The 115,343-nt window shown below is 32.2% G+C and carries 111 protein-coding genes, 1 tRNA gene and 1 pseudogene (2 of these 113 cut by a window edge); 40 read left to right on the top strand and 73 right to left on the bottom strand.

Annotation, left to right across the window (positions count from 1 at the left end):
- On the bottom strand, positions 1–1,110 hold the 5' portion of the coding sequence (locus tag INR78_RS08880) for a BT_3928 family protein (RefSeq protein ID WP_223076225.1). It extends 222 nt beyond the left edge of the window; 1,110 of the gene's 1,332 nt are visible here — the first part of the coding sequence; it begins with the start codon at positions 1,108–1,110; its stop codon lies off the left edge, out of view.
- Positions 1,111–1,185: 75 nt separating this feature from the next.
- Positions 1,186–1,725, bottom strand: coding sequence for a DUF1599 domain-containing protein (locus INR78_RS08875; RefSeq protein ID WP_223076224.1), 540 nt, complete (start codon positions 1,723–1,725; stop codon positions 1,186–1,188).
- A 115-nt stretch (positions 1,726–1,840) separates the two neighbouring features.
- On the opposite strand from INR78_RS08875, the gene folP reads away from it, so the two are divergent.
- Genes folP through INR78_RS08855 form a run of 4 tightly spaced genes read left to right on the top strand, consistent with a single transcriptional unit; the run spans position 1,841 to position 4,731 of the window.
- Entirely contained in the window at positions 1,841–2,665 is an 825-nt protein-coding gene (gene folP, locus INR78_RS08870; RefSeq protein ID WP_223076223.1) for a dihydropteroate synthase, read from the top strand.
- A complete protein-coding gene (locus INR78_RS08865; RefSeq protein WP_223076222.1) occupies positions 2,658–3,314 on the top strand; it encodes a hypothetical protein in 657 nt (218 codons plus the stop codon). The genes folP and INR78_RS08865 overlap by 8 nt, the downstream gene beginning before the upstream one ends.
- Positions 3,315–3,350: 36 nt before the next feature.
- Complete coding sequence (cdaA, locus tag INR78_RS08860; RefSeq protein ID WP_223076221.1) at positions 3,351–4,136, top strand: diadenylate cyclase CdaA; 786 nt, start codon at positions 3,351–3,353, stop codon at positions 4,134–4,136.
- Positions 4,137–4,146: 10 nt separating this feature from the next.
- The gene (locus tag INR78_RS08855; protein ID WP_223076220.1) at positions 4,147–4,731 is read left to right on the top strand and encodes an RDD family protein; all 585 of its coding nucleotides are present in this window, start codon (positions 4,147–4,149) and stop codon (positions 4,729–4,731) included.
- Here the strand turns inward: INR78_RS08855 and INR78_RS08850 are convergent, their stop codons facing one another.
- Together INR78_RS08850 and truA are read right to left on the bottom strand one after the other, a co-directional pair.
- Positions 4,732–6,498, bottom strand: a complete 1,767-nt coding sequence (locus INR78_RS08850) for an ABC transporter ATP-binding protein (RefSeq protein WP_223076219.1) — start codon at positions 6,496–6,498, stop codon at positions 4,732–4,734. It abuts the gene before it with no gap.
- Complete coding sequence (gene truA / locus INR78_RS08845; RefSeq protein WP_223076218.1) at positions 6,491–7,240, bottom strand: tRNA pseudouridine(38-40) synthase TruA; 750 nt, start codon at positions 7,238–7,240, stop codon at positions 6,491–6,493. The genes INR78_RS08850 and truA overlap by 8 nt, the downstream gene beginning before the upstream one ends.
- A gap of 97 nt (positions 7,241–7,337) precedes the next feature.
- Between truA and INR78_RS08840 the strand changes: the two genes are divergently transcribed.
- On the top strand, positions 7,338–7,832 hold the full coding sequence (locus INR78_RS08840; protein WP_223076217.1) for a metallophosphoesterase: 495 nt from the start codon (positions 7,338–7,340) through the stop codon (positions 7,830–7,832).
- A gap of 60 nt (positions 7,833–7,892) precedes the next feature.
- On the opposite strand, the gene INR78_RS08835 is transcribed toward INR78_RS08840, so the two are convergent.
- Positions 7,893–8,306, bottom strand: a complete 414-nt coding sequence (locus INR78_RS08835; protein WP_027880709.1) for a DUF4293 domain-containing protein — start codon at positions 8,304–8,306, stop codon at positions 7,893–7,895.
- Positions 8,307–8,507: 201 nt separating this feature from the next.
- On the opposite strand from INR78_RS08835, the gene rho reads away from it, so the two are divergent.
- A complete protein-coding gene (gene rho / locus INR78_RS08830) occupies positions 8,508–10,157 on the top strand; it encodes a transcription termination factor Rho (protein WP_223076216.1) in 1,650 nt (549 codons plus the stop codon).
- Positions 10,158–10,314: 157 nt separating this feature from the next.
- On the opposite strand, the gene rpsT is transcribed toward rho, so the two are convergent.
- From rpsT to proS, 3 genes are all read right to left on the bottom strand, one after another.
- Positions 10,315–10,566, bottom strand: coding sequence for a 30S ribosomal protein S20 (rpsT, locus tag INR78_RS08825; protein WP_223076215.1), 252 nt, complete (start codon positions 10,564–10,566; stop codon positions 10,315–10,317).
- A 25-nt stretch (positions 10,567–10,591) separates the two neighbouring features.
- Positions 10,592–10,663, bottom strand: a tRNA-Glu gene (locus tag INR78_RS08820).
- 160 nt (positions 10,664–10,823) lie between these two features.
- Positions 10,824–12,302, bottom strand: a complete 1,479-nt coding sequence (gene proS / locus INR78_RS08815) for a proline--tRNA ligase (protein WP_223076214.1) — start codon at positions 12,300–12,302, stop codon at positions 10,824–10,826.
- A 100-nt stretch (positions 12,303–12,402) separates the two neighbouring features.
- Between proS and INR78_RS08810 the strand changes: the two genes are divergently transcribed.
- The 3 genes and pseudogenes from INR78_RS08810 to INR78_RS08800 all read left to right on the top strand — a co-directional run.
- Entirely contained in the window at positions 12,403–13,395 is a 993-nt protein-coding gene (locus INR78_RS08810) for a hypothetical protein (RefSeq protein WP_223076213.1), read from the top strand.
- Between the two features lie 70 nt (positions 13,396–13,465).
- On the top strand, positions 13,466–14,986 hold the full coding sequence (locus INR78_RS08805) for an OmpP1/FadL family transporter (RefSeq protein WP_223076212.1): 1,521 nt from the start codon (positions 13,466–13,468) through the stop codon (positions 14,984–14,986).
- Positions 14,987–15,048: 62 nt separating this feature from the next.
- A pseudogene (locus INR78_RS08800) lies at positions 15,049–15,183 on the top strand (dodecin family protein); the annotation flags it as partial.
- Between the two features lie 105 nt (positions 15,184–15,288).
- Here INR78_RS08800 and INR78_RS08795 read toward each other — a convergent pair.
- Together INR78_RS08795 and INR78_RS08790 are read right to left on the bottom strand one after the other, a co-directional pair.
- Positions 15,289–22,407: a T9SS type B sorting domain-containing protein gene (locus tag INR78_RS08795; RefSeq protein WP_223076211.1), complete on the bottom strand. Its 7,119-nt coding sequence runs from the start codon at positions 22,405–22,407 to the stop codon at positions 15,289–15,291.
- A 35-nt stretch (positions 22,408–22,442) separates the two neighbouring features.
- On the bottom strand, positions 22,443–22,916 hold the full coding sequence (locus INR78_RS08790) for a hypothetical protein (protein WP_223076210.1): 474 nt from the start codon (positions 22,914–22,916) through the stop codon (positions 22,443–22,445).
- A 198-nt stretch (positions 22,917–23,114) separates the two neighbouring features.
- Between INR78_RS08790 and folE the strand changes: the two genes are divergently transcribed.
- Genes folE through yidD form a run of 3 tightly spaced genes read left to right on the top strand, consistent with a single transcriptional unit; the run spans position 23,115 to position 25,576 of the window.
- On the top strand, positions 23,115–23,801 hold the full coding sequence (gene folE, locus INR78_RS08785) for a GTP cyclohydrolase I FolE (protein WP_027880158.1): 687 nt from the start codon (positions 23,115–23,117) through the stop codon (positions 23,799–23,801).
- An 8-nt stretch (positions 23,802–23,809) separates the two neighbouring features.
- The gene (gene cysS / locus INR78_RS08780; RefSeq protein ID WP_223076209.1) at positions 23,810–25,294 is read left to right on the top strand and encodes a cysteine--tRNA ligase; all 1,485 of its coding nucleotides are present in this window, start codon (positions 23,810–23,812) and stop codon (positions 25,292–25,294) included.
- A gap of 42 nt (positions 25,295–25,336) precedes the next feature.
- The gene (yidD, locus tag INR78_RS08775) at positions 25,337–25,576 is read left to right on the top strand and encodes a membrane protein insertion efficiency factor YidD (RefSeq protein ID WP_027880160.1); all 240 of its coding nucleotides are present in this window, start codon (positions 25,337–25,339) and stop codon (positions 25,574–25,576) included.
- A gap of 24 nt (positions 25,577–25,600) precedes the next feature.
- Here yidD and INR78_RS08770 read toward each other — a convergent pair whose 3' ends face one another.
- The 10 genes from INR78_RS08770 to INR78_RS08725 form a co-directional block, all read right to left on the bottom strand.
- Complete coding sequence (locus tag INR78_RS08770) at positions 25,601–26,116, bottom strand: DUF192 domain-containing protein (protein WP_223076208.1); 516 nt, start codon at positions 26,114–26,116, stop codon at positions 25,601–25,603.
- On the bottom strand, positions 26,116–27,042 hold the full coding sequence (gene lgt, locus INR78_RS08765) for a prolipoprotein diacylglyceryl transferase (RefSeq protein ID WP_223076207.1): 927 nt from the start codon (positions 27,040–27,042) through the stop codon (positions 26,116–26,118). The genes INR78_RS08770 and lgt overlap by 1 nt, the downstream gene beginning before the upstream one ends.
- 592 nt (positions 27,043–27,634) lie before the next feature.
- Positions 27,635–30,643: a protein translocase subunit SecDF gene (gene secDF, locus INR78_RS08760; protein ID WP_223076206.1), complete on the bottom strand. Its 3,009-nt coding sequence runs from the start codon at positions 30,641–30,643 to the stop codon at positions 27,635–27,637.
- Between the two features lie 127 nt (positions 30,644–30,770).
- The gene (locus INR78_RS08755) at positions 30,771–31,397 is read right to left on the bottom strand and encodes a hypothetical protein (protein WP_223076205.1); all 627 of its coding nucleotides are present in this window, start codon (positions 31,395–31,397) and stop codon (positions 30,771–30,773) included.
- A gap of 115 nt (positions 31,398–31,512) precedes the next feature.
- Positions 31,513–32,166, bottom strand: a complete 654-nt coding sequence (locus INR78_RS08750; RefSeq protein WP_223076204.1) for a DUF4412 domain-containing protein — start codon at positions 32,164–32,166, stop codon at positions 31,513–31,515.
- 130 nt (positions 32,167–32,296) lie between these two features.
- Positions 32,297–33,223: a malate dehydrogenase gene (mdh, locus tag INR78_RS08745; protein ID WP_223076203.1), complete on the bottom strand. Its 927-nt coding sequence runs from the start codon at positions 33,221–33,223 to the stop codon at positions 32,297–32,299.
- Between the two features lie 204 nt (positions 33,224–33,427).
- The gene (gyrB, locus tag INR78_RS08740; RefSeq protein WP_027880167.1) at positions 33,428–35,365 is read right to left on the bottom strand and encodes a DNA topoisomerase (ATP-hydrolyzing) subunit B; all 1,938 of its coding nucleotides are present in this window, start codon (positions 35,363–35,365) and stop codon (positions 33,428–33,430) included.
- 316 nt (positions 35,366–35,681) lie between these two features.
- Complete coding sequence (gene asnB / locus INR78_RS08735; protein WP_106676794.1) at positions 35,682–37,346, bottom strand: asparagine synthase B; 1,665 nt, start codon at positions 37,344–37,346, stop codon at positions 35,682–35,684.
- Positions 37,347–37,532: 186 nt separating this feature from the next.
- The gene (locus tag INR78_RS08730) at positions 37,533–38,081 is read right to left on the bottom strand and encodes an HNH endonuclease (RefSeq protein ID WP_027880169.1); all 549 of its coding nucleotides are present in this window, start codon (positions 38,079–38,081) and stop codon (positions 37,533–37,535) included.
- A gap of 67 nt (positions 38,082–38,148) precedes the next feature.
- On the bottom strand, positions 38,149–38,778 hold the full coding sequence (locus INR78_RS08725; protein WP_223076202.1) for a 7-carboxy-7-deazaguanine synthase QueE: 630 nt from the start codon (positions 38,776–38,778) through the stop codon (positions 38,149–38,151).
- 166 nt (positions 38,779–38,944) lie between these two features.
- Between INR78_RS08725 and INR78_RS08720 the strand changes: the two genes are divergently transcribed.
- From INR78_RS08720 to rluF, 8 genes are all read left to right on the top strand, one after another.
- Positions 38,945–39,721, top strand: coding sequence for a hypothetical protein (locus INR78_RS08720; RefSeq protein WP_223076201.1), 777 nt, complete (start codon positions 38,945–38,947; stop codon positions 39,719–39,721).
- A 7-nt stretch (positions 39,722–39,728) separates the two neighbouring features.
- The gene (locus tag INR78_RS08715; protein WP_223076200.1) at positions 39,729–40,469 is read left to right on the top strand and encodes a hypothetical protein; all 741 of its coding nucleotides are present in this window, start codon (positions 39,729–39,731) and stop codon (positions 40,467–40,469) included.
- Positions 40,470–40,497: 28 nt separating this feature from the next.
- The gene (locus tag INR78_RS08710; protein ID WP_106676786.1) at positions 40,498–41,190 is read left to right on the top strand and encodes a hypothetical protein; all 693 of its coding nucleotides are present in this window, start codon (positions 40,498–40,500) and stop codon (positions 41,188–41,190) included.
- 86 nt (positions 41,191–41,276) lie between these two features.
- The gene (locus INR78_RS08705) at positions 41,277–42,794 is read left to right on the top strand and encodes a helicase HerA-like domain-containing protein (protein ID WP_223076199.1); all 1,518 of its coding nucleotides are present in this window, start codon (positions 41,277–41,279) and stop codon (positions 42,792–42,794) included.
- A 15-nt stretch (positions 42,795–42,809) separates the two neighbouring features.
- Positions 42,810–43,361, top strand: a complete 552-nt coding sequence (locus tag INR78_RS08700; RefSeq protein ID WP_223076198.1) for a hypothetical protein — start codon at positions 42,810–42,812, stop codon at positions 43,359–43,361.
- Positions 43,362–43,416: 55 nt separating this feature from the next.
- Positions 43,417–43,791, top strand: a complete 375-nt coding sequence (locus tag INR78_RS08695; protein WP_223076197.1) for a cupin domain-containing protein — start codon at positions 43,417–43,419, stop codon at positions 43,789–43,791.
- A gap of 3 nt (positions 43,792–43,794) precedes the next feature.
- On the top strand, positions 43,795–44,634 hold the full coding sequence (locus INR78_RS08690) for an alpha/beta hydrolase (protein WP_255593034.1): 840 nt from the start codon (positions 43,795–43,797) through the stop codon (positions 44,632–44,634).
- A 2-nt stretch (positions 44,635–44,636) separates the two neighbouring features.
- Positions 44,637–45,401 carry a 23S rRNA pseudouridine(2604) synthase RluF gene (rluF, locus tag INR78_RS08685; protein ID WP_223076196.1) on the top strand — a complete coding sequence of 255 codons (765 nt, stop codon included), beginning with the start codon at positions 44,637–44,639 and terminating at the stop codon, positions 45,399–45,401.
- Position 45,402: 1 nt separating this feature from the next.
- Here rluF and INR78_RS08680 read toward each other — a convergent pair whose 3' ends face one another.
- From INR78_RS08680 to INR78_RS08665, 4 genes are all read right to left on the bottom strand, one after another.
- Positions 45,403–46,098 (bottom strand): TIGR02206 family membrane protein, encoded by a 696-nt coding sequence (locus INR78_RS08680; RefSeq protein WP_223076195.1) that lies wholly within the window; start codon positions 46,096–46,098, stop codon positions 45,403–45,405.
- 40 nt (positions 46,099–46,138) lie between these two features.
- Positions 46,139–47,029 (bottom strand): bifunctional 5,10-methylenetetrahydrofolate dehydrogenase/5,10-methenyltetrahydrofolate cyclohydrolase, encoded by an 891-nt coding sequence (locus INR78_RS08675; protein ID WP_027880178.1) that lies wholly within the window; start codon positions 47,027–47,029, stop codon positions 46,139–46,141.
- Positions 47,030–47,103: 74 nt separating this feature from the next.
- Positions 47,104–48,432, bottom strand: coding sequence for a signal recognition particle protein (gene ffh / locus INR78_RS08670; RefSeq protein ID WP_027880179.1), 1,329 nt, complete (start codon positions 48,430–48,432; stop codon positions 47,104–47,106).
- A 132-nt stretch (positions 48,433–48,564) separates the two neighbouring features.
- The gene (locus tag INR78_RS08665; RefSeq protein WP_223076194.1) at positions 48,565–50,958 is read right to left on the bottom strand and encodes a hypothetical protein; all 2,394 of its coding nucleotides are present in this window, start codon (positions 50,956–50,958) and stop codon (positions 48,565–48,567) included.
- 143 nt (positions 50,959–51,101) lie between these two features.
- On the opposite strand from INR78_RS08665, the gene INR78_RS08660 reads away from it, so the two are divergent.
- The 3 genes from INR78_RS08660 to INR78_RS08650 all read left to right on the top strand — a co-directional run bounded on the left by INR78_RS08660 (position 51,102) and on the right by INR78_RS08650 (position 54,864).
- Positions 51,102–51,617: an RNA polymerase sigma factor gene (locus tag INR78_RS08660; RefSeq protein ID WP_027880180.1), complete on the top strand. Its 516-nt coding sequence runs from the start codon at positions 51,102–51,104 to the stop codon at positions 51,615–51,617.
- Between the two features lie 75 nt (positions 51,618–51,692).
- Positions 51,693–52,586, top strand: coding sequence for a FecR family protein (locus tag INR78_RS08655; protein ID WP_223076193.1), 894 nt, complete (start codon positions 51,693–51,695; stop codon positions 52,584–52,586).
- Positions 52,579–54,864 carry a TonB-dependent siderophore receptor gene (locus INR78_RS08650; protein ID WP_223076192.1) on the top strand — a complete coding sequence of 762 codons (2,286 nt, stop codon included), beginning with the start codon at positions 52,579–52,581 and terminating at the stop codon, positions 54,862–54,864. Before INR78_RS08655 ends, INR78_RS08650 begins: the two co-directional genes overlap by 8 nt.
- A gap of 64 nt (positions 54,865–54,928) precedes the next feature.
- Here the strand turns inward: INR78_RS08650 and INR78_RS08645 are convergent, their stop codons facing one another.
- The 37 genes from INR78_RS08645 to rpsL all read right to left on the bottom strand — a co-directional run bounded on the left by INR78_RS08645 (position 54,929) and on the right by rpsL (position 78,649).
- Entirely contained in the window at positions 54,929–56,230 is a 1,302-nt protein-coding gene (locus tag INR78_RS08645; protein WP_223076191.1) for a hypothetical protein, read from the bottom strand.
- Between the two features lie 61 nt (positions 56,231–56,291).
- Positions 56,292–57,206 (bottom strand): dimethylarginine dimethylaminohydrolase family protein, encoded by a 915-nt coding sequence (locus tag INR78_RS08640; RefSeq protein WP_223076190.1) that lies wholly within the window; start codon positions 57,204–57,206, stop codon positions 56,292–56,294.
- A 64-nt stretch (positions 57,207–57,270) separates the two neighbouring features.
- Positions 57,271–58,557 (bottom strand): citrate synthase, encoded by a 1,287-nt coding sequence (locus INR78_RS08635; protein WP_223076189.1) that lies wholly within the window; start codon positions 58,555–58,557, stop codon positions 57,271–57,273.
- Between the two features lie 174 nt (positions 58,558–58,731).
- Positions 58,732–60,024, bottom strand: coding sequence for a phosphopyruvate hydratase (eno, locus tag INR78_RS08630; protein ID WP_223076188.1), 1,293 nt, complete (start codon positions 60,022–60,024; stop codon positions 58,732–58,734).
- 146 nt (positions 60,025–60,170) lie between these two features.
- Complete coding sequence (gene carA / locus INR78_RS08625) at positions 60,171–61,277, bottom strand: glutamine-hydrolyzing carbamoyl-phosphate synthase small subunit (protein ID WP_223076187.1); 1,107 nt, start codon at positions 61,275–61,277, stop codon at positions 60,171–60,173.
- Between the two features lie 87 nt (positions 61,278–61,364).
- Positions 61,365–61,835, bottom strand: coding sequence for a 50S ribosomal protein L17 (rplQ, locus tag INR78_RS08620; protein ID WP_027880188.1), 471 nt, complete (start codon positions 61,833–61,835; stop codon positions 61,365–61,367).
- A 60-nt stretch (positions 61,836–61,895) separates the two neighbouring features.
- A complete protein-coding gene (locus INR78_RS08615; protein ID WP_027880189.1) occupies positions 61,896–62,888 on the bottom strand; it encodes a DNA-directed RNA polymerase subunit alpha in 993 nt (330 codons plus the stop codon).
- 93 nt (positions 62,889–62,981) lie between these two features.
- On the bottom strand, positions 62,982–63,587 hold the full coding sequence (rpsD, locus tag INR78_RS08610; protein ID WP_027880190.1) for a 30S ribosomal protein S4: 606 nt from the start codon (positions 63,585–63,587) through the stop codon (positions 62,982–62,984).
- 187 nt (positions 63,588–63,774) lie between these two features.
- Positions 63,775–64,167, bottom strand: coding sequence for a 30S ribosomal protein S11 (rpsK, locus tag INR78_RS08605; RefSeq protein ID WP_027880191.1), 393 nt, complete (start codon positions 64,165–64,167; stop codon positions 63,775–63,777).
- Between the two features lie 107 nt (positions 64,168–64,274).
- Positions 64,275–64,646, bottom strand: a complete 372-nt coding sequence (gene rpsM / locus INR78_RS08600) for a 30S ribosomal protein S13 (protein WP_223076186.1) — start codon at positions 64,644–64,646, stop codon at positions 64,275–64,277.
- Between the two features lie 2 nt (positions 64,647–64,648).
- Entirely contained in the window at positions 64,649–64,765 is a 117-nt protein-coding gene (ykgO, locus tag INR78_RS08595) for a type B 50S ribosomal protein L36 (RefSeq protein ID WP_010519235.1), read from the bottom strand.
- Positions 64,766–64,769: 4 nt separating this feature from the next.
- Positions 64,770–64,985, bottom strand: a complete 216-nt coding sequence (infA, locus tag INR78_RS08590; protein WP_007094967.1) for a translation initiation factor IF-1 — start codon at positions 64,983–64,985, stop codon at positions 64,770–64,772.
- A 10-nt stretch (positions 64,986–64,995) separates the two neighbouring features.
- Positions 64,996–66,345, bottom strand: a complete 1,350-nt coding sequence (secY, locus tag INR78_RS08585) for a preprotein translocase subunit SecY (RefSeq protein ID WP_027880193.1) — start codon at positions 66,343–66,345, stop codon at positions 64,996–64,998.
- Between the two features lie 13 nt (positions 66,346–66,358).
- Positions 66,359–66,811, bottom strand: coding sequence for a 50S ribosomal protein L15 (gene rplO / locus INR78_RS08580; protein ID WP_223076185.1), 453 nt, complete (start codon positions 66,809–66,811; stop codon positions 66,359–66,361).
- A 12-nt stretch (positions 66,812–66,823) separates the two neighbouring features.
- Positions 66,824–67,006: a 50S ribosomal protein L30 gene (gene rpmD / locus INR78_RS08575; RefSeq protein WP_027880195.1), complete on the bottom strand. Its 183-nt coding sequence runs from the start codon at positions 67,004–67,006 to the stop codon at positions 66,824–66,826.
- Positions 67,007–67,017: 11 nt separating this feature from the next.
- Positions 67,018–67,542: a 30S ribosomal protein S5 gene (gene rpsE, locus INR78_RS08570; RefSeq protein WP_027880196.1), complete on the bottom strand. Its 525-nt coding sequence runs from the start codon at positions 67,540–67,542 to the stop codon at positions 67,018–67,020.
- 6 nt (positions 67,543–67,548) lie between these two features.
- Positions 67,549–67,905, bottom strand: a complete 357-nt coding sequence (gene rplR / locus INR78_RS08565; RefSeq protein WP_027880197.1) for a 50S ribosomal protein L18 — start codon at positions 67,903–67,905, stop codon at positions 67,549–67,551.
- A 10-nt stretch (positions 67,906–67,915) separates the two neighbouring features.
- A complete protein-coding gene (rplF, locus tag INR78_RS08560) occupies positions 67,916–68,458 on the bottom strand; it encodes a 50S ribosomal protein L6 (protein WP_027880198.1) in 543 nt (180 codons plus the stop codon).
- Between the two features lie 19 nt (positions 68,459–68,477).
- Positions 68,478–68,876 (bottom strand): 30S ribosomal protein S8, encoded by a 399-nt coding sequence (gene rpsH / locus INR78_RS08555; RefSeq protein WP_027880199.1) that lies wholly within the window; start codon positions 68,874–68,876, stop codon positions 68,478–68,480.
- Positions 68,877–68,939: 63 nt separating this feature from the next.
- The gene (gene rpsN / locus INR78_RS08550) at positions 68,940–69,209 is read right to left on the bottom strand and encodes a 30S ribosomal protein S14 (protein WP_027880200.1); all 270 of its coding nucleotides are present in this window, start codon (positions 69,207–69,209) and stop codon (positions 68,940–68,942) included.
- 3 nt (positions 69,210–69,212) lie between these two features.
- Complete coding sequence (gene rplE, locus INR78_RS08545; protein ID WP_027880201.1) at positions 69,213–69,764, bottom strand: 50S ribosomal protein L5; 552 nt, start codon at positions 69,762–69,764, stop codon at positions 69,213–69,215.
- 2 nt (positions 69,765–69,766) lie between these two features.
- A complete protein-coding gene (gene rplX / locus INR78_RS08540; protein WP_223076184.1) occupies positions 69,767–70,078 on the bottom strand; it encodes a 50S ribosomal protein L24 in 312 nt (103 codons plus the stop codon).
- A 12-nt stretch (positions 70,079–70,090) separates the two neighbouring features.
- Positions 70,091–70,459 carry a 50S ribosomal protein L14 gene (gene rplN / locus INR78_RS08535; RefSeq protein ID WP_027880203.1) on the bottom strand — a complete coding sequence of 123 codons (369 nt, stop codon included), beginning with the start codon at positions 70,457–70,459 and terminating at the stop codon, positions 70,091–70,093.
- A 2-nt stretch (positions 70,460–70,461) separates the two neighbouring features.
- A complete protein-coding gene (gene rpsQ, locus INR78_RS08530) occupies positions 70,462–70,719 on the bottom strand; it encodes a 30S ribosomal protein S17 (RefSeq protein ID WP_027880204.1) in 258 nt (85 codons plus the stop codon).
- Between the two features lie 12 nt (positions 70,720–70,731).
- Complete coding sequence (rpmC, locus tag INR78_RS08525) at positions 70,732–70,923, bottom strand: 50S ribosomal protein L29 (protein ID WP_027880205.1); 192 nt, start codon at positions 70,921–70,923, stop codon at positions 70,732–70,734.
- A gap of 12 nt (positions 70,924–70,935) precedes the next feature.
- Positions 70,936–71,355, bottom strand: a complete 420-nt coding sequence (rplP, locus tag INR78_RS08520; protein WP_027880206.1) for a 50S ribosomal protein L16 — start codon at positions 71,353–71,355, stop codon at positions 70,936–70,938.
- 20 nt (positions 71,356–71,375) lie between these two features.
- On the bottom strand, positions 71,376–72,095 hold the full coding sequence (rpsC, locus tag INR78_RS08515; RefSeq protein ID WP_027880207.1) for a 30S ribosomal protein S3: 720 nt from the start codon (positions 72,093–72,095) through the stop codon (positions 71,376–71,378).
- A 7-nt stretch (positions 72,096–72,102) separates the two neighbouring features.
- The gene (gene rplV, locus INR78_RS08510; protein ID WP_027880208.1) at positions 72,103–72,510 is read right to left on the bottom strand and encodes a 50S ribosomal protein L22; all 408 of its coding nucleotides are present in this window, start codon (positions 72,508–72,510) and stop codon (positions 72,103–72,105) included.
- A gap of 3 nt (positions 72,511–72,513) precedes the next feature.
- Positions 72,514–72,792 carry a 30S ribosomal protein S19 gene (gene rpsS / locus INR78_RS08505; protein ID WP_027880209.1) on the bottom strand — a complete coding sequence of 93 codons (279 nt, stop codon included), beginning with the start codon at positions 72,790–72,792 and terminating at the stop codon, positions 72,514–72,516.
- A gap of 6 nt (positions 72,793–72,798) precedes the next feature.
- The gene (rplB, locus tag INR78_RS08500) at positions 72,799–73,623 is read right to left on the bottom strand and encodes a 50S ribosomal protein L2 (protein ID WP_027880210.1); all 825 of its coding nucleotides are present in this window, start codon (positions 73,621–73,623) and stop codon (positions 72,799–72,801) included.
- A 10-nt stretch (positions 73,624–73,633) separates the two neighbouring features.
- Entirely contained in the window at positions 73,634–73,924 is a 291-nt protein-coding gene (gene rplW / locus INR78_RS08495; protein WP_027880211.1) for a 50S ribosomal protein L23, read from the bottom strand.
- An 8-nt stretch (positions 73,925–73,932) separates the two neighbouring features.
- Positions 73,933–74,562: a 50S ribosomal protein L4 gene (gene rplD, locus INR78_RS08490; RefSeq protein ID WP_106676759.1), complete on the bottom strand. Its 630-nt coding sequence runs from the start codon at positions 74,560–74,562 to the stop codon at positions 73,933–73,935.
- Positions 74,562–75,179 (bottom strand): 50S ribosomal protein L3, encoded by a 618-nt coding sequence (rplC, locus tag INR78_RS08485; RefSeq protein WP_027880213.1) that lies wholly within the window; start codon positions 75,177–75,179, stop codon positions 74,562–74,564. Before rplC ends, rplD begins: the two co-directional genes overlap by 1 nt.
- A 146-nt stretch (positions 75,180–75,325) precedes the next feature.
- Complete coding sequence (gene rpsJ / locus INR78_RS08480; protein WP_010181931.1) at positions 75,326–75,631, bottom strand: 30S ribosomal protein S10; 306 nt, start codon at positions 75,629–75,631, stop codon at positions 75,326–75,328.
- A gap of 11 nt (positions 75,632–75,642) precedes the next feature.
- Positions 75,643–77,769, bottom strand: a complete 2,127-nt coding sequence (fusA, locus tag INR78_RS08475) for an elongation factor G (RefSeq protein WP_027880214.1) — start codon at positions 77,767–77,769, stop codon at positions 75,643–75,645.
- Positions 77,770–77,775: 6 nt separating this feature from the next.
- Positions 77,776–78,252 (bottom strand): 30S ribosomal protein S7, encoded by a 477-nt coding sequence (gene rpsG, locus INR78_RS08470; RefSeq protein ID WP_027880215.1) that lies wholly within the window; start codon positions 78,250–78,252, stop codon positions 77,776–77,778.
- Between the two features lie 22 nt (positions 78,253–78,274).
- Positions 78,275–78,649 carry a 30S ribosomal protein S12 gene (rpsL, locus tag INR78_RS08465; protein WP_008269190.1) on the bottom strand — a complete coding sequence of 125 codons (375 nt, stop codon included), beginning with the start codon at positions 78,647–78,649 and terminating at the stop codon, positions 78,275–78,277.
- 220 nt (positions 78,650–78,869) lie between these two features.
- Between rpsL and INR78_RS08460 the strand changes: the two genes are divergently transcribed.
- The 5 genes from INR78_RS08460 to rlmB all read left to right on the top strand — a co-directional run bounded on the left by INR78_RS08460 (position 78,870) and on the right by rlmB (position 87,095).
- Positions 78,870–80,519, top strand: a complete 1,650-nt coding sequence (locus tag INR78_RS08460; protein WP_223076183.1) for a hypothetical protein — start codon at positions 78,870–78,872, stop codon at positions 80,517–80,519.
- A gap of 118 nt (positions 80,520–80,637) precedes the next feature.
- The gene (locus tag INR78_RS08455) at positions 80,638–83,940 is read left to right on the top strand and encodes a SusC/RagA family TonB-linked outer membrane protein (RefSeq protein ID WP_223076182.1); all 3,303 of its coding nucleotides are present in this window, start codon (positions 80,638–80,640) and stop codon (positions 83,938–83,940) included.
- A 17-nt stretch (positions 83,941–83,957) separates the two neighbouring features.
- Entirely contained in the window at positions 83,958–85,493 is a 1,536-nt protein-coding gene (locus INR78_RS08450) for a RagB/SusD family nutrient uptake outer membrane protein (RefSeq protein ID WP_223076181.1), read from the top strand.
- 57 nt (positions 85,494–85,550) lie between these two features.
- The gene (locus INR78_RS08445; RefSeq protein ID WP_223076180.1) at positions 85,551–86,294 is read left to right on the top strand and encodes a hypothetical protein; all 744 of its coding nucleotides are present in this window, start codon (positions 85,551–85,553) and stop codon (positions 86,292–86,294) included.
- Between the two features lie 66 nt (positions 86,295–86,360).
- Positions 86,361–87,095, top strand: coding sequence for a 23S rRNA (guanosine(2251)-2'-O)-methyltransferase RlmB (gene rlmB, locus INR78_RS08440; protein ID WP_223076179.1), 735 nt, complete (start codon positions 86,361–86,363; stop codon positions 87,093–87,095).
- Here rlmB and INR78_RS08435 read toward each other — a convergent pair.
- The gene (locus tag INR78_RS08435; RefSeq protein WP_223076178.1) at positions 87,092–87,841 is read right to left on the bottom strand and encodes a rhomboid family intramembrane serine protease; all 750 of its coding nucleotides are present in this window, start codon (positions 87,839–87,841) and stop codon (positions 87,092–87,094) included. The genes rlmB and INR78_RS08435 overlap by 4 nt on opposite strands.
- 223 nt (positions 87,842–88,064) lie before the next feature.
- On the opposite strand from INR78_RS08435, the gene INR78_RS08430 reads away from it, so the two are divergent.
- Complete coding sequence (locus INR78_RS08430; protein WP_223076177.1) at positions 88,065–89,342, top strand: replication-associated recombination protein A; 1,278 nt, start codon at positions 88,065–88,067, stop codon at positions 89,340–89,342.
- A 144-nt stretch (positions 89,343–89,486) separates the two neighbouring features.
- On the opposite strand, the gene INR78_RS08425 is transcribed toward INR78_RS08430, so the two are convergent.
- The 4 genes from INR78_RS08425 to radC all read right to left on the bottom strand — a co-directional run bounded on the left by INR78_RS08425 (position 89,487) and on the right by radC (position 93,050).
- A complete protein-coding gene (locus tag INR78_RS08425; protein ID WP_223076176.1) occupies positions 89,487–90,281 on the bottom strand; it encodes a hypothetical protein in 795 nt (264 codons plus the stop codon).
- 2 nt (positions 90,282–90,283) lie between these two features.
- Positions 90,284–90,970: a YjjG family noncanonical pyrimidine nucleotidase gene (locus INR78_RS08420; protein WP_223076175.1), complete on the bottom strand. Its 687-nt coding sequence runs from the start codon at positions 90,968–90,970 to the stop codon at positions 90,284–90,286.
- On the bottom strand, positions 90,960–92,261 hold the full coding sequence (locus INR78_RS08415) for a polysaccharide deacetylase family protein (RefSeq protein ID WP_223076174.1): 1,302 nt from the start codon (positions 92,259–92,261) through the stop codon (positions 90,960–90,962). The genes INR78_RS08420 and INR78_RS08415 overlap by 11 nt, the downstream gene beginning before the upstream one ends.
- A gap of 90 nt (positions 92,262–92,351) precedes the next feature.
- Positions 92,352–93,050 (bottom strand): DNA repair protein RadC, encoded by a 699-nt coding sequence (gene radC / locus INR78_RS08410; RefSeq protein ID WP_223076173.1) that lies wholly within the window; start codon positions 93,048–93,050, stop codon positions 92,352–92,354.
- Between the two features lie 63 nt (positions 93,051–93,113).
- Here radC and INR78_RS08405 point away from each other — a divergent pair, with 63 nt between their 5' ends.
- The 4 genes from INR78_RS08405 to INR78_RS08390 all read left to right on the top strand — a co-directional run bounded on the left by INR78_RS08405 (position 93,114) and on the right by INR78_RS08390 (position 95,201).
- Positions 93,114–93,566, top strand: coding sequence for a DUF1569 domain-containing protein (locus INR78_RS08405; protein ID WP_223076172.1), 453 nt, complete (start codon positions 93,114–93,116; stop codon positions 93,564–93,566).
- Between the two features lie 107 nt (positions 93,567–93,673).
- Positions 93,674–94,273 carry an FMN-binding negative transcriptional regulator gene (locus tag INR78_RS08400; RefSeq protein ID WP_223076171.1) on the top strand — a complete coding sequence of 200 codons (600 nt, stop codon included), beginning with the start codon at positions 93,674–93,676 and terminating at the stop codon, positions 94,271–94,273.
- A gap of 4 nt (positions 94,274–94,277) precedes the next feature.
- The gene (locus INR78_RS08395) at positions 94,278–94,640 is read left to right on the top strand and encodes a DUF1304 domain-containing protein (protein ID WP_223076170.1); all 363 of its coding nucleotides are present in this window, start codon (positions 94,278–94,280) and stop codon (positions 94,638–94,640) included.
- Positions 94,641–94,643: 3 nt separating this feature from the next.
- Positions 94,644–95,201 (top strand): hypothetical protein, encoded by a 558-nt coding sequence (locus tag INR78_RS08390; RefSeq protein WP_223076169.1) that lies wholly within the window; start codon positions 94,644–94,646, stop codon positions 95,199–95,201.
- Between the two features lie 79 nt (positions 95,202–95,280).
- Here the strand turns inward: INR78_RS08390 and INR78_RS08385 are convergent, their stop codons facing one another.
- From INR78_RS08385 to INR78_RS08375, 3 genes are all read right to left on the bottom strand, one after another.
- Complete coding sequence (locus tag INR78_RS08385; protein ID WP_223076168.1) at positions 95,281–96,711, bottom strand: hypothetical protein; 1,431 nt, start codon at positions 96,709–96,711, stop codon at positions 95,281–95,283.
- A 143-nt stretch (positions 96,712–96,854) separates the two neighbouring features.
- Complete coding sequence (gene murC, locus INR78_RS08380) at positions 96,855–98,210, bottom strand: UDP-N-acetylmuramate--L-alanine ligase (protein ID WP_223076167.1); 1,356 nt, start codon at positions 98,208–98,210, stop codon at positions 96,855–96,857.
- 313 nt (positions 98,211–98,523) lie between these two features.
- Entirely contained in the window at positions 98,524–99,471 is a 948-nt protein-coding gene (locus INR78_RS08375) for a lipopolysaccharide assembly protein LapB (protein WP_106676728.1), read from the bottom strand.
- A gap of 177 nt (positions 99,472–99,648) precedes the next feature.
- Here INR78_RS08375 and INR78_RS08370 point away from each other — a divergent pair, with 177 nt between their 5' ends.
- A complete protein-coding gene (locus INR78_RS08370; protein ID WP_223076166.1) occupies positions 99,649–105,711 on the top strand; it encodes an alpha-2-macroglobulin in 6,063 nt (2,020 codons plus the stop codon).
- A gap of 61 nt (positions 105,712–105,772) precedes the next feature.
- On the opposite strand, the gene INR78_RS08365 is transcribed toward INR78_RS08370, so the two are convergent.
- The 3 genes from INR78_RS08365 to INR78_RS08355 all read right to left on the bottom strand — a co-directional run bounded on the left by INR78_RS08365 (position 105,773) and on the right by INR78_RS08355 (position 108,916).
- Complete coding sequence (locus INR78_RS08365) at positions 105,773–106,495, bottom strand: SDR family oxidoreductase (RefSeq protein ID WP_223076165.1); 723 nt, start codon at positions 106,493–106,495, stop codon at positions 105,773–105,775.
- 225 nt (positions 106,496–106,720) lie between these two features.
- A complete protein-coding gene (obgE, locus tag INR78_RS08360) occupies positions 106,721–107,716 on the bottom strand; it encodes a GTPase ObgE (protein ID WP_223076164.1) in 996 nt (331 codons plus the stop codon).
- 84 nt (positions 107,717–107,800) lie between these two features.
- The gene (locus tag INR78_RS08355; protein WP_106676720.1) at positions 107,801–108,916 is read right to left on the bottom strand and encodes an adenylate kinase; all 1,116 of its coding nucleotides are present in this window, start codon (positions 108,914–108,916) and stop codon (positions 107,801–107,803) included.
- A 119-nt stretch (positions 108,917–109,035) separates the two neighbouring features.
- Here INR78_RS08355 and INR78_RS08350 point away from each other — a divergent pair, with 119 nt between their 5' ends.
- The 5 genes from INR78_RS08350 to INR78_RS08330 all read left to right on the top strand — a co-directional run bounded on the left by INR78_RS08350 (position 109,036) and on the right by INR78_RS08330 (position 114,004).
- A complete protein-coding gene (locus INR78_RS08350; RefSeq protein WP_223076163.1) occupies positions 109,036–110,190 on the top strand; it encodes a 5-(carboxyamino)imidazole ribonucleotide synthase in 1,155 nt (384 codons plus the stop codon).
- Position 110,191: 1 nt separating this feature from the next.
- Positions 110,192–110,677, top strand: coding sequence for a 5-(carboxyamino)imidazole ribonucleotide mutase (gene purE, locus INR78_RS08345; RefSeq protein WP_223076162.1), 486 nt, complete (start codon positions 110,192–110,194; stop codon positions 110,675–110,677).
- A 367-nt stretch (positions 110,678–111,044) separates the two neighbouring features.
- On the top strand, positions 111,045–113,075 hold the full coding sequence (locus tag INR78_RS08340; RefSeq protein WP_223076161.1) for a M3 family metallopeptidase: 2,031 nt from the start codon (positions 111,045–111,047) through the stop codon (positions 113,073–113,075).
- Positions 113,076–113,195: 120 nt separating this feature from the next.
- Positions 113,196–113,747, top strand: coding sequence for a sigma-70 family RNA polymerase sigma factor (locus tag INR78_RS08335; RefSeq protein ID WP_223076160.1), 552 nt, complete (start codon positions 113,196–113,198; stop codon positions 113,745–113,747).
- A 2-nt stretch (positions 113,748–113,749) separates the two neighbouring features.
- Entirely contained in the window at positions 113,750–114,004 is a 255-nt protein-coding gene (locus INR78_RS08330) for a hypothetical protein (protein WP_223076159.1), read from the top strand.
- On the opposite strand, the gene INR78_RS08325 is transcribed toward INR78_RS08330, so the two are convergent.
- Positions 113,984–114,811: a hypothetical protein gene (locus INR78_RS08325; protein ID WP_223076158.1), complete on the bottom strand. Its 828-nt coding sequence runs from the start codon at positions 114,809–114,811 to the stop codon at positions 113,984–113,986. The genes INR78_RS08330 and INR78_RS08325 overlap by 21 nt on opposite strands.
- A gap of 174 nt (positions 114,812–114,985) precedes the next feature.
- Between INR78_RS08325 and gcvP the strand changes: the two genes are divergently transcribed.
- A protein-coding gene (gene gcvP, locus INR78_RS08320) for an aminomethyl-transferring glycine dehydrogenase (protein WP_223076157.1) crosses the window boundary here: on the top strand, positions 114,986–115,343 show its 5' portion. It continues 2,492 nt past the right edge of the window; only the first 358 of its 2,850 coding nucleotides appear in the window; it begins with the start codon at positions 114,986–114,988; its stop codon lies off the right edge, out of view.

Here is a 115,343-nt window from a genome sequence, read left to right as displayed (position 1 = left end):
TGGTCGCTTTACTTTTGGCAATTCAATTTCATCAGCATCATTCCAATGTTTCTTTTGGATAATAGTTCCTTCTTCAAGTTTTAAAATACCTGGATTAGAACGTACGATGGTTTTTAAAGCAGTTTCGTCGCAGAAATAAAAATCAAAATTTAGATTATATTCTTTTTTAAATGTATTTGCTTCTTCTGGTCCTGTTGCTGTAATACCAATAACATCGTAGCCGTTTTCTATAGCTTTATCGGTTAATACTTTTATTGTTTTAAGACCTTCGGTTTCGGCTTTAGCCAAATTATAATTGATAATTAGTAATACGTGTGGACGATTTAAAATATCCTCGGTATAATTTTCTCCATCTTTTTCGATAGAAAAATCATGAATTGGAGCTTCATAACCTTCTTCTATCACATTGGTCTCTACTCCAATATAAGTCCCCGAAGATTCTGGATAACTTCCATTAGTTACATACTCTACTTCTTCTCCGTTTTCTTTAAACGTCCAAGTATATTCTATAACTGGTTGTGGCGCATCTTCTGGAATGGTCATTTTCTCGGTAATATTATTACCTACTTTAAATGGTCTAAAATCTATTGTTGGTAAGTGCATTAAGACATAATAAGCAAACCCTAAGCATGCAATAAAACTTAATAAGGCTATTACGGTTGTAATAAATTTACTAAAGAATGGCTTGATGTATTTTTGACCTGCAAAAATGATAAGAATCATAATTAATAGCACAACGTCTTTACCAAAACTTTCCCATGGGTCCATTTTCATAGCGTCACCAAAACATCCGCAATCTTTCACTTTATCAAAGTATGCTGAATAGAATGTTAGAAATGTGAAGAATACTATCATTAATAATAGACTCCATAATGTAAATTTCTTTTTATAACCAATAATTAAGAACACTCCTAAAAGCACTTCAAATACTACAACTACTATAGAAATTCCTAGAGCATAAGGCGTAAAAAATGGTAAATCTAAAACGGTTGGCCCAAAATATTCTTCTAGTTTAAAAGCAAACCCTATTGGATCATTAAGCTTTATAAACCCTGAAATGATAAAAAATATTCCGACAAAAATTCTTAAAAATCCTACTACAACTTTCATATTATTTTTTTCTGATTAGACAGAAATCTATTTTAGTTACTATTATTATGGATTCCTACTTACGCAGGAATTAAATTATTTTTCGTTTAAATGTATCATAGAAAACACAGCATAATTTATCATATCCTGATAATTTGCATCAATACCTTCGCTTACTAATGTTTTCCCTGCATTATCTTCAATTTGCTTAACGCGTAATAATTTTTGCAAAATTAAATCGGTTAGACTGCTTACACGCATATCTCTCCAAGCCTCGCCATAATCATGGTTTTTGTCTTCCATCAATTTTTTAGTGATTGCAACATGCTTATCGTATAATTCTGTAGCTTCATTTACATCCATATCTGGTTGATCTACAACACCTTTTTCAATTTGTATTAATGCCATAATACAGTAATTGATAATGCCTATAAATTCGCTTTGCTCACCTTCATCTACTTTTCTAACGTCATTTTGTTGTAAACTTCTTATACGTTGCGCTTTGATAAAAATTTGATCGGTTAAAGATGGTAATCTTAAAATACGCCATGCGCTTCCGTAATCAGACATTTTTTTTGTAAAAAGATCACGACAGGTTTTTATTACCGCATCGTATTGTTTAGAAGTATCTTGCATAAATGGTGTTCTTATCTTGATAATTTCCGTAAATTTCGCATAAAATTATTTAAAGTTCAAGGTTTAGGTATTAAAGTTTTAATAAGTTACTCTAACACCTATAAACTATATAGCAATGACAATAAATTGTAAAGGAAAACTCATCGATTTAAGCATGCCAAAAGTGATGGGGATTTTAAACGTAACACCAGATTCTTTTTATGATGGTGGACGTTATAAAGACGAAAATTCCATCTTAAATCAAGTTGAAACCATGCTTAATCAAGGCGCTACTTTTATAGATATTGGCGCTTACAGCTCTAGACCAAATGCAGATTTTGTTACAGAAGAGGAAGAACTGCAACGCATTGTACCTATTGTTGAGTTACTAGTGAAACATTTTCCTGAAATTATTATTTCTGTTGACACCTTTAGAAGTGAAGTTGCAAAACAAACCATTAAAGCTGGCGCGAGTTTGATTAATGATATTTCGGCAGGATTTTTAGATGAAAAAATGCTGCAAACAGTTGCAAACCTAAGCGTGCCATACATTATGATGCATATGCGCGGCACACCACAAACCATGCAAACGCTGACAGATTATGATAACTTGACAAAAGACATTAATTTCTATTTTTCTGAACGTATTAGCAAAGCCAGAGCTTTAGGCATAGTAGATTTAATTTTGGATCCTGGTTTTGGATTTGCAAAAACAACACAGCAAAATTTTGAACTTTTAAACCAATTAGAGCTTTTAAATATTGCGGATTTACCATTTTTAGTTGGCGTGTCTCGTAAGTCTATGATTTACAAAACACTAGACACAACAGCTCAAAACGCACTAAACGGAACAACTGCTTTACACATGATTGCTTTACAAAAAGGCGCAAAAATTTTACGCGTACATGATGTAAAAGAAGCTAAAGAATGTATAACACTTTATAACCAATTACATGCTTAAAAAAATAGGATTTATAGGATTTATCACGCTCTTTTTATGGTCTTGCGGAAACGAAAAAGTTATCCAATTACCAGAAGTACAACACGCTAAAATAACTGAAATTTTAGATGTGTCTCCTGCATATATTTTTTATAACGAAACACAACCAGACAGTGTAGAGCTTAATAGAAAAAATTTAATCATCTCTACCAATTGGTTATTTAATGTAGATAAACGCTTGACTTTAGAGCAAGCCATACCAAAAATTAAATTTTTGCAAGACAAAAAACGAAATGCAAAAATGCACAAAAATGAAGCTGCAAAAAACTATTACACTTGCAACGATACAAGCATTAAAAATTTAGGATTTATTGAGTTTACAGATGTAAATTATGTTGAAAATACCAATACTAAAAACAACAGCATAATAACAATTAATAGCTTAAATGATATTGCAATTCATCATAATGATGTAAAACTTTCAGAAGTTGATATTGATGATTTAATTATTCAACTTGAGAAAAATTTTAATAAAAATGAAGAAAATACTGTTTTGACACTTCATTTAAATAAGCAATTAAAATTTCAAGATTACATTACAGTAAAAAATAAACTTCAAAACTTAAATTTTGAAACTATAGTTATTGATAACAACGAGTATATTTTTTAATTCAATTTCATTAAATTTACAAAAACCGACTTCACTTTGGAGATATTAGATGATATTTTAAAATTTAGTTTAATAGACGTTATCGACGTTATTTTAGTTGCACTACTTCTCTACTATGTTTACAAATTAGTAAAAGGTACTGTGGCTATCAATATTTTTATTGGTATTGTAATTATTTACATTATATGGAAGGTTACGCAAGCACTACAAATGCAAATGCTAAGTAACATTTTAGGTGGATTTATTAGCGTAGGAATGTTTGCGTTAATTGTGGTTTTTCAGCAAGAAATTAGAAAGTTTTTATTAATGATAGGTTCTACCAATTTTGCTAGCAGACGCAAGTTTTTTAGTCAGCTTAAGTTTTTAAAAATGGAAGAAAACGCTACAACAAATATTGATGCTATTATTGCCGCTTGTAATAAAATGAGTGCTTCAAAAACTGGTGCATTAATTGTTTTAGAACGCAATAACAACCTAGACTTTTTAGCCAATACTGGTGACGAGATGAATATTAAAGTAACACAACCTATTATAGAAAGTATCTTTTTTAAGAATAGTCCTTTACATGATGGTGCAATTATAATACAAGATAATATTGTAAAAGCAACACGTGTTATTTTACCTGTAAATAACGAAAAAAATATACCACAACGTTTTGGACTACGTCATCGTGCTGCAGTTGGCGTTACCGAGCGTACAGACGCTGTAGCTATTGCAGTAAGTGAAGAAACAGGACAAATATCTTGTTTTAGAGATGGTGAATTTGTACCATTTTCTGATACTTCAGAATTAGCTGAAGTTTTGAAAAAAGATTTGGTTTAATTAATAAAATATGAAAGTTACTAATAAGGTGTTTTCAAATTTATTTCTTGCTTCTGAAAATGAAAGAGCAGAAAATTTTGGAATAGACTTTACAATTTCATCTTTCTTAGCTCTTATTGTTATTTATTTCACTTACTCAGATGTCAAAATTGCATTTCTTACTTATTTTGTGGTTAGATTTATTTATTATTTTTCCTTTGAAATCATCTTTTCAAGAACACCAGGTAAATTTGAAACACTAACTTTAGTTGTCAATTCTGAAGGAAACAAACCTTCCATATTTCAACTTTTAACAAGAAACATTATTCGATTTATTAGCATTTTCTCAGGAGTTAGCGACAATGAAAGAGCTATTCATGATAGTATTTCTAATACTTTTGTTATTAAAGACAATACACTAAGAAAAATAGAATTTAAAAAAATAGCATACCTTATATATAATGTATCACTATTTATTTATTTGTTATCTATTGTAGTTGAATATTTTTCAAAAGAATATCAAATTGATTCAAAATCTACAATAGATATTTCAATTATTATAACAGTTATTGCTTGTATTTCAATTCTATACAAATGGATTAAAAACAACTTTTAATTAAGCCACTTCAGATTGTAAAAACTGAACTTCATAAAGGTTTCTATAGTAACCATTTTCCTTTTTAAGTAATTCTTGATGTGTTCCTTGCTCTACAATTTGACCATTATCCATTACAATAATATTATCTGCTTTTTGTATGGTAGCCAAACGGTGAGCAATAACAATAGATGTACGACCTTTAGTAATCTTATCAGTTGCATTTTGGATTAATTGTTCTGAATACGAATCTACAGAAGATGTTGCTTCATCTAAAATTAAAATACTTGGATTAGTGACATACGCACGTAAAAATGATATTAACTGACGTTGCCCAGAAGATAACATAACACCACGTTCTTTTACATTATAATGATATCCGTTAGGAAGACTCATTATAAAATCGTGTATTCCAATATCCTTTGCAGCTTGTATGACTTGTGCTTCCGTAATTTCGGGATGATTTAAAGTAATGTTACTTAAAATAGTATCTGCAAACAAAAACACATCTTGCAACACAACTGCAGTTTGCTGCCTTAAAGAACTTAATGTAAAGTCTTTAATATTAGTGTTATCTATTTTAATTTCACCGTTATTAATTTCGTAAAAACGATTTAATAAGTTAATTACTGTACTTTTTCCTGCGCCAGTAGCACCAACAATAGCAACGGTTTGACCTGCGTTAACTCCAAAAGAAATGCCTTTTAAAACTTCTTCGTCTTCAACATATCTAAAATGAACATCTTTAAAGCTAATGCTTCCTTTTAAATCTTTAGCTACGATGGTTCCAGAATTATCAATTTGCGAAGTGGTATCTAAAATTTTAAACACTCTGTTGGCAGCAACAAGTCCCATTTGAAGTGTACTAAACTTATCTGCTATTTGACGTAAAGGTCTAAATAACATTGGTATCATGGTTATGAACATAAACAAATCTCCTGCTGAAACAGAACCGTCAATAATCACTCTTAATCCACCAAAATATACTACTGTACCTACAGTTAATGCCGATAAAACCTCTAAAATTGCAAAAAAGATAGAGTTATACCAAACGGTTTTTAACCAAGCATTTTTATGTCTTGTATTTATCTCTTGAAAGTTTTTATACTCGGTTACTTCTCTAGTAAATAATTGCAGAATTTTCATTCCTGTAACACGTTCTTGCACAAAGGAATTTAGATTAGAAACTTCATTTCTAATTTCTTCAAAAGCTTGTTTCATGTAACGTTGAAATACTTTTGTAGCATACAGTATAATTGGAAGCATCACAAAAACTATGATAGCAAGTTTCCAATTTACATAAAGCATAGCGCTAGAGACAACAATCATAATTAATAAATCCCTTATGATTGAAAATAAACCATCACCAAATACAGACGAAATACGTTCCATATCAGTAACTGCTCTTGTTATTAAAACTCCAACTGAAGAATTGTTAAAGTATTTCATTCTAAAATTAAGCATGTGATCAAACAGCTTAACTCTAATATCTTTAACCATTTTTAAACCTAACCAAGACGAATAGTAGATAAATAGCAATTGAAAAACAACTGTTGCTAATAATAGCAAAGCCATAATAGTGATCAAGTTAACAAAACCATCATAATCTTGTTTCACTAAATGCTCATCTACAATTTCTCTTACTAATAAAGGTGTCGCAATACTCAATGCTCCTAAAATTAATACAGAAACTATTAAACCGTAAAAAACTACACGGTAAGGTTTTGTATATTTAAAAAGACGCTTAAATAAGTTAACGTCAAATATGTTTTCTTTTTTCTTAGTCATCTATTTTAATGGAATCTGGATATTCTACAGCTGTTAAATATAACCCTTGAGCTGGCACAGAATAACCTGCTTCTCCTCTATTTTTTGATTTTATAATTTGATGCATATCGGTAACTTCAATTTTACCAACACCAATATTTATTAACGTACCAACTATGGCACGCACCATATTACGCAAAAAACGATCTGCTTTTATGGTGAAATGAAGCTCGTCTTCAACAATATTAAATTCAGCTTCTTTGATATCACAATTATACGTTTTTACATCTGTATGCACTTTAGAAAAGCATTGAAAATCTTTATAATTCAATAAGATTTTTGCTGCTTTTTTCATCTTTTCAACATCTAATTGCTGTTTTACAAAATACGCTTGCTCTGTGTTAAACGCATTTTTTTTAAGTGAAATTCTGTATAAATAACTTCTGCTTAAAGCATCAAAACGTGCATGCGCATCAGACTTTACTTTAAAAACATTGTGTATAGCAATGTCTTTTGGTAAAAACGAATTCAATTTATAAATTAATTGCGCTTTTTCAACAATTTGTTCTGTATCAAAATGCGCAAAAATTTGTTTAGCATGTACACCTGCATCGGTACGTCCTGCTCCGACAATAGCAACGGATTCACCCAATAAAGTACTTAACGCATTTTCTAAAACTTCTTGAACAGAAATAGCATTAGGCTGATTTTGCCAACCGTGATAGGCTTTTCCGTTATATGATAATTCTATGAAATATCTCAATTAATCGCTTATTTTTACAAATTGAAATGCAAAGATAAGATAAAGCATTAAGTTAAAAACTTGATGATAGAAGTTTTAAGAATAGTTTAATTAAGAGATGAAAAAAATACTGCTACTTTCTGATACACATAGTTACATTGACGACACTATATTAAAACACGTAAAAAATGCAGATGAAGTCTGGCACGCTGGTGATATTGGTAACTTAAGTGTTACAGATCAAATACAAAAGCTAAAACCTTTACGTGCTGTTTGGGGAAATATTGATGGTGATAAAGCACGAGCAGAATTCCCAGAACATAATCGTTTTACTGTAGAAGGTGTTGACGTTTGGATTACCCATATTGGTGGCTATCCTGGTAGATACAACATTAGAGTTAGAGATGCTATAAAAGCTAACCCACCAAAACTATTTATATGTGGTCATTCTCATATTTTAAAAGTTATGCCTGATAAAAAATTGGGGTTGTTACATATGAATCCTGGCGCCATTGGCATCCACGGTTTTCATAAAGTACGTACTATGTTACGTTTTACAATAGATAATGGTAAGATTGATAATTTAGAGGTTATTCAATACGATAGAAAATAAAAAAACCGAAGTTATTCACTTCGGTTTTTCTTTCGCACTAATACTACTAAGATGATAGGTTTATCGTAATCTATCTACTGATTTTACAAGATCTTCATCCTTTTTAATGGCTCTATTGGCAAGAACCAAAAATACGATAGAAATGACAGGAAGAAAGATCCCAACACCTTTCTCTGAAACTCCATTAGCTTCTCCAGGTGAGTTAAGTATTCGATACACGAAAAATCCTAGTAAAATTAAGTTTAATATCATATTTAGACGTCCCAACATAAATTGAGACTTTCTATTTTTAAAATTGAAAATCGAGATAATTGCTAAAATAGCTGAACCTACAAAAAGTCCTAAAGCAAGCACTTCGTCTTTAGCATAAACAACTGTTCCCTCTGCAGTGGTCCACAGATTAAATGCAAATATTAATCCGCCAGAGATAATAGCAACAATTAATAAATATACAGTTTGGATGCGTTGTAGCATAATAATTTTTAATTTTTAGGATTACAAAAATATAGTTTCTTTTAGAATTATAGAACTAAAAATTAAAATAAAAGTTGTATAATTGCATTAACGTTACGCAACACTCACAATAGCAAAGCGTTAATTCTTCAGAAATATCTTATTTTCTTTAAGAAACAATCAATTAAAAATTATAACATTACATAAGTTAATTCAACATCAATGTTTGAAATCTCACAATTAAAAGCCATGAAGCTTCCTGAATTACAGGAAATTGCTAAAAAATTGAGCGTTCCTAAATTTCGCTCTATGAAAAAATTAGATTTAGTATATCAAATACTAGACAAACAAGCAGCTGACCCAAAAGCTGTCTTAGAAGTAAAAAAGGAAGACACAGAGGATAAACCAAAACCTCAAAGACAAAAAAGAACAAGAGTTAGCAAAGCTTCAGCAGACAAGAAAACTTCAACAGAAAAAAAAGATGATAACCAAAGTAAATTAGATTTAGAGTCTGATAAATCTAAAGAAAAGAAGGAACAGCCTAAAAAAGCTACCCAACAAAATCATCAAAAAAATAAACAGTCAAATAACAACGACAACAAAAAAGACGATAAGCAACAAAAGGACAATAAAGCTAGCAAACCTAATAATAACAATCGTCAAAAAAATAACAACAACAAGAATAACAACAACAATCAAAAAGGTAATAACGGAAACAAAGATAACCGTAACCGTTATAGAGAACCAGATTTTGAGTTTGATGCTATTATTGAAAGTGAAGGTGTTTTAGACATCATGCAGGACGGTTATGGTTTTTTAAGAAGCTCTGATTACAATTACCTTTCTTCTCCTGATGATATTTATGTATCACAATCTCAAATTAGATTATTTGGATTAAAAACAGGGGACACTGTTTTAGGTAATGTTCGTCCTCCAAAAGAAGGTGAAAAGTATTTTCCTCTTATAAAAATTAATAAAATAAACGGTCAAAGTCCTAATGTGGTTAGAGATCGTGTATCTTTTGAACATTTAACACCACTTTTTCCAAAAGAGAAATTTAATATTGCAGAAAAGCAAAGTACAATTTCTACTAGAATTATGGATCTATTCTCTCCTATAGGGAAAGGTCAACGTGGTATGATTGTATCACAACCAAAAACAGGTAAAACCATGTTACTAAAGGACGTAGCAAATGCAATAGCTGCTAATCATCCAGAAGTATATCAAATGATCTTACTTATCGATGAGCGTCCTGAAGAAGTTACAGACATGCAACGTAATGTACGCGGAGAAGTAATTGCTTCTACTTTTGATAAAGAAGCTCATGAACACGTAAGAATCGCTAATATAGTTTTAGAAAAAGCAAAAAGATTAGTAGAATGTGGACACGATGTTGTTATTCTTTTAGATTCTATTACCCGTTTAGCAAGAGCTTACAATACAGTACAACCAGCTTCAGGAAAAATACTTTCTGGTGGTGTAGATGCAAATGCTTTACACAAACCTAAGCGTTTCTTTGGTGCAGCTAGAAATATTGAAAATGGTGGATCTTTAACTATAATAGCTACAGCTTTAACAGATACTGGTTCTAAAATGGACGAAGTTATCTTTGAAGAGTTTAAAGGAACAGGAAACATGGAACTACAATTAGATAGAAAAATTGCTAATAGACGTATTTTCCCTGCTATTGATTTAACTTCTTCTAGTACACGTCGTGACGACCTATTATTAGATGACAATACAGTACAACGCATGTGGGTAATGAGAAAATACCTAGCAGACATGAATCCTGTTGAAGCGATGGAATTTATCAATGAAAGATTTAAACAAACAAAAAACAATGAAGAGTTTTTAATCTCTATGAATGGTTAAGACTTAAAGAATGTTATATAAAAAAAGCCTTGAAATTATTCAAGGCTTTTTTTATAATCTTAAAATGCGCTAATATTATAACTGAAAATTATTAAAACAAAAAAACGCTTCATAAAATGAAGCGTTAAAATAATATTATATAACTAATAATAATTTCTTATAATGCAGCTACGTGCTTAGCTAATTTAGATTTAATATTAGCTGCTTTGTTAGCATGAATAATGTTTTTCTTAGCTAACTTATCTAACATAGATACAACAGAAGGTAATAACTCTTCAGCTTCTTTCTTGTTATCTAAGTCACGTAATCTTTTTACAGCATTACGAGTTGTCTTATGCTGATATCTATTTCTTAAGCGTTTAGCTTCGTTACTTCTTATTCTTTTTAATGCTGACTTATGATTTGCCATTAGTTCTTTTTTTATTAAAAAATTGTAGCCCGTAGGGGAATCGAACCCCTCTTACCAGGATGAAAACCTGGCGTCCTAGCCGATAGACGAACGGGCCATTTGTTATTTTGAGAGCGCAAATATAAATTATTTTTTAATACTTGCAAAACTTTTTTTATTTCAAAACAACTAACAATGTTTCCATTGCGGATGCAAAAATACAACTATTTTTGACTATTGCAACAACTAATTAAAAAAAAATTAAATTTTTTTTTTAATTAGTATGCTTTTGCAAACAATACTCTACGGTTTGAAGGCTTACCAGTAAGCACACATTTACCTTCTTCTTCCTTTCCTTCTAAAGGAATACATCTTATTGTTGCTTTAGTAAGTTCTTTTATTTTTTCTTCTGTTTCTGGTGTACCATCCCAATGAGCAGAAATAAAACCTCCTTTTTCTTTAAGTATAGTTTTAAACTCTTCAAAAGTATCTACTTTAGTTATATGATTATTTCTGTAATCTAATGCCTTATTAAATAGAGACTCTTGTATTTCTGTCATTAAACCTTCTACTTTTTCTGTCAAACCATTTAGGTTTACTATTTCTTTAGTTAAGGTATCTCTTCTTGCTAATTCTACAGTTCCGTTTTCTAAGTCTCTTGCTCCTATTGCAATTCTTAAAGGAACTCCTTGAAGTTCATGCTGTGCAAATTTTGCTCCTGGTCTTAATGTATCTCGATTATCAAACTTAACAGTAATGTTTTTACTTCTTAAGTCTTTCATTATACCATTTACAACCTTTGTTATAGCTTCTTGCTGTTCTTCATTTTTATATATAGGAACTATTACAACTTGATTTGGTGCTAAATTTGGTGGTAAAACTAAACCTTTATCATCACTATGCGTCATAATTAATGCTCCCATTAATCGTGTTGAAACTCCCCAAGAAGTTGCCCATACGTAATCTTGCTTACCTTCTTTAGAAGTAAACTTTACATCAAAAGCTTTAGCAAAGTTTTGACCTAAAAAGTGCGATGTACCAGCTTGTAAAGCTTTACCATCTTGCATAAGTGCTTCTATACAGTATGTTTCTACTGCACCCGCAAACCTTTCACTTTCTGTTTTTAATCCTTGCACTACAGGTATAGCCATGAAGTTTTCTGCAAAGTCTGCGTAAACATTATTCATTTGTTCGGCTTCTGCAACTGCTTCTTTTTTTGTTGCATGTGCAGTATGACCTTCTTGCCATAAAAATTCTGCTGTTCGTAAGAACAATCGTGTACGCATTTCCCACCTTACAACATTAGCCCATTGATTTACTAGCAAAGGAAGATCTCTATAGGACTGTATCCAGCCTTTATATGTATTCCATATTATAGCTTCACTTGTTGGTCTTACCACAAGTTCTTCTTCTAGTTTTGCGTCTGGATCTACTCTTAATTTACCTGGATTATCAGGATCGTTTTGAAGTCTATAATGAGTAACTACTGCACATTCTTTAGCAAACCCTTCTGCATTTTTCTCTTCAGCTTCAAAAAGTTTTTTTGGTACAAATATTGGAAAATATGCATTTTCATGACCTGTTTCTTTAAACATTCTGTCTAACTCTGCTTGCATTTTTTCCCAAATTGCATAACCGTAAGGTTTTATAACCATACAACCTCTAACTGCTGAATTTTCAGCTAAATTAGCTTCTACAACCAATTCATTATACCATTTGGAATAATCTTCGGCTCTACTTGTCAATTTTTTACTCATATCGGTATTTTGGCACAAATATTGTGTCTATGTTAAATAATAGAATAGTTTAGCAAAACTAACTATTTTTGTATAGTTCAACAATTAAAAATAAAGCGTTATGAAATTATTTACTTTTTTATCTAACAAATTAAACGCACTTACAGCTATAATGGCTGCAATTGCACTAACCTCGTGTGGGTCTTATCAATATGTTGGACAAACAAATGATGGTATTTATGAAACATCTGACGCTTATGGGCAACAAACAGTTGTTATAGAAGAAGGAAATAATAATAATAATAATAATAATGATTATTACACTAACTATTTTAGAGAGAAAGCTTTAGAAGCTGAAGCTTATGACAATAATAACGAAATTTTTACAGATATTGACACCTATGAAGGCACATACTCTGATACTACTTCTGTTGTCCAAAAAGCTGGTTGGGGAGATTCTAATGACCAAGTTGTAATTAACGTTTACAATGACGTATATTCAAACCAAATAGCTAGATACGGTTGGAACAATTGGGGATGGAATTCTTGGGGTATGACACCTTGGGGATGGAACTCATGGAGATGGAACAGACCATGGGGATGGAATTCTTGGGGATGGAATGCCGGTTTTTACGATCCTTATTGGAATAGAGGTTTTTACGGATATGGTCCATTCTTTTATGGATATGGTTACGGAAATTATTATAATGGATACGCTTACAATGGTATATACACTAGAAGAGGTATTTCTTATAATGCCGGAAGAAGAGGATCTATATTAAGAAATTCGTCAATTCTAAATGGTAGAAGTAATATAAATAGAGGTAATACAAATGTAAGACCAAGATCTGTAACAAGACCGAGAACTAACTCAACAACTAGACCTAGAACAACTACCACAAGACCAAGAACTAATTCTACTACTAGACCTAGAACAAACACTACTAGACCTAGAACTAGCACTACTAGACCTAGAACAAATACTACTAGACCAAGGACTAGCACAACAAGACCTAGTACAAGTTCTCCAACAAGATCTTTTGGAGGAACAAGAAGTGGTGGATCCTCTTCTAGAGGAACATCTTCAAGGTCTACTGGTCGTAGAGGTGGATGATTAGAATATAAATAAGTCATTATTATTTAACCTTATTTATTCAAATTTATAATTACTTAAAAAAATTGAAATGAAAAAAATTATTATGCTTGCCATAAGTAGCTTTGTTATGTCCTTTAGTTTTGGGCAAACAGTTACAGATGCTTTAAGATACTCTAATGATGATTTAAAAGGAACTGCTAGATTTAGAGCTCTAAGCGGTGCATTTGGTGCACTAGGAGGAGATTTAAGCGCTATAAGTATAAATCCAGCAGGTTCTGCTGTTTTTACAAGCAGTCATGCCACATTTACTTTAGAAAATCAAAACATTGATAATGAAACAAATTATTTTAATGTAAACAACACATCATCTGAATCTAATTTTGATTTTACTCAAGGTGGAGCCGTATTTGTTTTTAGAAATAATCGACAAGATTCACCTTGGAAGAAATTTTCAGTTGGAATAAATTTTGAAAATTCAAAACATTATGATGATAATTGGAGAGCTTCTGGAGTAAGTCAAAACTCTGTTGACCAATACTTTTTAGCTAATGCACAAGGTTTACCCTTAGGTGAAATTTCTGCTTTAGAAGGAGAATCTACTTCTCAAGCTTATTCAGAAATTGGTAGTTTGTATGGCTATCAAAATCAACAAGCTTTTTTAGGTTATGACTCTTACATACTAGAACCTGAAACCTTTGATGATAATAATACAGTATACTTTTCTAATATCGCTGCAGGAGACTTCAATCAAGCTTATAATTACTCTGCAACAGGATATAACGGAAAAGTAACTTTTAATGCTGCAGCACAATACACAGATGATTTATATATTGGTTTAAACTTAAATTCTCATTTTTTAAACTATGAAAGATACACTAGTTATTATGAAACAAATAATAACACAAACACTTTAGTTGATGAAGTTTTATTTGATAACACATTAGCCACTAACGGTACTGGTTTTTCGTTTCAATTAGGAACTATATACAAAGTGACACCAGAGTTACGAATAGGGTTTACTTACGATTCACCTACATGGATGACTATTGAAGAAGAGACCACACAATATTTAGAGACTTTCGTAATTGATGAAACAAATGGAGATTTCTACCAAATAGTAAATCCTAATATAGTTAACATATTCCCTAGCTATAAATTACAAACACCTTCAAGATTTTCTTCTAGTATAGCATATGTGTTTGGACAAAAAGGTCTTATTAGTTTTGATTATTCTACTAAAGACTTTAGTAACACAAAGTTTAAACCAACTTCTGATGCTTATTATAGTGCACAAAACAATATTATGTCTAATTTACTAACTAGAACAAACACCTACAGAATTGGTGGAGAATACAAAATAAAGCAGTTTAGTTTAAGAGGTGGTTACCGCTTTGAAGAAAGTCCTTATAAAAACGACGAAATTATTGGCGATTTAACCGGTTATTCATTTGGGTTAGGCTACGACTTTGGAAACACTGTATTAGATTTGGCTTATAGTAATTCTTCTCAAGAAAGACAGGAACAATTTTTTGATATTGGTTTTACCAATGCAGCAAATATTGATAGAACAAACTCTAACATAACACTTTCTTTAAGTTTTAAGCTTTAACTCTCTAATAAAACATAAATATGAAAGCTTGAGTAGATACTCAAGCTTTTTTTTACATCTTAAAAGCAGTAAAACACGCATCAAAAAGTGTAAAAAATATACGTTCTGTGTATGCACAAGACCAAAGCGCTATTGTTAAAAGTGGTGAAGTAACTGAGTTTAGAGTTAACCTTAAAATTACTTTTGAAGTTGAGTAACCGCTTTTAGTTTTTATTTATAAAACACCTTATACTAAAAAGCCTGAACATAGTGTTCAGGCTTTTTTTTCTATTTGTATTGGTTTGTTTTTATTAGGAGTTTTCCTAGCGCTTTAGAGTAAAGTGTGCTCTAAATTGCTTCTTGGTATCACTTGTATCTCCTGGTTCTCTATATTCTACTGTAAACCAATAATCACTTGTTGGTAATGGGTTACCGTTATAGGTTCCGTCCCATCCTGGTCCTGTTGGGTTTAATTGCTTTAACAGCTTACCATATCTATCAAAGATGTATATTACTGCATCTGGCTGATCACTAATTCCGTATATCTGCCATGTTTCGTTATATGTATCTCCGTTTGGTGTAAAGAAATGTGGGTAATCCATAACCATCACAGTTGTGCTTGACTCGCCACATCCATTAATATCTCTTACTGTTATTGTATGCTCTCCTCCACTTACATCATTAAATATGTATGTATTGTCATTTGGCTCGTTATTATACCATGGTCCGCCATCTAACTGGAACTCATATGTTGAGATACCTGTTCCAATTGCGGTAACTTGTATACTATGCACGTCTGCAAATGCTGGTGTAATTACATCTGCTTCTATACTTGGTGGTGCGCTTTCTTCTACTAGAGTTGTATCTGTACTTATACAACCTGTTAGGTTATCTTCTATAGTTACTGTATAACTTCCGCCTTGTGTTGGCATGATACTACTTCCGGTTCCTACTACAGTACCGTTTAAGGTCCACTCAAACGTGTAGTCTGATGTACTTAATCCTGTCTCAATCTCTAATGGATTGATAACTTCGGTTCCGTTTGTATTTACACATAATAAGTAGTTATCTTCTAAATCTACTACTGGCAGTGGATTTACTTCTAATGTAATTGTTGCTATTTCGTAACATACCGAACTATCTACCATTGTACCAGTTCCATCATCTACCATGGTATCATTATCTACGCGTACATAGATCACTTGTGGGTTTGAGATGTTTTCATACAGCAACGGTAATGGGTTTGTAGCTGCTTCGGCATCTGCTAAAGTCTCATAGTAACTTGTTATATAGTTTGCTGGATCTTGACCCATTAACACTGCGGCGTCTTGACTTGATAAATCAAACTGTACACTGTCATTTGCTGGGTTACCATCAAATTCTATATTATCATCACATTCATAATACGTTGGCATTGATTGATTTGCTTGCGCTGCCTCATTTACCTCTATATTAAACATTGTAGTGACATCACATCCTGTTGTTGTATCTGTAATATTTACATATATAACTTGAGGATTACTTGTATTGTTATACGGACTTACTAAAGCATTTATTCCGGCATCGGCATCGGCTTGTGTATCATGATATGTTACTGTAAACACTGTTGCATCTTGACCGTTTAGTATCTCGGTTGTTTTACTTTCTAAGTCAAAACCTGCTACTTCATCTGTGTTTAATTCACAAATAATATAATCCTCGATTGGACTTACTACTGGTAATGGGTTTACTGTTATATCAAAATCTACTATTGTAAAGCAGCCTGTTCCGTTTAATCCTGTTTCGTCATCTCCATTTGTTACTCTTACATAGATCGTTTGAGGATTGATAGCTGTTCCTGGATTATCTGGATCTTCGTTTGTGTGCATTGTTGCGTCTGCTATTGCATTACTTCCTGCTAATGCATCGTCTAAACTTGTGTAGTAACTTGCTGTTACACCTGCTTCTCCATTTATGATAGCAACTTCGTATGTCGTTAAATCAAACGCTTCTATCATATCATTTGGTCCTACTATGTTTACATCATCACACAACTCTAAATCTGTTGGATCTGGTGTTGGTGTTGGATTTGGTAATACGCGTATAGTTAATGTTGTTAATGAGAAGCATCCTGTATCATTATCCGTTACTCTTACATGTACTGTTTGTGCGCCTGGATCTGTATTTTGATACATCGTTGGATCTGGTATTGCGTTGGTGTCTGCTTGTGCATCTGCTAGTGTTTCGTAATACGTCACTGTCCAACTTCCCACGCCGCCTGTAATTTCATCATTCTTTACTGTTAAATCAAATACAGCATACTGATCATTGTTCTCATAGTAATTAGCATCTAACTCATCACATATTGATAATGCGGTTGGCTGTACTATGACTGGTGGAAACTCTACTCTAATTTCAAATTCTCCTAAACTTACACATCCATTTATATTACTTTCTAAGCGTATATAAATAGTTTGTGGGTTACTCTGATTGGTATAGTTACCTGTATTTACTATTGGATTTGCTCCAGTTTCTGCTTGGGCTTGCGTCACGTGATAGGTTAACACATAATCTGCTGGGTTTTGCGTCCCTAATATTTGTGGCGTCATTACTGTGTTAAAATCAAATTGATTAAACCCATCATCGTCATCATCACATATAACATAATCTTCTAAATCTGTTGGGATAACTGGTGACTCCTCTACTATTAAATCCATTGTTACTATCGTATAACATCCAGTGATATCATTCTCTGCTCTTACATAAATAGTTTGAACGTCTGGATCTATATTCTCGTAAGGCAATGTGCTTGGTATTGGATCTGTTGCGTTTTGTGCATTGGTTAAGGTTTCATAATAACTAATGCTAATGTCTGGCTCTCCGTTAATAATGGTGGTTGTTTGACTGTCTAAATCAAATTCGGTATAAAAACCATCATTATCATCATCACAAGCTACTAATGGCGATGGTGTTGCTGGTGATGGTAATGGGTTTACTCTTAAATCTAAAGTAATTGTACTTACACATCCGGTAACATCATCTTCTGCTCTTACATATACAGTCTGTGGGTTTGGTCCGTTTGTATATGGACTAAAAATCTGTGCGGTTGCATCTGCTGTATTTGCTCCTGCTTGTGTATCATAGTATGTTAACGTAATACCGGTTTGCCCATTTAGGATTTGTGCATTAGCATCTTCTAATGTAAATACTTCTTGCTCATCTCCTGGATTATTGTAATCACATAAATTTAATGGATCTGGTTGTACTAATACTGGTAACGGATTAACTATTAAGTCTAAATCAGTCACTGTATAACATCCTGTAGCATTATATTCTACTCGCACCCATATTGTTTCCATATCCGGTGTAACATTGGTGTAGTTAGATGGTGTGCCTATTGCATTTGACGGTGCTTCTGCATCTGTTTCTGACTGATAGTAAGTAATGGTTACCTCTGATGGGTCTATATCATTACTTGTATCTGAGTCTAATAGGTTTAATAGCTCGTCATTTGCTTGTGTTAAATCAAATGCAGCTAATCCATCGGTATCATCATCACATTCTTCTAATTCAGCTGGTGTTAATTCTATTTGTGGTGTTTCATTTACTATTAACTGTAACTCGACATAACTTGCGCAGTCTGTTACTATGGTTTGACTCTCTACTCTTACATAAATAGTCTGTGTCTCAAAAACAATGTTATCGTATGGACTTGATAAGGCATTTACATTATTCTCTGCATCACTCATCGTTTCATGATACGTAACCACTAATCCTGCTGCGCCGCCTGTTACTTGCGTGTCTGCATCGGTTAACATAAATTCTCCAAAACCATCACTGTCTGGATCACAAAACTCTAACGCTGTTGGTGTAAATGCGGTTGGTGCTTGTTCTACTTGTAACTCTAACGTAGTAGTATCATAACATCCTGTATTTGCATCTTCTACTCTTACATAAACTATTTGACCATTAGCTAAATTTGTATATGGGATTGGTAGTGGGTTTGTAGCTGTTTCTGCTTCTGGTAATGTTAAGTAATAACTTGCTACATAACTCGCTATACCACCTGTAACTTCGGTATCTTTTAATGTTAAATCAATTTGTGTGATACCGTCTGGTATGTTATCGTCACATACTTCTAATGGTGTTGGATCTATTGCTATAACCTCTGGATGTACAGTTACATTTTGTGTTGTTGTTGTTGGACATGCTCCGTTAGTCGTATACTCTACAGTATGTGTTGATCCTGGTAATGCTCCTGTTACCTCTCCTGTTGCAGGATCTATCGTTGCGCCTGTACTTGTTAATGTAAAGGTTCCGCCTGTCATACCTGTGATTGTGGCTATTGCTCCGTCACAAGTTGGGTCTAACGTAAAGCTTGAATCGTCTGCTGGTAATACATTTAATACAAATGTGCTTGTTGCTGGACATTGGGTTGCTGTAGTGTACTCTACCGTATAACTTGTTCCTGGAGTTGCCATCGTTACTTCTCCTGTTGATGGGTTGATTTGTACAGTATCGCCTGCTGGTGCTGCTGGGTTAAACGTATACGTCCCGCCTGGCATCGCTACTGTATCTACAGTTCCTCCATCACAATTTGGTATCATTGTAAAACTTGGATCATCTTCTGTTAACGTTGTAACAGTTTGCGTGCTTACTTCTGGACATGGTCCTGATGTGGTATATTCTATCGTATATGTTGTACCGTAATCGCCGCCTGTTACTTCTCCGGTTGCTGCGTCTATTGTTACTGGTGCGCCTGGATCTGGGTTTAAGGCAAACGTTCCGCCTGTATCTCCTGTTATTGCTACTGTTGCACCATCACAAGTCGCTGTTGCCGTAAAACTTGGATCTTCTAATGGATATACTGTTACATCTACTGTTGTCGATGCTGGACATACTCCACTTGTAGTATGTTCTACTGTATAGGTTGCTCCTGATGTACCGTTTGTAATCGTTCCTGTGCCTGAATCTATCGTTGCTCCATCGCCTGGTAATGGATTAAAAGCATAGGTTCCGCCTGATAATACTGAACTATCTACTACAGCTCCATCACACGTTGGTTGCATCGTGAAACTTGGATCATCTGTTGTTAATACTGTAAAGTTAACCGTAGTTGTCGTTGGACATGTACCTGTTGTTGTATAGGTTACGGTATGAGTGGATCCAGATGCGGCTCCTGTTACTGTTCCTGTCGCTGAATCTATCGTTGCTCCTGTGGTTGTTAATGCAAAGGTTCCGCCTGGTGTTACGACATTACTCATTACTGCCCCATCACACGTTGGTGTGACTGTAAAACTTGAATCGTCATTAGCATTTACTATTAAATTGAATAATGGCATTGCGGTTGCACTATAACACGTCGCATCTCCCGCTGCCTCTATTCTTACATAGATTGGCTCGTTTGGTCCGCCGACATAAGGACTCGTTAATGCGTTTGTGTCTGAATCTGCTTCTGCAAAACTATTATGATATGTAACTACATAATCGGAAGCTGGCTGTGTCCCTAATATAAATGGCGTCTGACTCTCTAAATCAAATGGCTCTACACCATCATTACTCGGATCATCACAAACTACCATATCTGACGCTGGGTTGATTGTAGGTTGAGCTGTAATATTTAAAGTAAATGTTTCAGACTCATAACAACCTGTATTTAAATACTCTACTCTAACATAAATAGTTTGAGGATTACCTAAAGTAGCTGTTGTCGTGTAAGTATCTGGTGTTGGTATTGGATTAGTATCAGCATCTGCGTCTGCTTGACTTTCATGATAAGTTATAACTAAATCTGAAGGGATTGCTGATGGTGCTAATATCGGAGTATCATTTTCTGTTAAATCAAAAATATAAGGTGGTGCTCCTGGATTACACATAAACAAATCATCTGGTTCTCCATTATCTACTTCTGGATAAACATCAATACAAACTGTCTCTGTATATTCACATCCAAAATCATTTAAAACTCTGTAAGTATAACAATGTTGACCTGACGTAGAAGGCTGAACAGTAATATCGTTTCCTGAAGTACTAACAATAGAAGGGTCTGAATCCCAAGCTTCTGATGTTGTTACTGGTGTAAAAGAATATTCTGGAGGTTGTAATGTAGGATCAAACTCTATACTCCATGAAAAAATGTAACCATTATCAATTGATAGGTTATCAATAATCTCTATACACCAATCACCGTTTAAAGGACTTCCTAATAAGTCAGATAGATTTCCTTCAGGAAGATAAGTTCCTGGTGTAATAGAATTATTTGGAGGATTAGAACCAGCAGTAATTGTTGGTCCATTTTCTATAGTTACTGTCCCTGTACTAGAGAAACAGTAATCTGCACCTGTACCTGGTGTATTAGTTCCATCGTCATTTGCTCCTCCTAGGTATGTACCATTACCTCCTGGATAACCTTTAAGTACTGCGGTTTGACCATTTGGACTTATAATATTAATATCTAAATCTCCCATATAAGAATGCTCCATATTAACACAAATTGCAACAATTTGATTTACATCCGTTAATGTTAATGAAGATTCGTAACAATCAACTGTTACACATGTTTGGTATGTGGCACCAGAACCATCAGGTAAAAATGTAGTACCACTTACTGGCGGAGTACAATCATTAATAAATTCTACTTGATTTGCTACTCCTGTTAAGGTTACCTGTTCTCCAAAACATGCTGTTGAAGCAGATGCAGCAGTACCTGTAAAGTCAGGCTCTGTACTTACTTGTATAACTTGATTTATTAAATTAGTGTTACTACAACCTGATGGGTCCGGATCTGTATTTGTATCTGTAACATTTAAATTTACAATGTACACACCTGGATTAGGGTAAGAAAAAGTTGCTGTTTGACCAGATACTGTATTTCCGTCTCCTAAATCCCATTCGTAAGTAGCTCCTGTTCCATCAACAGAAAAATTAGCACTTCCATTTAATGTTATAGGGTCTCCTGTACAAACTCTTATATATCCATCTCCATTTGGAGCTGGTGAAGATGAATCTAATTGCGAAACAATAGTTTGACATGGTTCATAACAAGATACATTTGCTTCCCAACCAGTTGTATTAGCAGAAGCATCTGATGTGAATTCGATAGTAAGACATCCTGTTGGATTGTTTGGTGTAGCAGAAACAAAACCTGGGTTTGCTGCTGCTCCTCCTCCAGAGAATGTTCCAAAAGCATTTGCTGCTGTACTATCTCCGTCATAAATAGTCATTTCATCAGAACCCATTTGGGTACTAAAGGCAACAAAGTCTAATTGTACCTGTTGACCAGCAGTATCAGGACATATAGTTAATATAAAACTTTCATCATTAGCATAGTTACCTGCACTTCCTCCAGAATCATAAAATACGCCTCCACATTGACTTACAGTTGTGGTTTGCATAATTATGTCTTGAGAAAACACAAAGAAAACATTTAGTAATAGAGCTATAGTAAGTAAAAACTTTTTCATTTTGTAGTAGTTTGAAAGTAAAATCTAGCGACTAATTATTTTTTTAAATTTTGAGCCTTTATAACAATATAATATTGTGTATTATCAATTCTGTATATAGCAGAACCAACTTTAAAAAATTCTAAATTATATTTTAAAGGATTAAATGTGTTAATATCAAAAGATTGGTCTCTTTTAAGCTCTTTATTATAATTATTAAACAAACCAACCTTCGAAAGTAAAGTCACTTTACTTTTTGAGTTATAATGAGGTAGCTTTGTAATTAACAATCTATTTCTTAATAAATGTTTTAAATCCTTAATTTTTTGTGGCCTACTCAAAACATATTTTTCTAATTTGTCTTGATAAACTTCTTTAAGCATCCCTAATTCTTTTGCAGTAAAAGGAGCTTCTAAATTATCTCCATATTTAACTGGCTGCGTTTTTAATTTTCTATTGTTTTGAGCATTAACGTTTTGCACAGTAAAAACAATCGCAAAAAAAGATATTAGCAATAATATACGTCTCATAGTATTTTCTGAAATAATAAATTAAGACGGAAAATTAAGAAATTTTTAATAAACATTATGTTAATTAAAGAATGTAATTTACTTTTTCAATGCTATTAAGTTTAAAACTTGCTAATTATTAACTTTAATTGAACTATTAGATTTTAATAATTGATTATCTTTGCAAACTATTTTAAACATCACATTTTTTTTAAATAAATGAAGATTGATAACTCTGTAGAAAACATAGACAATAATGATCCTATTGGCGAAAACCATATAGGCACAAGTCATGACACACCGCTAAGACCTGATGCTTTTGCAATTTCTGACAAAGAAAAAATAGAAAGTATAAAAAAAGACGTAACAAACATCATGAATACACTAGGTTTAGACCTAACAGACGACAGTCTAAAAGGGACACCTAACCGTGTTGCAAAAATGTTTGTGAACGAAATTTTTGGTGGGTTAAACCCAGATAAAAAACCTAACGCATCAACATTTGATAACAAATATCAATATGGAGAAATGTTGGTTGAAAAAAACATCACTGTATACTCTACTTGCGAGCATCATTTGTTACCAATAGTAGGACGCGCTCATGTCGCTTACATTTCTAACGGAAGTGTTGTTGGGTTATCTAAAATGAATAGAATTGTAGATTATTACGCAAAAAGACCTCAAGTTCAAGAACGTCTTACTATTCAAATAGTAAAAGAATTACAAGATGTTTTAGGCACCGAAGATGTAGCATGCGTTATAGATGCTAAGCATTTATGCGTAAACTCTAGAGGTATTAGAGATATTGAAAGTAGCACCGTAACTTCTGAGTTTGGAGGCGCTTTTAAAAACAAAGAAACTAAACGCGAATTTTTAGATTACATCAAATTAGAGACTAAATTTTAGTATCAATCATGCAACTTTACCAAAACCAAAATATTAAAATATACAACTCTTTAACAGGAGAAAAAGAGCAATTTAAATCAATACATGAAGGCAGCGTTGGTATGTACGTTTGTGGACCAACCGTTTACAGCAATGTACACCTAGGTAACGTTAGAACATTTATGTCTTTTGATGTTATTTTTAGATATTTAAAATATTTAGGTTACAAAGTAAGATACGTACGTAATATTACAGATGCTGGACATTTAGAGAATGATGCCGATGTAGGTGAAGACCGTATTGCTAAAAAAGCACGTTTAGAAGAAATAGAACCTATGGAAGTTGTACAACGTTACACCGTAGATTTTCATAATATTCTAAATACTTTTAATTTTTTACCACCAAGTATAGAACCAACTGCAACAGGTCATATTATTGAGCAAATAGAACTTATTAAAACAATAATTGACAATGGTTTTGCTTATGAAGTAAATGGCTCTGTTTATTTTGATGTACATAAGTACAACGAAAGTAATGAATACGGAATTTTAAGTAAGCGTAAACTTGAAGACCTGATACATAATACACGTGAACTTGACGGGCAATCTGACAAAAAAAATCCTCAAGATTTTGCGCTTTGGAAAAAAGCCGAACCTGCTCACATTATGCGTTGGCCATCTCCTTGGAGTGATGGTTTCCCAGGTTGGCACTTAGAGTGTACAGCAATGAGCACTAAATATTTAGGTGAACATTTTGATATACATGGTGGTGGAATGGATTTAAAATTCCCACACCACGAGTGCGAAATTGCTCAAAACCAAGCAGCAAAAGGAAAATCTCCAGTTAACTATTGGATGCATGCCAATATGTTAATCATGAATGGTAAAAAAATGGCAAAGTCAACCGGCAATTTTATTCTACCAAATGAAATTTTTACAGGAGACAACCCACATATTACCAAAGCATTTACACCAAGTGTTGCTCGTTTCTTTATGCTACAAGCACACTATAGAAGTGTTTTAGATTTTACAAATGATGGTTTATTAGCTGCAGAAAAAGGATATAACAGATTAATGGAAGCTGTTAAGTCTTTATCAGAATTAAAAATTTCTGAAAAAAGTAGCATCGATATTAATGCTTGGAAACAAAAGTGTTTTGATGCTATGAATGACGATTTTAACACACCAATTTTAATAGCCAACCTTTTTGAAGCTGTAAAATATATCAACCAAATAAAAGATGGTACAGTAACAATAACTAAAGAAGATTTAGAGACGCTTACAAAAACCATTAATGATTTTACTTTTGATATTTTAGGATTAAAAGATGATACAAATCAAGTCAATACTGGAACAGACAAACTATCGGGAACAGTAGAACTTTTAATCAAATTACGTCAAGAAGCAAGAGCTAATAAAGACTTTGCTTTAAGCGATAAAATTAGAGACGAATTAGCCGAAGTAGGCATAAAACTTAAAGATGGTAAAGACGGTACAACCTTTACTACAAATTAATATTAAATCCTCTCTACATGAGAGGATTTTTCATTTTTAACAATGAAAAAACTGATTATCAAACCTTTTTTATTTCTTATAAAAGTCTATCAAACTTTTATATCTCCATTTACACCAAATACTTGTAGATATCAACCAACATGCTCACATTACACTAAAGAAGCGTTAATAACACATGGATTAATAAAAGGTGGTTGGTTAAGTATAAAAAGAATTTTTAGCTGTCATCCTTTTGGTGGTAAAGGTTTTGATCCAGTACCTCCTAAAAAAGAAAAAGAATAACTACTTCTATATAAAATTAACCTATTACTTAACAGGTATAGTATCTTTTACAATTCTATATTCGTAATAGTCCATTTTATCTCCAACTTCTAGCAATAATTTTTCTGCAACACCAGCATTAACCTCTAATACAAATTGAGCTTTTGTTTGAGATGGTAAAGAAGACTCATCAAAAGGTTGAGCGTTTTCTTGAAAACTAACAATACGCTTATTGTGATCTATAAAAATTAAATCTAAAGGAAAACGTGTGTTTTTCATGTAAAAACTACGTTCTCTCACATCAGGAAACACAAATAACATACCTTGATTATCTTCCATTCCATCACGATACATTAAGCCTGTTTGGATTTGGTAAGGTGTTTTTGCTATCTCTATATCAAAGATTTTAACTATAGTATCTGTTGTACCTTTAAAGAAGGTAAGCTCTCCTTCTTTTTTAAATTCAACTTTAACTTGCTCTATTGTTTTCTTTTCTTCTTTACATGAAGTAAAACAAATAGCAAAAACTATAATTACAATTAGTGGCTTGTAAAATCGCATTAGATATTAGTTTTTTTTGGTTTAAAAGTGAACATAAAATATAAGCCTATAAGTATAAACGGAATACTTAATAATTGCCCTGTGTTTAACAACCAATCTGCACGTTCTGGATTTTGGGCTTCTTTTACAAACTCTACAAAAAATCTTACTGTCCAAAGCAATACTAAAAACAGACCAAATAAGAAACCACGTTGTTCTCCTTTATTAGTTTTTAAATAAAAATATAACAGAATTAAAAACACAAAAATATAACTAAAAGACTCATATAACTGAGCAGCGTGACGATACGGAACAGCTTCTAAAAGAGTGGCAAATTTTGGATTATCTGTTACTGCTGCGTAAGCTTTTTTTACGTCTTGAATACCTGTTAGCTTTACAATTTCTGACTTGTGATAATAGTCTTGCACAAAGCGTACACCTATGTTAGAGTCTGTTACTTTACCAATAATTTCTGAATTTATAAAATTACCTATTCTAATAAATATAGCTCCAGAAGCTACAGGTATTACAATACGATCTAAAATCCACATTAATGATTTGTAATTATATTTTTTACGGTATAAATACATACCTATAATAATACCTATTGCTGCACCGTGACTTGCTAATCCCTGAAAACCTGTGAATTCAAATTCTGGTTTGGTGCGTATTGGTAGAAAAATGCTTAAAAAGTCTTGACTAAATAGTTCTGGTTGATAAAATATTACATGACCTAATCTTGCACCTAACATAGTAGCTAAAACTGTGTAAATAAATAAAGGATCAAGATATTCTAATTTTATTTTTTCGCGCTTAAAGATATAGCTCATTATTTTATGTCCTAAAACAAATGCTATAATCCACATTAAACTATAAAAATGAATTTTGAAGTTCCCTGCTATATCTATTCCTGTTATTGGATTCCAGTCAAATTTTAATGCGTACATACTATTTTTTTTGCGATTGTAAATATAGTATTTATGCTTTAGTTATAAATAGAATTAACGCAGGTTTATTAATTGCTTATAATATTTTAATAAGAAAAAATGTTAAGTTAATATATATTTCACCTTCATTTTGCCTTGATGCAAAACGAAACAAAAAATCATATCAAAATTAGGAATTACTCACGAATTCTAATTTAAATTTAAGTGTTCGTGAATGCTTTGCATTTGCTAAAGCATCATTCGATTTCGGAATTACGTGCTTAAAGCTACGCTTTGCAGCTTCATTCCTTCACTCATTATTTCTGAATTTTGAATTTCAATTCTCCGAATTGATTTTAAGGACATTACTTATATTTTCTTCCTTATTTAAAATTTACAAATCTCTAACGTCTATTGTAGATTTAATTTTATAAGTAGTTGCGTTAGGGATTGTAATGAAAATCCCACAGCGAGGTACGAGCGAGGAATTGTAATGTAAAGCCCGACGCACTTTTGCCCTAAAAGCAAAAGTGGGTAACGCCCAAAATAATTACATAAAAAAAGCCTTTTTACTAGTGCAAAAAGGCTTTTTTATTATTTGGAGTTTGAGGGACTATTTTACAACAGTCTCGTCAATTACTTCTTCTTTTTTCTTTAAAGCGTCTGCTGCGTTTCCTTTTTTAACAGTATCGTACATGGTTGGTGTTGCGATAAATAATGATGAATATGTACCTACAATTACACCTACGATTAAGGCAAACATAAATCCTCTAATAGATTCGCCACCAAAAATAAAGATAGCTAATAACACTACTAATGTTGTTAAAGAGGTATTTAATGTACGGCTTAACGTACTGCTTAACGATTTGTCAATTACTTCTGTAAATGGCCAGTTGGTATGCTCGTTAAAGAACTCACGAATACGGTCAAATACTACCACGGTATCGTTTAACGAGTAACCGATTACGGTAAGAATTGCTGCAATAAATGCTTGATCAATTTCCATTGAGAATGGCATAAACTTGTATGTTAATGAGAATACACCTAATACAATAATAACATCATGGAAAACAGCCGCTACTGCACCAAGAGAGAATTGCCATCTTTTAAAACGGAATAAGATATATAAGAATACCACTACTAAAGATCCTAATACAGCCCAGAATGATGCTTGTTTAATATCATCTGCGATTGATGGACTTACTTTGTATTGATCCATAATACCTATTTGCTTGTCTGCTTTAGAAAGGTCTTTAAACTCTTCAAAAGATTGACCGTTTAAATATGGCTGTAACGCGTTGTATAGTTTTTCTCTTACTTCTTCATCTACTTCGTTAGCAGTTTCGTTAATCTTATATTTTGTAGAGATTTTTAAGTTATTCTCGTCTCCTACAGTTTTTACAGATGCACTTCCAAATACTTCTGGTGTTGCTAAAGCCTCTTCTACCTCAACAGCGCTAACTGGCTCTGCAAAACGCACTTGCGTTGTACGTCCTCCAACAAAGTCAATACCTTGATCTAAACCATTAGTAAATAAAGACCCTAAACTTACTATTAATAAAGCGCCTGAAATAATGTAAGCTACTTTACGCTTTTTAAGGAACTCGATATTAATATTTCTGAACAAGTTTTTAGTTACACCTGTAGAGAAATCTAATTTACCGCCTTTATTTACATACCAGTCAATTAATAATCTTGTAATAAAAATTGCTGTAAATAAAGATGTACCAATACCAATTAATAATGTAGTTGCAAACCCTTTAATTGGTCCTGTACCAAACACAAATAAGATTAATGCTGTTAAACCTGTAGTTATGTTAGCATCTAAGATTGATGATAAAGCGTTACTAAATCCGTCATTAATTGCAGATTTTTGATCTTTACCTTTACTTAATTCTTCTCTAATACGTTCAAAAATAAGTACGTTAGCATCTACCGACATACCTATTGTTAATACGATACCAGCAATACCAGGTAACGTTAACACTGCACCAATACCCGATAAAATCCCGAAGATTAATAAGATATTGAATAACATTGCGATGTCTGAGAATATACCAGCTTTACCATAATAGAAAACCATCCATAATAACACTAAAGCTAAAGCAATACCAAAAGACATTGTACCACTATCAATAGCTTCTTGACCTAAAGAAGGACCAACTATACTACTTTGAATAATATCTGCTTTTGCAGGTAATTTACCAGCACGTAAAACGTTTGCTAAATCTGTTGCTTCTCTTAAAGTAAAGTCTCCAGAAATTTCTGTACTACCTCCAGCAATTGCTCCGTTAGAAGCTGTTGGTGCAGAGTATACTGTGTTATCTAAAACCACTGCAATTTGACCTTGAGTTTTGTAAGCTTCTCCGGTCATTTCTTCCCAAATCTTAGCTCCTTTACTGTTCATTTGCATACTTACAACAACTTTGTTTGCTTGATTGTAAGTTTGACGCGCGTCTGTAACTACTGCACCACTTAATGGTGGCTCTCCATCTCTATTACCTTGTAAAACATATAAGTCTACAACTTCGCTATCTTCTGTTGCTTTACCAAATACAAATTTTGTGTAACGTAACTCTGCAGGTAATTTTGCTCTTACCTCTGGCATAGCTAAAAGTTTAGCTACTTGCTCTTTATCTTCTACTCTAACTTGTGCTAAAGTTGCCCCAAAACCAGGACCAACAAAAAGGTCTAATAAAGGATTGTTTTCTACAACTGTTTCATCTTCTTCTCCTGTTAGGTCTGCAATAGCTTTTTCCTCATCAGTCATCTCTTCTTGATCTGCAGTTGCTTGATCTGCTTTAGCTTCTCCTTCTTTTGCTTTCAATACTTCATTAGCATCAAGTAAAAATTGACTAAATAATTGAGAGTTTGAACCATACCAAAACTCTAATTGTGCTGTTGTTGTTATTAAATCTGTAGCTCTTTCTACATCTTTAACACCTGGTAATTCTAATAATACACGACCAGAGTTACCTAAACGTTGTATGTTTGGAGACGTTACACCAAACTCGTCAATACGCTTACGTAATACTTCAAAAGCAGAAACAATAGACTCGTCTATTTTTGTTTCTAAAACTACTTTAGTTTCGTCATCAGACATATTAAGATCAATCTCACCTACTAAAGAACGTGTTGCAAAGATATCTGGAGATGCTAATTTTTTATCTCCTTTGATAGCGTCAAAAGCAACAAAGAAATCTTCTAAATATGTATTTTGGCTATTTTTCTGAATTTCATCTGCATCATCTAATGCTTTTCTAAAAGTTGGATCTGTACTTCCGTCTGCAAGACCAATTAAGATGTCTTTTACAGAAATTTGTAAGATAGCTTCTAAACCTCCTTTAAGGTCAAGACCTAACTTCATTGAATTTTCTTTAACTTCAGAATAATCACTTCCTAAGAAAACACTTTCTTTAGATGTTGCTAAAGAGTCTAAATATCTTGCTGCATATTCGTTTACTTTTGCGCTACGATCCTCTGCAGACGCATCTATTTTTTGTTCTGCTATCTGTGTAGCTTCGCTCTCTACCGCATTATTTTTAAATGTGAAAGACAGCTGGTAAATACTTACCAATCCAAATAAAACTGCAAATAGTTTTATTAATCCTTTGTTTTGCATTGTTTGTTAATTTTTGGTCAATTTTATAAATCGGGCAAATATAATTTTTCCCTTAATAATTGACAATTATAATGTTTAAAATGATTTTGTTAAGCTGAAAAGCTTTTAAAGGTTGAATTCCTTTTTTTTAAGATTGAAATGAAAAAGGTCCAGCTCTAACCTCTGGTATAGTGTAAGTTTTATTACTAAAAGTCAAATGATATTGACTTGAAATATTTTGTTTTAAAACCGAAATATTAAGAAAATCGATTGCTAGAAAAGCATCTAAGTAAAAAGGAAGATTTGTATTAGAAGAACGATCATAATCTTGCTTAGTTACAATTATACTTTTTCCAGCAGAATTATTTTGATTTTTTGAAGACGTTTTAATCTCATAAACATCAAAATCAAATCCTTTTTTGCTAGTTTTTTTAGGTAGATTACTTTGGTTTTCTTCTAGATTTAAATAGCTTGATGCTATCTCTATCTGTAATGCTTTTGAAAGTAAAGACTTAATAACAACAACATCTAAGTTACTGTGATAACTTATTTTTAATTGGTCATTAGCGTCCTTTTCTACAACTATATTAGTAACATCAATAGCCTGCAATTGCTCTTGTATTAAAGCAATTGTTTGTTCTGATTGTTCTAACGTTACTGTTTGATCTTCAAAACGAATATGTACTTCTTGATTTGGTAAAGAAGCTTGGTTTTGTAAAACTCCAAATACAGCTAGAACAACAATTAGAGCACTGATGTACCATTTTGTTTTCATAAGTGCCAAATATAAAAAATTAAGTCTTTAAAAAGACTGATTTTGAGGTTTTTTACAAATAAAAAAGAGCAACGAATGTTACTCTTTTTTTATTTAAATTTTATAAAATAAATCTTTACTGATCCTCCATTTTAGAATAACCTTCTGGTGGAGTTAAATCGAACATGTTATTTGGTACAGCTTCATTTTTAACTTCTGTAACATCGTACAACAAGGTCATTTTCATACCTTGTTGAAGTACGTTTATTTTCATAAATAAAGGAAAACCATCTAACTCGTCTCCAAACTGAGACGTTTCTTGAGTCTGAGCTTTAATTTGATCTGTAGCAAATATCTCCATAGTCATATCTACACCATCAGCTTTCATTGTTACATTGTACTGTTGGCAATCATATCCTAAAATAGTTTTTGTTTGATCTCCTTTAGTAATTTTAATATCATCGCCTAAGTCTTCTGGCACTTCATAGTCTGTAATGCTAAATTTTTTACCATACATAGGATTGTTTAAAAGCGTTAATACTTTTTCCTTCTCTTTATCAACTATTGTAATAGTCTCACCAGACATTGGACTACTAGTTTCTGCTCTTACTCTATCTTCAGTAAAATATGTTGTAATTTTAGTTTCGCCCATCATTTGTAATTGCGAGTTCATCTCTGCATTATCACTAGACATTGTCATTTTTGAAGAGATTACTCCTTCTTTTAATTCTTCTTGAGCAACACTTACTAAACTGAATGATGCTAGAAGTATAAAAATTAATTTTTTCATTATTTTATTTTTTAATTATTGAATGTTGTAATGTACTGAAATTGTTTTTAATTAATACAGATTTTATAAAATAAAAAAGCCTCATAAAGTAAAAACTTTATAAGGCTTAGTTGTATTATTTAATAAAATCTTATAATTCTAATAAACCATTAGTTTTAGACACACCTTCTGCACTTTCTTTCATATGTGCTTTTTCTGCATCGCTAAGTTCAATCTCTACAACTTTTTCAATTCCATTACGACCTAAAATTACTGGTACACCAATACATAAGTCATTTAATCCATATTCTCCTTCTAGTAAAGTAGAACAAGGGAACATTTTCTTTTGGTCACAAGCAATTGCTTGAACTAATCCAGATACAGCTGCTCCTGGTGCATACCATGCAGAAGTCCCTAATAACTTAGTTAATGTTGCTCCTCCTACTTTAGTATCTTCTTTTACTTGATTTAATCTTTCTTCTGAAATAAATTCTGAAACCTTAATACTATTTCTTGTAGCATGAGATGTTAATGGCACCATACCTTTATCTGAATGTCCTCCAATTACCATACCGTCTACATCGCTAATTGGACACTCTAAAGCTTCTGCTAGTCTATACTTGAAACGTGCAGAATCTAAAGCTCCACCCATACCGATAATTCTGTTTTTTGGTAAATCTGTAGTTTTGTGTACTAAGTAAGTCATAGTATCCATTGGGTTACTAACTACAATTATAATCGTATTAGGCGAGTGCTCTATAAGACTAGAAGATACAGACTTAACAATACCAGCATTGATGCCTATTAACTCTTCACGAGTCATACCTGGCTTACGAGGTATACCTGATGTAATTACACAAATATCACTGTCTGCTGTTTTAGAATAATCGTTTGTTACACCTGTAATTTTTGTATCAAAACCATTTAAAGATGCTGTTTGCATTAAATCCATTGCTTTACCTTCTGCAAAACCTTCTTTAATGTCTAATAAAACAACTTCTGAAGCGAAGTTTTTAATAGCAATATACTCTGCACAACTTGCACCAACTGCACCTGCACCAACTACTGTTACTTTCATGTTATATATTTTTAATTGTGTTAATTAATTTATCCTACAAATTTAACAATTTAACCCGAAGAATTAACCGAAAATATCAAAATATTAGGTTAAATTAAGCTTAAAACTAATCTATTAACTTCTACAGAAAATTATTTTTTTAAAACAAAAAAAACACCTGAAATATAATTTTCAGGTGTTTTTAATATTCATTTAAATATCTAATTAAGCATCTATATTTGCATAAATAGCATTCTTCTCTATAAATTCTCTACGTGGCGGAACTTCATCTCCCATTAGCATAGAAAATACTCGATCTGCTTCTGTACCATTATCTATTTGCACTAGACGTAATGTTCTAAATTCTGGATTCATTGTTGTGTCCCAAAGTTGTTCTGCATTCATCTCTCCAAGACCTTTATACCTTTGGATTTTTGAAGATTCTCCAAATTCTTTAACGATTGCATCACGTTCTTTATCATTCCAAGCATATTGCTTCTTAGCTCCTTTTTTAATTAAGTAAAGTGGCGGCGTTGCTATGTATACGTGACCTGCTTCGATTAATTCTTTCATGTATCTAAAGAAAAATGTCAAGATTAATGTTGCAATGTGACTACCATCAATATCGGCATCACACATAATTACAATCTTATGATATCTTAATTTAGAAAGGTTTAAGGCTTTACTATCTTCTTCTGTACCTATAGTTACACCTAAAGCTGTGAAAATGTTTTTAATTTCTTCGTTTTCAAAAACTTTATGTGTCATTGCTTTTTCTACATTTAAGATTTTACCTCTTAATGGTAGAATAGCTTGAAACTTTCTATCTCTTCCTTGTTTTGCAGTACCACCTGCCGAATCTCCCTCAACAAGAAACACTTCACATTGAGCTGGATCTTGCTCTGAACAGTCTGATAATTTACCAGGTAATCCACCAATGCTCATCACTGTTTTACGCTGTACCATTTCGCGCGCTTTTTGAGCAGCGTGACGTGCTTGAGCTGCTAAAATCACTTTTTGCACTATGGTTTTGGCTGTATCTGGATGTTCTTCTAGATAATCGGTTAACATTTCTGACACTGCTTGACTTACAGATGCAGAAACTTCACGGTTACCTAATTTTGTTTTTGTTTGACCTTCAAATTGTGGTTCTGCTACTTTAACAGAAACAATAGCTGTAAGTCCTTCACGGAAATCGTCTCCTGCAATGTCAAATTTTAATTTATCCAACATTCCAGATTCATCTGCATATTTTTTTAGGGTATGTGTTAATCCACGACGAAAACCTGATAAATGTGTACCACCTTCGTGTGTATTAATATTATTTACGTAAGAGTGTAAATTCTCGGCATAACTTGTGTTATAAATCATGGCAACCTCAACAGGAACTCCATTTTTTTCTCCTTCAAAAGAGATTGCTTCTTGCATTAAAGGCTCTCTATTTCCATCTAAAAACTTGATAAACTCTTTAAGACCTTCTTCTGAATGGAATGTTTCTCCCTCAAAATTACCATCTTCTTTTTTGGCACGTTTATCTATTAAATGGATAGTTATTCCTTTATTTAAGTAAGCCAACTCTCGTAAACGGCTAGCCAAAGTATCATAACTATACTCTAATGTTTGCTTAAATATTTCTGGATCTGGTTTAAAGGTTACAATTGTACCTCTTTTATCTGTATCTCCAACAGCTTTTACAGGGTAAAGTGTTTTTCCTCTTTCGTATTCTTGCTCCCAAATCTTGCCATCACGATGTACTGTTGCTTTTAAGTGTTCTGATAACGCGTTAACACAACTTACACCAACACCATGTAAACCACCTGATACTTTGTATGAGTCTTTATCAAACTTACCACCTGCTCCAATTTTGGTCATTACAACTTCTAACGCAGAAATCCCTTCTTTTTTATGAATATCTACAGGAATACCACGTCCGTCATCTTCTGTTGTAATCGAGTTGTCTTCGTTAATAGTTACTGTAATATTGTTACAGTGTCCTGCTAAAGCCTCATCAATCGAGTTGTCCACAACCTCGTATACTAGGTGGTGTAAACCACGTACTCCAACATCTCCAATATACATTGAAGGACGCATACGTACGTGCTCCATTCCTTCTAATGCCTGAATACTGTCTGCGGAATACTGTTTTTTATTTTCTTCGCTCATATATCGAATTATTAGTTATTTGCTTTTTAATTTTCTTTTTGAAAGAAAGTTATACACATAAAAAAAGACGCTTTAGCGCCTCTTATGAGTACAAACAAATATACGAAATAAAAGCCCTTTTTCAAGCTTTTTTATCTACTTAACCTTAAAATTATCAACAATTGTTAAAAACCTAAAAACGTCTTAAAAGCGCTAAAAAGCATCTTAAAATTGATTTTAGTCATTTTTTTTATTTAATTTTTTTCAAAAAAGCACAAAATCCCGCAGAAGCGAGATTTTGGAGCTAAAAATAATTAATATTCTATACTTTTATTTATTAATATGCTGAGTTGTGAACGTTTGCTATTGCTCTTCCTGATGGTTCATTCATTTTCTTAAATGCTTCGTCCCATTCTAAAGCAGTTGCTGTACTACATGCCACGCTTGCCTCTTGTGGTACACTTAATGCTGCAGCATCACTTGGGAAGTGTTCTTCAAAAATAGAACGATAATAAAACTCTTCTTTGTTTTGTGGTGTTTGGATTGGGAAACGGTATTTTGCATTTTCCATTTGCTCGTCACTTACTTCTCTTTCTACTACTTCTTTTAAAGTATCTATCCAGCTGTAACCAACACCGTCACTAAATTGCTCCTTTTGCCTCCAAGCAACACTTTCTGGTAACATATCTTCAAACGCTTTACGGATAATCCATTTTTCCATACGTTCTCCATTAATCATTTTGTCTTTTGGGTTTAAACTCATTGCCACATCCATAAATTCTTTATCTAAAAATGGAACACGACCTTCAATACCCCAAGCTGCTAAACTTTTGTTTGCTCGCAAACAATCATACATATGTAATTTGTCTATTTTGCGTACAGTTTCTTCATGAAACTCTTTTGCATTTGGTGCTTTATGGAAGTATAAATAACCACCAAAAATCTCGTCTGCTCCTTCACCCGAAAGTACCATTTTGATTCCCATAGATTTAATTACTCTTGCCATTAAATACATTGGTGTTGAAGAGCGAATAGTGGTAATATCGTAGGTTTCTATGTTATAAATCACATCTTTTATGGCATCTAAACCTTCTTGAATTGTGAATTTAATTTCGTGATGTACAGTACCAATATGATCTGCTACTTTTTGTGCTGCTGCTAAATCTGGAGAGCCTTCTAATCCAACAGAAAAACTATGTAATTGCGGATACCATGCTGCTTGTTTATCATCACTCTCTACACGTAATTGTGCATATTTTTTTGCAATTGCAGAAGTTACAGAACTATCTAATCCACCAGATAATAAAACTCCATAAGGTACATCGCTCATTAACTGTCTTTTTACAGCAGCTTCTAAAGCTTCTTTTACTTTTATTATACTAGTTTCGTTATCTTTTACGTTATCGTAGTCTCTCCAATCTCTATTCCACCATTTAACAAACTCGCCATCTTTACTTGACATGTAGTGACCAGGAGGAAATAATTCTATTTTAGTGCAAATACCTTCTAAAGCTTTTAATTCTGAAGCCACATAAAAGGTTCCGTTTTGATCCCAACCTATATACAATGGAATAATCCCCATGTGGTCTCTTGCTATAAAATATTCGTCTTTTTCAACATCATAAATTGCAAAACCAAATATTCCGTTCATTTCGTCTACAAAATCAACTCCTTTTTCTTTATAAAGTGCTAAGATAACTTCGCAATCACTTTCGGTCTGAAAGTTATACTTACCGTCAAATTGCTTACGTAACTCTCTATGGTTGTAGATTTCGCCATTAGCTGCCAAAACCAGTTTTTTATCAGGACTAAACAATGGTTGTTTTCCTGATGCTGGATCTACAATAGCTAAACGTTCGTGTGCCAAAATAGCTTTATCGTCACTGTATATACCAGACCAATCTGGTCCACGATGACGAATGGTTTTAGACATTTCTAATATTTGAGGTCTTAAATCTTCGCTTTTCTGTTTTAAATCGAAAGCACATACTATTCCACACATAATCTTAATATTTTAAATTCGTTAATTACTAATTGATATAACAAATATTAGTTTTATGTTTCAGTATTAAAACACAAAGTCTTATTATGCTTACAAAATGTAATTTTAATTTAAAAAATTAATAAAAAATGAAATTTTAAGATAGACTATTTCATTTTTTAGTTAAAATGTGTGAGTTTTAAAAGACTAAACTTTTAAATGTCCCCAATTTTCACCTGTTTTTATACGGTGTAATTGCATTTCTGAAACACCAAACTGCTTAGCTAAGATTTTTAAACGTGTTCGTCTATTAGGATCTAATAGCTTTTTCTTTAAGCGCATAGCTTGTGTTTCTGTTAACTTAGAGTATTTAATAACACTATTCTTAGCAATGTAATCGGGATTTTTGAATTGGTGAAGTTCTTTTTCTCGTTTAGTTGCCCATTTTAGGTTTTCTACTTTATTATTCATTTTGTTATAATCTAAATGAATAACATACTTAGCATCTTCAGGTTTTTCTAAAAAATGTTGAGCTACAATTTTATGGATGTATCTAGCTGTTTTTGTCCCTTTCTTTTTAACAACAGATACTGTATTATAACCGTTTATAGAATACTGTTTTTCTATTAAAACATCTTCACCGTTAACTACTTTTATTAGTCTACCGTAGTTAGATATTTTAAATGTCATTTGTTCGGAAATATCATTATCAAAAACAATGTCTTTCCATTTTTCGTTGTAGTGATTTCTAATCATATTGTATTACATTTACACACTTAATAATATACATTATGATTAATAGCTTGCTGCTAAGTTACTAATTTTAAGGGATATTGAGATACTTATGTGTTTGCAATGACACTTTCCATTTAGGATTTGCCATTACGTAATCTACAATTAATGGTATCATTTTATCTCTTTTACTCCATTCTGGCTGCATGTATAAAATGCAGTTATCGTTGACTTTAGCGGCTTGTTCTTCTGCAAATTTAAAGTCATCTTTATTGTAAATTATAACTTTTAACTCGTCTGCTTTTTCGTAAACTTTTTTTGTAGGTAATTTCATCTTTTTTGGAGATAAACATATCCAATCCCATTGTCCTGTTAGCTCATAAGCACCTGATGTTTCAATATGAATCTTACAACCTTCTTGCTTTAATTGTTTTGTAAGCTCTGTCATGTCCCAAGTTAATGGTTCTCCTCCTGTAACAACTACTGTATCACTATATTTTTTTGCATTAGCAACAATAGTCTCAGTTTTTGTAGGTGGATGTAGATCTGCAATCCAACTTTCTTTAACATCACACCAGTGACAACCAACATCACAACCACCTATTCTTACAAAGTAAGCTGCTGTGCCTTTATGATATCCTTCTCCTTGTATGGTATAAAATTCTTCCATTAACGGAAGCATTAAACCTTTGTTTACTAAATCTTGAATCTCTTGCTTCATAGCGTGCAAAAGTAAGACAAATAGCTAAATATCTCTTGAAGATTTTTGCTTAATCAACATTTTATCTAATTATTCTTACAAATCAACGAAAAACCTGAAACCAAGAGGCTTGTAATTTCGTAAAAGGAATATGTAAGTTTATTTTTACAAGCGTAAATTAATAGTCATGAAAAAAATTAACATCCTAGTTTTAGTTTTACTAACTTCAGTTTTATCTTTCTCTCAAGTTGGAATAAACACCTCAAATCCAGATAATTCTTCAATTTTAGACATTGAAAGTTCTGATAAAGGTGTATTATTTCCTAGAATGACTTCTGCAGAAAGAGATGCAATTGCAAACCCTGCTAACGGACTTATCATCTTTAATACTGATGATAACAAACTTCAATTTAATATAGGAATAAGTACTGCTCCTATTTGGACATCTGTTAATAATAACCCAAGTGTAAGCTCTGATTCTGGAAACCAATTATCTAGTGGATCTGACAATGGTGTTTATTTAGGAAGAACAACTCATTTTGGTAAATTTATAATTACGGGTACAGGTAATATTACCATTTCCGGTTTACCTTTTGAGCCTTCTCAAATAAAATTTACAGCTCATGCTAATGTTGAAACTTATAATTTGAATTCTGACAACGGAACAGGTAATAATAATAGTGGAATTTCTAATGCTTTTGGATCTATGAATGGTTATGTCACAAATTATAACAGTATTATAGACCAACAGATGATTTATGTCGGTGGATCTGGTAACTCTATTAATGATATTTCAAGATTTTCTTCTAGCTCACACTGTATCGGGATTAGATATTCAAACCAAAATGGTGATAGTTTAGGTATAACTTCTGCTTCAATTGTAAGCTTTAATGCTGACGGTTTTACTATTAATGTAGATCGATATGCAGATAATTTAGTTGTTATTTTTGAAGCCTACAAATAAGGAAATTATGAAAAAAATATTTTTTCAAATTGTCTTTATTTGTTTATCATCATTTGTATTTGCCCAAGTAGGAATAAATACTTCAAACCCTGATCAATCTGCAATTTTAGACATTAACAGTAATGAAAAAGGTATTCTTTTACCAAGGTTAACTAGTGCCGAAAGAGATGCTATTTTAAATCCTGCAAATGGTTTGATTATTTACAACACGGATAGTGATGAAATTCAAATCAATACTAATACATCCGCAACACCTAATTGGGAAGCATTAAGTATTACAGCAACGTCAACAGCATCTCCTGGGCAATCTACTAAATACAGCAATGTAGATGTAACAACTAATGTTAATAATAATACATCTATACATTTACCTGTTTTTGGGCTTGCAGAATGGAACGATAATACTTCCCTTTACGTTATAGACAATGTAAATCATACAGTAACTGTTAATGAAACCGGAAGATATGAAATACTAGTTAATGCAAGTATTATATCAACCAGTAATAGTGCAAGAAAAGCTCCAGAAATGTATATTTCAGTTAATGGCACTCAAGTTGGGTCGTTTTCTTCTACTGGATACATGAGAAGAGCTAACGGTCATGAAGAAACGACTTTAAACCTGAATGAAGTTATACAAGTTAATGCTGGCGATGTTATTAGCATAGATATTTTAAGAGCAGGAAATACTGGTGCTGTTAATCTAAGATCATCAGGTAGCACTAATTTTTATATAGAAAAAATACTATAAATAAATCCCTCCAAATAGATTAATAGCAATGAAATCTTTTCTTATTATATTATTTTTTACAATTAATTTCACTTTATCCTTTTCTCAAGTAGGAATAAACACCTCTACTCCTGATGATGGATCTGTTCTGCAAATAGATAGCACTACTGGTGCTTTTGTACCACCAAGAATGACTAGTACAGAAATGAACGCTATACCTACGCCTCTAGAAGGAGCTATGGTATATAATACAACAACAAGTTCTTATTATGTATTTAAAAATAATGTCTGGTCTCCACAATCTAGTCGCACATTGATTATTAACAGAAACTTTCCAAATAGCAATAATGCTTTAGCTACACCAAATAACACTTATGTAAACTTTCCAATTGGTACAGCAGATGTAATATCTAATAATTCAGAAGTATTTAATGTTACTGGTAATGGTACAATAGAGATTTCTCAAGCTGGAAATTATTTATTTACAGCTTCATTATCTTCACCTAATATGCCTAACGGAAACACTAAATACATTTTAGCTCTAGAAGTAAACAACACTTTAGTTGGTTATTTAAACAGAGGTGTTGCAACATTACAAAGTACTGATTATTGGGGAACAAGCGGCGCTATTATGTATCCAGTAAACGCAAATGATGTTGTAACTATTAGATATGTAATTAATAATAACGGCACTACTATTAACGCTAGATTTGCAAATATAGGCATCACCAAACTGGACTAATAAAGCCTTACAAACTGTTAATATTTGCTTATTAGCTTATTTTTTTCTTCTTGTTTTTTCCTTTACTTTTATCCAAATTTAGTACTATGGGTAATCAAGAAGAATTTTTTAATCACATTGTCACCGGAAACACCTGTAAAGGTGATTTTATCACATTAGGATCTGCTATCTTAAATGGACAGACTTTACAAAACGCTTATGTAAACGTACCACTAAAAACCATGAACAGACATGGTTTAATTGCAGGAGCAACAGGGACAGGTAAAACAAAAACACTTCAAGTCTTAGCCGAAAATTTAAGCGAAAAAGGCGTACCTGTATTACTAATGGACATAAAAGGAGACTTAAGCGGTATTGCACAACCAAGTCCTGGTCACCCTAAAATTGACGAACGTATGGAAAAAATAGGATTACCTTTTGAACCAAAAAGTTTTCCTGTTGAAATTATGAGCCTTTCGGAACAAGATGGTGTAAGACTTCGTGCAACCATTAGTGAATTTGGTCCTGTTCTAATCTCAAGAATTTTAGATTTAACAGAAACCCAAGCTGGTATCGTTGCAGTAATTTTTAAATACTGCGATGATAACAAATTACCCTTACTTGACTTAAAAGATTTTAAAAAGATTTTACAATACGCTACCGACGAAGGTAAAGAAGAATTTAAAGAAGCATACGGAAGAATAAGCTCTGCGTCTACAGGTGCAATTCTTAGAAAAATAATTGAAATTGAACAACAAGGTGGCGATCTATTTTTTGGAGAAAAAAGTTTTGATGTAGAAGATTTAGTGCGTACAACACGAGATGGTCGTGGTTATATAAATATTATTAGATTAACAGATATACAAGACAAACCTAAGTTGTTTTCTACATTTATGTTAAGCTTATTAGCAGAAATCTACGAAACTTTTCCAGAAAAGGGTGATGCCGATAAACCAGAATTAATTATGTTTATAGACGAGGCGCATTTAATTTTTGACCAAGCCTCTAAAGCCTTACTTAATCAAATAGAAAGCATTGTTAAACTAATACGTAGTAAAGGAATTGGAATCTATTTTGTTACTCAAAACCCAACAGATGTACCAGAAGGTGTTTTAGGTCAATTAGGTTTAAAAATACAGCATGCTTTACGTGCATTTACTGCAAAGGATAGAAAAGCTATTAAATTAACTGCACAAAATTATCCAGATACTGATTATTATGACACTACAGAAGTATTAACAGCTTTAGGAACAGGAGAAGCTTTAGTATCTGCTTTAAACGAAAAAGGAAGGCCAACACCATTAGCCGCTACTATGATGCGTGCTCCAATGAGTAGAATGGATATTTTAACTGATACCGAATTAAAAAACCTGTTAGACGACTCTAAATTAGTTTTAAAATACAACGAAAACATTGATAGAGAAAGTGCTTACGAAATGCTTAACAAAAAAATTGAAAAAGCAGAAATAGCTAAAGCAAAAGAAGAAGAAAGAGAAGCAAAAGAAAAAGCATCTAGAAAAACCTCAACCAGAAAAAGTACAAGACAAAACCCAATTATAAAAGTATTAACCAGCGCTACATTTATTAGAGCCGCTTTTGGTATACTAAAAAAAGTTATCAAATAAACATTTAAAATGTATATGAAAAAAACAATATTAGCCTTAAGTACCATTGCTATATTAGCAACTTCTTGTAAAAATGAAGCAGATCCGTTTTTAGTTAAAGAACAAAACATAGGAATGCTTACCGACAGTACTCAAATAAAAGATTTAGATATCATTTTTGCTAAAGACTCAATTGTAAAACCAATAGCTGGCGATGAGTTTGCTGGTTCTGTAAACACAATAGAAGTTTATGAAAAAGGCGGAAAACACTTACTTTCTATAACTCCAAAACAAGTTTTAGATAGTACCTCAACTATTTCAACAGTAAAATTTAAAGACCCAAGATATCAAACAGAAAAAGGAGTAAACAACTTAAGTACTTTTGAAGATATAGAAAAAAATTACACAATTTCTAAAATTCAAAACTCGTTTAAAAGTGCTTCGGTTTTTGTAAAAGGAAGTAAAATAATGTTTTTATTTGATAAAAAAGATTTACCTGCAGAATTTAAATTTGACATCACAAAAACTATAGAACCTGCTAACATACCTAGCAAAGCAAAAATTAAACATTTTATGATTGGATGGTAAACCAGCATTTCACCTTCCATAGAAATAAATTAAAACTTATATAAAACAAATCTAAATGTCTTCATCTAAAAAATACACCATACAAAACATTCCCTTTATTGTTCCTACGACAGATGGAAAATTAATAGAAGAACATTTTGGACAAGCTACAGATGGTAGTAAAGACATTAGCATTGCGCATATGATTGCACCTGCTGGTTGGTCAGAACCTTTTCAAACTCCAGAATTCGATGAATTTACGTATATTATAAAAGGTAAAAAGCAATTTATTATTGAAGACGAAACCGTAGTTTTAGAAGCTGGACAATCTATTAAAATAGAAAGAAACACAAGAGTACAATACTCTAACCCTTTTACAGTAGCTTGTGAGTATCTTTCTATTTGCACACCAGCGTTTTCAATAGATTTAGTACACAGAGAAGACTTGTAAAAAATGAAAAAAATAATAAAAAAAGCTCTTCCAAAAATAATTGGCACATCGCTAAATACCATTAGCTACATAGCACCAAAATATGCTAGTACAAAAGCATTAAACATATTTGCCACACCACGTAAAGGTCGTTTAAACGAGACGCATAAAAGCTTTTTAGAAAAAGCAGAGCAATCTACTTTAAAATATGAAGATTACACCATACAAACCTATCAATGGAAAGGAGAAAAACAAACCATTTTATTAGCACATGGTTGGGAGAGTAACACTTACCGATGGAAATCTTTAATTACTAAATTACACAAAGATGGCCATAATATTATTGCTTTAGATGCGCCTGCACATGGACAATCTAGTGGTACTCAATTTAATGCTATTTTATATTCTGAGTTTATAAATGTTGTGGCATCACATTATCAACCAAAAGTTATTGTTGGACACTCGGTTGGTGGTATGTCTACAGTATTTTTTCAATACAAATATCAATTAAAAAGCATCGAAAAATTGGTATTACTTGGCGCACCATCAGAGTTTACAAAAATTTTCAAAAACTATGTAAACATGTTAAGCTACAACAGAAAGATTGAAAATGGATTAAACCGCTTGGTAGTTGATAGATACGATAAAGAACCTGCATTTTTCTCTTCTGCTAATTTTTCAAAAGAAATAAAAGCAGAAGGATTAATTATCCATGATAAATCAGACAGAATTATAAATTATGATGAAGCTGAATTAATTGCAAAACATTATAAAAATTCAACTTTAAAAACTACCGAAGGTTTGGGTCATAGCTTAAAACATGATAGCATTGACGACGAAATTTTAAACTTTATAAACAGCTAATTTTGGAAGAACAATTAACAAGACTTAATAAATATCTTAGCGAAGCTGGTTACTGCTCTCGTCGTGAAGCTGACAAACTTATTGATGCTGGTCGTGTAACTATTAATGGTGTTGTCCCAGAAATGGGCACAAAAGTAGCCCCAAAAGATATTGTTGCTGTAGATGGAGAGATTATCAAAAACAATAAAGACAGTTTTGTTTATTTAGCATTTAATAAACCTGTTGGTATTGTTTGTACTACAGATACTAGAGTTGAAAAAGACAATATTATAGACTTTATTAATTACCCAAAACGCATCTTCCCTATTGGTCGTTTGGACAAACCTAGTGAAGGATTAATTTTTTTGACTGATGATGGAGACATTGTTAACAAAATACTTCGTGCCAGTAACAATCATGAAAAAGAATATGTGGTTACCGTAGACAAACCAATTTCTCAAACATTTATCAATAGAATGTCTAACGGAATACCTTTGGAAGAATTAGGTAAAACCACAAAAAAATGTAAGGTTAAAAAGTTAGATAGTCATACTTTCAATATAATTTTAACACAAGGTTTAAACCGTCAAATTAGACGTATGTGTACATATTTAGGTTACGAAGTACAAACCTTAAAACGTGTTAGAATAATGAATATAAAACTAGACGTACCTGTTGGAAAGTATCGAGAATTTACTAAGGATGAAATCAAAACTTTAAACACACTTTTAGAAGATTCGACAAAAACGTTTCAAGCAAAGCAATCTAGAAACAGACGTAAAAATTAATTTAGTTTTTCTTTCTACTTACGATATAAAAAGGAACATAAATTAACATAAATGCAGGTACTAAGATTAACTGTACTTTGATAATATAATAAGGCCAATCTCCTAAATAATCTAACACAGATCCCGAGATTGGTTTTTTATTTAAATAAGAATAATTAGCTTCTAAAAAGTAATTTATAACCATTAAAACAACCATATATAGTTGTAATACTAAAAAGGATTTAAAAACACTTTTTAACTTAGGTTTCATCTTTAAAACTACAATTGCATAACTGATAATGGTTAGTAACCCTAAATGAACAATCCAATATCTAAAATAATCAAAAGAAGGAAAACCAACTTCTATATCTGGTGTGATAACACCTTGCGATGTTCCTAAAATTATCCAAAACAATAATATTTCAAACAACCAATATTTTCTTGATGTTGTAAAAATAAAGATGAATAATGCCATAAAACTACACAGAAACAAAGGTAAATCTGAAGTAACATCATAATATCCAAAGCAAATCTGATATAAATGAAACACTGCTATAAAACCAGAAACAAAAACACCTAAATATTTAAATATTTTGTTTTGGTTTATTGTATTTTGATTTAATGCAAAGCGAATTAAAACAATTGTAGCTATTACAGCAATAGCAATAGGCAGTATATGTTCTAAACTTCCAAATAAAACACGTTGAGATAAAGGCATAAAAAAACCTGAATTAAATTCAGGTTTTAAAAATAGACATTTATTTTTTATTTATTTTTCTGTGTCGTTCTCTTGCTAATAAAGTATTTTTAAGTAGCATTGCAATTGTCATTGGTCCTACTCCACCAGGAACAGGCGTTATAAAACTTGCTTTTTTACTTACATTTTCATAGTCTACATCTCCTGTAATAACATAACCTTTAGCAGCTTCTTCGTCCGGAACACGTGTAATACCAACATCAATAATTACAGCATCGTCTTTTACCATTTCGGCTTTTAAGAAGTTTGGTACACCTAATGCAGAAATAATAATATCTGCTTGACTTGTAATTTGTGTAATGTTTTTTGTATGACTGTGCGTTAATGTTACGGTTGAATTACCAGGAAAGCCTTTACGTCCCATTAAAATACTCATCGGTCTTCCTACAATATGCGACCTACCAATTACTACAGTATGTTTTCCTTTAGTATCTACTTGATAACGGTCTAACAATTCTAATATTCCAAATGGAGTTGCAGGAATAAAGGTTGACATATCTAAAGCCATTTTACCAAAATTCATAGGATGAAACCCATCTACATCTTTATCTGGGTGAACAGCCATCAAAACCTTCTGAGTATCTATTTGCGGTGGTAATGGTAATTGAATGATAAATCCGTCTATATCATCATTTTCATTTAACTCTTCTATTTTGTCAAGTAATTCAATTTCGCTAGTTGTGTTAGACATACGTACCATTGTAGATTCAAACCCTACACGTTCGCAAGCTCTTACTTTACTACCTACGTAGGTTAAACTTGCTCCGTCATTACCTACAATTACTGCAGCAAGATGTGGCACTTTTTCGCCATTTGCTTTCATCTTATCGACTTCAGCCTTAATTTCGTTTTTTATGTCGTTACTTACCTTTTTTCCGTCAAGAATTGTCATGTTGTGTTGTTGTTATTTAAGATTGGTAATTAAACTAAACTTATTGTTTTATATTGAAAATAAAAAAACATGAGTTACCTCATGTTTTTCATTGCTTGCATCATACGTTTTCCGCCGCCACCTTGCATCATTTTCATCATTTTGCTCATTTGGTCAAACTGTTTTAGTAACTGATTGACTTCTTGAACAGATGTACCAGAGCCTTTTCCGATACGTTTTTTTCTACTTGCATTTATGATTGAAGGATTAGCGCGTTCTTTTGGAGTCATAGAATGAATTATTGCTTCTATACCTTTAAAAGCATCATCATCTATATCTATATTTTTCATCATTTTTCCAGCTCCTGGTATCATTCCGATAAGGTCTTTCATGTTACCCATCTTTTTGATTTGCTGGATTTGTTTTAAGAAATCGTCAAAACCAAATTGGTTTTTAGCGATTTTCTTCTGTAATTTTCTAGCTTCTTGCTCGTCAAACTGCTCTTGCGCTCTTTCTACTAAAGATACAACGTCTCCCATACCAAGGATACGATCTGCCATACGTGAAGGATAGAAAACATCTATTGCTTCCATCTTCTCTCCTGTACCAATAAACTTAATTGGTTTATTTACTACAGATTTAATAGAAATTGCGGCTCCACCACGTGTATCACCATCTAATTTGGTTAAGATTACACCATCAAAATTTAATACATCGTTGAAGGCTTTTGCTGTATTAACAGCATCTTGACCTGTCATAGAGTCTACAACAAATAGTGTTTCTTGTGGTTGTATAGCTTTATGGATGTTAGAGATTTCGGTCATCATAGCTTCATCTACAGCTAAACGACCTGCGGTATCTATAATTACCACATTATGTCCATTTGCTTTTGCATGCGCAATACCTGCTTGAGCAATTGCTACTGGATCTGTGTTACCTTTATCACTATAAACATCTACCTTTATTTGATCACCAACTACGTGTAATTGATCTACCGCTGCTGGACGATACACGTCACAAGCTACTAATAAAGGCTTTTTTGTTTTTTTGTTTTTTAAGTAATTAGCTAGTTTACCCGAAAAGGTAGTTTTACCAGATCCTTGTAAACCTGACATTAAAATTACAGTTGGCGCACCAGACATGTTAATACCTTCTGCATCACCACCCATAAGTTCGGTTAACTCGTCTTTAACGATTTTAACCATTAACTGTCCTGGTTGTAACGTTGTTAATACGTCTTGACCAAGTGCTTTTTCTTTTACTGTTTTAGTAAAATCTTTTGCAATTTTATAGTTAACATCGGCATCTAAAAGCGCACGTCTTACTTCTTTTAAAGTCTCTGCAACGTTTACTTCTGTAATGCTACCGTGACCTTTTAATACGTGTAACGCTTTATCTAACTTTTCACTTAAATTATTAAACATAATTTTCCTATTTTTTTAAGAAGCACAAAAATAGCAATTTGTAGCGTATTTGTAAAGTCTTAATGTGATTTAATTGAATAAAAAAAGACTGTCTTTTTTAAGACAGCCTTTCATATAATTTCTAATTTGGATTTACATTTTTTCAATAACCAAAACAAATTCGTTGTTATTATCATTGTTAACATGATGCAATTCTACTCTATTACTATTAACTTCTGTAATATACCAATCGTCATCCATTTGCCAGTAAGGAAAAATTCCTAAGTAGTTAATTACGTACCTTAAATTACTGTTTTCGTCTCTAACCACTTCGCCTTGTAGGTTAGTTATAGTACCGGCATTATTTGCTTGAATGTTTGCTCCTGTAGAAAAATTAAAAGTTATCCCTGAGTAATCTGATGTGTTATCTACGCCTTCCATAGTAGAGTATGTAATTTGCCAAACACCATCATATAACCAGTTTTGTATCTGATCAACATCTCCATCTGTGGTGTTATTACATTCTTTTTCTAACTTTAAAGTTATTCCATTTGCTGAAAAAATAATATAATCGTCTGTTATACTTGTTACTGTGTAATAACCGCCTAATCCTGAAGATGTTCCTTGCATTGCAAATAACACTACTAATTGATCGCTAGCAGTATTTTCTGCAGACAAACTTCCGTAGTTAATAGTTTCTCCTTCTACTGCATAAACAAATTCATTTTCATTAAAAGTGAATGTTTGTCCAGCATAAGTATTAGTTTGATCTACACCTGCATTAATGTAGCTATATACTGTCCAATCGCACTCGGTTATTGTATTAAATAAATCTGTTTCTGTGTAACATGGTAATTGTTCTAAAATTAGATATTCTCCGCTTGCATTTTCAAATTTTAATCTGTCTGAATCACACTCAATCAAGCTCCAGTAATCTGATATTGCTTGAATATTAGGACCTGAAATATTGGCTAATTCTAAAATAATTTCGCCAGAAGTTTCTTCTGTAACATTCCAATATCCATTGTAAGAATTAGCATTATCTGTATCTGTAATTGCTATATCTGCATTATCTTCAAAAGTTAAATTGAAGTTTAATAGATTATCACTACCATTAAGGTTAACAACATTCCACACACAGGTTTGTAAATATGAGTTTACATCTGATGCTGTGCAATTTAAACTACAATCTTCTAAAATTAAATTGATTTCGAATACTTCAAAATTTTCACTATTATTTAATTCTACCCTTACATAAATAGTTTGAGGTGATGTTGTATTTGTAAATGATTCTGGATTTGGTATAGCATTAACTTCTGTTTCTGCATCCATTAAAGTAGTATAATAGGTTAAAGTAAATATTGATGGATCTTCACAATTAGAAAACGCTTGCGTAAGATTAAATACTTCAAAACCATCTAAATTATCATCACATTTTACAATTTCTGCATCAAAGCCTTCAAAACAATCAAAATTATTATTATTCGTTGTACAGTCTTGCTCTATCTGCATTGTGATTTGACCGTTATCTAAATTGTACTCATCTTCATCATCACAATTAACAATGGTCCAATCTCCTGCTAAGTCTTCCCAATCTGTTGTAAAATTTAAAGTTATGATTGCTCCGTCCTGAGTTACTGACCAGCTACCATCATGAATTATATTGCCAGCTTCGTTTAAAACAGAAAATTGATAATTAGTATCAAAATCTATGTAATAATCGCTAAATACATTAGAATTATTGTAGTTTGAAATATCCCATAAACATTCTTTTAGGTTTAGTTCTACATTTTCGCCTGTACAGTTATTGTCATCGTCATTCCAATCGTAATCATCATCTTCGTCGCATGTACCATCTGCATCGCTTATAGCTACTTCTAATTCTTGGTTATTATTTACTATTACAGTATTTCCTGAAGCGGTTATTAATGTTACAGGAAAATCTAAACTTGCTAAAATTGGTCCGTCTAAATCTTCTAAAAAGTTATATAAAGCTTCGTCGTTATTAATTGTAACTGTATTAATAACCTGAAAGTCTGTATTATAAATTGAAAAGGATACTGGATATACAAAGTCAATACACTCTATATCATCATCATCTTCGTTTTCTCCTAAACAATCGTCAATTAACTCTTCTAATTCTTGTTGACTAGTAATTTGAATTTCTGTATAATTGTTTAAAGTAACAGTAATTGGAAATGTAATATTTACCTGATCATCATCATTAGTAAAAGCATCTAAAATATTTTCTAATTGACTATAATCTGCTACACTTTGTATTGTAATTGTAACACCATTTGCCGTAACAGTTACAGGCAACACAACTTCTAAACAGTTGGCATAATCTACTATATTATCTTCAGACCCATCATTAGAAGCCATTCTTAACATTAAGTTAGCAGCTGTTGAGTCGCCTTCAATTATATCTTCATTTGAAGGATTGATAATTTCGGTTTCTTCGTTTTGACAAGACATTGTTAGCATTAATGCTAAAAACGACAAGTAAACAAAGTGTTTTAGTTTAAAAAAATTAATGGTCGATTTCATAATTGTAGTTTTTTAATTGATATTTTCTTTTCAAAGCTTGTTTTTCCCATGCTTCAATTATAAAACAGATATGTTTAAAAAATTCCTACCTTGGGTTTCTAAAAAATTTTTCTTTTTTTGAGAAATCACTAATAACCAATCTAATGTCTGAAGATTTACATAAAAATATTTGCAATCAAAATTTATTTAAAGTCTTCTTTAAAAAGCATTCTAAAAATTTACATGACTTTTTATATTATAAGTTTGGAGAACGATTAAACCCACAAGATAAAGTTCAAGACGCTTTTATTAAACTATGGGAAAACTGTAAAAAAGTACCACCAAATAAAGCAAAAAGTTACGTCTACACTATTGCTAATAACTTAATGCTTAACGAGGTTGCACACCAAAAAGTAGTTTTAAAGCATCAAAAAATAAAACCGAAAGAGCATAGCAACGAAAGTCCTGAATTTTTAATGGAAGAAAATCAATACCGAAAAAAATTAGAAAACGCTATTGCAAATCTTACCGAAGCCGAACGTGTCGCTTTCTTGATGAATCGTACAGAAGGTAAACGCTTTAAAGAGATTGCTGAAATTTTAGATATAAGTACAAAAGCAGTAGAAAAACGTATTTATGGAGCTTTAAAAAAACTAAGAAAAGAAATAGAAGGTTTATAAGATTATTAATTAAAAAGATTAAAGTGAAGGTAGGAATTTTAAAATCCAACTTGTTATATTATTGAAGTGAAATTTATGGAAAAAGAATATTTAATAAAAAAATGGCTAGATAATAGTTTAACTCCTAAAGAGTTAGAAGCTTTTAAAGCGCTTGAAGATAACGAAGCACTTACCAAGTTATCTAACTATTCTAAAGGTTTTAAAGCTACTGAATTTAATGAAGATGAAGCCCTAAAAAGGGTACTACATAAAATAGAAACAAAAAAACAGAGCAAAACCAATTGGTTACAACCTATATTAAAAATTGCTGCTATCTTAGTTTTATGTTTTGGTGCCTATTATTATACCACAACATTAGATACTACTTTTACTACAGATTTTTCAGAAAAAATTGCTATAGACTTACCAGATAATTCCAAAATAAATTTAAATGCTTTATCAAGCATAACATTTAACAAAAGCGACTGGAAAAACAACAGAAATATAACCCTTAAAGGGGAAGCCTTTTTTGATGTTGAAAAAGGAAGCACCTTTAACGTAAACACTACAACTGGTACAGTAACAGTTTTAGGTACTGAGTTTAATGTAAAACAACGTGATAACTTTTTTGAAGTAACGTGTTACGAAGGTTTAGTGCAAGTCACTTATAAAAATAACAAAACCATAATCAAACCAGGCGAGTCGTTTTTAGTATTAAACGATTTGGTTATTAATAACAAAACTGATTATAGCAAACCACAATGGTTATCTAATACAAGTGCATTTAAAAGTTTACCCTTAAAAGAAGTTATTGCCGAGTTTGAAAGACAGTACAACGTAAAAGTTGAAGCTAAAAACATTAATACCGACTTATTATTTACAGGTAGATTTACGCATAATAATCTTGACTTGGCTCTTAAATCAATAACTCAACCTTTACAACTTACTTACAAAAAATCTAATCAAACCATAATATTAAAGCGTGAGTAACAAGCTTAAAACTTATTCATATATAACCATATATTTTTTGTGTTTGTTTAATGGTTTTTCTCAAAACCAAAAACGACCATTAACAGAAGTTTTATCCTTAATTGAAGCTAAACATAAAGTAAGTTTTTCTTACGCAGATAAAGATGTAAAAAAACTATTAATAGACATTTCTACAGAAAAATCTTTAGATCATATTTTAAATGAAATTTCTTTAAAAACCAATCTTCAGTTTAACAAAATTGATCAACAATTTTATACCATAGTTAAGTCTGATAAAGTAGAAAACAGATCTGTACAACAGTTAGAAGAAGTTACAATTACAAATTATTTAACGTCTGGTATATCTAAAAGCAACACTGGAAGCATAGGTATAAAACCAAAACAATTTGGCATTTTACCGGGTTTAATAGAAGCCGATGTGTTACAAACTATACAAGCTTTACCTGGTGTTTTAAGCGTAGACGAAACTGTATCAAACATTAATGTTAGAGGTGGCACACATGATCAAAACTTATTTCTTTATGATGGAATAAAAATGTACCAATCTGGACATTTTTTTGGATTGATTTCGGCTTTTAATCCGCAATTAACACATAAAATTTCTGTGATTAAAAACGGAAGTAGTGCCAAATATGGCGATGGTATATCAAGCATTGTAGATATGCAACTATCAGACAAAATAAGTTCTGACAGCAATATTGGTATGGGACTTAATTTGATTAGTACAGACGGATATGCTAAAATTCCGTTAGGCAAAAAGACTGAAATTCAAATTGCAGCAAGACGCTCTGTAACAGATGTTTTAGACACACCAACTTATAACAACTATTTTGATCGAGTTTTTCAAGATACCGATTTGACTAATACAGAAGATGCTGCAGTTTCTAAAGATGAACATTTTTACTTTTATGACACTGCTGTAAAATTTCTTTATGATTTAACTGAAAAAGATAAAATAAGATTCAACTTTTTAAATATTTATAATGCTTTAGATTATAATGAAGAAGCAACAATTAATACAACCAACGAAACTTTTAACAGTCAATTAAAACAACATAACATAGCTACTGGAATAACTTATTCTCGTCAATGGAATAAGAGACTTAATAGCTTTGCGCAAATCTATTATTCTAATTACGACTTGGATGCAACTAACTTTGATGTTTTAAATAATCAACGCCTGATTCAGGAAAATGAAGTAATTGATGGAGGTTTAAAGTTACACATCAATTATAACTTAAGTCCTACTATTAATTTTAATGGCGGTTTCCAATTTACAGAAGTAGGAATAAGTAACCTAGAAGATGTTAATAACCCTGTATTTAAAAGTTATATTAAACGTGTTATTAGGACGTATTCTGGGTTTGTAGAAGCTCAGTTTCAATCTAAAAATAAAAATACTTCGGCTAGATTAGGAGTTAGAGATAACTATTTTAAAAAATTTAATTTACATCTAGTTGAACCTAGATTACACATAAACCATAGGTTTTTAAATTATTTTAGAGCAGAACTTTCTGCTGAATATAAAAGTCAAAGCACCACTCAAATTATAGATTTACAAAAAGACTTTTTAGGTATAGAAAAACGTCGTTGGGTACTAGCAAACAACACAACAATTCCGGTTGTAAAAAGCAAACAAGCAAGCTTTGGTTTATCTTATAACAAAAATAAATTACTAGTTACTGCAGAAGCATTTATTAAACACGTAGACGGTATTACTACACGCAGTCAAGGTTTTCAAAATCAGTATCAATTTGTAAATGCAATTGGTAATTATGAAATTAAAGGTATTGACCTTTTAATAAATAAGCAATTTCAAAAATTTGGAGCTTGGTTAAGCTATAGCTACTCTAAAAACAATTACACTTTTGAGGATTTGAATGAAGGAGCTTCTTTCCCTAACAACTTTGACATTACTCATGTTATTGATTTTGCAGGTACTTTTACTCTAGAAGATTTAAAATTAGCTTTAGGTTTGAATTGGCATTCTGGTAGACCTTTTACAACACCAAATTATGAAGACTCCAATAATAACACTATCATTTATAACTCTTCAAACAATAGTCGGTTAGATGATTATTTAAGAGCAGATTTTTCGGCAACATATCAGTTTAACTTAGGAACCAACAGAGCCATTTTAGGTGCTTCTATCTGGAATATTTTAAACAAAAAAAATACTATAAATACTTACTATACTATTAATGACGGAGAAATTTTGAAAATTGAAAATGAATCTTTAGGAATAACGCCTAATGTAAGTTTTAAGATTAGATTTTAGTTTAAAAAACCACCTAAAAAAGGTGGTTTTTTTATCTTTTTAAATAACTATAATTTATTACAAATTATAATATGTTGTAAGTCGCTATTAATGAAATACCTCCTTTAATATCTGACTGGAACTCATCATTTACCTTATGTTTTTTAGAAAGATAGTAATTAATAGCCAATGACATTTTTTTATTATACTCACATCCTATACCAATAAAAAAGCTTGAATTTTTTTTGGTTTCGTTTTCTTTTGAAAGAATTGAGTAATTGTAATCTTGAAGAAACGTTGATTCTAGTATTAATTCTTGATTATATTCTGAACTTAAAATAAAATTTCTGACATAAGCAACTTGAAGGAAAAGGTTTAGTTTATCGTTAAGTAAAATATAATTTCTTAAACCAATTGGTAGCTCTATAAAAGAGTAAGATATATTTGATCTGTACGAAAAATCTATTAATCCATCTTCTTGTGTAAAATACTCCTCAAATTTTGTATTAGAAATATTTTGATAGTTAGGTGCTATAAAAACACTCCATTTATTTCTTTGAATAGGTAAAACAATTTCTGCTTCAACACCAAAAGTAATACTTGATCCTCCTTCAAAATTGACATCTCTTTCAGAGGTTTTTGTTACACTATAATCATCAAGCCCTGTACTTGGTGCTAATCCATATTCATATTTATAAGTATAATTATTTGATATTTTTGAATATGTACTTAATCCTCCTAATGCTTTTAATCTATAGATAGTTTTTGTTCTTTTTTTATATATCTGATTAAATTCTTGATCTATACATTTATTATATTTTTCAAAAAGATTTACTAATGCATCATTTCTATAATTCAACTTTGTAAATGTTTTCATTGTAAAATTATCGCATAATAAAACTTCATAAAGTTTCTTTTTATAGTCATGAGTTTCTACAACCTTATTTTTTTCTTTTAAATATTTTGTATGACTTAAATATTCCGGAGCTTGTCCTTCTATATTATAAAAAAAGTAATCTTCTTCGTTTTGATACTTATAAAGAGACGCTTTACCTACCAATAGTACTTTTAAAAAAATATAATTATCTATTCTTTTAATAATTTTATTCTCAAGGTCTTTTAAATCTTGAGTTAAAAGATGTTTAATATAATACTGGTCTGTATCATAAACCCTAAATTCTTTTACAGAACTTATAGATTTTTGTTGAGAATTTGACGATTCGTTTAATTTATAAATAAACTTATCTGGACTGTTAGACCAATCTAAGTTTCTTATTAAACATTCTGTTTTATTATCATTTTCATCTATAAAATACCCTCTTTCATAAGTAATTTGAGCTTTTACGGATACAGTTAATAAAAATAATAATAATGTAAGTTTTTTCATGATTTGAATTTATTGATTAAAAATTCAAAATTAAAGAAATATCTTACAGTTACAAATAAAATTAATCTCTTATTAATGGCATTGTACTACAACGTAGTAAGCCTTCTTGTTTGGCTATTTCTGCGTAAGGGACTTCTTCTACAGTAAATCCTTTTTCTCTAAGCCAAGTATTTAAACGTGTAAAGTTTTTTTCTGAAATGATAACATCTTCTGAAATTGAAAAAATGTTGCTATTCATATTGTACATTTCTTCTTTAGAAATAATAAAACAGTTTTCTTTTCCGAAGAAATTTAGTAACCATTCAAATTCAGTTTCATCTCTAAACCCTTCTTTATGTAAGATCGCTTTATCTGTTCCTATGGGTTGGAAACAACAGTCTAAATGCAACGCATTATCGTAAGGGTTAGTTTGAGATTTATTTAAGTCGAAACTCTTTACTTTTTTATGAGGAAATTTTTCTTTGATATAATTTACACCTGCTTCATTAGTCCTAGCAACAATATAATCTGAATAATCTTCTCCTCTGTAAGTCCCGATAAAAATATACTCATTCCAAAGCATGACATCTCCACCTTCTATATGAGCTTCTTCTGGTGGACGTATTACTTTATTTGGATCTATTTGATCTATTACATATTGTACTGCTTCTAATTCGTTTTCACGGTCTGGAAGAATATTTGCTTTAACAAACACATCGTCTATTACAAAAGCTATATCTCTAGCAAATATTTGGTTACAATTTTCAATTATTTCTGGTCTAAATACTTTTACATCATATTTTTCAAAAACTTTTGCGACAGCTTCCATTTCTTTTACCATATCTTCTTCAACTGGATATGTTCCTGCTTTAATATGTTCTAAAGATTTAGGGTCGTAAGCTTCTTCTATTTTTGGAGTTGGACCATTACTTTTTGCGGTTCCTAAAACTACAGCTCGAAGCCTAGATGTTTCGTTTTTTACGTTTAATTTTAGCATAAATTTAATATATAAAAAAGCTTCATAAATAATTATGAAGCTTGTTTTAAAAGTTATATTAGTTCTATCTTTCGTTAATAGATTTAAATTCTCTATGGTTTTCACCAATGTAAATTTGTCTTGGACGTCCAATTGGTTCTTTACGTAAACGCATTTCTCTCCATTGTGCAATCCAACCTGGTAAACGTCCTAAAGCAAACATTACTGTAAACATTTCTACAGGTATGCCCATTGCTCTATAGATAATTCCTGAATAGAAATCTACGTTTGGATATAATTTTCTTTTTACAAAGTAGCCATCGCTTAATGCTTCTTCAGCTAATCCTTTTGCAATATCTAATACAGGATCTTCTACACCTAAGTCTCCTAAAACTTCGTCTGCAGCTTTTTTGATGATTTTTGCTCTTGGGTCAAAGTTTTTATAAACACGGTGACCAAAGCCCATTAAACGGAAAGGGTCTTCTTTATCTTTTGCCTTAGCCATGTATTTTTTTGTATCACCTCCATCTTCTTTAATTCCTTCAAGCATTTCTAAAACAGCTTGGTTTGCTCCACCGTGAAGTGGTCCCCAAAGTGCAGAAATACCAGCTGATAAAGATGCAAATAAACCTGCGTGAGAAGAACCTACAATTCTAACTGTAGATGTAGAACAATTCTGCTCATGGTCTGCATGTAAGATTAATAACTTATCTAATGCATTGATTAAAATATCATTTTGCTCATATGGTTTGTTAGGTTTTTCAAACATCATTTTTAAAATGTTTTCTACGTAACCTAAATCTTCACTACCATAATTTAATGGCAATCCTTGTTTTTTACGCATTGTCCATGCTACAAGCACAGGAAATTTACCTAAGATTTTAACAATAGCATTGTACATATCATCTTCTGAATCAACATTTACAGAAGAAGGATTAAACGCTGTTAAAGCACTTGTTAAAGATGCTAAAACACCCATAGGATGAGCTGTCTTAGGAAAGGCATCTAATATTTTCTTTATATCATCATCTACTACAGATTCTTTCTTAATATCTGCATGAAATTTATCTAACTGCTCTTGTGTTGGTAAATTACCAAAAATTAGAAGATAAGCAACTTCTAAAAAGTCTGCTTTTTCTGCAAGATCTTCTATAGCATAACCTCTATATCTTAATACACCTTCTTCACCATTTAGAAATGTAATAGCACTTTCGCAAGAACCAGTATTTTTGTATCCTGGGTCTATTGTTGTAACGCCACCGGTTACACCTCTAAGTGTTTTAATATCTATTCCTATTTCATTTTCTGTACCTACAATTAATGGAAATTCGTGTTTTTCACCATTAATCTCTAGAATTGCTGTATTTGACATATATAATATTTGTATAATTTAGTTAAAATAAGTGCTGTAAAAGTACGAAAACTAAGCCGTTTTTTAAAGCGTATTAACATGGATTTTGCTATATTGATATAGTTATTTATTATCAAAAAAAAACTCTCATCATTTTAGATGAGAGTTTTCTATAGTTTTTATAAGAAAAAGTAATTATCTATTTATTTTAAAGGCCTTTTCTTTTGGATAATAAGCTACATCTCCTAGCTCTTCTTCTATGCGAAGTAATTGATTGTATTTAGCCATACGATCACTTCGAGATGCTGATCCTGTTTTAATTTGACCACAGTTTAATGCAACTGCTAAATCAGCAATTGTGTTATCTTCTGTTTCTCCTGATCTGTGAGACATTACTGAAGTATAACCAGCATTATGAGCCATATTTACAGCTGCAATAGTTTCGGTTAAAGTACCAATTTGGTTTACTTTAATTAAAATTGAATTTGCTATATCTTGGTCAATTCCTCTAGATAAACGCTCTACATTTGTTACATATAAATCGTCACCAACTAACTGTACTTTATCTCCAATTTTTTCAGTTAAATACTTCCAACCTTCCCAATCATTTTCGTCCATACCATCTTCTATAGAAATAATTGGATATTTTCCTGCTAATTCTGCTAAGTAATCTGCTTGCTCTTGGCTTGTTCTTACTTTCCCTGTTTCACCTTCAAATTTTGAGTAATCGTATTTTCCATCTACATAAAATTCTGCAGCAGCACAATCTAATGCAATCATTACATCATCTCCTAAATTATAACCTGCATTTTTAACAGCTTTTGCAATTGTATCTAATGCATCTTCTGTACCGTCTAGTGTTGGAGCAAAACCTCCTTCATCTCCTACTGCTGTACTTAAGTTTCTGTCGTGTAAAACTTTTTTAAGATTATGGAATATTTCTGTTCCCATTTGTAATGCATGTGAAAAGTTTTTTGCTTTTACAGGCATAACCATAAACTCTTGGAATGCGATTGGAGCATCACTGTGTGATCCACCGTTAATGATATTCATCATTGGGACAGGTAAAGTGTTTGCACTAACACCACCTACGTATCTGTAAAGAGGCATACCTAATTCTGCTGCTGCTGCTTTTGCTACTGCTAAAGACACACCTAAAATAGCATTTGCACCTAATTTAGATTTATTAGGTGTACCATCTATTTTACACATTAATGTGTCAATATAGTTTTGTTCAAAAACGTTAACACCAAGCAGTTCTTCTGCTAAAATATTATTAACATTATCTACTGCTTTAGTTACACCTTTACCCATATATTTATCGCCACCATCTCTAAGCTCTACCGCTTCATGTTCTCCTGTTGAAGCACCAGAAGGAACTGCTGCTCTACCTAAAAATCCATTTTCTGTTTCAACATCTACTTCTACTGTTGGATTTCCTCTTGAATCAAAAATTTGTCTTGCGTGAACATTAATTATAATACTCATATATTTAATTTTTAGTTAATTATCTTCAAATTTAAGTTTAAAATCTCACTATAAACAGCTTTAAAGTGAGAAATACATAAAATTTAATCTATATCGTTTTAGTAAAAGAAATAAGGCAACGAAATTTAATATTCGTTGCCTTTTTTTTATTTGTTTGATTTTATGTTTTCTATGAATTGATCAAAAAGATATGTAGAGTCATTTGGTCCTGGACTAGCTTCTGGATGATACTGTACAGAGAATACATTTTTAGATTTCATTTTTATACCTGCTACTGTATTGTCATTAAGGTGTACATGTGTAATTTCTAGGTCTGGATGCGATTCTGCTTCTTCTCTATTTACTGCAAAACCATGGTTTTGAGATGTTATTTCTCCTTTACCAGTTTCTAAATTCATAATAGGGTGATTTATGCCTCTATGTCCGTGATGCATTTTGTAAGTAGAAATCCCGTTAGCTAAAGCGATAACTTGGTGACCTAAACAAATTCCAAATAAAGGAAGATTTTTATCTATAATTTGTTTTGCTACTTCAATTGCTCCTTTTAAAGGTTCTGGATCACCAGGACCATTTGATAAAAAATAGCCATCAGGATTCCAATCACTCATATCTTTAAAAGTACTATCAAAAGGGAAGACTTTTATATAAGCACCACGTGTTGCTAAATTACGAAGGATGTTCTTTTTTATTCCTATATCTAATGCAGCTATCTTTATAGGAGCATTTTCATCTCCTACATAATATGCTTCTTTAGTTGATACTTTAGAGGCAAGTTCTAAACCATTCATTGAAGGCACTTTTGATAGTTGCTCTTTTAAGCCTTCAACATTATCAACTTCAGTAGAAATAACTGCATTCATCGCTCCGTTTTCACGTATGTATGTAACTAATGCGCGTGTGTCTACATCAGAAATTGCTAAAAGATTATGTTTGTTTAAAAAATCTTCTAATGATCCATCTGCTTTTACTCGGGAAAAATCATAACTAAAGTTACGACAAATTAATCCTGATATTTTAATTGAGTCAGATTCAACTTCTTCATCATTAACTCCATAATTACCAATATGCGCATTGGTTGTTACCATTAATTGTCCATAGTAAGACGGATCTGTAAATATTTCTTGATAACCAGTCATGCCGGTATTAAAACATACTTCTCCAAAAGCAGTGCCTTCTTTGCCTACTGCTTTTCCATGAAAAATTGTTCCGTCTTCTAATAAGATAAGTGCTTTTTTAAGTTTTTGATATTTCATTGTAATAATAAAGGTTTCACAAAATTGCATAAAAAAAAGGATAATCTAAAATAGATTATCCTTTATATGTTAAATGCTAATTAACATTTATTCTTCTTCGTTAGTTGCTGTGTTATCAACTTTAGCTGCAGCTGGTTTAGAACCACCACGTCTACTTCTTCTTGTTGATTTTTTAGGCTTATTACCAGCGTTATAGATTTCGTTATAATCTACTAACTCGATCATAGCCATATCAGCGTTATCTCCTAAACGATTACCTAATTTGATAATACGCGTATATCCACCTGGTCTGTCTCCTACTTTTGTTGCTACTTCTCTAAATAATTCTGTAACAGCCTCTTTTTGTCTTAATCGACTAAAAACGATACGTCTATTATGAGTAGTATCTTCTTTAGCTTTAGTAATCATTGGCTCTACAAAAACTTTTAAAGCTTTTGCTTTAGCAACTGTAGTGTTGATACGCTTGTGCTCTATTAAAGAACAAGCCATGTTAGCTAACATAGATTTTCTATGTGCTGTTTTTCTACCTAAGTGGTTTATTTTTTTTCCGTGTCTCATGACATTTTAGTTTTAACCATCATCTTGCTCTACCCTTTTTGAGGAGCAAAATATGAAGTGTTAGTCTTTATCTAATTTGTATTTTGAAAGATCCATACCGAAGTTAAGACCTTTAACGTTAACAAGCTCTTCAAGCTCTGTTAAAGATTTTTTACCAAAGTTACGGAACTTCATTAAATCATTTTTATTGAAAGATACCAAGTCTCCTAAAGTATCTACTTCTGCAGCTTTTAAACAGTTAAGAGCACGAACAGATAAATCCATATCTACTAACTTTGTTTTAAGCAACTGTCTCATGTGAAGCGATTCTTCATCATATGTTTCAGTTTGAGCTATTTCATCAGCCTCTAAAGTAATTCTCTCGTCTGAGAATAACATAAAGTGGTGAATTAACGTTTTAGCTGCTTCAGTTAAAGCGTCTTGTGGGTTTATAGAACCATCTGTTTGAATCTCGAAAACTAACTTTTCATAATCAGTTTTTTGCTCTACACGATAATTTTCAATGCTGTATTTAACATTTTTAATTGGTGTATAAATCGAATCTGTAAAAATTGTTCCTATAGGAGCTGTAGCTTTTTTGTTTTCTTCAGCAGGAACATAACCTCTACCTTTTTCGATAGTGATTTCCATGTTAATATTTACTTTTGGATCTAAGTTACAGATTACTTGATCTGCGTTTAATACTTGAAATCCTGAAATAAATTTTTGAAAATCTCCAGCAACGATTTGTTCTTGTCCAGAAATTGAAATTGAAACAGACTCATTATCTACATCTTCTATTTGACGCTTAAAACGAACTTGTTTTAAGTTTAAGATAATTTCTGTTACGTCTTCAACAACACCTGGTATTGTAGAAAATTCGTGATCTACACCTTCTATTCTAACTGATGTTATTGCAAAACCTTCTAAAGATGAAAGTAAAACTCTACGTAAAGCATTACCAACTGTTAAACCATAACCTGGTTCTAATGGTCTGAATTCGAATTTACCTTCGAAATCAGTAGAATCAATCATGATTACTTTATCAGGTTTTTGAAAATTAAATACTGCCATATTGTTCTTCGTTTTAATTGTTATTTAGTTGCGCGGTTTATAAGTTTGAAGAGATACGAATAAACCCTTTGGCTAAATACCAATGTTAATTTATTATTTAGAGTATAATTCGACGATGAATTGCTCGTTAATATTTTCTGGTATTTGAATTCTTGCTGGTACAGATACAAAAGTTCCTTCTTTTTTCTCTGTATTCCAAGTAATCCATTCAAATACATTGCTTGAATTTGAAAGTGATCTTTCTATAGCTTCAAGTGATTTAGATTTTTCTCTTACTGCAACAACATCTCCTGCCTTTAATTGGTATGAAGGAATATTTACTACTTCACCATTAACAGTAATATGTCTGTGAGAAACTAATTGTCTTGCTCCTCTTCTTGAAGGAGAGATACCCATTCTAAATACAACGTTATCTAATCTAGACTCACATAATTGTAATAAAACTTCACCTGTAATTCCAGGTGCTGCTGTTGCTCTTTTAAACATGTTTCTGAATTGCTTTTCTAAAATACCATAAGTATATTTAGCTTTTTGCTTTTCCATTAATTGGATTGCATATTCAGATTTTTTACCACGTCTTTTGTTTGCTCCATGTTGTCCTGGAGGGTAATTTCTTTTTTCGAAAGCTTTATCATCTCCGAAGATAGCCTCGCCAAATTTACGAGCTATTTTAGTTTTAGGACCAGTATATCTTGCCATTTTTAAATTAATTAAAGAGTGATTATGAATTAAGGTCTTAATCTTATCCTTCGATAATCGTTAATCTCTTGTTATACTTGTTTTTTAAATTTTCAGTTTGCAAATTTATGCAAAAAATTAATACCATCTGAAAAACAGATGATATTAATTTTATAATGTCTTTTATAACGTAAATTAGTATGCGTTATTAAACTCTTCTTCTTTTAGGAGGACGACATCCGTTGTGTGGTAATGGAGTAACATCTATTATTTCTGTTACTTCGATACCTGCATTGTGAATAGAACGGATAGCAGATTCTCTACCATTACCTGGACCTTTCACATAAACTTTTACCTTTTTTAAACCAGCCTCTTTAGCTACACCTGAAGCATCTTCTGCTGCTAATTGCGCTGCATAAGGAGTATTTTTTTTAGATCCTCTAAAGCCCATCTTACCTGCAGATGACCATGAAATTACGTCACCTTTTTTGTTTGTAAGTGAGATAATGATGTTGTTAAAAGAAGCTGTTATGTGTGCTTCTCCTACAGCATCAATAATAACTTTACGTTTTTTTGTACTTTTAGCGTTATTCTTTGCCATAATATTATTGTTCTTTGTTTTTAGTTAATAGTCGCTAGAATCCTAAACCTTTTAAAATTTCAAACAGATTCCTTCCAACGTCTAAATACTAAAGACCAAATTGTTTATTAGTTTGCTTTTTTCTTGTTAGCAACTGTTTTTCTTCTACCTTTTCTAGTTCTAGAGTTGTTTTTAGTACGTTGTCCTCTTAATGGAAGACCAGCTCTATGACGTATACCTCTGTAACATCCTATGTCCATTAATCGCTTAATGTTTAATTGGGTTTCAGAACGTAATTCACCTTCAATAGTATAGTTACCAACAGCGTCACGGATTGCTCCGATTTGATCATCTGTCCAGTCTTGTACTTTGATGCTTTCGTCTACTTTAGCAGCTGCTAAAATTTCTTTTGCTCTACTTTTACCTACTCCGTAGATATAAGTTAAAGAGATTACTCCTCTTTTCTGTTTTGGTATGTCTACTCCTGCAATTCTTGCCATAATTACCCTTGTCTTTGTTTGAATCTAGGATTCTTTTTATTAATGACGTAAAGTCTACCTTTTCTGCGCACTATTTTACAATCTGCGCTTCTTTTTTTAATTGATGCTCTTACTTTCATCGTATTAGTATCTATAAGTTATACGAGCCTTAGTTAAATCGTAAGGACTCATTTCTAATTTTACTTTATCTCCTGGTAAAAGTTTAATGTAATGCATACGCATTTTACCAGAAATATGCGCAGTCACAATGTGACCATTTTCTAATTCTACTCGGAACATAGCATTAGATAATGCTTCTATAATTGTTCCGTCTTGTTCTATTGCTGCTTGTTTTGCCATGTTAAAAAAATTAAGCTACTGCTTTTCTGTTTTTACCTGTTTTCATCAAGCCATCGTAATGTCTATTTAACAAGTAAGAGTTTACTTGTTGCATAGTATCGATTGCAACTCCAACCATAATTAATAATGATGTACCTCCAAAAAATAATGCCCATCCTTGTTGAACACCCATTAACTTAACTATAAATGCTGGGAACACAGCAATTAAAGCTAAGAATATTGAACCTGGTAACGTTATTTGAGACATTATTTTGTCTAGGTACTCTGATGTTTCTGATCCTGGACGAATACCTGGTATAAAACCACCGCTTCGTTTTAGATCATCAGCCATTTTGTTAGTAGGTACTGTAATTGCAGTATAAAAATATGTAAATATGATTATTAATAAAGCAAATACTAAATTGTACCAAAAACCAAATATATCAGAGAAATTAGTTTGTAACCATAAACCTGCCGATGTATCTTCTAAGAAAGAAGACTTACCAATAAGTCCAGGAACAAACATAATTGCTTGAGCAAATATGATTGGCATTACACCAGAAGCGTTAAGCTTTAATGGAATGTATTGTCTTGATCCAAATACATTCTTTTCATATCCACCAGATGCTGTTCTTCTTGCATATTGTACAGCTATTTTACGTACTGCCATTACTAGCAAGATTGATAATAAGATGATAGCGAACCAAATAACAACTTCAAATAGAATCATCATTACGTTATTACCATCTTGTAATCTTGAAGCAGCATTTTGTAAAAATGCTTTCGGTAAGGTAGCAATAATACCAACCATAATTAATAATGAAATACCATTACCAATTCCTTTGTCAGTTATTTTTTCTCCTAACCACATTGCAAAAATTGTACCTGTAACTAAGATTACTATAGAAGAAACATAAAACATTCCTCCTTGTCCTAATAAAAATGCTGAATTTGGAATACCAAACACTGGACCTAAACTAGCTAAATAACCTGGTGCTTGTACTAGACAGATTGCTATAGTTAACCATCTTGTTATTTGCGTTATTTTCTTTTGTCCGCTTGCACCTTCTTTTTGTAGCTTTTGTAAGTATGGAATAGCTATTCCCATTAATTGAACTACAATAGAGGCTGAAATGTAAGGCATGATTCCTAGAGCAAAAACTGAAGCATTAGCAAAAGCTCCACCAGTAAAGGCATTTAATAATCCAAATAAACCTTCACTAGTTTCAGTTTGTAAGTTAGATAACTGAGCAGCATCTATACCTGGTAATACCACTTGTGCTCCAAATCTGTAAACTAATAACAGACCAACAGTAACGATGATTCTGTTTCTTAGTTCTTCGATTTTCCAAACATTTTTTAATGTCTCTATAAATTTCATGCGTCTATAATTCTTATAAAGTTACAGCTTCTCCTCCTGCAGCTTCGATAGCAGCTTTAGCAGTAGCAGTAAATTTATGAGCTGTTACGTTTAACTTTGATTTTAATTCACCTCTTCCTAAGATTTTAACTAATTCGTTTTTACCAACTAGTCCTAAACTTACAAGTGTTTCAAAATCTAAAGTATCCTTAATTTTCTTATCGTCAACTAATTGTTGGATAGTGTCAAGGTTAACTCCTTGATACTCTTTACGATTTATGTTAGTGAAGCCAAACTTAGGCACTCTACGTTGGATTGGCATTTGCCCTCCTTCGAAACCTACTTTTTTAGAGTATCCTGATCTAGATTTAGCTCCTTTGTGTCCACGTGTTGCAGTACCACCTTTACCAGAACCTTGACCTCTACCTACTCTTTTTCCTTGACCTTTAACTGAACCTTCTGCAGGTTTTAAATTACTTAAATCCATTTTTCAGTATTATTATTTAATTTCTTCTACAGAAACTAAGTGATTTACTTTTGCTACCATTCCTAAGATATTAGGAGTAGCCTCGTGCTCTACAACTTGCCCAATCTTTTTAAGACCAAGAGCTTCTAAAGTTCTCTTTTGTCTTTGAGTTCTATTGATTGCGCTTTTAACTTTTTTTACTTTTATCTTAGACATTTCTGTTTTGATTAACCGTTAAAAACTTTTTCTAAAGAGATTCCTCTTTCACGAGCAATCGATTGTGGGTCTCTTAATTGTAATAAAGCATCAAAAGTAGCTTTTACTACATTGTGTGGGTTTGATGATCCTTGAGACTTAGATAATACATCGTGTACACCTACTGCTTCTAAAACTGTTCTAACAGCTCCTCCAGCAATTACTCCTGTACCAGGAGCTGCAGGTATGATGTTTACTCTTGCACCACCATATTTACCTTTTTGTTCGTGAGGTAATGTTCCTTTTGATATAGGTATACGTACTAAATTTTTCTTAGCATCTTCTATTGCTTTTGCTATTGCACTAGCAACATCTTTTGATTTACCTAGACCATGTCCTACTACACCTGCTTCATCACCAACCACAACGATTGCTGAAAATCCAAATGCTCTACCTCCTTTAGTTACTTTAGTAACTCTTTGCACTCCAACTAAACGATCTTTAAGATCTAATCCACTTGGTTTTACTAACTCTGCGCTTTTGTATTTTTGATACATAATTTCTTAGAATTTAAGTCCTCCTTCTCTAGCTCCTTCAGCTAATGATTTTACTCTTCCGTGATATAAATAACCACCTCTATCAAAAGAAATAGTTTCAACACCAGCCTTTAAGGCTTTTTCAGCGATAGACTTACCTACTAATGCAGCTATTTCAACTTTATTACCTTTTGAAGAACTAATATCTTTATCTCTTGAAGATGCAGCTACTAGTGTTTTACCTGTAACGTCATCTACTATTTGAGCATAAATTTCTTTATTACTTCTGAAAACAGATAATCTCGGTCTTGCTTCTGTACCAGAAACAATCTTACGAATTCTGCTTTTTATTCTTGATCTTCTTTGTGATTTTGTTAACGCCATAACTAAATTATTATGCTGATTTACCAGCTTTTCTTCTTAATTCTTCTCCAACAAACTTAATACCTTTTCCTTTGTATGGTTCAGGCTTTCTGAATCCTCTGATCTTAGCAGCTACTTGACCTACTAATTGCTTATCAAAAGATGAAAGTTTAATAATTGGATTTTTACCTTTTTCAGAAACTGTTTCAACTTTAATTTCTGGTGCTAAACTCATCACTATATTGTGAGAAAAACCTAAGGCTAATTCTAAAACATTACCTTGGTTACTTGCTCTGTATCCTACTCCGACTAACTCTAGTTCTTTAGTCCATCCTTTAGATACTCCTTCAATCATATTATTGATCAAAGAACGGTATAAACCGTGCTTAGCTTTATGTTGTTTAGTTTCTGCAGAACGTGTTACTAATACGTTTCCTTCTTCTACTTTTACTTCTACAGTATCAAAATCTTGAGTTAATTCCCCTAATTTTCCTTTTACCGTAATTGTATTATCTTTTACTGTTACAGTTACTCCTTCTGGAATGGCAACTGGATTATTTCCTATTCTTGACATTTTCTTTCTGGATTTTTAATTAGTAAACGTAACATAAAACTTCGCCACCTACATTCTCTCTTTGGGCTTGTTTACCTGTCATTACTCCGTGAGAAGTAGAAACAATTGCAATACCTAAACCGTTAAGAATTCTTGGCATTTCTTTAGAACCTGAGTACTTACGTAAACCAGGTTTACTAATTCTTTGAATTTTTCTAATTACTGGCTCTTTTGTCTCTTTATTGTACTTAAGAGCTATCTTGATAGTTCCTTGTACTGAAGAGTCATCAAATTTATAACTTAAAATATATCCTTGATCGAATAATATTTTAGTTATATCCTTTTTTAAATTTGAAGCAGGGATTTCAACTACTCTATGATTAGCACGCACAGCGTTTCTAATTCTAGTTAAATAATCTGCTATTGGATCTGTATACATATGTATTAATTTGCGGACTTGGTTTTTGCACTATTGCAAACCTTAATCCAATTTATAATAATTTTACCAACTTGCTTTTTTAACACCTGGTATTAAACCTTTGTTTGCCATTTCTCTAAACATTACACGAGAGATACCAAAAGTACGCATGTATCCTTTTGGTCTTCCTGTAAGTTTACATCTATTGTGCATACGAACCGGAGAGGCATTTTTAGGTAACTTCTGTAATGCTTCGTAATCTCCAGCTTCTTTTAAAGCTTTACGTTTCTCAGCATATTTAGCTACTGTTTTTGCTCTTTTAACCTCACGGGCTTTCATTGATTCTTTAGCCATAATTTAGTTTTTTTGAAAAGGCAATCCTAATTCTGTTAATAATGATTTTGCTTCTTTATCAGTTTCAGCAGAAGTTACAAATGTAATATCCATTCCGTCAATTTTATTAACTTTATCGATATTTATTTCTGGAAATATAATTTGTTCAGTAACTCCTAGGTTGTAGTTACCTCTTCCGTCAAAACCTGTAGCCTTAATTCCGTTAAAATCTCTTACACGTGGTAACGCTGTAGTGATTAAACGGTCTAAAAACTCATACATTCTTTCTCCACGTAAAGTAACTTTTGCTCCGATTGGCATTCCTTTACGTAATTTGAAAGACGCAACATCCTTTTTAGACATAGTAGCAACAGCTTTTTGACCAGTAATAGTTGTTAATTCTTCTACTGCGTGGTCTACTAATTTTTTATCTGCTACTGCAGCACCAACACCTCTAGAAAGCACTATTTTTTCTAGCTTTGGTACTTGCATAACGTTACTATATCCAAATTCTTCTGTAAGAGCTGCAATTACTTTGCTTTTATACTCTTCTTTTAGTCTCGGTGAATATCCCATAACTATAATACTTCATTAGATTTTTTAGAAAATCTTACTTTTTTATCACCTTCCATTCTATAACCTACTCTAGTTGTTTCTCCTTTAGAAGTTAACAATGATAAGTTTGAAATGTTAATTGGTGCTTCTTTTTCTACAATACCACCTTGAGGGTTTTGTGCACTTGGTTTAGTATGTTTCTTAACCATGTTCACGCCTTCTACTATAGCTTTGTTTTTTTCGATAAGCACTTTTTGTACTATACCTTCAGATCCTTTATGATCACCTGCTATAACTTTTACGGTATCTCCTGTTTTTATTTTAAGCTTTGCCATCTTATTTATCAATTAAAGCACCTCTGGTGCTAATGATACAATTTTCATGAATTGTTTATCACGAAGTTCTCTAGCTACAGGTCCAAATACACGTGTTCCTCTCATTTCTCCTGTTGGATTTAATAAAACACATGCGTTATCGTCAAATCTAATATAAGATCCATCTGGACGTCTAACTTCTTTTTTGGTACGAACAACTACTGCAGTAGAAACAGCTCCTTTTTTAACGTTTCCGTTAGGAGTTGCATCTTTTACTGAAACGACAATTTTGTCTCCTACAGAAGCATATCTTCTTTTAGTACCACCTAGAACACGAATAGTTAATACTTCTTTTGCTCCAGTGTTGTCTGCTACTTTTAATCTTGATTCTTGTTGTACCATAATTACTTCGCTCTTTCAATTATTTCAACTAATCTCCAACATTTAGATTTACTTAAAGGTCTTGTTTCCATGATCTTTACAGTATCACCAATGTTACAATCATTTGTCTCGTCGTGTGCTACGTATTTTTTAGTCTTTAATACGAACTTTCCGTACATTGGGTGTTTTACTTTTTTAACCTCAGAAACCACAATTGACTTCTGCATTTTGTTACTAGTAACTACACCTATACGCTCTTTTCTTAAATTTCTATTTTCCATCTTTAAGCAGAATTATTTTAAATCTCTTTTAGTTAATTCCGTAGCTATTCTAGCAACATCACGTCTTACTGAACGTAATTGAATAGGATTCTCTAAAGGAGAGACTGCATGAGCCATTTTTAAATCTACATAGCTCTTTTTTGTTTCACTAAGTTTCTCTTGTAACTCAGCTACAGATAATTCTTTAATTTCTGACTGTTTCATAATATTAATTAATTATGCTTCGTAATCTCTAGCGATTACAAACTTAGTTTTTACTGGTAATTTTTGAGCTGCAAGTCTTAATGCTTCTTTAGCAACGTCTAAAGGCACACCTCCAACTTCAAATAAGATTCTTCCTGGTTTAACAACAGCCGCCCAATATTCTACAGCACCTTTACCTTTACCCATACGTACTTCAAGAGGTTTCTTTGTGATAGGCTTGTCTGGAAATATTTTAATCCATAATTGCCCTTCTCTTTTCATGTAACGAGTAGCTGCAATACGAGCTGCTTCAATTTGACGTGAAGTTAGAAAGTTAGAATCTAATGATTTTATTCCAAAAGTTCCGTAAGATAATTGGTGACCTCTACCAGAGTTCCCTTTCATACGTCCCTTTTGTTGTTTTCTAAATTTTGTTCTTTTAGGCTGTAACATTTTTTCTGTGCTTTAAAAAATTACTTTCTACGACGTGATTTATTATCTCTCTTTCCACCACGACCACCTTTTCCTTGCTTCTTAGATAATCCAACAAGAGGAGAAAGCTCTCTTTTTCCATATACTTCACCTTTCATGATCCATACCTTAACACCTAGTCTACCATAGGTAGTGTGTGCTTCAACTAAAGCATAGTCAATATCGGCTCTAAAAGTTGATAAAGGAATACGTCCCTCTTTATAGTGTTCTGAACGTGCCATTTCAGCACCATTTAAACGACCACTAATTTGAACTTTAATTCCTTCTGCATTCATACGCATTGTTGCAGCAATAGCCATTTTAATTGCTCTTCTGTAAGAAATACGATTTTCTATTTGGCGAGCAATACTTGATGCAACTAAAAACGCATCTAGTTCAGGTCTTTTTATTTCAAAAATATTAATCTGAACTTCTTTTCCTGTAATTTTCTTAAGCTCTTCTTTTAACTTGTCTACCTCTTGACCGCCTTTACCGATAATAATACCAGGTCTAGCAGTAGTGATAGTAACGGTTACAAGTTTAAGAGTTCTTTCGATAATTACTCTTGACACACTAGCTTTAGATAAACGAGCATAAACATACTTTCTTATCTTATCGTCTTCGGCAAGTTTATCACCATAATCGTTTCCTCCGTACCAGTTAGATTCCCATCCTCTGATAATTCCTAAGCGATTTCCGATTGGATTTGTTTTTTGTCCCATATCTATCTTAGCTTTGTGTATTATTGTTAGCTCCTACTACGATTGTTACGTGGTTTGAGCGTTTTCTTATTCTGTGTGCACGTCCTTGAGGAGCTGGTCTTAATCTTTTTAACATAGATCCACCATCAACTCTTATCTCTTGAACAAAAAGTTCAGCATCTTCTATACTAGCATCTTCATTTTTTGCTTGCCAATTAGCTATCGCAGATAATAATAATTTTTCTAAACGATTTGAAGCTTCTTTTTGGCTAAACTTTAAAATATTAAGTGCTTTCTCTACGCGTTCACCTCTAACTAAATCAGCAACTAAACGCATTTTTCTTGGTGACGTAGGACAGTTATTAAGTTTTGCAAAAGCTACTTGCTTTTTTGCATCCTTAATAGCGTCTGCCATTTGTTTTTTACGACTTCCCATAGCTTACTTTTTTCCTTTATTTTTAGCACCAGCATGTCCTCTAAAAGATCTTGTTGGTGAAAATTCTCCTAATTTATGTCCAACCATGTTTTCTGTAACATAAACTGGAACAAACTGACGACCGTTATGTACTGCGATTGTTTGACCAACAAAATCAGGTGTAATCATACTAGCTCTTGACCATGTTTTGATTACAGTTTTTTTGTTAGCTTCTACATTAGCAGCTACTTTCTTTTCTAATTTATAATGAACGTAAGGTCCTTTTTTTAATGATCTTGCCATGTCTTATTATTTCTTTCTACGTTCTACAATGTACTTGTTACTTGCTTTTGTTTTAGAACGGGTTCTGTAACCTTTAGCAGGCACACCGTTTCTAGAACGTGGATGTCCACCTGCAGACTTACCTTCACCACCTCCCATTGGGTGATCAACTGGGTTCATTACTACAGGTCTTGTTCTTGGACGTCTTCCTAACCATCTACTACGTCCTGCTTTACCAGAAACTAATAATTGATGATCTGAGTTAGATACAGCTCCAATTGTAGCCATACATGTAGACAAGATTAATCTAGTTTCTCCTGAAGGTAATTTGATCGTAACAAATTTACCATCCTTTGCCATTAATTGTGCAAAAGCACCAGCACTACGTGCCATAACAGCACCTTGACCAGGTCTTAACTCTACACAAGAAATAATTGTACCTAATGGTATATTAGCTAATGGCATAGCATTTCCAATTTCAGGAGATGCAGTTTCACCAGAAACAACAGTTTGCCCAACTTTTAATCCATTTTGAGCTATAATATATGCTTTTTCACCATCTTGATAGTTTAATAAAGCAATAAACGCTGTTCTGTTTGGGTCGTATTGGATCGAAGCAACTTCAGCAGGAACACCCACTTTAGTTCTTTTAAAATCGATAATACGATACCTTCTTTTATGACCACCACCTTTGTAGCGCATAGTCATACGTCCTTGACTGTTTCTACCACCTGATCTTTTTTTCGGAGCTAATAAACTTTTCTCCGGCTTGTCAGTAGTAACGGCGTCAAACCCGTTTACTACTCTAAATCGCTGACCTGGTGTGATTGGTTTTAATTTTCTTACTGACATTTGTCTTTAATTACATGTTAGTGTATAAATCAATCATTTCACCTTCCGCCAGTTGTACAATTGCTTTTTTCATTGCATTTGTTTTACCATGTTGAATACCAGTTTTTGTATACTTAGTATTTCTATCTGGACGGACATTTATAGTACGAACTTTTTCTACAGAAACGCCATAAGCAGCTTCTACTGCTTTTTTAATTTCTACCTTGTTCGCCTTTGTGTTCACGAAGAAACTGTAACAGTTATTTAATTCACTGTTTGCAGTTGCTTTTTCTGTGATTATAGGTTTAATTAAGATACTCATTTTGTTTCTTATTTACTTAAGTTCGACTCAATTCCTTCTAAAGAACCCTCTAAAAGAATAACTTGATTTGCATTTAGTATTTTATAAGTGTTTAATTCTGAGGTAGTTACAACTTCAGACCCTTTTAAATTACGTGACGACAAATATACATTATTATTTGACGCACCCAAGACAAACAATGATTTTTTGTCTTGTAGGTTTAATGCGTTTAAGATTGCTGTAAAGTTTTTAGTCTTTGGAGTGTCAAAATTAAAGTCTTCTAAAACTATAATTGATTTCTCGTTTGCCTTAATACTTAATGCAGACTTACGCGCTAAACGCTTTAAGTTTTTATTTAATTTAAAAGAGTAGTTTCTTGGTCTTGGTCCGAACATACGTCCTCCTCCTTTAAACACTCCTGATTTGATACTACCAGCTCTGGCAGTACCAGTACCCTTTTGCTTTTTAATTTTACGAGTACTTCCTGCAATTTCTGCTCTTTCTTTAGACTTATGCGTACCTTGTCTTTGATTTGCTAGGTATTGCTTTACATCTAAATATACAGCATGATTGTTAGGCTCTATAGCAAAAACACCATCAGAAAGGTCTGCCTTTCTTCCTGTTTCTTTTCCGTTTATATCTAAAACTGCTACTTTCATTACTTTCTGATAATTACATAAGCGTTTTTGTGTCCAGGTACACAACCTTTAACAACAAGTAAGTTCTTTTCTGGAACTACTTTTAAAACTCTTAAATTTTCAACTTTAATTGAGTCTCCACCCATACGACCTGCCATACGCATTCCTTTAAATACTCTTGCAGGATAAGATGCAGCACCAATAGATCCTGGTGCTCTTAAACGGTTATGTTGACCATGAGTAGCTTGTCCTACTCCGCCAAAACCATGACGTTTAACAACTCCTTGAAATCCTTTTCCTTTTGATGTTCCTGAAACATCAACAAACTCACCTTCAGCGAAGTGATCTACAGTGATTGCATCACCTAATTTGTACTCCTCCTCAAAACCTTTAAATTCGACAAGTTTGCGTTTTACAGAAGTACCTGCTTTTTTAGCGTGACCTAAGTCTGCTTTTGTAGCACTTTTTTCTGTCGCGTCATCGAAACCTAATTGTACAGCATTGTAGCCATCAACTTCTTCAGTTCTGACTTGGGTAACGATACATGGTCCAGCTTCGATTACTGTACATGGAATGTTTTTTCCATTTTCATCAAAGATGCTGGTCATACCGATCTTTTTTCCAATTAACCCAGACATATTTATTTATTTAATTATTAATTTATTTATTAAAACTCAAGGCTGAAAAATACGTTTCAGCCTTGAATTGTATTTTTACCGTTTTTCCTTCGCTCGCAGCTCCGGACATGTTTCGTTTAAATTCCTTAAACGAATTTTAATCTTACTTACACCTTAATTTCAACTTCAACTCCACTTGGTAATTCAAGCTTCATTAAAGCATCAATTGTCTTAGAAGATGAAGAGTAAATATCTAATAATCTCTTGTAAGAGCTTAATTGAAATTGTTCTCTAGACTTCTTATTTACGTGTGGTGAACGTAATACAGTGAAAATCTTTTTGTGTGTTGGTAATGGAATTGGTCCAGTTACTACAGCACCAGTACTTTTTACTGTTTTTACAATCTTTTCAGCAGACTTGTCTACTAAATTGTGATCGTAAGACTTTAATTTTATTCTGATTTTTTGACTCATTTTCTTAAGATTTACGATTCAGCGCCTTTAGCAGCTTTTATTACTTCTTCTGAAATGTTAGATGGAGTTTCTGCATAATGAGAAAATTCCATTGTAGAAGTTGCACGTCCTGAAGATAATGTTCTTAATGTAGTTACATATCCAAACATTTCTGATAATGGTACAGTTGCTTTTACTGTTTTAGCTCCTGCTCTGTCACCCATATCACTAACTTGTCCTCTACGACGGTTTAAGTCTCCTACGATATCACCCATGTTTTCTTCTGGAGTGATAACTTCTAACTTCATTATTGGTTCCATTATTACAGCTTTTGCAGCTTTTGCAGCAGCTTTGAAACCTAATTTAGCAGCTAATTCGAACGATAACTGATCAGAATCCACATCGTGGTAAGATCCATCTGTTAAAGTCACTTTCATAGCGTCTACTTCGTATCCTGCTAATGGACCATTTTTCATAGCCTCTTTAAATCCTTTTTCTACTGAAGGAACAAATTCTTTTGGTACGTTACCTCCTTTAATTTCAGAGACAAATTCTAAACCATCTTTTCCTTCTTCAGCTGGCTCTAAAGTAAATACAATGTCTGCGAATTTACCACGTCCTCCAGATTGCTTTTTATAAACTTCTCTGTGTTCTGCACGTTGTGTAACTGCTTCTTTGTACTCTACTTGGGGTTGACCTTGACTTACTTCAACTTTAAATTCACGCTTTAAACGATCTACAATAATATCTAAGTGAAGCTCACCCATTCCAGATATAATTGTTTGACCTGAAGCTTCATCAGTTCTTGCTGTAAATGTTGGATCTTCTTCAGCTAATTTAGCTAAAGCCATACCTAATTTATCAACATCTGCTTTAGTCTTTGGTTCTACCGCGATACCGATTACTGGATCCGGGAATTCCATAGATTCTAAAACGATTGGTGCATTTTCTGATGATAAAGTATCTCCTGTTTTAATATCTTTAAAACCTACAGCTGCTCCAATATCTCCTGCTTCGATAAAATCGATTGCATTTTGTTTATTAGAGTGCATTTGGTAAATACGAGAGATACGCTCTTTTTTACCTGAACGATTATTTAACACATAAGAACCTGCATCTAAACGACCAGAATATGCACGGAAGAATGCTAAACGACCTACGAATGGATCTGTAGCAATCTTAAACGCTAAAGCTGAAAATGGATCTTTAGCATCTGGTTTACGCACAACAGAATCTCCTGTATTAGGATCTGTTCCTACAATATTATCTCTATCTAACGGAGAAGGCAAATAACGACATACAGCATCTAATAAAAACTGCACACCTTTATTTTTGAAAGAAGAACCACATACCATTGGTATTATAGCCATATCCATTACAGCAGCTCTAAGCGCAGCATGCACTTCTTCTTCTGTAATAGAATCTTCATCTTCCATAAATTTTTCTAAAAGATTCTCGTCGTAAGTTGCAACTTCTTCAATTAAAAGTGCACGGTACTTACGCGCTTCTTCTTTCATATCTTCTGGAATATCGATAACATCAAAAGTTGCCCCTTGAGTTTCGTCATGCCATACGATAGCTCTGTTTTTTACTAAGTCTATGATACCTTTAAAGTCTGCCTCATCACCAATATTTAGTACGATTGGCACAGCGTTTGACTTTAACATATCTTTTACTTGTTGACATACCGCTAAGAAATTAGATCCTTGACGGTCCATTTTGTTAACAAATCCGATACGTGGTACTTTATAATTATCAGCAAGTCTCCAGTTAGTTTCAGATTGTGGCTCAACACCATCTACTGCACTAAATAAGAATACTAAACCGTCTAATACACGTAAAGAACGATTTACCTCTACTGTAAAATCAACGTGACCAGGAGTATCAATAATATTAAAGTGATAATCTTTAGTTTCTGGTAATGGTTGTGCGTTTTCCATTGGAAACTTCCACGTACAAGTTGTAGCAGCAGAAGTAATTGTAATACCTCTTTCTTGCTCTTGCTCCATCCAGTCCATAGTAGCAGCACCATCATGTACCTCTCCTATCTTATGAGAAACTCCTGTATAATAAAGAATACGCTCTGTTGTTGTAGTTTTACCTGCATCAATATGAGCTGCAATTCCTATGTTTCTTGTATATTTTAAATCTCTTGCCATTTCTTATTAAAATCTAAAGTGAGAGAATGCTTTGTTTGCTTCTGCCATTTTGTGAGTATCTATACGCTTCTTAACCGCCGCTCCTTCTTCTTTAGCAGCTGCTAAAATTTCTGAAGCTAGCTTTAAAGCCATAGATTTTTCATTTCTTTTACGCGCGTAGCTGATTAACCACTTCATTGCAGTTGATACTTTACGATCTGCACGTATTGGATTAGGAATTTGAAATGTTGCTCCTCCTACACGACGACTACGCACTTCTACGTGAGGCATAACGTTAGATAAAGCATCTTTCCAAATTTCTAAAGCTGTTTTTTCTTCATCTGTCTTTTTCGAGTCTACGATATCTATTGCATCATAAAACACCTTAAAAGCAACAGACTTTTTCCCATCCCACATCATCATATTAACAAATCTAGTTACTAACTGATCATTAAAACGAGGATCCGGTAAAAGAGGTCTTTTTTTCGCTTGTCTTTTTCTCATGTCTTCTTCTTAAAGTTTTAAATTACTTCTTAGGGCGTTTTGCACCATACTTAGATCTACGTTGTGTTCTACCTGCAACACCTGCTGTGTCTAAAGCACCACGAACGATGTGATATCTAACTCCTGGTAAATCTTTTACCCTTCCACCTCTAACCAATACTATCGAGTGCTCTTGTAAATTGTGACCTTCACCACCGATATATGCATTAACCTCGTTTCCGTTTGTTAAACGAACCCTTGCTACCTTACGCATTGCTGAGTTAGGTTTTTTTGGTGTCGTTGTATAAACACGAGTACATACACCACGTCTTTGAGGACACGAATCTAAAGCAGCCGATTTACTCTTCTTGGTTATTTTGGCTCTTCCTTTTCGTACTAATTGTGAAATTGTTGGCATATAATTTATATATAATTTTTTCGTTACCTCTTCTTAGAGGGCTGCAAAGGTAGAAATTAAAATCAATAATTCAAATCTTAAACCATTAATTTTCAATAGAATTTACTTTTTTATAAAATTCAGTTATAAATGATTAACTTTTTAGGTTAGTTTTACTCATCAAATAAAACATCATAATAATTTGCGTTTAAAACTTATTTTTTTCTACATAATTTTTCTTGTGATTTCAAAAAGCTATTCACAAGACAAGAAACTTAATATTATTGGTGTTGACAGTACAGAGACCTCAATTATCAATAAGATTGGATACAACATTCAACATACTGATATTATATCGATAGAAAAAGAAATAAAAAAAGTTAGAACCAATCTTATCAATGATGGTTATATCAACACAGAACTAATTAGCTTGGATTCGATTTCTAAAAACTTATTTATTGCAAAATTTCATCTTAAAAATAAAATTGAAACCATTTACATATCCACTAATAATATTTTTAATGAAAAGTTTAAAAAGAGTTTAAAAGAAAAAATCTCAAATGACACTCTTATTATAAAGTACAAAAATTTAGAAAAAACCTTAGAAAATCTAACTGAAAAATTATCTTCTGATGGTTACCCTTTTTTATCAATCAAACTTTCAAATATTTCAAACATAAATCAAAACAGTTTAAGAGCAGATTTAAAAATAAACATTGAAGGTTCGAAAAGAAAACTTAATAAAATAATAGTTAAAGGGTATGAGAGTTTCCCTAAGTCATATTTAAAACATTACTTAAAATTAAAACAGAACACCAACTTTAGTATAACCGAAATAAAGAAAAAAACAAAAGCCTTAAACAATCTAAGCTTTTCTAATCAAATTAAAGAACCAGAAATTTTATTTAGCAAAGACTCAACACAACTCTATCTTTATGTAGAAAAAATTAAAAGCAACGCTTTTGATGGTTTTATTGGTTTTACAACTAATGAAGAGACAAATAAAATTAAATTTAATGGATACTTAGACATCAAACTAACCAATAACCTTAATTACGGAGAAGGCTTATTAATCAATTATAAAAGCGATGAATCTGATCAAACAAATTTCAACATTGAAGCCAACCTACCCTATTTATTCAATTCTCCAATTGGCTTAAATACAGCATTAAAAATAGTTAGAGTAGATTCGACCTTTTCAAACACAACCCAAAAAGCGAATATCACTTTCCAGCTTAATAGCGAGAATTTATTTTTTGGAGGCATAGAATCTAGCAACTCCACAAACTTATCCTCTAACAATACGATTAATAATTCGTTGATTGATAACTACAACGCTACATTTACCAATTTTGGTTATCAATATCTAAAAAGACAAAGTAATGTCCTATTCCCAATCAAAACTGATATTACTTTAATTTACGGAACTGGTTTTAGGGACAACAACAATAAAACAAAACAGAACAAAATAAGCATTGACGCCAATCATATTTTTAGTCTAAATGATAGAAATAGTTTATATTTAAGAGGAAAAGCTGAAATACTATCCTCTAGTAATTACTTAGAAAATGAATTATATCGGTTTGGAGGTATAAACTCAATAAGAGGATTTTCTGAAAATAGTATAATTGCCTCTAACTACTACCTTCTAAATACTGAATACAGATATAATCTAAGCTCAAACATTTATATTAACAGCGTTGTTGATATAGCTACATTTAAAAACGAAACTATAAACCAAAATCAAAACCTGTACGGATTTGGTTTTGGTTTTGGAATATTAACTAAATCAGGAATATTAAGTTTTGTATATGCAAATGGTAAAAATGAAGAATTACCATTCAAATTAAATAATTCGAAGATACACCTTAAATTATCCGCAATATTCTAATCGAATATTAAGATTTTAGGAAATATTTATAAAAAAATCAAAATTTTAACCCATAATTATTGTTTAATTAAGTTTTTATTATGATTTTTGGCGTAGACTAATTCAAATAAATTATAAAATGAAAACAAAGTTTAGTGGAATTTTAACGCTATTCCTAGCGTTTGTTGTGCAACTATCTTTTGCACAAGAAAAAACAGTTTCAGGAGTTGTTTCTGACGAAAATGGCTTACCGTTACCATCGGCAACAGTAGCTGTGAAAGGAACATCTAACGGAACTACAACAGATTTTGATGGTAATTACTCTATCAGCACAAGTACAGGTGATGTGTTAACATACAGTTATGTTGGATATAGCACCAAAGAAGTAACTGTTGGAGCTAGTAACAAAATTGATGTTACTCTTGAACCAGACAACACTCTTGATGAAGTTATCGTAGTTGGTTACGGTACTACAACAGAAAGAGCAAACACTGGTACAGCTAAAGTTGTAAAAAGTGAAGTTTTAGAAGCAAAAAACTTTGCCAATGTAACTCAGGCTCTAACAGGTGAGGTAGCTGGTGTTAACGTAATTAACACATCTGGTCAGCCAGGTACTGTTGGTACAATAAGAATTAGAGGTTTTGGTTCTCCTAACGGAAACAGAGCGCCTTTATATGTTGTAGACGGAGTTCCTTTACAAGGTACTTTTGCTCTTAACACTATAAACCCTTCTGATATCAAAAGTACAACGGTTTTAAAAGATGCTACAGCAACTGCAATCTACGGTTCTAGAGGTGCTAATGGTGTTGTAATTATTAATACCAAAAGCGGTACTTCTACTGATAAATCTTATATTGAAGTTGACTTAAAAACAGGTATCAACAACCAAATTATACCTAGATACGATGTAATCGATTCTCCAGAACAATACGTTGGTCTTGTATGGGAAGGACTGTACAACAGAGGTGTTGTAGATGGCAACCCAGATCCAGTTGGATTTGCAAACAACCGCTTATTAGGAGATAACGGTATCGGTGCTGGTTACAACATGTGGGATGTTGCAACAGGAGCAGAATTAATTGACCCTGTTACACGTTCAGTTAGACCTGGTGTAAACAGATTATTTACTCCAGAATCATATGCAGACGAATCGTTTGGTACTGGTATTAGAACTGAAGCTAACCTGAGAATGGGTGGTGGAAGCGACAAATCAAGATACTATGTGTCTTTAGGATACCTTAATGACGAAGGTTATATCATAAATTCTGATTACAAAAGATATACTGGTTTAATTAACTTAAGTACAGATATCAAAGATTGGTTAAAAGTAGGAGCTAATGTAAACTATGCATACTCTGAAAGTACTAACAATGGTCAAACAGATGGATCAGAAAACATATTTGAATTTGCTGATAAAATGGCGCCAATATATCCAGTTTATGCAAGATATCCTGGTACTGGAGAATTAATTCCAGATCCAATTTATGGAGGTGCTCAATTTGACTTTGGATCTCCTACAGCTTTAGCTAATGGCTTTGATAGAGCTCGTCCAAACGCAAACTTACTAAACCCAGTAGGTTCTGCTATCTTAGATTTTAACGGAGGTGATAACCACGCCTTAAATGGAAACTTCACTACTGATATAAACATAACTAAAGATTTAAAAGCTGAAATTAGATATGGTGCTCAGTACAGGTTCCAAAGATTCTACAACGTAGGTAACAACAATTATACGATAGCAGCTAACTCTAACGGTACGTTAACGGTTACTGACTCTCAACTTTGGAACACAAGTTTCTTACAGTTATTAAGATATAACAAGACTTTTGGAAATCACTCTATAGAAGCTTTAGTAGCACACGAATCTAACGAGCAAAGATCTGATGTTTCTCAACAGTTTAAGCAAAATGTATACCAACCAGGCATCTACAATCTGTCTAACTATGCAGAAAGTACTTCTCCTGCAATTGGTACCACAACTGGTTCGGCAATCGAATCTTACTTTGGTCAAGTTAACTATAACTACAATGGTAAGTACTATGTAACAGGTTCTTTAAGAACAGATGGATCTTCTCGATTTGTAAATGACAAATGGGGTGTATTCGGTTCTATTGGTGGAGCATGGGTGATGAGTGCTGAAGACTTTATGGCAGATAGTTACATATCTTACTTAAAGCTTAAAGGTTCTTACGGTATTACTGGTGACCAAGATGGTGTTTCTAACGTATCTGGTTATACAATCTACAGTAGAGAATTTGTTGGTGGTGCAATTTCATTACCAGAAACTAGACCTGGAAATCCTGACTTAACTTGGGAAACTTCAAAAATGACTCAGTTTGGAATAGAATCTACAATTGGTAGATCTAGATTCTTAGATGTTAATATTGATTATTATAATAAGTATACAGATAACTTATTTTTCCCTCAAAGAAGAGGTCCTTCTATCGGGTTTGCTTCTATCTTAGTTAATGATGGAGAAATTTCTAACAGTGGTCTTGAATTTGACGTAACTGCTCATATAATCAAAAACAAAGATTTCCAATTAGATATATCTGCTAATGGAGAAATTATCAGTAATGAATTTAAGAAAATGCCAATAGATGTATCTACTGGTCAAGAAAAAATTCTTGATGTTCAAGGTTTATATGCTTGGTCTAAAGGAAGCTCTATCTATGATTTCTACATGAGAGAATGGGCTGGTGTTGATCCAGGAGATGGTTCTCCATTATGGTACCAATACTATGATGATTTAAATAACAATGGTGTCTTAGATGCAGGTGAACCTACATCAACTGATAACTTCTACATTGGAAATGGTACTGAAGAATCTTTAAATGGAACAGGATCTCTTTTTGAATATCAACAAAAAGTAGGTAATGCTAACATCAAAAGAACTGTTACTAAAACATACGCTAATGCAACAGAAGTATATTTAGACAAATCTTTTATACCTGATTTAAGAGGTGCGTTTAGATTATCTGGAGCGTTCAAAAACTTTGATTTCTCTGCACAATTCACTTATAGTTTAGGTGGTTATGCCTATGACTCTCAATATGCTGAATTAATGAGTGATCGTTTTGGTGCAGCTGGTAACAACTACCACACAGATATCCTTAATAGATGGCAACAACCAGGAGACATAACTGATGTTCCTTTATTAGCTGACAATGCTGTTGTTAATGGTACTTCGACTTCATCAAGATTTATCATTAGCACAGATTACATAGCACTTAACAATGCTAGAATAGGATATACTGTACCTAACAAATTAATATCAAAATCAGGTATTGATGCATTAAACCTGTGGGTTTCTGGAGATAACTTAATGATTAAGACCAAGAGAGAAGGGTTTAATCCATCTATTAGAGAAAACGGAAACTCAGGAAGACAAATTTATGCACCTGCAACAACTATAACTTTTGGTGCAAGAATTAAATTTTAAACAAAAAAAAAGAAATTATGAAAAATTTATTTAAACAAACTTTAGCTATAGCAGTGATTGCTTTGTCTTTCAGCTGTAGTGAAGAGTTCTTAGACAACACAGGTGTTGCTGGTGAAAGCCAACCAACAGCATCTTTTACTTCTGCTGATGCAGAACAGGCTGCAGAAACAAACACAAATATACCTGCAGCATTCGTAAATGGTATTTACGCTCAAATGATCCAAACTGGATCAGGAGGAACAAATCTTAACCATGATGACTTTGGTCAAAAAGGTTATGATGTATATGGTGATATGCTTTGTGGTGATATGGCACTTAGTGTTAGTACATATGGATGGTACAGAGCAGATATTACTGAATTCCAAGCTCCTCAGGATTTCACAAGAGGTCGTAACAGAATGGTATGGAGATACTATTACAGAATTGTAAGATCTGCAAACAACGTAATTGCTTCTTTAGGAGGTAATGACGCAGTACCTGAGTTAGATGAGAACAAATATGCAATGGGACAAGCTAAGGCGTTAAGAGCGCATTCTTATTTTTACTTAACACAATATTTTCAAAAAGAGTATGTACCAAACGAAGCTATTTTACCTCTTTATATAGAGCCTGAAATTGAAAACTTACCAAAGTCTACAGCTGAGCAAGTTTACAACCAAATGGAAGCGGACTTAATGGATGCAGTGACTCTTTTAGATGGTTTTAACAGAACAGCTAAAAACCAAGTTGACCAAAACGTAGCTAGAATGATTTATGCTTACGTTTTAGGTGCAAAAGGTGGAAGATGGCAAGACGTAGCTGACTTGACAAATGATGTTATCACAACTACAAGTCACACAATGTTACAGCCTGCTCAAGTAACTGTTGTACCTGCAGATGGTACTAGTAATGCTTTTAATGATGTTAATTTTACAGACAACTGGATGTGGGGAATAGACATTACTGAAAACAATGGTTTAGATTTAGTATCTTGGTGGGGTCAGATTGATGCTTTCTCATATAGTTATGCATGGGCTGGAGATTACAAAGCTATAGACGCAAGTTTATTCGCTGCAATCCCTGCAAATGATGCACGTAAAGGTCAATTCTTAAACAATCCTGCTAACGGAAGACACTTACAACCTTTATTTAAGTTTGCTGCTTCTGGTACAATTGGAGGTGCTTCTCAAACTGTAACTGCAGATTACGTTTACATGAGAATTGAAGAAGCTTACCTATTAAATGCTGAGGCTAACGCTAGAATACCAAATGAAGCTGCTGCTAGAACAAGCCTAAAAGCTTTATTAGATTTAAGAGTACCTAGTTCTGCTTATGTAAATACTTTAACAGGTCAAGCACTTTTAGATGAAATTTACTTACAAACTCGTATTGAGTTATGGGGTGAAGGTAAGAGTTATTTAGCTATGAAGCGTAACCAAGCTACTGTAACTAGAGGTTCTAACCATTTATCTTTTGTTGGACAACCAATTCCTTATAATGACGAAAGAATGCAGTTCGAAATTCCACAAGATGAAATTCAGAACAATCCATTTTTAAGTAACCAAAATCAATAATATAATTTCACACTTCTATGATACATAAATCATAGAAGTGTGTTAAAAATACAAATCATGAAAAAATTAAGATTATTTACATGTTTAGCTATTGGGGCAGCATTCTTTTTTTCAAGTTGTGAAAAAGAAGAAGTTGAAGCACCAGGAACAAACTATGTAGCTTTCTCAGGACAAGCTATAGATTTAGAAGTTGAAATTAGCGGTTCTAGTACTCAAAATGTATCACTTTATTCAGCAAACGTAGCTGGTAATGACAGGACATATAATGTTGAAGTTATGTCTGCATCTACAATAGACCAAACTTATATTACAGTACCTTCAACTGTTACTATACCTGCGGGATCTAATAAAGGAGACTTAGCTGTTTCTATTAATGATTACGCTGGATTAGATGGAGAGCCTGTAACTTTAGTATTAAACGTTACAGAACCTAATGGAGACGGATCATCAATTGGTGAGCCTGCTACTATTAACGTTTTTAGAGAGTGTTTAGAAAACAGATTATTCTATTACACTGTTTTTGACGATTACCCAGAAGAAGTTTACTGGAGGATTGTAGACCTTAATGCTGGTGTTATTGTTGCTTCAAACAATTCTTCTCCTGCTTTTGGTGGTTATGCTGGCAGAACAGGATTTACTAACTTACCTATTTGTTTAAGCGATGGAGACTATAGACTTCAAGTTTTTGATCAATATGGTGATGGTGCTGGAGAAATTTATTTACTAGATGGAAACAAATCAACACTATACTACTCTGATGGAGACTATGGTGCCGGTTTTGATTTTGATTTTTCTTTATAAGAAAAACAATTAAGAATAAAAAAAACAGCCTGAGAAATCAGGCTGTTTTTTTTATACCTTTACACCATGCAAAAAACAACACAAATTTTTGGCTTAAGAGCTATTATAGAAGCTATAAATGCCAATAAAAACATTGATAAAGTCTTTTTACAAAAGGGATTAAAAGGCGATTTATTTAAAGAGTTAGAGTCTTTAATAAATCATAATAGAATTAACGCTTCTTATGTCCCTATTGAAAAACTAAATAAATTAACACAAAATAATCACCAAGGTGCAGTTGCACAGATATCTCCTATTAAGTTTTATGATATTGAAGAGTTACATGAACAAGTTTTAGAAAAGACTTCTACTCCACTCTATTTGCTACTAGATCAATTGAGTGATGTGCGTAATTTTGGTGCTATAATCAGAACTGCTGAATGTACTGGTGTAAACGGAATCATTATTCAATCTAAAGGTGCTGCTCCTGTTAACGGAGATACTATTAAAACAAGTGCTGGTGCTGTATTTAAAGTACCTATTTGTAGGGTATCACACATTAAAGATGCTGTGTTTTTTTTACAAGCATCTGGTGTTAAAGTTATTGCTGCTACCGAAAAAACAGAAGATACGCTTTACGATGTCGACTTTAAAGGTGCTTGTGCCATTATTATGGGATCTGAAGGAAGAGGCATTAATCCATCTGTTATTAAAGTTGCGGATTATAAAGCTAAACTACCCTTACTTGGTGACATAGAATCGTTAAACGTTTCTGTTGCTTGTGGCGCATTTTTATATGAAGCTGTAAGACAAAGACGTTAATCGTCTTTATTTTCTCTGAAAGTATATTTTATTTGTATTGAATTTTGAGCTGAAGGCTTATCTTCTACCTCAATATCTTCTTCTTTACTTTCAATAAAATTACCATTTTCATCAAAGTGTTTTAAAAAATCATCTTCTTCTTCGTTATAATTTGGTTGTTCCCAAACATATCGTTTTGGTTTTGCTATTTGCTTTCTAAAAAATAAAGCAAAAAACAAACCTGTTATTAAACCTGATAGATGTCCTTCCCAAGAAACACCTTCTTTTAATGGTAAAACATCCCAAACCATACTTCCGTAAAGAAAGACAACCAGCATAGATAAAGCTACCAACCTATAATGTTTTGCAAAAACACCTTTAAAAAAAATAAAACTAGCTAAAACATATATTAATCCGCTAGCTCCAATGTGATAAGATGGTCGACCAATACACCATGTTAAAAAACCCGAAAGTAATATACCGTATCCTAAAACTTTAAATGCTATCGGTCTGTAAAAATAGAATAAAGCTGCTGAAAGGATAAATAATGGAATTGAGTTATGATACAGATGACTAATTCCGCCATGTATAAAAGGACTAAACAAAACGCCTTTTAAGCCTGACAGCTTTTGAGGATAAATTCCTAGTTTGTTTAAACTGAAACCAAAACGAATTTCGATAGCAAAAATTAGCCACAATAGCATTACAAATCCTAGCGGATAAAGTAATACTTCTGGACTGTATTTAAATTGTTCTTTTTGTTTCATTATAGTGAATATAGCAAATAGTTAACCAACTTTTAAGTGATGTAAAATTGTCAGCTAGCATGTGCGTGAGGGATTAAGCAATTGTTGGAGCACATCTTTGATTGCGACTTGCGAAAGCCCGAATTTTTTTGATTTTTTTTCAAAAAAAGGCACGCCATAACAAAGTTAATAAGTTGTTTGGTTGTAATTATTGTTTTAAAAAAGTTTGATTTAATTTTACAAGATGAACACCCCTTTAGCCGAAAGATTAAGACCACAAACGCTAGAAGACTACATTAGTCAGCAACATTTAGTGGGCAAAAACGGAACGTTAACTAGACACATCCAACAAGGGTTAATCCCATCGATGATACTTTGGGGACCACCAGGAATAGGAAAAACTACATTGGCAAATATCATTGCAAACACATCCAATCGTCCATTTTATCAATTAAGCGCAATTGCATCTGGAGTAAAAGATGTTAGAGATGTAATTAATAAAGCGAAGGAAAGCGGCGGATTGTTTACGGCTAAAAACCCAATTTTGTTTATTGATGAGATACATCGTTTTAGCAAATCGCAACAAGATAGTTTACTACAAGCAGTAGAAAAAGGTTGGGTAACTTTAATAGGTGCTACTACAGAAAATCCTAGTTTTGAAGTTATCTCAGCATTATTGTCACGTTGTCAGGTTTATATTTTAAAAGAGTTTGAAAAAACCGATCTAGAGGCGCTTTTAAACCGTGCAATTGAAAAAGATGAAATCTTATCCCAAAAAAACATAAAGCTTAAAGAAACTAGCGCTCTATTACGTCTTTCTGGTGGTGATGCTAGAAAACTACTTAACATTTTTGAGCTTATTATTAACGCAGAAGATAGCGACAAGATTGTTGTTACCGATAAAATGGTAATGGATAAAGTGGAAAGTAATACGGTACGTTACGATAAAACTGGCGAGCAGCATTATGATATTATTTCGGCGTTTATAAAGTCTATTCGTGGTAGTGATCCTAATGGTGCTGTGTATTATTTAGCACGCATGGTTGAAGGTGGCGAAGATGTAAAATTTATAGCAAGACGTATGTTAATTTTGGCTAGCGAAGATATTGGTAACGCTAATCCTACTGCGTTAGTTATTGCAAATAGTACATTTCAAGCGGTATCTACTATTGGTTATCCAGAATCTAGGATTATTCTTAGCCAATGTGCTACTTATTTAGCGTGTTCGCCAAAAAGTAATGCGGCGTATATGGCAATAAATAATGCGCAACAATTAGTCAAACAAACCGGAGATTTAAGTATACCACTTAACATACGTAATGCGCCAACAAAACTAATGAAAGATATTGGTTATGGCGAAGACTACAAATACAGTCACAATTACGCTAATAATTTTGCTGCACAAGAGTTTTTACCCAAAGAAATTGCAAATACACCATTATACCAACCTGGTAATAATGCTAGAGAAAATGCGCAACGTGAGTTTTTAAAACAACGTTGGAAAGATAAATACGGGTATTAAAATGTTTTGGGCGTTACCCACTTTTGCTTTTAATGGCAAAAGTGCGTCAGGCTTTCGGTAGTCGCAATCAAAGATGTGCTCCAACAATACCTCAATCCTTAACGCAGATGAAACTAAGAATCTATAAATAAAAGATTAACTCGTTTAAAACTTAATATCAATAGATTTAATCTGTAAAGTACCATTGTCATTGGTTGCAATAACCCAGCTACCATTTATTTTATAAATAACAGCATCTTTACCTTTTACAATGTATAAATCTTCTTTACCAGAATATAAAATGGTGTATACCGTTTGACCTTGACTATTTTTTAAATTGTAATTTATTACTCCAAATGCTTCAGCAGTAAGTGCATTATTTGAAGAGTTTTTATAACCTTCTTTTATTGGTATTTCAATTTCTTCATCTATTTCTTCTTCATCAACTTCTTTAACCAATGGTGCTTCTGTTACTTTAGGTAATGGAGTAACAATAACTTCTTCTGCTTCATTTTCAGTTTCTTTTACTTCATATTTATGAGTGAAATTAGATAAACTACTAAAAGCTTGTCTTACAGCTTCGTTGTATGCTACTATATATTTTTTTTCTCTAGATTCGCCTTCTTCTGTGGTATAAACAACTTTACCTTGACAATCTTTAAACTGAAATTTTAATTTAGTCTTAAACATAGAAGAATCGTCTATTGCTGTAGTTTTTAAAACTAAACAGTTATTTTGTATCGCATCTTCTGGTAAGGTATCTCCTTCTAATAAAACAGTAAAATTTTGTTTTTCTAACAAAAACTTAGTTAAACCATTTACACGGTATTGACCTGGTTCTTTTTGAAATTTAAACTGGTTTGGAACAACAATATATTTATAGTTATTTAATTGGTTTTGGGCTGATAATGAGGTGCTAAATAGCACTGCGAAAATGAATAGTATTTTTGAAAATTTCATCTTTATAAATATTTCTTTAAGTCTAATAAATGATTGATAATTTTTATATCTGGAGCTATAGTTTCTTTATGATAATTAAAGCAAATAGCATCTAAACCAATATTTAATGCTCCTAAAATGTCGGCTTCATAATTATCGCCTATCATAATGCTGTTTTTAGTTGTTGCATTGGCTAAATCTAAAGCGTGATTAAATATTTTAGGATTTGGCTTTTTTACACCAACCATTTCTGAATTTGTTATAGTTTCAAAAAAATGAAATATGTTTGATTTTTTCATCTTATGATGCTGTACTTCTTCAAATCCATTGGTTATAATATGTAATTGATACTTTGGTTTTAGATAATCTAAAATTTCAAAAGTACCATCAAATAAATGGTTTTGATTACTTAAGTTATCTATATAATCCTCTGACAGTTTATTAATTACTTCTGCCTCTACTTCTATATTTAAAGCATCAAAGGTATCTTTTAATCTATAAAATCTTAAATGTTCTTTGCTTACTTTTTCATCTCTATAAAGCTTCCAATATTGCAAATTTAGCGGTTCGTAAACGCTCAAAAACTCAGGTAAATTAAGTTGTAGATTATTCTTTTTAAAAATAAAATCAAAAGTTAATGCCGAGTTCTTATCAAAATCCCAAAGTGTGTGATCTAAATCAAAAAAAATATGCTCTATATTATTGTTCATCTACTGAGTCTAAAATTGTATTAAATAGTGTTTTAAAGTGCTTCCAACGCGGTATATTACTAAATGTATAATTATGAAAAACAGGTACAAAATTTCCGTTTACAGCTTTAACTTGTTTAATTAATTTATCTAAAGCTTCTTGTTTGTCTAATAACGAATTATACTTTAAAAATGCAAAATCTAAAGCATGATATGGTACTATTTTTAGTGGTGTTTGCACCTCGTAATCTAAATCATAAAACAAAAACGGAGTACAAGTTCCTGCTCTAAAACCTAAGTGATTAACGTAGCCCATTGTATAATCTTCAGGTATTTCTAATTCGACTAAATTACGATAAGATTCTGGTAAATTTACTTTTGAAAAAGAATGTCTAGAACCTGCTATATTTGTATTAATGATAGCTTCCATTCTACTCTTTTCAATCTTTAACAATTCAATATCATTTAGAGCAAAAAATGAAGATTTTATACCTACTTTACAATAATCTGCAACGTGTTTTATTAAAGATTTAAATTTTTGTTTTTGACTATTTATGTTTTTATCGTAGGTAGAAAAATCGCCAACTAAGAAGAAAAATATAAATTTAAAATTTCGTTTTTTTTGTCGATTAACAATGTATTTATAAGTATCAAACGGGTCTTTTCTTGCTCCTAATAATACGCCAAAACGCTCATAAACATCTTTAAATCTAAATGCAAAAAAATCTTTAAAGGTTCCGCCAAATGTACGCATTACTCCTACCAATTTATACCTATAAGCTATAGGTACATCTATAACTGGTGTTACTGTATATTTTTTATCAGGAAATATATAATTAGGAAATTGTTCTTTTAATATAGTTTTAAACTTATATGCCCAAATATCTACTACTGGTTGTGTTAAAAACTGATTATTAAAGGCTAAACTTTCTTCTGCTGGAAAACGACCATAATTGTCCTTAACATGTGGTAAATACTCTTCATATCTACTAATTAAATAAAATGTTGCCGCAAAAATATCGTAGGGCAAAGCACTTTTATCTCCTGCAGGAAAAAAGCATTTAGTCTCTTCCCAATCATAAATATTAATATCTATATCTGATAAACCTTGCTCAAATAACAAATCGTTAGATCTAATAAAAACCTCGTTACTTAAAGGTTGTTTTGCATAAGATATTTTAAGGCTATCGTGAGCAATAAAATCTTCTATAGTTGTTGTAAATTCTACAGGAATCCCAAGTATTCTAGTACACACTTGTTTAAAAGTGTATTTAACACGTGGCGTAATTTTGTGTGTGTAAACTAGTAACATTAACGATTGAGATTATAAGGTTTAAAAGTACCAAATTCCTGATTTAAAAGTGTATTTTTTAAGATCAGTTTTAAAGAAATTATCATCATATTACAGCAAAGCCTCGTCTGCAAAACTAAAATAAGCCGATTCTGTAATAATTAAATGATCTAAAACACGTATATCTAAACTTTGAGCAGCTAATTTTAATTTTTGGGTTATATCCTTATCGGCTTGACTAGGTTTTAAGGTTCCTGATGGATGATTATGCACCATAATTATTGCAACTGCACCTACTTGTAGCGCTTGTTTTAAGACTAAACGTGTATCTACTAAAGTACCTGTAATTCCGCCTTTACTAAGCTGTAATTTATCAATTACTTTGTTAGAATTATTAAGATAAATAATCCAAAATTCTTCATGAGGTAACTCACCAATCATGGGTTGCATTAACTCAAAAACAGATTTACTAGAGGTAATTTTAAATTGCTGTAAGGCTTCTTCTGCACGTCTACGTCGCCCTAATTCTAAAGCTGCAGCAATGCTAATAGCTTTAGCTTCGCCAATGCCTTTAAATTGCATTAATTGTTTGACGCTTAATTTACCTAGTTGGTTTAAGTTGTTATCTACGCTAGATAAAATGCGTTTACATAAATCTACAGCGCTTTCTTCACGGTTTCCAGATCCAATTAAGATAGCAACTAGTTCTGCATCACTTAAAGCTGCTTTTCCTTTTTTAAGAAGCTTTTCGCGTGGTTGATCATCTTCCGACCAGTTTTTTATTGAAAAAGATGGCTTTTTTTCAGACATTTGATAAAACTACACAATATTTTGTAATTTTTAAACTCCAAAAAACCAACTAATTATCTAAATATGAAATCTATTTTTGAAACCGAAGCTAAAGCTGAACTATTAAACCGTTTAGAAAATCTTGAAGCTGAATCGTCGGCTAAATGGGGAAAAATGAACGTTAACCAAATGCTGGTACACTGTACAAAACCTATTGAATTAGCTTTAGGCGAAAGCACTATTAAAAAACCAAATTTTTTAATGGGTATGATGATGAAACTTGTTGCACCAAGCCTTTACAACGACAAACCTTGGAAAGAAGGTTTACCAACCGCTAAAGAATTTATTATAGTTAACACTGAAGCTTTTAGTACCGAAAAAGATAAATTAAAGTCTAAAATTGAAACCATGAGTACATCTAAGGACTATTTTGAACCTAAAAAGAAACATCCAGTTTTTGGTACGTTTACAGCAGACCAATGGGGAAAAAGTGCTTATAAACATTTAGATCATCATTTTAGACAATTTGGTGTGTAGCTTCGACTACGCTCAGCTACCAAATAGACTTCGCTTAACTACCAAACGTGTTTTTATTAGCTTAAAAACTTTAAATATATTTCACCTTAAATACTTTCAATTTAAAATTGTATCCACCAAAAAAACATCAAGATAATAACCAGCTTCATCATATTGAAGTGATAAAAACGTATCCGTTAGCTACATTAATTTCGGTAAAAGACAATCAACCTTTGATAACGCATTTGCCTTTAATTTATAGAGAAACCGATGGTAAACTTATTGGTCATATAGATATTTACAATCCGCAAACGGACTTGCTTCAGCATGAAAATGAAGTGACCATAATATTTTCTGGTCCACAATGTTACATTTCGCCAAGTATTTATACCACAACACAATTACCAACGTGGAATTACATTAAAGTACACCTTACCGGAACTGTTACCAGAATTGAAGACAAAGCTGCTTTAAAACAGTCTTTAATTACGATGACCGAGTTTTTAGAAGCGCCAGAACACAAATACGTTTTAGAGCCTGACAACCCAAGATTAGATAAAAATTTAGATTATATTAAACTGTTTGAAATAGATATTAAAACTTGGGAAGGCAAGTTTAAACTCTCTCAAGATAAACTACCAAAAGACAAAGAAATCGCCAGACAACAATTAATTAAAAGCAGTCAAGATAGTATTAAGGCGTTTTTGGATAAAGTATTTAAAAATTAAAATCATGAATATACTAACCAACATCATCATAGCCATAGTAGCCTTGCTTCACCTCTATTTTTTATATTTTGAAATGTTTGCTTGGGAAACCAAAGGACCAAAAATTTTTAAGCAGTTTCCTAAAGATTTATTTACACCAACCAAAGCATTGGCAGCAAACCAAGGATTGTATAATGGTTTTTTATCTGCTGGATTAATTTGGACGTTTTTTATCACTAACCCAACGTGGCAATCTAACATTGCATTATTCTTTTTAGGTTGCGTTGCTGTTGCTGGTATTTATGGTGCAATAACCGCTTCTAAAAAGATATTTTTTGTACAAGCTTTACCTGCTTTGATTGGGATTTTGTTGGTTTTAATCAAATAAATTATGTTTAAGAGCGAATTTAAAAGAATTGCAGAAAAAGAAAACGGAAAATTTTATTTTGAAGATAAAGATATTTCGACTGGTCTTGGTGTTAGATCTCCTAATGTTACCTATATAATTAAATTTGAATATAACAATAGTAATTTTACCATTTACAATAGAACAGGCACTGCTTATGTTGGCGAAATTAGTTGTGATTTACCATCTACAACTCCAATTACACATTTTGAAATCACTTCAATTTCACATCTTTTAAATCTATTTATAAGAAAGAAAAGCCGATTTAAAATTAAAAGTGAAAACAAAAATTTAAATTACTTTCTGGAGAATAACTTAGCACTTAAACAATTAAATAAAATTGCAAAAAAAGAAAATTTTAGTCCATTAATACATACATATTCTGATAATAAACAGAAAAAAATAATCACAAAATACCATCTAGAATTTAACAACTGGACTCAAGTTATTGAGCCTATAATTGAGTTATTTAAAAACCTAACTGACGAATTTGAAAAAGGGATTTTCAACATTAGTGAAAACTCTTATCGTGAGATGAACTAAATAAATTCAATTTAAAAATTATCTTTATACGTTACTTTAACATCTCTAATTCTAAACAGAAAAAATAGTCTCTTAGTTACTAAAAAGATTCTCTAATATGTATTGGGTACATCTTTTTTAATCTATTATGTTCTCTTTTGTAAGCTTCAGATCCAAATCCTACAGCATTATTAGATTGTGGATAAACCTTAAAATTCTTTTGTTCTTTTTCTCTTAATTTTTCTACAGTTACATAATGGATAGATAGCATATCTAAATAATCTTGATATGTAGTATTATCATCATAAATGTATTTAATGTAAGTCTTAGCGTTTATTTTGTTCTTAAGAATAGTAGAAAGATTTTTTTTAGTAATTAATTCTCCATCAACCTTGATTTCTTTTTTTAATTGAATCAATAAGGAATCATTAAAATGATTTTTATAATAATTTTTAATCTCGTAATAATTTGGAGATAACGGAAAATTAAAACCTGTTCTTTTATTTTCGATGTCTAAAACATCAAAAGATATTGTTTTGAATATACTATTACTTTCCCATTCGTTAAAATACTCTTTACTTTCTACCGCTATATAATTAATTCTCGAAATATTATTTTTTAAAAGTTGTGCTTCTAACTGCTTTATATATAATAGTTTCAAATCAGCATCTGCAAAAAGATTAACTGTCATTCTTAAAATAACTTCTTCCCTAACACTACTTTTAATTTTCGAAATAAAACCTTGTAGTTCATTCAACTTAATTTTTTCTTTTTCAGAAAGCCTTCTATTTTCAACATAAATGTCTAATTCTTTTTTTGAATTAAGTTTTAATCTTAAATTGATAACATTAAACCTTTGATAATAATTAGGACTTGAATAATTAGAGTAAGGTAAATCTATAGTTGGATTGTATTTTAAAGCGACTTTTTCCAATCGTTTATAATCTGTAACGTCAAATTTTGCTAGTGATAGTATTAAAATCACAGTCGTTATAAAGTGGATGAATAAAATTTTATACTTACGCTTTTTAAGTATTTGTATTAATGTTTTCCAAATATCTAGATATAGAACGATTATGATTAAAATTTGTATTGGATAGTAAAAAAATTCGTTTTTAAAATTGATTCCGTTTGCTGCAAAAACTCCAAAAACAACTCCAATTCTTAAAAACCAGTGTACAAAATTAGCACCTAAAAATACTTGATCGTTTAAAATGCGTTTCTGTTTAAAACTTCTTCTATTTAAAGCTTTTGATGGTCTTGAAAAAAGATAACTTATAAAAACAGAGTTACCTATCATTACAGAAATTGCAGCATAAAACAAGTTATGCTTGTATTTTTCGGACTCTGAAATTTCTTGAGGAAATTCTATAAAACCTAATTCAATTAATCTAAAAACATCATCTAAGACATAAAAAAAAGAGTACAAGACTATAGCACTAAATAGTCCATAACAAATGGCTAATCCAATTCTGGTCTTACTAAAAGTATTTGGATAAAAATTAGAGTCAAAAAATAGTCTAGAAAACATAAAGTCTTTTCAAATAAGTACTAAAAACATAAAAAATGTTACTTAAAATAAGTAAAACTTTATTTAAACTGTCATTCCGCACTCGTTGCGGAATCCACTATATTCGGTACATTTTTAATATTTCTACCTACGCAGGAATGACATTACTCAATCAATGCTTTAACCTCATCAAAATCCAATCCTCCATAATTACCGCTACTCATTAACAATAAGGCTTTGTTATCAAAATTTTGAGAGAAAAGATAGTTTTTAAAATCGTCTGGATTGGTATAAATAATTAAATCGTCACGCTCAAAAGCATCTGCTATTTGTTGGTGTGTTACTGCTTCTAGTTTTTTAATTTCTACTGCATGCGGACTATAAAACACTACTGCAACATCTGCTGCATCTAAAGCGCCTTTATATTCTTTTAAAAACTCGGCATTCAAACTGCTATAAGTATGCAACTCTAAACACGCTACCAAAGTACGATCTGCGTATTGTTCTTTAACTGCTTTTGTAGTTGCACTTACTTTACTTGGCGAATGAGCAAAATCTTTATAAGCAACGCTATTATTGGTTTCGGCAATTTTTTCTAAACGCTTGCTAGCACCTTTAAATGTTGAAATAGCTTCGTAAAAATCATCTTCATCAATTCCCATATGTTGGCAAATCCATTTTGCGCCAGCCAAATTATTTAAGTTGTGCTTACCAAACACTTCTATTGGCATTGGTCCTTCTGGAGTTTCTAACAATGTTTCACCATCTTCAACTGTGTATTCTGGTGTGTGATATGGTAATTTTCTAATTGGGTTTTCGCTAGCTTCTACAATGCGTTTAACCGCTTCGTCTTCTTCGTTATAATTTATACTTCCTCCTCGTACAATACTATCTACAAAGATTTTAAACTGCTCTTCATAATTTTCATACGTTGGGAAGACATTTATATGATCCCAAGCAATACCGCTTAACAACGCAATATTGGGTTTGTATAGATGAAATTTTGGTCGTCTATCTATCGGACTACTTAAATACTCGTCACCTTCTAAAACAATAAAATCATTATCCTCGGTTAATTTTACCATCACGTCAAAACCTTCTAATTGCGCGCCAACCATAAAATCTACATCACGATCATGATAATGCATAACGTGTAAAATCATAGATGTTATTGTGGTTTTTCCATGACTACCACCAATTACAACTCTAGTTTTATCTTTAGATTGCTCGTATAAAAACTCTGGATAACTGTATATTTTTAAGCCTAATTCTTGAGCTTTTAATAACTCCGGATTATCTGCTTTAGCGTGCATACCTAAAACGATAGCATCTAAACTTTCGGTAATTTTCTCAGGAAACCATCCAAATTGTTCTGGCAATAATCCTTTAGCTTCAAGACGTGATTTTGAAGGTTCAAAAATCGTGTCGTCACTTCCTGTTACTTGATATTCTTTGTTATGTAATGCTAATGCAAGGTTGTGCATTGCGCTTCCGCCAATAGCTATAAAATGTACGTTCATGGTTTATTTTTGAAGATGTTTCAAAGATACATATTGGAATTTATTTTGACACTAATTTCACAAATTTTCACTAATTGATTTGCAGAGTTTATCTAGTTATTACACAGAATTTCTCTGAGATACAGAGACTCGCAGAGATTTTTAGTTTTTGATGCTTTGTGACTTTGCGAGGTGTTGCTTGACACGAATTTCACGAATGTTCACTAATTATTATTTAAATATTTTACAGAGTTTGCTTTATTTCTGTGACTGTGACTGTGACTGTGACTAAAGACTACCTACTACCTACAACTTACTGCTTACTGCCTACTGCCTACTGCAAACTTTCCTTAAATTCTTTAAAGACTTCAATTTTTGGTAGTTCTTTTAAAGCTAAATCTATATGTGCTAAAGCTTGCTTATTGTCTTTTTTGTGTTTGTAGATTTGTGCTATACGGTAATTTGCCCAAGCTTTTGGCACACCATCTTTTGCAGAGTAGTTATGCAAATACACTTTTAAACATGTTAGACCTTTATCTAATTGTACATTATAATCTGCACATACTTTTCCTATTTGATAGTGTAGTGCATTTCTTTTATGTTTTACCTGTGATGCTTCAATATTACTTATGGCTTTTTCTGGTAGGTTTTCCTTTTCATATAACGCTGTTAGCTTGTCGTAACAAGTAATAGAGCCACCAATTTTAATAGCTTTTAGGTAATAATCTTCGGCAAGTTCTGGCTCGTCATCATATTCGTAAATATAACCTTTAGCTAAATAACCATCTACTTTAGAAAGTTTTTCAAGCTCGTTAGCATATTTTAAAGATTTACTTTTACTACCACCAATAATACCTGGTAACTGCATGTATAACTCTACTAAAGCCCAACGTGTGTCTATATGATTTGGATCTAATTCGGCTGCTTTTAAAAACGCTGCTTTAACGTCGTCTATAATGGTTAATGCTCTAATTTTACTTACAGACAAGGCTTTCATCCCTAAAGCGCCTCCATATTTGTAATGATAATTAGCTTCGGTTGGTTTGGCTTCAGTTAATTTTTTATATTGTTTTGCGGCTTCATCCCATTTTTTTTGATGTCCGTAAGCATCACCTAATAATTCTATTGCTTCTAAATCATTTTCATTATTATCAACAAAAGGTTTTAGCTCTGCTTCTGCTTTGCTAAACATTTTTTGTTTGATAAAGTCTTTTCCTTTTTCAACAGAGGTTTGCCCCATTAAAAAAAGCGGAAAGCAACATATAAAAATGATTAATCGCATATTTAGTATTTTCAATTTATACAAAAATAACATTCTGTTGGTATTGTTTTTGATTCTGTTGCGTTAATAATTGTTAACTTTAAATTTCTAACGTTTTACTCAACAAAACGATAGACTCACGCATTTTTAGTTTTAAGTCAAAATGTCTAAACTTATCTTGCTATTAAAAATAATTTTATGAAACAGATTTCAACCTTAATAATGATTTTACTTTTTGCTACTACTTACGCTCAAGATGACTATTCCAAACTTTGGAAGCAAGTCGAAACCCATGAAAAAGATGGTTTACCAAAAAGCGCTTTGGATGTTGTTAAGCAAATTGAAATATTGGCTAAAAAAGAGCAAAACAGTCCACAAGTTATTAAAACGCTTATTTTTAAAAGTAAGTATGCGCTAACCCTAGAAGAAGATGCGCAATTAAGCATTATCAAAGATTTTAAAACTGAAATAAACAACAGTCAATCACCTACCAAAAACGTATTACAAAACTTGTTGGCTAACTTATATTGGCAGTATTTTAATCAAAATAGATATAAGTTTTACAATCGTATAAAAACTGAAAGTAAAGTTGATGAAGAAGATTTTAGAACTTGGGATTTAGACACTTTATTTACCGAAATTCAAACACTTTTTAATCAATCTTTAGAAGACGAAAGCGTTTTAAAATCGACACCAATCCATCAATTTGATGCGATAATTAATAAGTCTAAAAACTCAGAAACATACAGACCTACGTTATTTGATATTTTAAGTCACAATGCATTAGACTTTTTTAAAACAGACGAGAACAGCATTACAAAGCCAGCATATAAATTTGAAATTGATAACGCAACCTATTTAAGTACTTCATCAAAATTTTCTACCCTAAAACTTGAAGCTAAAGACAGTACATCTTTACAACTACAGGCTTTAAAAGTGTTTCAAAAACTAATTCAGTTTCATCAACAAAACAAAAATTATAAAGCGTTAGTTGATGTTAATATTCAGCGTTTAGATTATGTCTTACAACATGCGACTTTTAATAATAAAGATGAAATTTACCTTCAAACGTTAAAAGATGAAATTTTTAGCATAAAAACAGATGAAACAGCTGCGCTTTACGAATTTGAAATTGCAGAAAAAACTTATCAAAACGGCTTACAATACGACTCTAAAACCAATACTAAAAATCGTTGGTTAATACAAGAAGCTTTAGCGATTGTAAACAATATTACTAAACGTTTTCCTGGTAGCAAAGCGGCTAAAAACAGTACAATTTTAAAACAACAAATTTTAAATAAAGAACTACAAATTACTACCGAAACGTATATTCCGATTCAGCAAAACAGCCGATTTTTGGTACGTTATAAAAATGTAGAAAATCTTGAGTTTACACTTTACAATTTATCAAAAGATCAGTTAGAAACATACAACAAAACCTATCGTGAAGACGAGCGTTTACCCTTTATTAAATCCTTAAAGCAACACACGAATTGGAACAATAATTTAAAAAACGAAAACGACTACCAATCGCACACAACAGAAGTTGTCGTCCCAAAATTATCTAATGGTAGCTATTTAATTCTTGCTAGAGCCAATAGTGATTTGTACGCTACACAAACTTTTCAAATTACCGATTTTGCGCTAACCGAAATGGAAACCAACAATGAAGTTATTTTTCAATTAATAGACAGAAATAACGGGCAACCAATTCAAAATGCAACTTTAGATATTACATACCGTAAAAATTACAAAAACAAATATCACAACTCGACATTAAAAACCGATGTGTTTGGCAAAGCTACCTTAAAAAAAACGTCAACCTATCTTTCAGACGTTAGCGCAGAAGTTAACCACAACAACCAAACTGCTTATTTTGGCAATTATTACGTTGGCAGAAAGTACGATAATAACAAAGAAGAAACACGTTACAACGCGTTTGTGTTTACAGACAGAAGTATTTACAGACCTAGCCAAACTGTTTATTTTAAGGCAATCGCCATAAAAACAGATGAAGAAAAATCTGAAGTGTTACAAAACGAATCAGTTTACGCTATTCTTTATAATGTAAATAATGAAGAAGTTGGTCGTTTAGAATTAAAAACTAACGATTTTGGATCAGTTGCTGGCGAATTTATTTTACCAAATTCTGGTTTAAACGGACAATACAGAATTCAAATTTTAGGAAAAAATCACACTTTTGATAACGGCAGACATTATTTTTCAGTTGAAGAATACAAACGTCCAAAATTTGAAACTAATTTTAATCCAATCACCGAAACCTTCAAAATTAACGATAGCATTACCATAAAAGGTAACGCAAAAGCCTACGCTGGTAGTAATATTAGCGATGCTAAAGTCACTTACACCGTAAAACGCAAAGTACAATATCCAACTTGGTGGTACTGGCGCAGACCGTATTTTAACAGCGAACCTCAAGAAATAACTCATGGCAAAACCACAACAAATAATAAAGGTGAATTTGATATTACCTTTAAAGCCATACCAGACCAAAGTGTTGATCAAAAATCACAACCTGTTTTTAATTACGAAGTCACTGCAGACGTCACCGATATTAATGGTGAAACCAGAAGCTCAACTACAATCGTCAACGTTGGCTATCATGCTTTAACAGCAACTATGTCTGTAAAAAGTGAATTAGATAAAAGCAATAAAGAGCATGTAATTCAAATCGATACTAAAAATTTAAATGGTGAATTTGTTCCTGCAAAAGGTACTATTAAAATCTACAAACTTAAAGCGCCAGACCAAGTACTAAGACATCGTCCTTGGGACGCACCAGATTATCATAATTTAAGTGAAACTGAATTTAAAACGCTTTTTCCACACGATGCTTACAACAATGAAGACGATAGCCAATTTTGGGATAAAGGTGAAATTTTGCTTACTAAAGAATTTAATACTGAAAACGATAAAGACGTTAAACTTGGTAATATCAAAAAATGGGAATCTGGTAAATACCTTATCGTTTTAGAAAGCAAAGATAAGTTTGGACAATTAGTGAAAGATGAAACTAGAACAACGCTTTACAGTGAAAAAGATGAAACTGTTTCAGACAACCAATTGTTTACCATTACTACAAATAAAGACAGTTACCAACCTAATGACACTGCAATAATCACATTTGGTAGTGCAGTGACAAACCTTACTGTTTTTATTGATGTAGAAAAAGATAAGCGTATTATAAATAGTAATAAATACGTAATAAATAACGAGAAAAAAACCATTCGTATTCCTGTTACAGATAAAGATGTTGGCGGTTTTGCCATACATTATAGTTTTGCTGCTTTTAATAGTTATACCGCTAACACCATAGCTATTTCGGTTCCTTATCCAAAAACAGATTTAGAGATAGAAACCTCAACCTTTAGAGACAAAATACAACCAGGAACGGACGAAACTTGGAGCTTTAAAATTAAAGGTTCAAAAGGTGAAAAAATCTCAGCCGAATTACTTGCCAGCATGTACGATGCTTCTTTAGACCAATTTAAATCACATAATTGGGATTTTAACCCGTTGTACCAACCTACATACAATCCAAACCGTAACCAAAATAATGGAAACAGTTTTGGACAACGCGGATTTAGAGTCATAAATAACAACAAGAATTACTATAGCTATCCAACACAACAATACGACCAAATTAATTGGTTTGGGTTGAGTTTTGGTAATAATTATAGAAGGTTATATAAACCAGAAGCGAAAGGTATTATAGTTGAGGAAGAAGCTATGATGGAATTTGCTGCTCCAAATGATGCTGAATTAGATGAAGTTGTCGTTGTTGGATATAGTACAACAACTGAAAAAGCCTATACAGGAACAGCAAAAATTAAAAAGGATACGGTTAATAATAAACCAGAAAATAAAGAAACAGATTTCAGCACTGTTACAATTCGTAAAAACCTACAAGAAACAGCATTTTTCTTTCCGCAGTTACAAACAGATAAAGATGGTAATGTTAATTTCAATTTTACAACTCCAGAAGCATTAACCAAATGGAAACTACAATTATTAGCGCATACAAAAACTCTGGAAAGTAAAGTTTCAACTTTAGAAGCAGTGACGCAAAAAGAGCTTATGGTCATACCAAACGCACCTCGTTTTTTACGTCAAGGTGACCAAATAACCATTAGCACTAAAATTGCCAACTTATCTAATAAAGCTTTATTAGGACAAGCTAAATTAATATTGACTGATGCGGTTTCTGGTGAAGATATTACGTCTTTGCTTGTCAGCTCAAACTCAGTCGAGAATTTCACAGTAAACAAAGACAACAACACACAAGTCGCTTGGCAACTATCTATTCCAGATACGGTAAATGCTATTCAATATAAAATTGTAGCAAAAGCAGGAGATTTTAGTGATGGTGAACAAAATGCGTTACCTGTTTTAACCAACAGAATGTTAGTTACCGAAACCTTACCAATGTGGATTAGAAGTAACCAAACTAGAACATTTACATTAGATAAGCTTAAAAACACCTCATCAAGCACTTTAAAACATCATAAATTAACGTTAGAAATGACTAGCAATCCTGCTTGGTACGCGGTACAAGCTTTACCTTATTTAATGGAATATCCTTACGATTGCAACGAGCAAACCTTTAGCAGGTATTACGCTAATGCGTTGGCTAGTCATATTGCAAATAGCAATCCTCGTATTCAAGAGGTATTTAATCAATGGAAAAACACCGATGCGTTGATTAGTAATTTAGAGAAAAACCAAGAACTTAAATCTATTTTAATTCAAGAAACACCTTGGTTACGTGACGCGCAAAGCGAAACCGAACAGAAAAAACGTATTGCATTACTTTTCGATTTAAATAAAATGAATAACGAATTGCAAAACGCCAAAAACAAACTAAAACAAAACCAAATGTCTAATGGTGCTTGGGCTTGGTTTAACGGCGGACGACCAAACCGTTTTATCACGCAACACATTATCACTGGTTTTGGACATCTTAAAAAATTAAATGTCATTCAAAGCGACAGCGAAGCATCTATGATCAAAAAAGCAATCCAATATTTAGATTCAGAATTTGTAGAAGAATATAATAACTTAACTAAATACAACAAAGATGTAGATTTAAGCAAAGACCATTTAAGTCATATGCAAATACATTATTTGTACATGCGTAGCTTTTTCCCAGAAATAAAAACGTCTAAAGAAGTAAAAACTATAATGGATTATTATCAGTCCCAAATTCAAAATTATTGGTTAAGCAGAAGTCTGTATAACAAAGGATTGATGGCGTTAATTTCTTATAGAAATAATGACACTAATACCACATCTAAAATTTTAAATTCATTAAAAGAAACCAGTATTACTAGTGAAGAATTAGGTATGTATTGGAAATCTAACGAAAACTCTTGGTATTGGTATCAAGCTCCAATTGAAACACAAGCGCTACTAATTGAAACATTTTCTGAAGCTGGTAATGTCATTCAAAATGAAACGAAGAATCTCGAAACCATAGATAATCTTAAAATCTGGTTACTTAAAAACAAGCAAACCAACCGCTGGAAAACAACCAAAGCTACTACCGAAGCTGTGTACGCATTATTACTTCAAGGTAGCGATTGGTTAAGTGTAACGGATATGGTAGACATTGTTTTAGGTAATCAAAAAATAGATCCTAATACTATGGAAGACGTTAAAGTTGAAGCTGGTACTGGCTATTTTAAAACGTCTTGGTCTGCTAATGAAATTTCGCCTAAAATGGCAGAAGTAAAAATCTCTAAAAAAGGAAAAGGTATTGCTTGGGGAAGTTTATACTGGCAGTATTTTGAAGATTTAGATAAAATTACCTCTGCGGAAACTCCGCTTCAACTAAAGAAAAAATTATTCTTAAAATCAAATACAGATACAGGTGAAACACTTACCGAAATTACTAAAGAAACCAAACTTAAAGTTGGCGATTTAGTAACCGTAAGAATCGAATTAAGAAGCGACAGAAACATGGAATTTATCCACATGAAAGATATGCGTGCAGCAGGTTTAGAGCCAACCAATGTGATTAGTCAATACAAATGGCAAGACGGTTTAGGCTATTATCAAAGCACAAAAGACGCAAGTACAAACTTCTTTTTTGATTACTTACCAAAAGGCGTTTATGTGTTTGAATATGATTTACGTGTTAACAATGCTGGTAATATGAGTAATGGTATAACTACTATACAAAGCATGTATGCACCAGAATTTAGTAGTCACAGTGAAGGCGTAAGAATTGATGTTGAATAATAATGTAATTATTCAATACAAAAAAGGCTTCCAAATTTGGAAGCCTTTTTTGTATCTATAGTTATTTACTTGGCGGCGTTGTTGGTCGTACTTCAATTTTACTTGGTAATGTACGTGGATGCATTTTTAATAAATCAACCACTAACTCGCCAATATCTTCAATTTGAATTTTCCATGCGCCTTCATCACTTGGCTCGTTACCATTAAAGTAAGTCGAAACAGATCCTGGCATAATAGTACTAACCTTTATGCCGTATTTACGCAAATCTAACATCACCGCTTGGGTAAATCCTGTAACACCAAATTTACTAGCGTTGTAAGCAGATCCGCCAGCAAAAAAGTTAGTTCCTGCTAAACTTGAAATAGTAATGTAATACCCTTTAGTTTCTTTAAGTGCATCTACACTTGCTTTAATCGAATTAAAAACGCCAGTTAAATTGGTATCAATAACTTCGTTCCATTGTTGTGAAGTTAAATCTTCTATGCTACCAAAATGTCCTAATCCTGCATTAGCAATAACAATATCTAACTGTCCAAAGGTATCTACAGTTGTCTTAACTGCGTCTTGCTGACTTTTTAATTCTCTAACATCTGCTTCTAGTCCGATTGCTTTTGCAGAAGACACATCTGCGTTTAGTTGTCCTGCTGCTTTTTGAGCAGATTCTGCACTTCTACTGGTTATAGCAACGTTAACACCTTGTTGCATTAATGCATAGGCTATACCATACCCAATTCCTTTTGATCCGCCTGTTATTAAGGCGACTTTATTATTTAAATTGCTCATAGAATTTTATTTTTTTGGTTGAAACCCAAAGTTACAAAACCTACAACGCAAGTCGAATTTTAAAATGTTAGGATATTTATAAAATTGAAATGATCTCTGACTTGAATACTAAGACTGCAAATATACCTGCGTTAAGGATTGAATGGCATGTTTGAGCTCTCCCAACTTTTTAGTTGGGAAGCGAGTAATGAAAGCCTGACCCTTTAGGGTAACGCCAAAATAAAATTAATTAAGCATGTCCCATAATTTATCTTTAAGCGTTGTTATGCCTTGTTGAGCAACACTTGAGATAAATTGATATGGAATTGGCAAGGATTGATCTAACTCTTGCTTTAGTTCGGCTTTAAGCTCGTCATCCAACATATCACATTTTGAGATGGCTATCATACGGTCTTTATCCAACATTTCTGGATTATAACGTCTAAGCTCGTCTAACAAAATTTCGTACTGTTTGTTAATATCTGGCGCATCAGCTGGAATTAAAAACAGTAATACCGAATTACGCTCTATGTGACGCAAGAAATAATAGCCTAAGCCTTTACCTTCGGCAGCTCCTTCTATAATTCCTGGTATATCTGCCATCACAAAAGTTTGATAATCGCGATATTTTACGATACCTAGATTTGGCTTTAAAGTTGTAAACTCGTAATCTGCAATTTTTGGTTTTGCAGCGGTCATTACAGATAGTAAAGTAGATTTTCCTGCGTTAGGAAAACCTACTAAACCTACATCTGCTAAAACTTTAAGTTCTAATGTTATGTCTTTTTCTTCTAACGGAATTCCTGGTTGCGCGTAACGTGGTGTTTGGTTGGTACTGCTTTTAAAGTGCCAGTTTCCTAAACCACCTTTTCCACCTTCGGCAACAATTTTTTCTTCACCTTGTTCGGTGATTTCAAAAAGAATATCGTTAGTTTCTGTATCTCTAATTACAGTTCCTAATGGCACTTCGATAATGTAATCTTCTCCATCTGATCCTGTACTACGATTACTACTACCATCGCCACCATGACCTGCACGGATATGGCGTTGAAACTTTAAATGTAGTAACGTCCAAAGGTTTTCGTTACCTCTAATAATTACGTGTCCGCCACGTCCACCATCGCCTCCATCTGGTCCACCTTTTGCGTTATATTTTTCGCGGTTAAGATGCGCAGATCCTTTCCCTCCTTTTCCTGAAGAGACATGCATTTTTACGTAATCTACAAAGTTACCTTCGGTCATTTATTTATCTTATTTGTGAATTTATGAATTCGTTTATGAAGGTTTTAATTATTTCAAATTAATCTCCAAACGAATAAACTCATTTTAAAGTTTATCGATTACAGTACAAAGACGTTCTGTAATCTCTTCGATACTACCAACACCATCTACTCCAAAATATTTATCTTGAGCTGAGTAGTAATCTTTTAAGATAGCGGTTTTGTTGTAATATTCTTTAATTCTATTTCTAATAATAGATTCGTCAGCATCATCTGCTCTACCACTAGATTTACCACGTTCTAAAAGACGTTGTACTAAAACTTCGTCGTCTACTTCTAAAGCGATCATTGCATTAATTTGAGAATCTTTAGTATCCATTAATTTATCTAAAGCTTCTGCTTGTGCGTTAGTACGCGGAAAACCATCAAATATAAATCCGTTAGCGTCTGCATTTTTTTCAACTTCTGCATTTAGCATGTCAATAGTTACTTGGTCTGGTACAAGCTCGCCTTTATCCATGTATGACTTAGCCAACATACCTAATGCTGTTTCGTTTTTGATATTAAATCTAAATACATCGCCAGTAGAAATATGTACTAAGTTATATTTTTCTTTTAAAAAGTTTGCTTGTGTGCCTTTACCTGCTCCTGGAGGACCAAATAATACTAAATTAGTCATGTGTTGTGTTGTTTTTAGTTGATATACTGCTGGCAAATCTCTACCTAACCCATCATAGTCTAATCCATATCCTACAATAAATTTGTTAGGTATTTCTATACCAACATAATGAAGTTTAAAGTCTTTTTTATAAGCTTCTGGTTTGTAAAACAGTGTAGCAATAACTAGTTGCTTTACATTTTCGTTTTTAAAAATACGATGAATTTCATGTAATGTATTACCTGTATCTATTATGTCTTCTAAAATAACTACAGTTCTTCCTGTTAAGTCTTGGGTTAAACCAATTAACCTTTGAATATCTTCTGTAGATTTAACGCCTTCATAAGACGCTAATTTTATAAAGGTAACTTCACAAGGTTTTGGGTATTTTTTCACAAAATCACTTACTAACATAAACGATCCGTTTAATATCCCTATAAAAACAGGTACTTCGTCTCCTAAGTCATTTGCAACATCTTGTGCCATTTTTGTTACAGCAGCATCTATTTGTTGTTCAGAAATAAAAGGTTTAAATTCTTTGTCGTGAAGCTTTATAGTTTTCATTGTAAAAAATTAAAAAGCAAATATAAGGATTTGTAGCAGCTTAACGATATTTGATTTAGATTTTTAAAGGCTATTTTACATTTAAAATGTATTTTTGTTGCACACAACTAATATTAAAAATGAATTATTTTTCTTCAAACTTTAAATTAGGTATTCTTGGTGGCGGACAACTTGGTAAAATGCTACTTTACAATACCCGAAAATTTGATATTCAAACTTTTGTTTTAGATAATAGTGATCAAGCACCAAGTAAAATTGCTTGTGATAAATTTGTAAAAGGCGATTTGTTAGATTTTGATACGGTTTACAACTTTGGAAAACAAGTTGATGTACTAACTATCGAAATTGAAAATGTAAATGTAGACGCTTTAGAACAACTAGAAAACGAAAACATAAAAGTATATCCGTCTTCAAAAACTTTGCGTCAAATACAAAACAAAGCCAATCAAAAACTATTTTACGTAGACCATAACTTACCAACAGCACCTTTTAGCAGATTTGCTTATTTATCTGAAATAGAAGATGCTATTAAAAATGGTGGTTTAGAATTACCTTTTGTTTGGAAAGCTGCTAGATTTGGATACGATGGTAATGGAGTAAAAATTGTAAGACAATTAAGTGATTTAGAAGGTTTACCTGCTGGTGAATGCATTGCAGAAGAGATGATACCTTTTAAAAACGAACTTGCTGTAATTGTGGCAAGAAACGTTTCAGGAGACATTAAAACGTATCCCGTTGTTGAAATGGAATTTCATCCTGAAGCCAACCAAGTAGAATATGTAATATGTCCTGCACGTATTAATGATGACGTCGCAAAAAAAGCTCAAGACGTTGCTTTAAAAACAGCTGAAGCTTTTAACCATGTTGGGTTATTAGCAGTAGAAATGTTTCAAACACAAGACGACCAAATTTTAATAAATGAAGTTGCGCCAAGACCACATAACTCTGGACATCAAACCATAGAAGCTAGTTTTACTAGTCAGTTTGAACAACATTTACGTGCCATTTTAGATTTACCTTTAGGTGAAACTAAAAGTAAAGTTGGCGGTATTATGGTAAATCTTGTTGGTGCAGAAGGACATACTGGAAATGTTTTATACAAAAACATAGAAAATATAATGAATCTTGAAGGTGTTACACCACATATTTATGGTAAGAAACAAACGCGCCCGTTTAGAAAAATGGGACACGTAACCATAGTTAATGAAGATTTAAGCAAGGCAAGACAAATTGCCGAAAAAGTAAAAAACACAATACAAGTAATAAGCGAATAAGATGAGTAAAGTTGCCATAGTAATGGGAAGTAATAGCGATATGCCAGTAATGCAAGACGCTATTGATATTTTAAAAGGTTTTGATATAGAAATAGAAGTAGATATTGTTTCTGCACATCGTACACCAGAAAAATTATTCGATTTTAGCAATAATGCACACAAAAGAGGTATTAATGTAATAATTGCAGGTGCTGGCGGAGCAGCGCATTTACCTGGCATGGTTGCATCCATGAGCCCGTTACCGGTAATTGGCGTACCTGTAAAAAGCAGCAACTCTATAGATGGTTGGGACTCAGTATTATCAATTTTACAAATGCCTGGCGGCGTACCAGTTGCTACCGTAGCATTAAATGGTGCTAAAAATGCTGGAATATTAGCAGCACAAATTATAGGCGCAACAGATAAATGTGTTCTAGATAAAATAATTACTTACAAAGAAGGCTTAAAATTAAAAGTAGAACAAGCCGCAAAAGACATAAAAAAATAGCATAAAAAAAGCCTTGACAGGAAGTCAAGGCTTTACATCGCTATTAATCTTTCTATATGAGTTATACTCACATCAAAAAAACTTAGGTCAAAGGTCTTAGTTTTGTTGGAAATGAAAGAATTGAGGCAAAAATTATTTTGTTTTTAGATAAAATGCGTTTTTTATCGTTCAAAAACAAACCTACTGAGTATAAGACAGAAAAAAAGCCTCAAAAATTAATTTGAGGCTTTTTATCGCTATTAATCAATAATTTTTATGTGAGTAACCAGCTCACGGGAAAAAATCGAGTCAAAGATAAGAACAAAACTGTATCATTTAAAAAAAAAGTTATTTTTTTAATAAAAATTTCACCTAAAACGTTTTCGTAATGAATGTACTTCTTAATAAATTTAACACAAAATACAATTCGGCACCGTTTCAAGCCATTAAAAATGAACATTTTAAACCTGCAATAGAAACGTTAATAAAAGAAACAAAAACTGAAATAAAGGCTATAGCAGAGTCTAAGAATATTCCTACATTCAAAAACACAATAGAAGCTTTAGAATATGCTGGTCAACAATTAGATAGAGTTACGAGTATATTCTTCAATTTAAATTCTGCAGAAACAAATGAAGAGATTCAAAAGATAGCTCAAGACATTTCTCCTCTTTTATCAGAGTTTAGCAACGATATAACTTTAAATGAAAAACTCTTTGCTCGCATCAAGGAAGTTTACAATCAAAAAGAGCAGCTAGATCTTACCGAAGAACAAAAAACTTTGCTTGACAAAAAATATAAAAGCTTTGCTAGAAATGGTGCCAATCTAACTGAAGACAAAAAAGAACAGTTAAGAGCTATTGATAAAAAATTAGCATCGCTTAAATTAAAATTTGGTGAAAATGTATTAGCAGAAACTAATGCTTTTGAAATGCATATTACCAATAAAGAAGATTTAGACGGTTTACCAGAAGGCGCAATTGAAGCAGCACAACAATTAGCCGAAAGTAAAGGTAAAGATGGTTGGTTAATCACTTTAGACTACCCAAGCTACATTCCTTTTATGACCTATGCAAAAAACAGAGCATTACGCAAAAAACTGTCGATTGCTTTTGGAAGTAAAGGATTTAATAACAACAAATTAGACAATCAAAATAATGTTTTAGAAATTGCCAAACTAAGATACCAACGCGCTAATTTATTAGGCTATAAAACACATGCACATTTTGTTTTAGAAGAGCGTATGGCAGAAACACCAGCAAAAGTAGAAAACTTTTTAAACGACTTATTAAACAAAGCAAAACCTGCTGCAGAACGTGAGTTTGCTTACCTTCAGGACTTTGCAAAAGAAATAGATGATATAGATCACCTTGAAAAATGGGATGGTGCTTATTACAGTGAAAAACTAAAACAAAAGCTTTTCAATTTAGATGACGAAAAACTTAAACCATACTTCAAATTAGAGAACGTTATTGATGGTGCTTTTAAAGTAGCCAATAAATTATTTGGATTAACTTTTAAAGAAATAGATACCATTGACAAGTATCATCCTGATGTATTGACTTACGAGGTTTTAGATGAAGATGATAACTTAGTTTCAATCTTTTACGCAGACTTTTTCCCTCGTGCAGGAAAACGTAATGGTGCTTGGATGACGTCTTACAAACCTCAATATGTCCAAAACGACTTTAATGAAAGACCACATGTATCTATTGTTTGCAACTTTACTAAACCTACTAAAACAAAACCGTCCTTACTAACTTTTAATGAAGTTACCACGTTGTTTCACGAGTTTGGTCATGCATTACACGGTATGCTAGCAAACACCACTTACCCTAGTCTTTCAGGTACAAGCGTATATTGGGATTTTGTAGAATTACCAAGTCAAGTGTTAGAAAATTGGTGTTACGAAAAAGAAGCGTTAGAATTATTTGCAACTCACTACGAAACCGGAGAACTTATCCCAATGGATTTAGTAGAAAAAATTAAAGAAAGTGCTACTTTTAATGAAGGTATGCAAACCTTACGTCAAATAAGTTTTGGCTTATTAGACATGCATTGGCACGGTATTAACCCGACCGAAGTTACAGATGTAAAAGCACACGAAAACGAAGCTTTTAAAGAAACGCAATTATATCCTGATGTAGAAGAAAATTGTATGAGCACAGCATTTTCTCATATTTTTCAAGGTGGTTATTCTTCTGGATATTACAGTTACAAATGGGCTGAAGTTTTAGATGCAGATGCATTTGATTATTTTAAACAAAACGGCATTTTTAATCGTGATATTGCTTTAAAATTTAAAGACAATGTACTTACAAAAGGCGGTACTGAAAACCCACTAATTTTATACAAACGCTTTAGAGGTCAAGACCCAAAACCAGAAGCTTTATTAAAACGTGCTGGATTGATTAAGTAATGAAAAAGCGGAAAATATTTAATTTCCGCTTACTTTTTAAACTCTTAGCATATTGTTAAATTAGCTAAAATCTTTTGTATTTTAGTTACTTTTGAAAATAGAAAAAGAAAAAACCAACTAATGCCAAAACACACTTTAAATCCTAACAATTGGGTTGATCTTTATAGTGACTACCTATTTAATTACACAATAACGCGTGTAAATGATCGTGTTATTGCTCAAGATTTAGTGTCCGAAACTTTTTTGGCTGGGTTAAACGCTATGAAAAACTTTAAAGGTCAAGCTTCAGAACGTACTTGGCTTATTTCTATTTTAAAACGAAAAATTATTGATTATTATCGTAAGATTAATTCTAACAAAGGTAAAGCCGAAGTTAGAATTAATTACAACGATAGCGATCTTGAAGGTGACTGGCTAGAACAACAAATTGCTGATCCTTTTGATAAAACTGCTGAAGATACGATTGAAAACGAAGAGTTAGCCGAAGCAATTCAAAATTGTTTATCTAAACTTCCTAAAAAACAAGCCGAAGTTTTTAAAAAGAAAACCATCTTAAACCAAGAAACCGAAACCATTAGTAAGGAATTAAATATTACAGCGTCTAACCTATGGGTAATTGTTCACAGAGCTAGAGTTGCTCTTGCAATTTGCCTTGAAAAAAATTGGTTTTAATTATGGGATTATTTTTTATTAAATGCGAAGAAGCAGGTCATGTTTGTGATAAACATCAATATGAAGAAGCTTCGATCACCGAAAAAATAAAGCTAAATATTCATTTATTTTATTGTTCTGCTTGCAGAAAACACTCAGCTACCAATAAAAAATTAACTTCCCTATTAAAAAATATTTCACTTCAATTTTTATCTTCTGAAGAAAAAGAACAACTTAAAAAAGCTTTTGAAAAAGAATTAAAAAAGCATCAACATTAGCCAAAAAATAGGCAATGCTTCTACCCAAAAAGAGGTATAATATTTATTTCGATTTTTAGAAGAAAACAAAATAAATAGCATTAAAATAAAAGTCATAATTACTTCTTTGTAAAGAAAGTGAGTTATGATTTCTTCTTTAAAAACATTCAACCCTAAAAAAATTAAAAGCAACAAAACACCAAGTATTTTGGTCTTTTTTACACCAATTTGCTGCGGAATCGTAGCCAATTTTATACTATCAAATTTAAGATCTCTTATTTCAAAAGGAACCATTAAAGCCAATACAAAAACAAAATTTTGTAATACAGTAATCCAGACTTTAGTTGTTAATTCTTGGTGGTTATTCAGTATTGGTAAAACAACTGTTGTAAACGCCCAAACTGCTGCTATAATATGCACTTTTAATCCGCTAATTTGTCTTAAATTTTGTTGCTCGTCTAAATACATTCGTTTAGGTAAAAAAGGGATAGCATATAAAAAAGTAACTACGCCTAATACTGCTAGAATAAATAGTACTTTAGTTTCTAACTTAAAGGCATAAAAAACCATTAACATAAAACTAAAAAAAGAAAATACTTGAATCACTTTTAGCCATCTTGCCAAACTACGATGGTGCCATTTTGCAATCCCAAAATATTTCACAAAATTGTAGCCTGTAATTGTCGCATAAAAATTAAAATACAGGATATTTTCATCATAAGATAAATCAAAAATTAGAAGTGTAATCCAGCTTAAAGCATACACAGATAAAGCAACGTGTATACTACTATTTATATAAAAATCTAAAAGCTGTTTGACTATCTTCATTAAACAAAAATAATCAATCTGTTAATAAAGCTATTAAATGGTTAAAAACTTTCAAGTTTTAACTAAAAAATGCTATAAGATTTCATTAATTTTGCAATCGCATAAAAATGCGTTTTAAAACGCTAAATTAATTTGTCATTCTCATGAAAATGAGAGCCTAACAACACAACACTAATGAACACAAACGCTTTTGCTTTGCGCCATATTGGTCCAAGAGAAAATGACATTAAAGAAATGTTACAAACAATAGGTGCAGAAAGTATTGAACAACTAATTTACGAAACTATTCCTTCTAACATTCGTCTTGAAAAAGATTTAGATTTAGATGAAGCTATGACGGAATATGAGTATTCTACTCACATTAATAATTTATCTAAACTTAACAAAACGTACAAGACTTACATTGGTTTAGGCTATCATCCAACAATTTTACCAGCTGTTATACAGCGTAATATTTTAGAAAATCCAGGTTGGTATACTGCTTACACACCTTACCAAGCAGAGATTGCACAAGGTCGTTTAGAGGCTTTAT

The sequence above is a fragment of the Mesoflavibacter sp. SCSIO 43206 genome (assembly GCF_019904215.1).
Taxonomy (GTDB): Bacteria; Bacteroidota; Bacteroidia; order Flavobacteriales; family Flavobacteriaceae; genus Mesoflavibacter; species Mesoflavibacter zeaxanthinifaciens.
Note: the sequence above shows the minus strand (reverse complement) of the source record. Positions and strands in the feature narration are given on the sequence as shown.

Excerpts from the sequence above, each read along its gene's own strand:
- radC (WP_223076173.1), bottom strand. The coding sequence starts at position 93,050 with ATGTCTGAAAAAAAGCCATCTTTTTCAATAAAAAACTGGTCGGAAGAT.
- INR78_RS08840 (WP_223076217.1), top strand. The coding sequence starts at position 7,338 with ATGAAAAAAATACTGCTACTTTCTGATACACATAGTTACATTGACGAC.
- yidD (WP_027880160.1), top strand. The coding sequence starts at position 25,337 with ATGAAAAAACTGATTATCAAACCTTTTTTATTTCTTATAAAAGTCTAT.
- rplC (WP_027880213.1), bottom strand. The coding sequence starts at position 75,179 with ATGTCTGGGTTAATTGGAAAAAAGATCGGTATGACCAGCATCTTTGAT.
- INR78_RS08615 (WP_027880189.1), bottom strand. The coding sequence starts at position 62,888 with ATGGCAGTATTTAATTTTCAAAAACCTGATAAAGTAATCATGATTGAT.
- rplB (WP_027880210.1), bottom strand. The coding sequence starts at position 73,623 with ATGTCAGTAAGAAAATTAAAACCAATCACACCAGGTCAGCGATTTAGA.
- INR78_RS08755 (WP_223076205.1), bottom strand. The coding sequence starts at position 31,397 with ATGAAAACAAAATGGTACATCAGTGCTCTAATTGTTGTTCTAGCTGTA.
- INR78_RS08325 (WP_223076158.1), bottom strand. The coding sequence starts at position 114,811 with ATGAAGATAGTCAAACAGCTTTTAGATTTTTATATAAATAGTAGTATA.
- INR78_RS08335 (WP_223076160.1), top strand. The coding sequence starts at position 113,196 with ATGCCAAAACACACTTTAAATCCTAACAATTGGGTTGATCTTTATAGT.
- INR78_RS08695 (WP_223076197.1), top strand. The coding sequence starts at position 43,417 with ATGTCTTCATCTAAAAAATACACCATACAAAACATTCCCTTTATTGTT.
- rpmC (WP_027880205.1), bottom strand. The coding sequence starts at position 70,923 with ATGAAACAGTCAGAAATTAAAGAATTATCTGTAGCTGAGTTACAAGAG.
- INR78_RS08390 (WP_223076169.1), top strand. The coding sequence starts at position 94,644 with ATGTTTAAGAGCGAATTTAAAAGAATTGCAGAAAAAGAAAACGGAAAA.
- rpsN (WP_027880200.1), bottom strand. The coding sequence starts at position 69,209 with ATGGCTAAAGAATCAATGAAAGCCCGTGAGGTTAAAAGAGCAAAAACA.
- INR78_RS08705 (WP_223076199.1), top strand. The coding sequence starts at position 41,277 with ATGGGTAATCAAGAAGAATTTTTTAATCACATTGTCACCGGAAACACC.
- INR78_RS08790 (WP_223076210.1), bottom strand. The coding sequence starts at position 22,916 with ATGAGACGTATATTATTGCTAATATCTTTTTTTGCGATTGTTTTTACT.
- INR78_RS08725 (WP_223076202.1), bottom strand. The coding sequence starts at position 38,778 with ATGAAGCAAGAGATTCAAGATTTAGTAAACAAAGGTTTAATGCTTCCG.
- murC (WP_223076167.1), bottom strand. The coding sequence starts at position 98,210 with ATGAACGTACATTTTATAGCTATTGGCGGAAGCGCAATGCACAACCTT.
- rpsD (WP_027880190.1), bottom strand. The coding sequence starts at position 63,587 with ATGGCAAGATATACTGGTCCTAAAACTAAAATAGCTCGTAAATTTGGC.
- INR78_RS08355 (WP_106676720.1), bottom strand. The coding sequence starts at position 108,916 with ATGAAAACTATAAAGCTTCACGACAAAGAATTTAAACCTTTTATTTCT.
- rplQ (WP_027880188.1), bottom strand. The coding sequence starts at position 61,835 with ATGAGACACGGAAAAAAAATAAACCACTTAGGTAGAAAAACAGCACAT.
- INR78_RS08425 (WP_223076176.1), bottom strand. The coding sequence starts at position 90,281 with ATGAAATTTTCAAAAATACTATTCATTTTCGCAGTGCTATTTAGCACC.
- ykgO (WP_010519235.1), bottom strand. The coding sequence starts at position 64,765 with ATGAAAGTAAGAGCATCAATTAAAAAAAGAAGCGCAGATTGTAAAATA.
- cysS (WP_223076209.1), top strand. The coding sequence starts at position 23,810 with ATGCAACTTTACCAAAACCAAAATATTAAAATATACAACTCTTTAACA.
- folP (WP_223076223.1), top strand. The coding sequence starts at position 1,841 with ATGACAATAAATTGTAAAGGAAAACTCATCGATTTAAGCATGCCAAAA.
- INR78_RS08730 (WP_027880169.1), bottom strand. The coding sequence starts at position 38,081 with ATGATTAGAAATCACTACAACGAAAAATGGAAAGACATTGTTTTTGAT.
- INR78_RS08865 (WP_223076222.1), top strand. The coding sequence starts at position 2,658 with ATGCTTAAAAAAATAGGATTTATAGGATTTATCACGCTCTTTTTATGG.
- rplP (WP_027880206.1), bottom strand. The coding sequence starts at position 71,355 with ATGTTACAGCCTAAAAGAACAAAATTTAGAAAACAACAAAAGGGACGT.
- INR78_RS08665 (WP_223076194.1), bottom strand. The coding sequence starts at position 50,958 with ATGAAATCGACCATTAATTTTTTTAAACTAAAACACTTTGTTTACTTG.
- rpsQ (WP_027880204.1), bottom strand. The coding sequence starts at position 70,719 with ATGGAAAATAGAAATTTAAGAAAAGAGCGTATAGGTGTAGTTACTAGT.
- purE (WP_223076162.1), top strand. The coding sequence starts at position 110,192 with ATGAGTAAAGTTGCCATAGTAATGGGAAGTAATAGCGATATGCCAGTA.
- infA (WP_007094967.1), bottom strand. The coding sequence starts at position 64,985 with ATGGCAAAACAAGCAGCAATAGAACAAGACGGAACAATTATAGAAGCA.
- rplD (WP_106676759.1), bottom strand. The coding sequence starts at position 74,562 with ATGAAAGTAGCAGTTTTAGATATAAACGGAAAAGAAACAGGAAGAAAG.
- INR78_RS08640 (WP_223076190.1), bottom strand. The coding sequence starts at position 57,206 with ATGCTAAAATTAAACGTAAAAAACGAAACATCTAGGCTTCGAGCTGTA.
- eno (WP_223076188.1), bottom strand. The coding sequence starts at position 60,024 with ATGAGTATTATAATTAATGTTCACGCAAGACAAATTTTTGATTCAAGA.
- rpmD (WP_027880195.1), bottom strand. The coding sequence starts at position 67,006 with ATGTCTAAGATAAAAGTAAAAAAAGTTAAAAGCGCAATCAATAGAACT.
- rplW (WP_027880211.1), bottom strand. The coding sequence starts at position 73,924 with ATGAGTATCTTAATTAAACCTATAATCACAGAAAAAGCAACTGCAAAC.
- mdh (WP_223076203.1), bottom strand. The coding sequence starts at position 33,223 with ATGAAAGTAACAGTAGTTGGTGCAGGTGCAGTTGGTGCAAGTTGTGCA.
- INR78_RS08420 (WP_223076175.1), bottom strand. The coding sequence starts at position 90,970 with ATGAACAATAATATAGAGCATATTTTTTTTGATTTAGATCACACACTT.
- INR78_RS08715 (WP_223076200.1), top strand. The coding sequence starts at position 39,729 with ATGAAAAAAATATTTTTTCAAATTGTCTTTATTTGTTTATCATCATTT.
- rpsG (WP_027880215.1), bottom strand. The coding sequence starts at position 78,252 with ATGAGAAAAAGACAAGCGAAAAAAAGACCTCTTTTACCGGATCCTCGT.
- folE (WP_027880158.1), top strand. The coding sequence starts at position 23,115 with ATGAAGATTGATAACTCTGTAGAAAACATAGACAATAATGATCCTATT.
- INR78_RS08795 (WP_223076211.1), bottom strand. The coding sequence starts at position 22,407 with ATGAAAAAGTTTTTACTTACTATAGCTCTATTACTAAATGTTTTCTTT.
- INR78_RS08655 (WP_223076193.1), top strand. The coding sequence starts at position 51,693 with ATGGAAAAAGAATATTTAATAAAAAAATGGCTAGATAATAGTTTAACT.
- INR78_RS08680 (WP_223076195.1), bottom strand. The coding sequence starts at position 46,098 with ATGCCTTTATCTCAACGTGTTTTATTTGGAAGTTTAGAACATATACTG.
- ffh (WP_027880179.1), bottom strand. The coding sequence starts at position 48,432 with ATGTTTAATAATTTAAGTGAAAAGTTAGATAAAGCGTTACACGTATTA.
- INR78_RS08430 (WP_223076177.1), top strand. The coding sequence starts at position 88,065 with ATGAACACCCCTTTAGCCGAAAGATTAAGACCACAAACGCTAGAAGAC.
- INR78_RS08700 (WP_223076198.1), top strand. The coding sequence starts at position 42,810 with ATGAAAAAAACAATATTAGCCTTAAGTACCATTGCTATATTAGCAACT.
- INR78_RS08395 (WP_223076170.1), top strand. The coding sequence starts at position 94,278 with ATGAATATACTAACCAACATCATCATAGCCATAGTAGCCTTGCTTCAC.
- rplR (WP_027880197.1), bottom strand. The coding sequence starts at position 67,905 with ATGGCGTTAACAAAATCACAAAGAAGATCAAGAATAAAAAGCAGAATT.
- INR78_RS08350 (WP_223076163.1), top strand. The coding sequence starts at position 109,036 with ATGAATTATTTTTCTTCAAACTTTAAATTAGGTATTCTTGGTGGCGGA.
- rpsL (WP_008269190.1), bottom strand. The coding sequence starts at position 78,649 with ATGCCAACAATTTCACAATTAGTACGAAAAGGAAGAGCCAAAATAACC.
- INR78_RS08875 (WP_223076224.1), bottom strand. The coding sequence starts at position 1,725 with ATGCAAGATACTTCTAAACAATACGATGCGGTAATAAAAACCTGTCGT.
- INR78_RS08720 (WP_223076201.1), top strand. The coding sequence starts at position 38,945 with ATGAAAAAAATTAACATCCTAGTTTTAGTTTTACTAACTTCAGTTTTA.
- rplF (WP_027880198.1), bottom strand. The coding sequence starts at position 68,458 with ATGTCAAGAATAGGAAATAATCCAGTTGCCATTCCAGAAGGAGTAACT.
- rpsK (WP_027880191.1), bottom strand. The coding sequence starts at position 64,167 with ATGGCAAAGAATAACGCTAAAAGTACAAAAAAACGTAAAGTTATTATT.
- rplO (WP_223076185.1), bottom strand. The coding sequence starts at position 66,811 with ATGGATTTAAGTAATTTAAAACCTGCAGAAGGTTCAGTTAAAGGTCAA.
- secDF (WP_223076206.1), bottom strand. The coding sequence starts at position 30,643 with ATGCAAAACAAAGGATTAATAAAACTATTTGCAGTTTTATTTGGATTG.
- rpsE (WP_027880196.1), bottom strand. The coding sequence starts at position 67,542 with ATGTATCAAAAATACAAAAGCGCAGAGTTAGTAAAACCAAGTGGATTA.
- proS (WP_223076214.1), bottom strand. The coding sequence starts at position 12,302 with ATGAGTAAAAAATTGACAAGTAGAGCCGAAGATTATTCCAAATGGTAT.
- INR78_RS08340 (WP_223076161.1), top strand. The coding sequence starts at position 111,045 with ATGAATGTACTTCTTAATAAATTTAACACAAAATACAATTCGGCACCG.
- rplV (WP_027880208.1), bottom strand. The coding sequence starts at position 72,510 with ATGGGAAGTCGTAAAAAACAAATGGCAGACGCTATTAAGGATGCAAAA.
- INR78_RS08805 (WP_223076212.1), top strand. The coding sequence starts at position 13,466 with ATGAAAAAAATTATTATGCTTGCCATAAGTAGCTTTGTTATGTCCTTT.
- INR78_RS08850 (WP_223076219.1), bottom strand. The coding sequence starts at position 6,498 with ATGACTAAGAAAAAAGAAAACATATTTGACGTTAACTTATTTAAGCGT.
- INR78_RS08635 (WP_223076189.1), bottom strand. The coding sequence starts at position 58,557 with ATGTCAAATACAGCAATTCTAGAGATTAATGGTGAAAAACACGAATTT.
- INR78_RS08330 (WP_223076159.1), top strand. The coding sequence starts at position 113,750 with ATGGGATTATTTTTTATTAAATGCGAAGAAGCAGGTCATGTTTGTGAT.
- INR78_RS08710 (WP_106676786.1), top strand. The coding sequence starts at position 40,498 with ATGAAATCTTTTCTTATTATATTATTTTTTACAATTAATTTCACTTTA.
- INR78_RS08855 (WP_223076220.1), top strand. The coding sequence starts at position 4,147 with ATGAAAGTTACTAATAAGGTGTTTTCAAATTTATTTCTTGCTTCTGAA.
- obgE (WP_223076164.1), bottom strand. The coding sequence starts at position 107,716 with ATGACCGAAGGTAACTTTGTAGATTACGTAAAAATGCATGTCTCTTCA.
- lgt (WP_223076207.1), bottom strand. The coding sequence starts at position 27,042 with ATGTACGCATTAAAATTTGACTGGAATCCAATAACAGGAATAGATATA.
- rpsT (WP_223076215.1), bottom strand. The coding sequence starts at position 10,566 with ATGGCAAATCATAAGTCAGCATTAAAAAGAATAAGAAGTAACGAAGCT.
- INR78_RS08370 (WP_223076166.1), top strand. The coding sequence starts at position 99,649 with ATGAAACAGATTTCAACCTTAATAATGATTTTACTTTTTGCTACTACT.
- fusA (WP_027880214.1), bottom strand. The coding sequence starts at position 77,769 with ATGGCAAGAGATTTAAAATATACAAGAAACATAGGAATTGCAGCTCAT.
- INR78_RS08445 (WP_223076180.1), top strand. The coding sequence starts at position 85,551 with ATGAAAAAATTAAGATTATTTACATGTTTAGCTATTGGGGCAGCATTC.
- INR78_RS08690 (WP_255593034.1), top strand. The coding sequence starts at position 43,795 with ATGAAAAAAATAATAAAAAAAGCTCTTCCAAAAATAATTGGCACATCG.
- rplX (WP_223076184.1), bottom strand. The coding sequence starts at position 70,078 with ATGGCAAAGCTTAAAATAAAAACAGGAGATACCGTAAAAGTTATAGCA.
- gyrB (WP_027880167.1), bottom strand. The coding sequence starts at position 35,365 with ATGAGCGAAGAAAATAAAAAACAGTATTCCGCAGACAGTATTCAGGCA.
- INR78_RS08770 (WP_223076208.1), bottom strand. The coding sequence starts at position 26,116 with ATGCGATTTTACAAGCCACTAATTGTAATTATAGTTTTTGCTATTTGT.
- secY (WP_027880193.1), bottom strand. The coding sequence starts at position 66,345 with ATGAAATTTATAGAGACATTAAAAAATGTTTGGAAAATCGAAGAACTA.
- asnB (WP_106676794.1), bottom strand. The coding sequence starts at position 37,346 with ATGTGTGGAATAGTATGTGCTTTCGATTTAAAACAGAAAAGCGAAGAT.
- rpsH (WP_027880199.1), bottom strand. The coding sequence starts at position 68,876 with ATGTATACAGATCCAATAGCAGATTATTTAACTAGAATTAGAAACGCT.
- INR78_RS08675 (WP_027880178.1), bottom strand. The coding sequence starts at position 47,029 with ATGACAATTCTTGACGGAAAAAAGGTAAGTAACGACATAAAAAACGAA.
- INR78_RS08385 (WP_223076168.1), bottom strand. The coding sequence starts at position 96,711 with ATGTTTTCTAGACTATTTTTTGACTCTAATTTTTATCCAAATACTTTT.
- rpsS (WP_027880209.1), bottom strand. The coding sequence starts at position 72,792 with ATGGCAAGATCATTAAAAAAAGGACCTTACGTTCATTATAAATTAGAA.
- INR78_RS08450 (WP_223076181.1), top strand. The coding sequence starts at position 83,958 with ATGAAAAATTTATTTAAACAAACTTTAGCTATAGCAGTGATTGCTTTG.
- INR78_RS08455 (WP_223076182.1), top strand. The coding sequence starts at position 80,638 with ATGAAAACAAAGTTTAGTGGAATTTTAACGCTATTCCTAGCGTTTGTT.
- INR78_RS08660 (WP_027880180.1), top strand. The coding sequence starts at position 51,102 with ATGTCTGAAGATTTACATAAAAATATTTGCAATCAAAATTTATTTAAA.
- INR78_RS08415 (WP_223076174.1), bottom strand. The coding sequence starts at position 92,261 with ATGTTACTAGTTTACACACACAAAATTACGCCACGTGTTAAATACACT.
- INR78_RS08405 (WP_223076172.1), top strand. The coding sequence starts at position 93,114 with ATGAAATCTATTTTTGAAACCGAAGCTAAAGCTGAACTATTAAACCGT.
- rplN (WP_027880203.1), bottom strand. The coding sequence starts at position 70,459 with ATGGTACAACAAGAATCAAGATTAAAAGTAGCAGACAACACTGGAGCA.
- INR78_RS08835 (WP_027880709.1), bottom strand. The coding sequence starts at position 8,306 with ATGCTACAACGCATCCAAACTGTATATTTATTAATTGTTGCTATTATC.
- rlmB (WP_223076179.1), top strand. The coding sequence starts at position 86,361 with ATGCAAAAAACAACACAAATTTTTGGCTTAAGAGCTATTATAGAAGCT.
- rho (WP_223076216.1), top strand. The coding sequence starts at position 8,508 with ATGTTTGAAATCTCACAATTAAAAGCCATGAAGCTTCCTGAATTACAG.
- INR78_RS08435 (WP_223076178.1), bottom strand. The coding sequence starts at position 87,841 with ATGAAACAAAAAGAACAATTTAAATACAGTCCAGAAGTATTACTTTAT.
- rpsJ (WP_010181931.1), bottom strand. The coding sequence starts at position 75,631 with ATGAGTCAAAAAATCAGAATAAAATTAAAGTCTTACGATCACAATTTA.
- INR78_RS08365 (WP_223076165.1), bottom strand. The coding sequence starts at position 106,495 with ATGAGCAATTTAAATAATAAAGTCGCCTTAATAACAGGCGGATCAAAA.
- carA (WP_223076187.1), bottom strand. The coding sequence starts at position 61,277 with ATGAAATATCAAAAACTTAAAAAAGCACTTATCTTATTAGAAGACGGA.
- INR78_RS08750 (WP_223076204.1), bottom strand. The coding sequence starts at position 32,166 with ATGAAAAAATTAATTTTTATACTTCTAGCATCATTCAGTTTAGTAAGT.
- INR78_RS08810 (WP_223076213.1), top strand. The coding sequence starts at position 12,403 with ATGAAATTATTTACTTTTTTATCTAACAAATTAAACGCACTTACAGCT.
- rpsC (WP_027880207.1), bottom strand. The coding sequence starts at position 72,095 with ATGGGACAAAAAACAAATCCAATCGGAAATCGCTTAGGAATTATCAGA.
- INR78_RS08375 (WP_106676728.1), bottom strand. The coding sequence starts at position 99,471 with ATGCGATTAATCATTTTTATATGTTGCTTTCCGCTTTTTTTAATGGGG.
- INR78_RS08645 (WP_223076191.1), bottom strand. The coding sequence starts at position 56,230 with ATGAAAAAACTTACATTATTATTATTTTTATTAACTGTATCCGTAAAA.
- rplE (WP_027880201.1), bottom strand. The coding sequence starts at position 69,764 with ATGGGATATTCACCGAGACTAAAAGAAGAGTATAAAAGCAAAGTAATT.
- rpsM (WP_223076186.1), bottom strand. The coding sequence starts at position 64,646 with ATGGCAAGAATTGCAGGAGTAGACATACCAAAACAGAAAAGAGGAGTA.